This is a genomic window from Cohnella endophytica, assembly GCF_003628305.1.
GTDB lineage: Bacteria > Bacillota > Bacilli > Paenibacillales > Paenibacillaceae > Cohnella > Cohnella endophytica.
The window spans coordinates 1-115,343 of the sequence record NZ_RBZM01000002.1 but is presented as its reverse complement, the minus strand read 5'-3'; the positions used below and the strand labels follow the sequence as shown (position 1 = coordinate 115,343).

At 51.0% G+C, this 115,343-nt stretch carries 112 protein-coding genes and 1 pseudogene (1 of these 113 running past the window's edge); 84 read left to right on the top strand and 29 right to left on the bottom strand.

What is annotated here, in order from left to right:
• The 3 genes in view from D7Z26_RS02670 to D7Z26_RS02660 are tightly spaced (at most 17 nt apart) and all read left to right on the top strand, a layout consistent with a single transcriptional unit that may run on beyond the window.
• A protein-coding gene (locus tag D7Z26_RS02670) for a trimeric intracellular cation channel family protein (protein WP_233566571.1) crosses the window boundary here: on the top strand, positions 1-564 show its 3' portion. The gene continues 66 nt to the left of window position 1, outside the view; only the last 564 of its 630 coding nucleotides appear in the window; its start codon lies off the left edge, out of view; its stop codon occupies positions 562-564.
• Between the two features lie 17 nt (positions 565-581).
• Positions 582-1,073 carry a low molecular weight protein-tyrosine-phosphatase gene (locus D7Z26_RS02665; RefSeq protein ID WP_120974525.1) on the top strand — a complete coding sequence of 164 codons (492 nt, stop codon included), beginning with the start codon at positions 582-584 and terminating at the stop codon, positions 1,071-1,073.
• Positions 1,057-1,593 carry a hypothetical protein gene (locus tag D7Z26_RS02660; protein ID WP_233566569.1) on the top strand — a complete coding sequence of 179 codons (537 nt, stop codon included), beginning with the start codon at positions 1,057-1,059 and terminating at the stop codon, positions 1,591-1,593. Before D7Z26_RS02665 ends, D7Z26_RS02660 begins: the two co-directional genes overlap by 17 nt.
• A gap of 1,341 nt (positions 1,594-2,934) precedes the next feature.
• On the opposite strand, the gene D7Z26_RS02655 is transcribed toward D7Z26_RS02660, so the two are convergent.
• The gene (locus D7Z26_RS02655; RefSeq protein WP_120974524.1) at positions 2,935-3,687 is read right to left on the bottom strand and encodes an alpha/beta hydrolase; all 753 of its coding nucleotides are present in this window, start codon (positions 3,685-3,687) and stop codon (positions 2,935-2,937) included.
• Between the two features lie 244 nt (positions 3,688-3,931).
• Between D7Z26_RS02655 and pdhA the strand changes: the two genes are divergently transcribed.
• The 14 genes from pdhA to D7Z26_RS02585 all read left to right on the top strand — a co-directional run bounded on the left by pdhA (position 3,932) and on the right by D7Z26_RS02585 (position 18,083).
• Positions 3,932-5,038 (top strand): pyruvate dehydrogenase (acetyl-transferring) E1 component subunit alpha, encoded by a 1,107-nt coding sequence (gene pdhA / locus D7Z26_RS02650; RefSeq protein ID WP_120974523.1) that lies wholly within the window; start codon positions 3,932-3,934, stop codon positions 5,036-5,038.
• A 173-nt stretch (positions 5,039-5,211) separates the two neighbouring features.
• The gene (locus D7Z26_RS02645) at positions 5,212-6,189 is read left to right on the top strand and encodes an alpha-ketoacid dehydrogenase subunit beta (RefSeq protein ID WP_120974522.1); all 978 of its coding nucleotides are present in this window, start codon (positions 5,212-5,214) and stop codon (positions 6,187-6,189) included.
• 16 nt (positions 6,190-6,205) lie between these two features.
• Positions 6,206-7,552: a dihydrolipoamide acetyltransferase family protein gene (locus D7Z26_RS02640; protein ID WP_120974521.1), complete on the top strand. Its 1,347-nt coding sequence runs from the start codon at positions 6,206-6,208 to the stop codon at positions 7,550-7,552.
• 3 nt (positions 7,553-7,555) lie between these two features.
• On the top strand, positions 7,556-8,977 hold the full coding sequence (gene lpdA, locus D7Z26_RS02635; protein ID WP_120974520.1) for a dihydrolipoyl dehydrogenase: 1,422 nt from the start codon (positions 7,556-7,558) through the stop codon (positions 8,975-8,977).
• 102 nt (positions 8,978-9,079) lie between these two features.
• A complete protein-coding gene (locus D7Z26_RS02630) occupies positions 9,080-9,574 on the top strand; it encodes an acyl-CoA thioesterase (protein WP_120974519.1) in 495 nt (164 codons plus the stop codon).
• A 63-nt stretch (positions 9,575-9,637) separates the two neighbouring features.
• Positions 9,638-10,432: a thymidylate synthase gene (gene thyA, locus D7Z26_RS02625; RefSeq protein WP_120974518.1), complete on the top strand. Its 795-nt coding sequence runs from the start codon at positions 9,638-9,640 to the stop codon at positions 10,430-10,432.
• Positions 10,433-10,571: 139 nt separating this feature from the next.
• On the top strand, positions 10,572-12,191 hold the full coding sequence (locus D7Z26_RS02620; protein ID WP_158602163.1) for a plastocyanin/azurin family copper-binding protein: 1,620 nt from the start codon (positions 10,572-10,574) through the stop codon (positions 12,189-12,191).
• 23 nt (positions 12,192-12,214) lie between these two features.
• Positions 12,215-12,817, top strand: coding sequence for a cupredoxin domain-containing protein (locus D7Z26_RS02615; protein WP_158602162.1), 603 nt, complete (start codon positions 12,215-12,217; stop codon positions 12,815-12,817).
• A 76-nt stretch (positions 12,818-12,893) separates the two neighbouring features.
• Complete coding sequence (locus D7Z26_RS02610) at positions 12,894-13,454, top strand: RNA polymerase sigma factor (RefSeq protein WP_120974515.1); 561 nt, start codon at positions 12,894-12,896, stop codon at positions 13,452-13,454.
• A gap of 2 nt (positions 13,455-13,456) precedes the next feature.
• On the top strand, positions 13,457-14,254 hold the full coding sequence (locus D7Z26_RS02605) for an anti-sigma factor (protein ID WP_120974514.1): 798 nt from the start codon (positions 13,457-13,459) through the stop codon (positions 14,252-14,254).
• 114 nt (positions 14,255-14,368) lie between these two features.
• A complete protein-coding gene (locus D7Z26_RS02600) occupies positions 14,369-14,860 on the top strand; it encodes a dihydrofolate reductase (protein WP_120974513.1) in 492 nt (163 codons plus the stop codon).
• 123 nt (positions 14,861-14,983) lie between these two features.
• Positions 14,984-16,474, top strand: coding sequence for a glutamate synthase subunit beta (locus tag D7Z26_RS02595; protein ID WP_120974512.1), 1,491 nt, complete (start codon positions 14,984-14,986; stop codon positions 16,472-16,474).
• Between the two features lie 80 nt (positions 16,475-16,554).
• Complete coding sequence (locus tag D7Z26_RS02590) at positions 16,555-16,884, top strand: hypothetical protein (RefSeq protein WP_147423819.1); 330 nt, start codon at positions 16,555-16,557, stop codon at positions 16,882-16,884.
• Between the two features lie 116 nt (positions 16,885-17,000).
• On the top strand, positions 17,001-18,083 hold the full coding sequence (locus D7Z26_RS02585; RefSeq protein WP_120974510.1) for a hypothetical protein: 1,083 nt from the start codon (positions 17,001-17,003) through the stop codon (positions 18,081-18,083).
• Positions 18,084-18,129: 46 nt separating this feature from the next.
• Here D7Z26_RS02585 and D7Z26_RS02580 read toward each other — a convergent pair whose 3' ends face one another.
• Positions 18,130-18,882, bottom strand: a complete 753-nt coding sequence (locus tag D7Z26_RS02580) for an HAD family hydrolase (protein ID WP_120974509.1) — start codon at positions 18,880-18,882, stop codon at positions 18,130-18,132.
• 200 nt (positions 18,883-19,082) lie between these two features.
• On the opposite strand from D7Z26_RS02580, the gene D7Z26_RS27905 reads away from it, so the two are divergent.
• Both D7Z26_RS27905 and D7Z26_RS02570 read left to right on the top strand, forming a co-directional pair.
• Positions 19,083-19,214, top strand: a complete 132-nt coding sequence (locus D7Z26_RS27905) for a hypothetical protein (protein WP_267900959.1) — start codon at positions 19,083-19,085, stop codon at positions 19,212-19,214.
• A gap of 388 nt (positions 19,215-19,602) precedes the next feature.
• Entirely contained in the window at positions 19,603-20,331 is a 729-nt protein-coding gene (locus D7Z26_RS02570; protein WP_120974507.1) for a phosphonate ABC transporter ATP-binding protein, read from the top strand.
• A gap of 76 nt (positions 20,332-20,407) precedes the next feature.
• Here D7Z26_RS02570 and D7Z26_RS27650 read toward each other — a convergent pair whose 3' ends face one another.
• Positions 20,408-20,551, bottom strand: a complete 144-nt coding sequence (locus D7Z26_RS27650) for a DUF6254 family protein (RefSeq protein WP_233566568.1) — start codon at positions 20,549-20,551, stop codon at positions 20,408-20,410.
• Between the two features lie 105 nt (positions 20,552-20,656).
• Here D7Z26_RS27650 and D7Z26_RS02565 point away from each other — a divergent pair, with 105 nt between their 5' ends.
• From D7Z26_RS02565 to D7Z26_RS02545, 5 genes are all read left to right on the top strand, one after another.
• Positions 20,657-21,331 carry an MOSC domain-containing protein gene (locus D7Z26_RS02565; protein WP_120974506.1) on the top strand — a complete coding sequence of 225 codons (675 nt, stop codon included), beginning with the start codon at positions 20,657-20,659 and terminating at the stop codon, positions 21,329-21,331.
• Between the two features lie 128 nt (positions 21,332-21,459).
• Positions 21,460-22,377 carry a polysaccharide deacetylase family protein gene (locus D7Z26_RS02560; protein ID WP_120974505.1) on the top strand — a complete coding sequence of 306 codons (918 nt, stop codon included), beginning with the start codon at positions 21,460-21,462 and terminating at the stop codon, positions 22,375-22,377.
• A gap of 137 nt (positions 22,378-22,514) precedes the next feature.
• The gene (locus tag D7Z26_RS02555; RefSeq protein ID WP_120974504.1) at positions 22,515-23,519 is read left to right on the top strand and encodes a 2-oxoacid:acceptor oxidoreductase family protein; all 1,005 of its coding nucleotides are present in this window, start codon (positions 22,515-22,517) and stop codon (positions 23,517-23,519) included.
• Positions 23,520-23,584: 65 nt separating this feature from the next.
• Entirely contained in the window at positions 23,585-25,894 is a 2,310-nt protein-coding gene (locus tag D7Z26_RS02550; protein ID WP_120974503.1) for a thiamine pyrophosphate-dependent enzyme, read from the top strand.
• Positions 25,895-25,914: 20 nt separating this feature from the next.
• Positions 25,915-26,214 (top strand): hypothetical protein, encoded by a 300-nt coding sequence (locus D7Z26_RS02545; protein ID WP_120974502.1) that lies wholly within the window; start codon positions 25,915-25,917, stop codon positions 26,212-26,214.
• A 105-nt stretch (positions 26,215-26,319) separates the two neighbouring features.
• Here the strand turns inward: D7Z26_RS02545 and D7Z26_RS02540 are convergent, their stop codons facing one another.
• Positions 26,320-27,282 (bottom strand): serine hydrolase domain-containing protein, encoded by a 963-nt coding sequence (locus D7Z26_RS02540; RefSeq protein ID WP_120974501.1) that lies wholly within the window; start codon positions 27,280-27,282, stop codon positions 26,320-26,322.
• A 26-nt stretch (positions 27,283-27,308) separates the two neighbouring features.
• The gene (locus D7Z26_RS02535) at positions 27,309-27,821 is read right to left on the bottom strand and encodes a hypothetical protein (protein ID WP_120974500.1); all 513 of its coding nucleotides are present in this window, start codon (positions 27,819-27,821) and stop codon (positions 27,309-27,311) included.
• A gap of 161 nt (positions 27,822-27,982) precedes the next feature.
• On the opposite strand from D7Z26_RS02535, the gene D7Z26_RS02530 reads away from it, so the two are divergent.
• The 4 genes from D7Z26_RS02530 to D7Z26_RS02515 are packed head-to-tail and all read left to right on the top strand — an operon-like array spanning position 27,983 to position 32,447.
• Positions 27,983-28,504, top strand: coding sequence for an ADP-heptose synthase (locus D7Z26_RS02530; RefSeq protein ID WP_120974499.1), 522 nt, complete (start codon positions 27,983-27,985; stop codon positions 28,502-28,504).
• Positions 28,505-28,555: 51 nt separating this feature from the next.
• Positions 28,556-30,520 (top strand): tetratricopeptide repeat protein, encoded by a 1,965-nt coding sequence (locus D7Z26_RS02525; RefSeq protein WP_158602161.1) that lies wholly within the window; start codon positions 28,556-28,558, stop codon positions 30,518-30,520.
• A 19-nt stretch (positions 30,521-30,539) separates the two neighbouring features.
• Positions 30,540-31,427, top strand: coding sequence for an aldo/keto reductase (locus D7Z26_RS02520; protein WP_120974497.1), 888 nt, complete (start codon positions 30,540-30,542; stop codon positions 31,425-31,427).
• Between the two features lie 45 nt (positions 31,428-31,472).
• Positions 31,473-32,447, top strand: coding sequence for a CobW family GTP-binding protein (locus tag D7Z26_RS02515; protein ID WP_120974496.1), 975 nt, complete (start codon positions 31,473-31,475; stop codon positions 32,445-32,447).
• On the opposite strand, the gene D7Z26_RS02510 is transcribed toward D7Z26_RS02515, so the two are convergent.
• The 3 genes from D7Z26_RS02510 to D7Z26_RS02500 are packed head-to-tail and all read right to left on the bottom strand — an operon-like array spanning position 32,428 to position 36,259.
• Positions 32,428-33,627, bottom strand: coding sequence for a Ger(x)C family spore germination protein (locus D7Z26_RS02510; protein WP_120974495.1), 1,200 nt, complete (start codon positions 33,625-33,627; stop codon positions 32,428-32,430). The two genes, D7Z26_RS02515 and D7Z26_RS02510, sit on opposite strands and share 20 nt — an antisense overlap.
• On the bottom strand, positions 33,624-35,180 hold the full coding sequence (locus D7Z26_RS02505; RefSeq protein ID WP_233566567.1) for a spore germination protein: 1,557 nt from the start codon (positions 35,178-35,180) through the stop codon (positions 33,624-33,626). The genes D7Z26_RS02510 and D7Z26_RS02505 overlap by 4 nt, the downstream gene beginning before the upstream one ends.
• Positions 35,177-36,259 carry a GerAB/ArcD/ProY family transporter gene (locus tag D7Z26_RS02500; protein ID WP_233566628.1) on the bottom strand — a complete coding sequence of 361 codons (1,083 nt, stop codon included), beginning with the start codon at positions 36,257-36,259 and terminating at the stop codon, positions 35,177-35,179. The genes D7Z26_RS02505 and D7Z26_RS02500 overlap by 4 nt, the downstream gene beginning before the upstream one ends.
• Positions 36,260-36,434: 175 nt before the next feature.
• On the opposite strand from D7Z26_RS02500, the gene D7Z26_RS02495 reads away from it, so the two are divergent.
• Together D7Z26_RS02495 and D7Z26_RS02490 are read left to right on the top strand one after the other, a co-directional pair.
• Positions 36,435-36,878 (top strand): GNAT family N-acetyltransferase, encoded by a 444-nt coding sequence (locus tag D7Z26_RS02495; protein WP_120974493.1) that lies wholly within the window; start codon positions 36,435-36,437, stop codon positions 36,876-36,878.
• Positions 36,879-37,018: 140 nt separating this feature from the next.
• Positions 37,019-39,031, top strand: coding sequence for a copper amine oxidase N-terminal domain-containing protein (locus tag D7Z26_RS02490; protein ID WP_120974492.1), 2,013 nt, complete (start codon positions 37,019-37,021; stop codon positions 39,029-39,031).
• A gap of 4 nt (positions 39,032-39,035) precedes the next feature.
• Here D7Z26_RS02490 and D7Z26_RS02485 read toward each other — a convergent pair whose 3' ends face one another.
• Entirely contained in the window at positions 39,036-40,526 is a 1,491-nt protein-coding gene (locus D7Z26_RS02485; RefSeq protein ID WP_120974491.1) for a sensor histidine kinase, read from the bottom strand.
• Positions 40,523-41,209: a response regulator transcription factor gene (locus tag D7Z26_RS02480; RefSeq protein WP_120974490.1), complete on the bottom strand. Its 687-nt coding sequence runs from the start codon at positions 41,207-41,209 to the stop codon at positions 40,523-40,525. The genes D7Z26_RS02485 and D7Z26_RS02480 overlap by 4 nt, the downstream gene beginning before the upstream one ends.
• Before the next feature lie 220 nt (positions 41,210-41,429).
• Here D7Z26_RS02480 and D7Z26_RS02475 point away from each other — a divergent pair, with 220 nt between their 5' ends.
• From D7Z26_RS02475 to D7Z26_RS02395, 17 genes are all read left to right on the top strand, one after another.
• The gene (locus D7Z26_RS02475) at positions 41,430-42,920 is read left to right on the top strand and encodes an efflux RND transporter periplasmic adaptor subunit (protein WP_120974488.1); all 1,491 of its coding nucleotides are present in this window, start codon (positions 41,430-41,432) and stop codon (positions 42,918-42,920) included.
• On the top strand, positions 42,920-43,639 hold the full coding sequence (locus D7Z26_RS02470) for an ABC transporter ATP-binding protein (protein WP_120974486.1): 720 nt from the start codon (positions 42,920-42,922) through the stop codon (positions 43,637-43,639). Before D7Z26_RS02475 ends, D7Z26_RS02470 begins: the two co-directional genes overlap by 1 nt.
• Positions 43,617-44,792 carry an ABC transporter permease gene (locus tag D7Z26_RS02465; protein ID WP_120974484.1) on the top strand — a complete coding sequence of 392 codons (1,176 nt, stop codon included), beginning with the start codon at positions 43,617-43,619 and terminating at the stop codon, positions 44,790-44,792. Before D7Z26_RS02470 ends, D7Z26_RS02465 begins: the two co-directional genes overlap by 23 nt.
• 32 nt (positions 44,793-44,824) lie before the next feature.
• Complete coding sequence (locus D7Z26_RS02460) at positions 44,825-45,391, top strand: RNA polymerase sigma factor (RefSeq protein ID WP_120974482.1); 567 nt, start codon at positions 44,825-44,827, stop codon at positions 45,389-45,391.
• 97 nt (positions 45,392-45,488) lie between these two features.
• Positions 45,489-46,646: a metallophosphoesterase gene (locus D7Z26_RS02455; protein ID WP_233566566.1), complete on the top strand. Its 1,158-nt coding sequence runs from the start codon at positions 45,489-45,491 to the stop codon at positions 46,644-46,646.
• A 341-nt stretch (positions 46,647-46,987) separates the two neighbouring features.
• On the top strand, positions 46,988-47,947 hold the full coding sequence (gene glpX, locus D7Z26_RS02450) for a class II fructose-bisphosphatase (protein WP_120974481.1): 960 nt from the start codon (positions 46,988-46,990) through the stop codon (positions 47,945-47,947).
• A 188-nt stretch (positions 47,948-48,135) separates the two neighbouring features.
• A complete protein-coding gene (locus tag D7Z26_RS02445) occupies positions 48,136-50,205 on the top strand; it encodes a bifunctional aldolase/short-chain dehydrogenase (RefSeq protein ID WP_120974479.1) in 2,070 nt (689 codons plus the stop codon).
• Between the two features lie 16 nt (positions 50,206-50,221).
• The gene (locus tag D7Z26_RS02440) at positions 50,222-50,593 is read left to right on the top strand and encodes a sensory rhodopsin transducer (RefSeq protein WP_120974477.1); all 372 of its coding nucleotides are present in this window, start codon (positions 50,222-50,224) and stop codon (positions 50,591-50,593) included.
• Positions 50,594-50,614: 21 nt separating this feature from the next.
• Positions 50,615-51,877 carry an L-rhamnose isomerase gene (gene rhaA / locus D7Z26_RS02435; RefSeq protein ID WP_120974475.1) on the top strand — a complete coding sequence of 421 codons (1,263 nt, stop codon included), beginning with the start codon at positions 50,615-50,617 and terminating at the stop codon, positions 51,875-51,877.
• Between the two features lie 26 nt (positions 51,878-51,903).
• A complete protein-coding gene (locus D7Z26_RS02430; RefSeq protein ID WP_233566565.1) occupies positions 51,904-53,382 on the top strand; it encodes a rhamnulokinase in 1,479 nt (492 codons plus the stop codon).
• Between the two features lie 22 nt (positions 53,383-53,404).
• Positions 53,405-54,172, top strand: a complete 768-nt coding sequence (locus tag D7Z26_RS02425; protein WP_120974471.1) for a DeoR/GlpR family DNA-binding transcription regulator — start codon at positions 53,405-53,407, stop codon at positions 54,170-54,172.
• A 132-nt stretch (positions 54,173-54,304) separates the two neighbouring features.
• Entirely contained in the window at positions 54,305-55,033 is a 729-nt protein-coding gene (locus tag D7Z26_RS02420; RefSeq protein WP_120974469.1) for a (Fe-S)-binding protein, read from the top strand.
• Positions 55,030-56,565 (top strand): LutB/LldF family L-lactate oxidation iron-sulfur protein, encoded by a 1,536-nt coding sequence (locus D7Z26_RS02415; protein ID WP_120974468.1) that lies wholly within the window; start codon positions 55,030-55,032, stop codon positions 56,563-56,565. Before D7Z26_RS02420 ends, D7Z26_RS02415 begins: the two co-directional genes overlap by 4 nt.
• Positions 56,555-57,304: a LutC/YkgG family protein gene (locus tag D7Z26_RS02410; RefSeq protein ID WP_120974466.1), complete on the top strand. Its 750-nt coding sequence runs from the start codon at positions 56,555-56,557 to the stop codon at positions 57,302-57,304. Before D7Z26_RS02415 ends, D7Z26_RS02410 begins: the two co-directional genes overlap by 11 nt.
• Before the next feature lie 81 nt (positions 57,305-57,385).
• Entirely contained in the window at positions 57,386-58,093 is a 708-nt protein-coding gene (locus D7Z26_RS02405; protein WP_120974994.1) for a FadR/GntR family transcriptional regulator, read from the top strand.
• 446 nt (positions 58,094-58,539) lie between these two features.
• Entirely contained in the window at positions 58,540-58,851 is a 312-nt protein-coding gene (locus D7Z26_RS02400; RefSeq protein ID WP_120974464.1) for a hypothetical protein, read from the top strand.
• 530 nt (positions 58,852-59,381) lie between these two features.
• Positions 59,382-60,974 carry a hypothetical protein gene (locus tag D7Z26_RS02395; RefSeq protein ID WP_147423818.1) on the top strand — a complete coding sequence of 531 codons (1,593 nt, stop codon included), beginning with the start codon at positions 59,382-59,384 and terminating at the stop codon, positions 60,972-60,974.
• Here D7Z26_RS02395 and D7Z26_RS02390 read toward each other — a convergent pair.
• Positions 60,964-61,155, bottom strand: a complete 192-nt coding sequence (locus D7Z26_RS02390; RefSeq protein ID WP_120974460.1) for a hypothetical protein — start codon at positions 61,153-61,155, stop codon at positions 60,964-60,966. The genes D7Z26_RS02395 and D7Z26_RS02390 overlap by 11 nt on opposite strands.
• A 143-nt stretch (positions 61,156-61,298) precedes the next feature.
• Between D7Z26_RS02390 and D7Z26_RS02385 the strand changes: the two genes are divergently transcribed.
• The 8 genes from D7Z26_RS02385 to D7Z26_RS02350 all read left to right on the top strand — a co-directional run bounded on the left by D7Z26_RS02385 (position 61,299) and on the right by D7Z26_RS02350 (position 69,542).
• On the top strand, positions 61,299-63,116 hold the full coding sequence (locus tag D7Z26_RS02385; RefSeq protein ID WP_120974458.1) for an ABC transporter substrate-binding protein: 1,818 nt from the start codon (positions 61,299-61,301) through the stop codon (positions 63,114-63,116).
• 51 nt (positions 63,117-63,167) lie between these two features.
• A complete protein-coding gene (locus D7Z26_RS02380; RefSeq protein ID WP_120974456.1) occupies positions 63,168-65,399 on the top strand; it encodes a preprotein translocase subunit SecA in 2,232 nt (743 codons plus the stop codon).
• A 15-nt stretch (positions 65,400-65,414) separates the two neighbouring features.
• Positions 65,415-66,731, top strand: a complete 1,317-nt coding sequence (locus D7Z26_RS02375; protein WP_120974454.1) for a deoxyguanosinetriphosphate triphosphohydrolase family protein — start codon at positions 65,415-65,417, stop codon at positions 66,729-66,731.
• 75 nt (positions 66,732-66,806) lie between these two features.
• Entirely contained in the window at positions 66,807-67,154 is a 348-nt protein-coding gene (locus tag D7Z26_RS02370) for a MerR family transcriptional regulator (protein WP_120974452.1), read from the top strand.
• Between the two features lie 25 nt (positions 67,155-67,179).
• The gene (trxA, locus tag D7Z26_RS02365; protein WP_120974450.1) at positions 67,180-67,497 is read left to right on the top strand and encodes a thioredoxin; all 318 of its coding nucleotides are present in this window, start codon (positions 67,180-67,182) and stop codon (positions 67,495-67,497) included.
• A 93-nt stretch (positions 67,498-67,590) separates the two neighbouring features.
• Positions 67,591-68,352, top strand: coding sequence for an SDR family NAD(P)-dependent oxidoreductase (locus D7Z26_RS02360; protein ID WP_120974448.1), 762 nt, complete (start codon positions 67,591-67,593; stop codon positions 68,350-68,352).
• A 409-nt stretch (positions 68,353-68,761) separates the two neighbouring features.
• Positions 68,762-69,043 carry a hypothetical protein gene (locus D7Z26_RS02355; RefSeq protein WP_120974446.1) on the top strand — a complete coding sequence of 94 codons (282 nt, stop codon included), beginning with the start codon at positions 68,762-68,764 and terminating at the stop codon, positions 69,041-69,043.
• A gap of 28 nt (positions 69,044-69,071) precedes the next feature.
• A complete protein-coding gene (locus D7Z26_RS02350) occupies positions 69,072-69,542 on the top strand; it encodes a hypothetical protein (protein ID WP_120974444.1) in 471 nt (156 codons plus the stop codon).
• On the opposite strand, the gene D7Z26_RS02345 is transcribed toward D7Z26_RS02350, so the two are convergent.
• Positions 69,539-70,363: a hypothetical protein gene (locus D7Z26_RS02345; RefSeq protein WP_120974442.1), complete on the bottom strand. Its 825-nt coding sequence runs from the start codon at positions 70,361-70,363 to the stop codon at positions 69,539-69,541. The two genes, D7Z26_RS02350 and D7Z26_RS02345, sit on opposite strands and share 4 nt — an antisense overlap.
• Before the next feature lie 92 nt (positions 70,364-70,455).
• On the opposite strand from D7Z26_RS02345, the gene D7Z26_RS02340 reads away from it, so the two are divergent.
• On the top strand, positions 70,456-71,166 hold the full coding sequence (locus tag D7Z26_RS02340) for an alpha/beta fold hydrolase (RefSeq protein WP_120974441.1): 711 nt from the start codon (positions 70,456-70,458) through the stop codon (positions 71,164-71,166).
• Positions 71,167-71,218: 52 nt separating this feature from the next.
• Positions 71,219-71,602 (top strand): DUF2500 domain-containing protein, encoded by a 384-nt coding sequence (locus D7Z26_RS02335; protein ID WP_120974439.1) that lies wholly within the window; start codon positions 71,219-71,221, stop codon positions 71,600-71,602.
• Between the two features lie 13 nt (positions 71,603-71,615).
• Here the strand turns inward: D7Z26_RS02335 and cdaS are convergent, their stop codons facing one another.
• Entirely contained in the window at positions 71,616-72,227 is a 612-nt protein-coding gene (gene cdaS / locus D7Z26_RS02330) for a sporulation-specific diadenylate cyclase CdaS (protein ID WP_199731655.1), read from the bottom strand.
• A gap of 102 nt (positions 72,228-72,329) precedes the next feature.
• Between cdaS and D7Z26_RS02325 the strand changes: the two genes are divergently transcribed.
• The 5 genes from D7Z26_RS02325 (at position 72,330) to D7Z26_RS02305 (ending at position 75,985) form a co-directional block, all read left to right on the top strand.
• Positions 72,330-72,911 carry a hypothetical protein gene (locus D7Z26_RS02325; protein ID WP_120974435.1) on the top strand — a complete coding sequence of 194 codons (582 nt, stop codon included), beginning with the start codon at positions 72,330-72,332 and terminating at the stop codon, positions 72,909-72,911.
• A gap of 18 nt (positions 72,912-72,929) precedes the next feature.
• The gene (locus D7Z26_RS02320) at positions 72,930-73,547 is read left to right on the top strand and encodes an NUDIX hydrolase (protein WP_120974433.1); all 618 of its coding nucleotides are present in this window, start codon (positions 72,930-72,932) and stop codon (positions 73,545-73,547) included.
• 141 nt (positions 73,548-73,688) lie between these two features.
• Positions 73,689-74,402 carry a peptide arginase family protein gene (locus tag D7Z26_RS02315; RefSeq protein ID WP_158602160.1) on the top strand — a complete coding sequence of 238 codons (714 nt, stop codon included), beginning with the start codon at positions 73,689-73,691 and terminating at the stop codon, positions 74,400-74,402.
• Positions 74,403-74,456: 54 nt separating this feature from the next.
• Complete coding sequence (locus D7Z26_RS02310; protein ID WP_120974430.1) at positions 74,457-75,485, top strand: NAD-dependent epimerase/dehydratase family protein; 1,029 nt, start codon at positions 74,457-74,459, stop codon at positions 75,483-75,485.
• Entirely contained in the window at positions 75,482-75,985 is a 504-nt protein-coding gene (locus D7Z26_RS02305) for a GNAT family N-acetyltransferase (RefSeq protein ID WP_120974429.1), read from the top strand. Before D7Z26_RS02310 ends, D7Z26_RS02305 begins: the two co-directional genes overlap by 4 nt.
• An 84-nt stretch (positions 75,986-76,069) precedes the next feature.
• Here the strand turns inward: D7Z26_RS02305 and D7Z26_RS02300 are convergent, their stop codons facing one another.
• The gene (locus D7Z26_RS02300; protein WP_120974428.1) at positions 76,070-77,626 is read right to left on the bottom strand and encodes an ABC-F family ATP-binding cassette domain-containing protein; all 1,557 of its coding nucleotides are present in this window, start codon (positions 77,624-77,626) and stop codon (positions 76,070-76,072) included.
• A gap of 139 nt (positions 77,627-77,765) precedes the next feature.
• Here D7Z26_RS02300 and D7Z26_RS02295 point away from each other — a divergent pair, with 139 nt between their 5' ends.
• Positions 77,766-78,155 carry a RidA family protein gene (locus D7Z26_RS02295; protein WP_120974426.1) on the top strand — a complete coding sequence of 130 codons (390 nt, stop codon included), beginning with the start codon at positions 77,766-77,768 and terminating at the stop codon, positions 78,153-78,155.
• A gap of 82 nt (positions 78,156-78,237) precedes the next feature.
• Here D7Z26_RS02295 and D7Z26_RS02290 read toward each other — a convergent pair whose 3' ends face one another.
• Together D7Z26_RS02290 and D7Z26_RS02285 are read right to left on the bottom strand one after the other, a co-directional pair.
• Positions 78,238-78,597, bottom strand: coding sequence for a GIY-YIG nuclease family protein (locus D7Z26_RS02290; protein WP_120974424.1), 360 nt, complete (start codon positions 78,595-78,597; stop codon positions 78,238-78,240).
• Between the two features lie 23 nt (positions 78,598-78,620).
• Positions 78,621-79,376 carry a DUF2087 domain-containing protein gene (locus tag D7Z26_RS02285; RefSeq protein WP_120974421.1) on the bottom strand — a complete coding sequence of 252 codons (756 nt, stop codon included), beginning with the start codon at positions 79,374-79,376 and terminating at the stop codon, positions 78,621-78,623.
• Positions 79,377-79,521: 145 nt separating this feature from the next.
• Here D7Z26_RS02285 and hisC point away from each other — a divergent pair, with 145 nt between their 5' ends.
• From hisC to D7Z26_RS27400, 3 genes and pseudogenes are all read left to right on the top strand, one after another.
• Positions 79,522-80,586: a histidinol-phosphate transaminase gene (hisC, locus tag D7Z26_RS02280; protein ID WP_120974420.1), complete on the top strand. Its 1,065-nt coding sequence runs from the start codon at positions 79,522-79,524 to the stop codon at positions 80,584-80,586.
• Positions 80,587-80,613: 27 nt separating this feature from the next.
• A pseudogene (locus D7Z26_RS27405) lies at positions 80,614-81,144 on the top strand (GrpB family protein); the annotation flags it as partial.
• 42 nt (positions 81,145-81,186) lie between these two features.
• The gene (locus D7Z26_RS27400) at positions 81,187-81,714 is read left to right on the top strand and encodes a YfiT family bacillithiol transferase (RefSeq protein ID WP_325050427.1); all 528 of its coding nucleotides are present in this window, start codon (positions 81,187-81,189) and stop codon (positions 81,712-81,714) included.
• A gap of 535 nt (positions 81,715-82,249) precedes the next feature.
• On the opposite strand, the gene D7Z26_RS02270 is transcribed toward D7Z26_RS27400, so the two are convergent.
• The 3 genes from D7Z26_RS02270 to D7Z26_RS02260 form a co-directional block, all read right to left on the bottom strand.
• Positions 82,250-84,103 carry a putative bifunctional diguanylate cyclase/phosphodiesterase gene (locus D7Z26_RS02270; protein ID WP_233566626.1) on the bottom strand — a complete coding sequence of 618 codons (1,854 nt, stop codon included), beginning with the start codon at positions 84,101-84,103 and terminating at the stop codon, positions 82,250-82,252.
• Positions 84,104-84,269: 166 nt separating this feature from the next.
• Positions 84,270-84,977: a response regulator transcription factor gene (locus tag D7Z26_RS02265; RefSeq protein WP_120974414.1), complete on the bottom strand. Its 708-nt coding sequence runs from the start codon at positions 84,975-84,977 to the stop codon at positions 84,270-84,272.
• Positions 84,978-85,073: 96 nt separating this feature from the next.
• Complete coding sequence (locus tag D7Z26_RS02260) at positions 85,074-88,940, bottom strand: response regulator (protein ID WP_120974412.1); 3,867 nt, start codon at positions 88,938-88,940, stop codon at positions 85,074-85,076.
• Between the two features lie 169 nt (positions 88,941-89,109).
• Here D7Z26_RS02260 and D7Z26_RS02255 point away from each other — a divergent pair, with 169 nt between their 5' ends.
• Complete coding sequence (locus tag D7Z26_RS02255) at positions 89,110-89,403, top strand: helix-turn-helix transcriptional regulator (RefSeq protein ID WP_120974410.1); 294 nt, start codon at positions 89,110-89,112, stop codon at positions 89,401-89,403.
• A gap of 28 nt (positions 89,404-89,431) precedes the next feature.
• Here D7Z26_RS02255 and D7Z26_RS02250 read toward each other — a convergent pair whose 3' ends face one another.
• Together D7Z26_RS02250 and D7Z26_RS02245 are read right to left on the bottom strand one after the other, a co-directional pair.
• Entirely contained in the window at positions 89,432-90,652 is a 1,221-nt protein-coding gene (locus D7Z26_RS02250; RefSeq protein WP_233566564.1) for a sensor histidine kinase, read from the bottom strand.
• Positions 90,649-91,323: a response regulator transcription factor gene (locus tag D7Z26_RS02245; RefSeq protein WP_120974408.1), complete on the bottom strand. Its 675-nt coding sequence runs from the start codon at positions 91,321-91,323 to the stop codon at positions 90,649-90,651. Before D7Z26_RS02245 ends, D7Z26_RS02250 begins: the two co-directional genes overlap by 4 nt.
• Before the next feature lie 215 nt (positions 91,324-91,538).
• Between D7Z26_RS02245 and D7Z26_RS02240 the strand changes: the two genes are divergently transcribed.
• The 7 genes from D7Z26_RS02240 (at position 91,539) to D7Z26_RS02210 (ending at position 97,483) form a co-directional block, all read left to right on the top strand.
• Positions 91,539-92,171, top strand: coding sequence for an HD domain-containing protein (locus D7Z26_RS02240; protein WP_199731643.1), 633 nt, complete (start codon positions 91,539-91,541; stop codon positions 92,169-92,171).
• 6 nt (positions 92,172-92,177) lie between these two features.
• Positions 92,178-92,729: a GNAT family N-acetyltransferase gene (locus tag D7Z26_RS02235; RefSeq protein ID WP_120974406.1), complete on the top strand. Its 552-nt coding sequence runs from the start codon at positions 92,178-92,180 to the stop codon at positions 92,727-92,729.
• Positions 92,729-93,535 carry a VanW family protein gene (locus tag D7Z26_RS02230; RefSeq protein ID WP_233566563.1) on the top strand — a complete coding sequence of 269 codons (807 nt, stop codon included), beginning with the start codon at positions 92,729-92,731 and terminating at the stop codon, positions 93,533-93,535. The genes D7Z26_RS02235 and D7Z26_RS02230 overlap by 1 nt, the downstream gene beginning before the upstream one ends.
• 79 nt (positions 93,536-93,614) lie before the next feature.
• Positions 93,615-94,901 (top strand): stalk domain-containing protein, encoded by a 1,287-nt coding sequence (locus D7Z26_RS02225; protein WP_120974402.1) that lies wholly within the window; start codon positions 93,615-93,617, stop codon positions 94,899-94,901.
• The gene (locus D7Z26_RS02220; RefSeq protein WP_120974401.1) at positions 94,901-95,935 is read left to right on the top strand and encodes a phosphotransferase; all 1,035 of its coding nucleotides are present in this window, start codon (positions 94,901-94,903) and stop codon (positions 95,933-95,935) included. Before D7Z26_RS02225 ends, D7Z26_RS02220 begins: the two co-directional genes overlap by 1 nt.
• 16 nt (positions 95,936-95,951) lie before the next feature.
• On the top strand, positions 95,952-96,806 hold the full coding sequence (locus D7Z26_RS02215) for an EamA family transporter (RefSeq protein WP_120974399.1): 855 nt from the start codon (positions 95,952-95,954) through the stop codon (positions 96,804-96,806).
• 212 nt (positions 96,807-97,018) lie between these two features.
• Positions 97,019-97,483 (top strand): GNAT family N-acetyltransferase, encoded by a 465-nt coding sequence (locus tag D7Z26_RS02210; protein ID WP_158602158.1) that lies wholly within the window; start codon positions 97,019-97,021, stop codon positions 97,481-97,483.
• 125 nt (positions 97,484-97,608) lie between these two features.
• Here the strand turns inward: D7Z26_RS02210 and D7Z26_RS02205 are convergent, their stop codons facing one another.
• Positions 97,609-98,997: an MFS transporter gene (locus tag D7Z26_RS02205; RefSeq protein ID WP_120974395.1), complete on the bottom strand. Its 1,389-nt coding sequence runs from the start codon at positions 98,995-98,997 to the stop codon at positions 97,609-97,611.
• Between the two features lie 130 nt (positions 98,998-99,127).
• On the opposite strand from D7Z26_RS02205, the gene D7Z26_RS02200 reads away from it, so the two are divergent.
• Together D7Z26_RS02200 and D7Z26_RS02195 are read left to right on the top strand one after the other, a co-directional pair.
• Positions 99,128-99,451 (top strand): ArsR/SmtB family transcription factor, encoded by a 324-nt coding sequence (locus tag D7Z26_RS02200; protein ID WP_120974393.1) that lies wholly within the window; start codon positions 99,128-99,130, stop codon positions 99,449-99,451.
• Positions 99,448-100,173, top strand: a complete 726-nt coding sequence (locus tag D7Z26_RS02195) for a metallophosphoesterase family protein (protein WP_120974391.1) — start codon at positions 99,448-99,450, stop codon at positions 100,171-100,173. Before D7Z26_RS02200 ends, D7Z26_RS02195 begins: the two co-directional genes overlap by 4 nt.
• Positions 100,174-100,177: 4 nt before the next feature.
• Here the strand turns inward: D7Z26_RS02195 and D7Z26_RS02190 are convergent, their stop codons facing one another.
• Positions 100,178-100,498 carry a DUF3889 domain-containing protein gene (locus tag D7Z26_RS02190; RefSeq protein ID WP_120974390.1) on the bottom strand — a complete coding sequence of 107 codons (321 nt, stop codon included), beginning with the start codon at positions 100,496-100,498 and terminating at the stop codon, positions 100,178-100,180.
• Between the two features lie 61 nt (positions 100,499-100,559).
• Here D7Z26_RS02190 and D7Z26_RS27395 point away from each other — a divergent pair, with 61 nt between their 5' ends.
• Positions 100,560-100,721 (top strand): hypothetical protein, encoded by a 162-nt coding sequence (locus D7Z26_RS27395; protein WP_199731642.1) that lies wholly within the window; start codon positions 100,560-100,562, stop codon positions 100,719-100,721.
• 42 nt (positions 100,722-100,763) lie between these two features.
• On the opposite strand, the gene fumC is transcribed toward D7Z26_RS27395, so the two are convergent.
• A complete protein-coding gene (fumC, locus tag D7Z26_RS02185; RefSeq protein WP_120974388.1) occupies positions 100,764-102,149 on the bottom strand; it encodes a class II fumarate hydratase in 1,386 nt (461 codons plus the stop codon).
• A 226-nt stretch (positions 102,150-102,375) separates the two neighbouring features.
• Here fumC and D7Z26_RS02180 point away from each other — a divergent pair, with 226 nt between their 5' ends.
• Together D7Z26_RS02180 and D7Z26_RS02175 are read left to right on the top strand one after the other, a co-directional pair.
• The gene (locus tag D7Z26_RS02180; RefSeq protein WP_120974385.1) at positions 102,376-102,987 is read left to right on the top strand and encodes a DUF3990 domain-containing protein; all 612 of its coding nucleotides are present in this window, start codon (positions 102,376-102,378) and stop codon (positions 102,985-102,987) included.
• On the top strand, positions 102,962-103,219 hold the full coding sequence (locus D7Z26_RS02175) for a hypothetical protein (protein ID WP_120974383.1): 258 nt from the start codon (positions 102,962-102,964) through the stop codon (positions 103,217-103,219). Before D7Z26_RS02180 ends, D7Z26_RS02175 begins: the two co-directional genes overlap by 26 nt.
• 350 nt (positions 103,220-103,569) lie before the next feature.
• Here D7Z26_RS02175 and xerS read toward each other — a convergent pair whose 3' ends face one another.
• Positions 103,570-104,652 (bottom strand): tyrosine recombinase XerS, encoded by a 1,083-nt coding sequence (gene xerS, locus D7Z26_RS02170; RefSeq protein WP_120974381.1) that lies wholly within the window; start codon positions 104,650-104,652, stop codon positions 103,570-103,572.
• Between the two features lie 225 nt (positions 104,653-104,877).
• On the opposite strand from xerS, the gene D7Z26_RS02165 reads away from it, so the two are divergent.
• From D7Z26_RS02165 to D7Z26_RS02150, 4 genes are all read left to right on the top strand, one after another.
• Positions 104,878-105,978 (top strand): nitric oxide synthase oxygenase, encoded by a 1,101-nt coding sequence (locus D7Z26_RS02165; RefSeq protein WP_120974379.1) that lies wholly within the window; start codon positions 104,878-104,880, stop codon positions 105,976-105,978.
• A 21-nt stretch (positions 105,979-105,999) separates the two neighbouring features.
• A complete protein-coding gene (locus D7Z26_RS02160; RefSeq protein ID WP_120974377.1) occupies positions 106,000-106,308 on the top strand; it encodes an MTH1187 family thiamine-binding protein in 309 nt (102 codons plus the stop codon).
• A 60-nt stretch (positions 106,309-106,368) separates the two neighbouring features.
• Entirely contained in the window at positions 106,369-106,851 is a 483-nt protein-coding gene (locus tag D7Z26_RS02155) for a DinB family protein (RefSeq protein WP_120974375.1), read from the top strand.
• Positions 106,852-106,939: 88 nt separating this feature from the next.
• Complete coding sequence (locus tag D7Z26_RS02150) at positions 106,940-107,722, top strand: HAD-IIB family hydrolase (RefSeq protein ID WP_120974374.1); 783 nt, start codon at positions 106,940-106,942, stop codon at positions 107,720-107,722.
• A gap of 584 nt (positions 107,723-108,306) precedes the next feature.
• Here the strand turns inward: D7Z26_RS02150 and D7Z26_RS02145 are convergent.
• On the bottom strand, positions 108,307-108,657 hold the full coding sequence (locus D7Z26_RS02145) for a hypothetical protein (protein ID WP_120974372.1): 351 nt from the start codon (positions 108,655-108,657) through the stop codon (positions 108,307-108,309).
• Between the two features lie 248 nt (positions 108,658-108,905).
• On the opposite strand from D7Z26_RS02145, the gene D7Z26_RS02140 reads away from it, so the two are divergent.
• Positions 108,906-109,643 (top strand): YheC/YheD family protein, encoded by a 738-nt coding sequence (locus D7Z26_RS02140; RefSeq protein WP_233566562.1) that lies wholly within the window; start codon positions 108,906-108,908, stop codon positions 109,641-109,643.
• A gap of 153 nt (positions 109,644-109,796) precedes the next feature.
• On the opposite strand, the gene D7Z26_RS02135 is transcribed toward D7Z26_RS02140, so the two are convergent.
• The 3 genes from D7Z26_RS02135 to D7Z26_RS02125 all read right to left on the bottom strand — a co-directional run.
• Positions 109,797-110,306 carry a C40 family peptidase gene (locus D7Z26_RS02135; RefSeq protein ID WP_120974370.1) on the bottom strand — a complete coding sequence of 170 codons (510 nt, stop codon included), beginning with the start codon at positions 110,304-110,306 and terminating at the stop codon, positions 109,797-109,799.
• A 497-nt stretch (positions 110,307-110,803) separates the two neighbouring features.
• Entirely contained in the window at positions 110,804-112,543 is a 1,740-nt protein-coding gene (locus tag D7Z26_RS02130; protein ID WP_120974368.1) for an ABC-F family ATP-binding cassette domain-containing protein, read from the bottom strand.
• Between the two features lie 561 nt (positions 112,544-113,104).
• On the bottom strand, positions 113,105-115,343 hold a 2,239-nt coding region (locus D7Z26_RS02125; protein WP_147423817.1), incomplete at its 5' end, for an S-layer homology domain-containing protein.

The following is a 115,343-nucleotide window of genomic DNA, read 5'->3' as shown; positions in this document are numbered from 1 at the left end:
GTCGCCATGGAAGAAGATTACGATATACTTGGCGTATTCGTGCTAGGGATGGTCACGGCGTTCGGAGGCGGAATCATTCGTAATCTGCTAATCGGCATCCCCGTTACTACATTATGGAGCCAAGGTCTTTTTTTGAAGACGGCGGCGATCTCCATTTTAATCGTTTTTTTCCTGCCGCTGAAGTGGATACAACATTGGAAACGAAGCGAAGTGTTCTTCGACGCGATCGGCTTGGCGGCATTCGCGATACAAGGGGCATCCTATGCGGTCAAGACGCAATTACCGATTAGCGCAGTCATGGTCGCGGCTATGCTTACGGGAATCGGCGGAGGAATGATCCGCGACATTCTGGCCGGACGCAAACCTCTCGTGCTGCGGGATGAAATCTATGCGGTGTGGGCGATATTGGCGGGCTTGGCTTTAGGCCTTGCCGACTTGCACAAACCGTGGGAGTTGTTCGGCTTATTTTTGTTGGTCGTATTGTTCCGGATGTTATCCGTCTATTATAAGTGGAAGCTGCCGCGCCGTTCTTTAAGAGTTGCCGAAGAGCGCAGAAGCCAATAATCGGAGGTCCTGTTATTATGAGTTATTCCGTCTTATTCGTTTGTTTGGGCAACATTTGCCGCTCGCCGATGGCGGAGGCCGTATTCAGAGGTTTAATTAAGCGCTCGGGATTGGAGCGGGAGATCACGGTCGATTCCGCCGGCACGGGGGACTGGCATATCGGACATCCCCCTCATGAAGGGACCCGGAAGCTGTTGGATCGTTATTCGATCTCCTATGAGGGCATGCGCGCAAGACAAATCTTGGCTTCCGATGGAAGTCAATTCGATCTGATCGTTGCCATGGACACGAAGAACGAGAAGGATATTCGGGAGATGCTGGGTGCGAATTCGCGGGCGCGCATCATCCGGTTTTTGTCGTTGTTGCCCGAGAAAGGCATCGACGACGTCCCCGACCCTTATTACTCCGGCAACTTCGACGAAGTATACGAACTCGTGAAAGCGGGCTGCGAGCGGTTGCTTGAACGGATCAAAGATGAAGGGGGCCTCGCGGATGGACGACAAGCCTGAGCAAGCAGGACTAACGTCGTCGGCGCCGCTTCCCGTGTCCTTGAAACAGCTGCGGCTCGTTTCCCAAGTTGAGCTGACGCGTCGCTTGGAACCGGTAAAAACGTTAAAGGAAGACGAGCTCGAGATGTACCGCGTCGTCAAAGATAGGGAAACCGGCGAACACTATTTGCATTTCGCGGCATTTCACATTCACGTGGCCGGCGGAGGAGTAGAAGAGGAGTACCACCACTTAATGCCTCTTGATCACGACGACGTAATCGCTCTCGCGCTAGGTTCGCCGCTGTTCGTATATCCCGAGCATTGGACGATTGCCTATCTTCGAAACGGTCCGGACGGCGGATTCGTTTGGTACGATCCGGACGGAGCCGCGAACGAAGAAACGGAAGCCGCCGAGACGGAAAAGTTTTTGCGCGAGCAGTTGCTTGAATTCCGAGCATCCGGTAAGTACGGGGAAGAGGAAGTCAGGAGATTGCTCGAGTCGATCGACCAACGGCTACCTCCTCTAGGCGAGCCCGAATAAGAGAACATCCAAAAGCCAACCGCCCGAGTCTTGACGACTTGGGCGGTTGGCTTTTGATTCGCTAACGATAGGGCAAGCTAGTTGGCACTTGCAGATTCATCGGCCCGCGCACCGGAGACATCTCCCGGAGCACTGAATTGTTTATGGGGCCGATTTTGGAGGAAACAAGGTTCTCCCAGGGCGTTAATCGGTTTGTGTGGTAGGATTTTGAGTAAATAAGGTTCTCCAGGAGCGCTAAAGTGTTTGTAGGACGGTTTTGGAAGAAACAAGGTTCTCCCAGGGCGTTAATGAGTTTGTTTAGTATGCTTTGGAGTAGATAAGGTTCTCCAGGAGCACTAAAGTGTCCGAAGGGACGGTTTTGGAGGAAACAAGGTTCTCCCAGGGCGCTAATTGAGTTTGGTTAATGATTTAGAGAAAATAGGGTTCTCCCGGAGCGCTAAAGTGTTTGTAGGACCGATTTAGAGGAAGCAAGGTTCTCCATAATACCTAACCCTCTGAAAGATTGCTAATGGATGAAATAAGGTTTTAGTACAATTGCGGACCCACGCCCCGCTAATTGCCACGAACGGACTCAACCCACCGAAGTAACGGAACCGCTTTCCACTAATTACCACAAACGGTCCAATTCCACAGAGATAGCGGAAGCGTGTTCCGCTAATTGCTTCGAACAGACTCAACCCACCGAAGTAACGGAAGCACGTTCCGCTAATTACCTCGAACAGACTCAAAACACCGAAGTAACGGAAGCACGCTTCCACTAATTACCTCGAATAGACTCAAAACACCGAAATAACGGAACCTCTTTCCACTAATTACCACAAGCGGCCCCATTCCACAGAGATAGCGGAAGGACGTTCTGCTATTTACCTCAAACAGACTCAAACCGCCGAAGTAACGGAAGGACGTTCCGCTAATTACCTCGAATAGACTCAAACCACCGAAGTAACGGAACCACATTCCGCTATTTAACTCGAACGGACTCAAACTACCGAAGGAACGGAAGCACGTTCCGCTATTTAACTCGAACGGACCCAAACTATCGAAGTAACGGAAGCACGTTCCGCTAATTACCTCGAATAGACTCAAACCACCGAAGTAACGGAAGCACGTTCCGCTATTTACCTCGAACGGACTCAAACCGCCGAAGTAACGGAAGCACGTTCCGTTATTTACCTCGAACAGACTTAAACCACCGAAGTAACGGAAGCACGTTCCACTAATTACCTCGAACAGGCTCAAACCACCGAAGTAACGGAAGCACGTTCCGCTATTTTTCGCAGATGAACCCCATTCTAAGAATTAACGGAACCGCGTTCCGCTAACCTCATCCTAGCAGACTAACTATTCGAACAATCGTGGAGCGGGACCGAGGAAAGCGGCCAACGCCTCGGGTAGCTGTTGCTGCCAGAAGCCCCATTTGTGCTCGCCTTCCTTTTCCGCGTAATGCAGCTTTGCTCCTTTTTCCTCTAGCAGTCGCACCGCATCCCGGTTTAGTTTCACGAAATCGAATGTCCCGCGATCCGTCGGGTACGCGGTCTCTTGAAGACCGACGACCATCCACAGCTTTAAGCGATCCAGAGAGCCCGCTTGCCGCAATTGCTCGAAGTAAGCCTCGTAGAATGCCCCGGACAATGAGAGGATTCGGTTGAATAGCGATGGATAGGCGAGAGCGAGGGATAACGAAACGGCACCGCCCAGAGAATCTCCGGCCAGAAGCCTCATCTCCGGCGTGTCGCGGACTGGATAATGCGATTCCACCCAAGGAACCATTTCTTCCGCGAAAAAACGGGTATATAAAGGGTAACGCTCGCCGTCAGGTGCATATTCCGAAGTGCGTTGCGATTTGTCCACTTCTACGCCGACGATGATGAAGGGATCCCAGTCCTCTTCGAGGATGAGTCGTTGCGCATGAGTAGCGATGCGCCCGAAGTTAAAAAAATCTTCGCCGTCTTGGCAATAGACGACGGGGTAGCTAATCCAAGCTTGAAAACCGGGTGGCAAATAAACTCGAATCGTGCGTTGACCCTCGGGAAGGATGGTGCTCGGAATGTCGTGCTTATGAATGGTTCTCTTGTATAACGGGTTGTCGCTCATCGGACAAGCCTCCTTGTCAGGTATGGGAAATCGCGGGCATGGGCAAAACAATGGATGGTAATTAAGAGATGGTGTATTACACTGTTACATAGATATTATAATCCTGTTATACAAACATGAATTGGACGAAAGCTATATAAATAAAGGGTTTTTGGAGTTTTCCTTTGACCAAATCACTTAAACAGGGATATAATAATTCTATAACAGAAAGCCCTCTTCCACAATTAAAGATGAGGTGAACCTTATGAGTAAAGTATCCACAGAAGCACCGATCAACAAAATCGGCGGTTTATCGCACGAGGTTAGGTCGGAAGACGTAGCACCACTGCAAATATTGTCCCCGGAAGGCGAAGTCGTCAATCCGGAACGCATGCCTAAGCTGTCCGACGAACAACTGAAAGAAATTATGTACCGCATGGTATTTACCCGTACTTGGGACGATCGTGCGGTAAACCTTGGTCGCCAAGGCCGTCTCGGTTTCTACGCTCCGGTATCTGGACAAGAAGCGACGATGGTCGGAAGCGAATACGCATTGAACAAAGACGATTTCGTTTGCCCGGGTTATCGCGATATGCCGCAACTCGTCTGGCACGGCTTGCCTTTGTACCAAGCGTTCTTGTACTCCCGCGGTCACCAGCATGGCGGACAGATTCCGGAAGGCGTCAACGTCCTTATGCCTCAGATCATCATCGGCGCGCAAATCTTGCACGCTACGGGGATCGCGATGGGCTTTAAGCTGAAAGGCGAGAAACGCGTCGCTATTACTTACACCGGAGACGGCGGTTCTTCCGAGGGCGATTTCTACGAAGGCATGAACTTTGCCGGTTCGTTTAACTTGCCGGTTATTTATTTCGTGCAGAACAACGGTTATGCCATTACGACTCCGTTCGCTAAGCAAACGGCTGCCCAATCGATCGCGCACAAAGCGCTTGCCGTCGGTATCCGCGGGCAACAAATCGACGGGATGGACGTGCTTGCGGTTATTTCCGCGGTGCAAGAAGCGGCTGAAATCGGACGCAACGGCGGCGGAGCAACGCTGATCGAAGCGCTGACTTACCGTTTCCGTCCTCACTCCATGGCCGACGACGCGAGCAAGTATCGCACGAAGGAAGAAGAGCAAGAGTGGAGCTTAAAAGATCCGCTCGTTCGTTTCGGCAAGTTCCTCGAGAAAAAAGGGCTTTGGAACGAGGAAGAAACGGCGCGCGTTAAAGAAGAAGCCAAAAATGCGGTAAACGAGCACATCAAGAAAGCGGAGCAAACGGAGAAAATGACCGTTGCCGGGCTGATCGATTCGATGTTCGAGACGACGCCGGCGCATCTTGAAGAGCAAAAAGCCGATTTCCAAGCATAAACGGCTATCGCCGCTATTCGTGCGGCATTCCGTTCATGTCGGAGATGATTCAGTAATGGATAAGCGTGGAACTTAAAAACGATGAATCATCAATATATTCTGCGAGACGACTGGCGGGCGGCGTTCCCATCGCCGACGCATCAGATCGCTCATGGCGAGGAGAGTTTAGCAGCATGGCTCAAATGAATATGAAGGAAGCGATTCGCGACGCAATGCGCGTCGAGCTGAAACGCGACCCTAACGTTATCTTGTTCGGAGAAGACGTCGGTAAAGTCGGCGGCGTATTCCGTGCTACGGAAGGCTTGCAAGGAGAATTCGGCGAAACGCGCGTGTTCGATACGCCTCTTGCCGAATCCGCGATCGGAGGCTTGGCCGTCGGTCTTGGAACTCAAGGCTTCCGTCCGATTGCCGAAATCCAGTTCGTAGGTTTTATCTATGAAGCTTTAGACCAAATGTTCGTGCAAGCGGCGCGGATGCGTTATCGCTCCGGCGGACGTTACCACGCTCCGATCGTGTTCCGTACGCCTTTCGGCGGCGGCGTTAAAGCGGCGGAGCTGCATACCGATTCGCTCGAAGGCTTGGCGATTCAAACGCCGGGCATCAAGGTTATTGTTCCTTCTAACCCTTATGACGCGAAAGGCCTGTTGATCTCGGCGATTCGCGATAACGATCCCGTATTCTTCATGGAGCATCTGAACTTGTACCATGCATTCCGCGATGAAGTTCCGGAGGGCGAATACACGGTTCCGATCGGCAAAGCCAAAGTCGTACGCGAGGGCAAAGACATTACGATTATCTCTTACGGCCTGATGGTGCACACGGCAGTTAAAGCCGCCGAAGAACTCGAGAAAAACGGCGTTTCCGCGGAAGTCATCGACTTGCGTACGCTTCTGCCGCTGGATATCGACACGATCGTCGCTTCGATCCAGAAAACGAATCGCGCGATCGTCGTTCAGGAAGCTCAGAAAACTTCCGGCGCGGCCGCCGAAATCATCGCGCAAATTAACGAAAAAGCAATTCTGCACTTGGAAGCTCCGGTGCTTCGTTGCGCAGGGCCTGACACGGTCTATCCGTTCGCGCAAATCGAGGATGCATGGTTGCCGTCGGTGGCTCGCATCGTGAAAACCGCAAACCAGGTTCTTCAGTTCTAATCGAGGAGGTCTCCAGGTGACGAGATTTGAATATCGGTTCCCGGAGCTCGGCGAAGGGTTGCATGAAGGCGAAATCGTCAAAATGCATATCGCGCCGGGCCAGACGGTGACAGACGAAGATATCATTATGGAAGTACAGAACGATAAAGCGATCGTGGAAGTTCCTTGCCCGGTCAACGGTAAAGTGGTCGAAGTGCTGGCCAAAGACGGACAAGTCATGCGCGTAGGCGAAGTCGTTGCGATCATCGAAGCGGAAGGCGAAGTGCCTGACCAAGGACATGCCGCATCCGATCACGCTCCTGCCGCCAGCGGCAACAGCGCTACCGGCGGTGCCGATACGCAAGGCCAACCGGCGCAACAACCTGCCGCGGAAACGCCAGCTGCCCCAGCGGCTGCAGCTCCTGCACCGACGGCGCAACCTGCTAACGGCGGATCCGTCTTGGCGACGCCAAGCGTTCGCAAGTTCGCTCGCGAGAAAGGCGTAACGATCTCCGAAGTTGCCGGTACAGGCAAGAACGGTCGCATTACTCGCGAAGATATCGAAGGCTTCGCAACGGGCGGCTCCGCTCCGAAAGCTGCAACAACGGAAGCTCCGGCAACATCCGGCACGGCATCCGCTCCAGCGGCCGCTCCGAAAGCCGTCGGTTCCGTAAGCGGTCCTGGCGTCGAAGAGCGCGTGCCGTTCAAAGGCATTCGCAAAGCGATCGCCAACGCAATGGTCAAATCCGTCTACACGGCGCCGCACGTAACGCTGATGGACGAAGTAGACGTTACCGGACTTGTCGCGCTTCGTACGCGCGCCAAACCCGTAGCCGAGAAAAAAGGCGTTAAGCTTACTTATTTGCCTTTCATCGTAAAAGCTCTTGTCGCGGCATGCCGCGAATTCCCGGCTTTGAACGCGATGATCGACGAAGCGGCTAACGAAATCGTCTACAAGAAATACTACAACATCGGGATCGCGACGGACACCGATAACGGCTTGATCGTACCGGTCGTCTTCGACGCGGACCGCAAGAACGTCTGGTCCATCGCGAACGAGATCCGCGATCTCGCGACTCGCGGTCGCGACGGCAAGCTAGGCGCGAGCGAACTTAAGGGCAGCACGATTTCGATCACGAACATCGGCTCAGCTGGCGGCATGTTCTTTACGCCGGTCATCAATTTCCCTGAAGTCGCGATTCTCGGCACGGGACGGATCAGCGAGAAAGCCGTCGTCAAGAACGGCGAGATCGTAATCGCTCCCGTAATGGCATTGTCTCTTAGCTTTGACCACCGCATCATAGACGGCGCTACGGCGCAAAACTTCTTAAACTACATTAAACAGCTGCTCAGCGATCCTGAGTTGCTTGTTATGGAGGTGTAACTCATGGTCGTAGGAGACGCTTCTCTAGATATCGACTTGCTCGTCATCGGTGCAGGCCCCGGCGGTTACGTTGCCGCTATCCGCGCCGCTCAATTAGGTCAAAAAGTTATTATCGCGGACAAAGGCAAATTCGGCGGCGTCTGTTTGAACGTCGGATGTATTCCGTCCAAAGCGCTGATCAATTCCGCTCATCACTACGAGTCCATGCAACACGCAAGCGACTACGGATTATCCGCGGACAATGTCAGCGTTGACTTCGGCAAGGTCCAAGATTACAAAACGTCCGTCGTGAACAAAATGACGGGCGGCGTGGAAATGCTGTTGAAGGCGAACAAAGTACAGATGTTCCAAGGCGAAGTCATGTTCATCAACGAGAACGAAGCGCGTCTGTTCAACGATAACGAAGCGCCTCGCTATCGTTTCAAGAACTGCATCATCGCGACGGGTTCCCGCCCGATCGAGTTGAAGCCTTTCCCGTTCGGCAAACGCATCCTTTCTTCGACGGAAGCTCTGTCCTTGCCTGAATTGCCGAAGAGCCTCATCGTCATCGGCGGCGGTTATATCGGAATCGAGCTTGGCCAAATGTACGCCAAATTCGGCGTGCAAGTCACCGTGCTCGAAGGCGCGGATACGATTCTGCCGGGCTTCGATAAAGACATGAGCAATCTCGTCGTGAAGAAACTTAAAAAATCTAACGTCGAAATCGTAAACGGAGCGCTTGCCAAAGGCGCCGAGCAAACCGACAAAGACGTTACGGTTACTTACGAAGTAGGCGGAGAGCAGAAGACGGTTACGGCCGACTACTTGCTCGTTACCGTCGGACGTCGTCCGAACACGGACGGAGAACTGGGTCTTGAGCTTGCCGGCGTCAAAGTCGGCGAGCGCGGCCTGATCGAAGTCGATGATCAATGCCGTACGAACGTTAAGCACATCTTCGCGATCGGCGATATCGTACCGGGCGCAGCGCTCGCGCACAAAGCTTCTTACGAAGCGAAAGTCGCGGCCGAAGCGATCGCCGGATTGCCTTCCAAAGTCGATTACAAATGCATTCCCGCGGTCGCGTTCTCCGATCCGGAATGCGCAAGCGTCGGCTACACGGAAAAAGAAGCGAAGGAAAAAGGCCACAAGGCGAAGTCCAGCAAGTTCCCGTTCGGCGGTAATGGCCGCGCGGTCACGCTGAACGGCGCGGACGGCTTCCTGAAATTGATTCACGATGTCGATACCGGGCTTGTGCTCGGCGCGCAAATCGCCGGCGTCGAAGCTTCCAACATGATCGCCGAGCTTGGCCTTGCGATCGAGATGGGAGCGACGATCGAGGATATCGCGCTTACGATCCACGCTCACCCGACATTGGCGGAGATTACGATGGATGCGGCGGAACTCGCGATGGGTCACCCGATCCACACGATCGCTCCTAAGTCTTAAGCCATAACGAATAAACCTTTGTGAGGGATTCCCGGCTTTGTTCGGGCATATCCTTCATAAAGGTTTATTTTCTATCCTGACCGGAAAAGAGGCGAGGAACGGATGAGCGAGGATGCAGCAAGGCCGATGAGCCGATCGAGGTCGATCATGACGGAGCTCGTGTTCCCGACGGACACCAACCATCACGGTACGATGTTCGGCGGAACGCTCATGAATTACATCGATAAAATTTCCGCGATTGCCGCGATGCGGCACTGCAGCAAACCCGTCGTCACAGCTTCTACCGACAGTCTGGACTTCCTGGCTCCGATCCGTTTGGGCGAAACGGTCGAATTGGAGGCGTTCGTAACCTGGACGCACCGAAGTTCTATGGAAGTGTACGTCGTCGTCAGAGCCGAGAATTTATTTACCGGAGACCGCAGGGTGACTTGCACGGCTTTTTCCACGTTCGTGGCCGTTGACGAGCAAGGGAAGCCGGTGCCCGTTCCGCCAGTGACGCCGGAAAACGAGGCCGAGCGGAAGCTGTTCGACAGCGCGCCGGAAAGATACGACCTCCGCAAGAAACGGCGCGCTCAGCATTATTCGACAACGGAGTAACGTCGACAGTTATCGAAGCGGATGATACAATTAACAAAAAACTTTCGTCGAGGTGTGTACTCGTTGCGTAATTATTTGGATTTGTTGCAGGACGTGCTGGATCACGGAACCGAGAAAGGGGACCGCACCGGCACAGGAACGCTGTCCGTATTCGGACGGCAGCTTCGTTTCGATTTGGCGGAAGGGTTCCCGCTCGTGACTACGAAGCGAATTCATTTGAAATCGGTCGTGCATGAATTGCTCTGGTTCCTGCGCGGCGATACGAACATTCATTATTTGAAGGAACATGGCGTGCGGATTTGGGACGAATGGGCGGACGAGAACGGCGATCTCGGTCCGGTGTACGGCTCCCAGTGGCGTGCATGGGAGACTCCGGACGGCCGAGTAATCGATCAGATTCAGCAAGTCGTCGACGGTATCAAGAACAACCCGAACTCCCGCAGACATCTCGTCAGCGCTTGGAACGTAGCGGTAATCGACGAGATGAAGCTTCCTCCTTGCCATTTCGTGTTCCAATTTTACGTGGCGGATGGCAAGCTCTCTTGCATGCTGACGATGCGCTCCGTAGATACTTTCCTGGGTTTGCCGTTTAATATCGCATCCTATGCACTATTGACGCATATGATCGCGCAGCAATGCGGGCTCGAAGTCGGAGAGTTTATCTGGTCCGGAGGAGACGTTCATATTTACAGCAATCACCTTGAACAGGTGAAGCTGCAGTTGTCGCGAGAGCCTCTCGCTCTTCCGAAATTGAACATCGTTCGCAAACCTGACTCGATCTTCGATTACGTGTTCGAAGACTTCGAATTCGTAGGTTATGAGCACCATCCGGGAATAAAAGCTCCCGTAGCCGTATAATCGCTGAAAATCAATCGTCTTGCCTATCCCATCGCGGATCGGCGAGACTTTTTTTATTTTTTGCGAAAATGCTCAAACCGTTATCCGATTCGCTCCGTTAGCTAGGATGATTCGATTCCGGAATGAGGAGAGATTGCGAATGATCAAAGGTAGACGATTCATGATGTCGCTAACTTTAACGATCGGGTTGGCTACGATGTCGACGTCCGCTTTGGCGGACGGCGCCCAACCGGTCTCCGTTAGCGTGGCGCCGACGGTGCAAACGAGCACGGCAGTGGATGCCATCGCTAAGCTAGGCATACTTCGAGGGGACGGACAAGGCGTTACGGAAGCGTACTTAGATCAACATACGACGCGATTGCAAGCCGCAATCGTTCAACTCAGACTGATGGGGAAAGAACAAGAAGCGCTTGGATTCACGGGCATGGATAGTTTCAAGGATGCCGCTCAGGCAGGCAAGTCGGGTCGCGCCATTCTTGCTTACTTGAAAGGTCATCCCGAATACGGGTGGAGCGGCACGGGAACAGGAGAATTCATACCGAATGCGCCGATTGCGCCGCAACAGCTATACAAAGTCATGCTGGAATCGCTCGGGTACCGATCGGGCACTGATTTTGCATACAAGGAAACGCTATCGTTCGCATCGTCCAAAGGGTTATTCCGGGCGGCGACCTCAGAGTTGTTCGAAAACAGGGATTTAGCGGTAGCGTTGGCGGAAACGCTTCAAGCGAAGCCAAAAGGGAGCGAAGGCACGCTGCTTAGCGTACTCGTCGGAAAGAAGTCGATCGACGCGGAGCAAGCCAAGTTGTTGGAAGGCGAACGTATCGATATGGACAAAAGCGCGGACGGTACGATGTATTTGACGGACGGCAAGGGGATGGCACTTTATTTATTCACGAAGGATTCGGCCGACATAAACAGCTGCCAAGACGCTTGCCTGGCGAACTGGCCCGTCTTTTACTCAGACAGTCTTCTGCTGCCCGAGGGCGTAAACCCGGCGGACTTTGGCGCTTTCGTACGCAACGACGGGGCGAAACAGCTCACGTACCAAGGATGGCCGCTGTATTATTTCGCTAAAGACGCGAAAGCCGGCGACACGAACGGGGAAGGAGCCAACAACGTATGGTTCCTGATCAAGCATCCGTTCTACTCGGTCGGTCTGGGCACGGATCCGAAACTGGGCAATTATTTGGTGGACAGACATGGGATGACGTTATATTACTTCGATAAAGATCCGTTGGGAGCGAGCGTCTGCGAGGGGGATTGTTTGGCGAAGTGGCCTGTTTTCCGCGCGGAAGGCAGCGTAGTTCCGAAAGGATTGTCGGCAAACGATTTCGGTGAAATTACGCGAAAAGACGGCTCTAAGCAAACGACGTATAAGGGATATCCGCTTTATTATTTCTTCCAAGACGCCAAGCGCGGAGAACTCAAAGGGCAATCGCTCGGAGACGTATGGTTCGTCGTGAACCCTGCTGCTTTCGTAGGCACGACAACAGGATTAACCGCGCCGGCCAAGGCCATGATCGAGATCAAAGATTATTCGTTCGGTCCGACGCTTACGGTCAAGGCGGGAACGACGATCGAATTCATTAATCGCGACGACATGAAGCATAACGCGGTAGCGGTGGACGGTTCATTCAAGATCGCCTTGTTGGACAAGGGGCAATCCGCGACGATCAAGCTCGACAAGCCGGGAACTTACGAGTATTATTGCGAGCCGCACAAAAGCTTCATGAAAGGAACGATAATCGTCCAATGACAAAAAGATGCGCGAAAACTATTATGGCGGTAATCTTCCTCGCGATGATGTTCATGCTTGCGGCATGTTCATCTTCGGGGAAGGAGGAGGGGACACCGTCGTCGAATAACGTGCAAAGCGAATCGCAAGGGGCTTCGCAGTCCGCTTCGACTTCGCCGGTATCGGCATCGCCTGATGCGAACACCGAACCGTCGCATTCGCACGATTCATCAGCGACGGCGTCTGAAGGTCCGTCGAAGTCTTCGCCGTCACCGAAACCGTTGCCATCGCCTTCCCGGAAGCCAGCGGAATCCTCGGTTAAGCCTTCCCCAGCACCGTCGGTTAAGCCGTCTGAGGGTTCATCGGCTTCCGCCGAGTCGGAATCTCCGAAACAAGAAGTCATCGTAGAGATTAAGGATTTCGCTTTTTCTCCGGAGAAAGTTACCGTACGCAAAGGTACGAAGGTTACGTTCATCAATCGCGACAAAATCAAGCATACCGCCACGGGCGATAACGGAGAGTTCGATACCGGCTTACTCGGGCAAGACGTACCAGGAGATGTGATCTTCGACGAGGCTGGAACATTTGCTTATCATTGCGAGCCGCATCCCGGAATGACGGGAACGATCGTCGTGGAAGACGAATAGGAAGAAGGGGGCTGCCTTCGGTGCCGAAACAGGCATCGTGAGGGAGCCCCGTTCGAGGACAAGGAGAAATGTCCAAATGCGCAATCCCACCGATGGAGAGCTAATGCGACTCATTCGAGAAGGGCAACAGCATGCATTAACGGAGCTGTATGATCGACATGCCAAGCTGGTCTATTCCATCGCCTACCGGATTGCGGGCAACGAGCCGCTGGCGCGAGAAGCCGTACAGCTTGTTTACACGCGTCTATGGACGACGAAAGCGGACTACGACGCGAGCAAAGGCGTTTTCTCTAGCTGGTTGATTACGATAACTAGGAATATCACTATCGACGTGCTCAGGTGCGAACGCAGACACCGTTCGATAGTTCCCATAGTCGATGCGAACGTTGCTGCGACAGGCGACGGGGCACCGGAAGAAGCGTTGGAGCGGAGCGACCGGCAATCGGCGATCGCAACGGCTTCCAGAAGTTTGAGCACGCCGCAGCGGAGAGTGATCGATCTCCTTTATTGGAAAGGTTATACGTTGAAAGAAATCGCGGAGATGGGCGGAGAACCGGTCGGGACGGTCAAGAATCGGCTCCATCAAGCGCTTAAGACACTTCGCCGGCATCTTCAGGGCTTGAAGGAGGAACGTTAACGATGAGTGCGCGGGATAATAGGGAATGCGAAGGATTGTTCGAATATTTGTCCGGTGAGGGCTCGGACGTGGAGCGCAAGCGTTTCGAGAAGCATCTTGCCTCCTGTACGGTTTGTACGGAAGAAGCCGGTATATGGCGCGAGGTGTGGGACCGGCTCGGAGAAGACTTGGAAATCTTAGAACCCCCGGCAGATTTGAAGGATGAGGTATTGGGAACGATTTTCGCCGCGGAACATGCGTCGGAATTGACCGAAGCAACGCACTCGGCGAAACCCACGAGGGGGGTTAAACGCTTTCGCTCAAGACTTTATGTTCGGGGCTTATTAGTCGTTAGCGCGCTCGTAATTCCATTTCTGCTCGGCTGGTTTGTTAGAGATTTGCAACGTGCCGAGGACAGTCGGACAGCTTCCATCCAGAGTCCGGATCGAATCGAAACGTTGTTCCAATTAGCCGCAGTCCGATCGAGCGGAAAATTCGAGGATAGCCCCCATGCTTACGGAGTGGCTTGCCTGGTTAAGAGCGAGAACAAAGAACAATTCGTCGTCTATGTATTCGGAACGCCGAAAACGGAAGCCGCCGAAGCTTATCAGGTTTGGCTGCTCAAAGACGGAAAACGAACGAGCGCGGGAACGTTTACCGTCGACGAATCGGGTATCGGGATCATGGCTTTGCCGATCGAGCATGGGCTGCCGAAATTCGATTCCGTCGGAATTACACTCGAGCCGGATAGTCGATCCGATGCGCCACGAGGACCTAAGATGTTCGGATCTATGAAACCGGACTCTTCAAGCCGGGCTTGATCCGGCGTGATCGGATGCTCCTTGCCGACTCGTCGTCGAGTAGGCAGTAAAGTCATCGTATGTTATGATTAAATCATAAAAATTACACCACCACGATGCAGAGGATGTCGGAATATGACCGTTACTTTAATAGCCGCGGTCGCCTCGAACGGCGTCATCGGTAACGATAACGACCTGCCTTGGCGATTGCCAGCAGATATGAAATTTTTTAAGCGTCATACGTTGGGCAAGCCGGTTCTTATGGGGCGCAAAACGTTCGAGTCGCTTAGCAAGCCTCTTAAGGATCGGACGAACGTCATTTTATCGCGATCGCTGCAGCAGGCTCCCGAAGGCTGCGAGCTCGTTCGTAATCTTCCTGATGCGATATCCCGATTTGAAGGGGAAGAGCTTATGGTGATCGGCGGAGCGGATATCTACGCCCAGACGCTTCCCTTTGCGGATAAACTTTTGCTTACCGAGATCGGACAGTCATTCGAAGGAGATACTTTTTTCCCGAGCTTCGATCGAGAGCAATGGACGCTCGTTTCGCGCGAAGAAGGCATACAAGACGAGAAAAACGTCTATCCGTTCGCGTTTTGCACGTATGAACGCGTTAAAGCGAAATAGTACAAATAATATTACGGTTAGTACATTGCGACTAATCGGTTGTTTTGTTAGTCTGTTTTATTATCGACTAGCAAATGCGTCCTACGATCTCTAACGAAGATACGGACAGATGGAGGAAATTAGATGTCGACACCTACGGGATTTATGGAATATAAACGCGAGTTACCGACAGACCGCGATCCTTTGGAGCGAATCAAGGACTGGAACGAATTCCACCGCATGTTCTCCGAGGATCAGCTCCGCACGCAAGGCGCTCGTTGCATGGATTGCGGCACTCCATACTGCCATACTGGAATCGAGCTTAGCGGAAGCGTGTCGGGCTGTCCGGTTAACAACCTCATTCCGGAATGGAACAACCTGATCTATCGCGGACTTTGGAAAGAAGCATACGAGCGCCTCGCCAAAACGAACAATTTCCCGGAATTCACCGGACGCGTTTGCCCGGCGCCTTGCGAAGGCTCCTGCACGGTCGGCCTGATCGGCGACGCGGTAACGATCAAGACGATCGAGCAAGCGATTATCGACCGCGCCTTCGAAGAAGGCTGGGTCGTGCCGCAACCGCCGAAAGTCCGCACGGGCAAGAAGGTCGCGGTTGTCGGATCCGGACCGGCCGGCCTTGCGACCGCCGCTCAGTTGAATAAAGCGGGACATACGGTTACGATATTCGAGAGAGCGGATCGCGCCGGCGGATTGTTGATGTACGGAATTCCGACGATGAAGCTGGAGAAAGACATCGTTCAACGCAGGATTGATCTGCTCGCCGCGGAAGGCGTTCAATTCGTACTCAATACCGAGATCGGCAAGGACATTTCCTCGGAAGAGCTACTGAAGCAATTCGATGCGGTCGTCCTCTGCGGCGGAGCAACGAAAGCCCGTCCGATCGGCAACGTCGAAGGTCATGAGTTGAAAGGAATCCATCCGGCGATGGATTACCTGAACAGTACGATCAAGAGTTTTCTCGATAACGGCTTGCAAGACGGCACTTATATTTCCGGGAAAGACCAACATGTCATCGTCATCGGCGGAGGCGACACGGGAACGGACTGCGTAGCGACGGCGTTACGTCATGGTTGCCGGAGCGTGACCCAATTCGGCACTCATTCCAAAGCTCCGTTGGAACGCGATACGTTGAACAACCCTTGGCCTGAGTATCCGAACGTTTATACGTTGGATTACGCGCACGAAGAAGCAAAAGCTCTTTATGGCGAAGATCCTCGCGCGTTCTCCGTGCTGACGAAGAAATTCGTCGGAGACGAGAACGGCAACGTTAAACAATTGCACACCGTGCAAATCCGTCGTTACGTGGACGAGCAAGGCCGTAAAATCTATGAAGAGATTCCCGGAACCGAGAAAGTATGGCCGGCGGATCTCGTACTCGTAGCCGTAGGCTTCGAGGGACCGGAACGCACGATCGTCGACCAACTAGGTCTAGAAACGGACCGTCGCACGAATGTAAAAGCGAAGTACGGCAAATATACGACGAACGTCGACAAAGTGTTCGCGGCTGGCGACATGAGACGCGGTCAAAGCTTGATCGTCTGGGCGATTAACGAAGGCCGCGAAGCGGCTCGCGAAGTGGACAGATACTTGATGGGCAGCACTTTGCTTCCTTAATGGATCTGACCGAATAAGCAAGAGGTCGTTCCTCCATGCGGGGAGCGGCCTCTTTTACGCAAATACGGGAGGGCATTATCGTGATACGTTATGGAGACGAGCAGTGGAATGAATTGAAATTTACCGGATTCCGGTACGAAGCGGAGAAACGGGACGCGCAATGGATTGATTTGCTAATGCAACCTGAATTGGCGGATAATACGCCGGTGCCGCCGGATCTGATCGAATTCTCGATCATGGCGGTGTGCACGCACGAAGGACATCCGATTCAATTCGTTACATTAGACGAAGGAATCGATTGCGAGTATCAATTAACGGAATGGGAACAAGATCAACTTCGGGCATTTATCCGTACGGAGGAAGTAAGTAAAGCGATCTTAGCTGCAGCTGCGGAGAGCGTCGGTTCCTAGAACGTTTCTCCGAAGCTAGGCTCATGTGGTCGCTATCCGGTACATAGACAAAGCTTCCCCCAAATCTTTCCTCTGTGGTACACTGAGAGGAAAGAATGGTGAGCGGGAGGCGAGTTATGGATAGCATAGCATTGCTCTCTCCGACGGACGTAAATACGATCCGCCGGTACGTGCGAACAAAATATGCTCCGCTATCCGGAGATCGTCAAGCGGAGATCGTAGCCGATGCGATCCGGCGCACGTTGCAGCGAAGGTTGCCGGAATTGCCGGAGCGGATGAAACACAGACTGGTGGATCAACTTATTTCGCGATGCTTAATCGGCGAGCGAAGAGACGTACAACCTGACGACGTATTGGACATGTTCGCGGAATGGGAAGACGACGGCATCGTTCGCAAGGAACAGTTGATGGCTCCGATTCTCGAATGGATGAACGAGCTTTCTCCCGGACGATGGAGCGAAGCCCAGCTGACGTCGCGGATGGTTAGACGCAAAGCGGGATCTCCTACCGTCGTTCCCGAAAAGACGGAACCGCTTACATTGTCTGAGGGGCGCTGGAGGAGCTTAACCGGAGAAACGGGAAGGTTGCTTCGCAAGCTTATCTCTCCCGTTCCGGCGGTAGCTGCGCTAGCTCTCGTTATCGTATGCTCCGCAATGATAATCATGCAATTGAATCCAAAAACGATAAATGAAACGCAACAACCGGAAGTTCCGCCGGTAATGTCGGCTCCTCCGGTCGAATTGCCGGACATCGGTATGCCGCCGTGGTTGAAATACGCCGAAGTGGATGCCGATGTTCTGAAAAATTATTTAAAAAGCAGGGACTCGCTGCTCGTGGATGAACCTTTTTTCGGTTCGATCATGGCTAGCGCTCGGCATAACGATATTCACCCGCTCTTGCTGTTCGCGATAACCGGTCAAGAGCAAGGCTTCGTGCCCAGATCGGGCAAAGACGCCACACGGATTGCGAACAATCCGTTTAACGTCGGCCACAGCTGGATGGAATACAATACGGATACTCGCGATTCCGCGGATATTGCGTCCAGACTGCTCGTGAAGCTTGCTAAAAGCCGTCCCGATGGGGCAGAGCCGTTCGAATGGTTTAATCGAACCTACGCCGAGGATCCGCTCTGGTCGATCGGAGTGCAGAAAATATTCGATAAGCTGGCAAGTCTGCCGAACATAACGAAAGCCGAGTAAATCGCGGTCAACGCGGTTTACTCGGCTTTCGTCGTAATCATCATCGTTATCCCGATTCCTTCATCGAGATTCCGTTCAAGTAATCATGGATCGCCGGAGGCACTTGCGGCAACGCGGATAGCGTCAGCATCGCTCCGCTGGGCGTGGCGTCGATCGGGATGACGTTATAGATCCATTCCGCTTCTTGCTTAAGGTGGATCGCGTTAAGCCCGCATTGTAGGGCGGGGACGACGTCCGTGCGGATGGAATTGCCGATCATCCAAGTGTTCGCCCGATCGAAGCGACCTTTAGACAAAATATCTTCCAATGCGTCCGTGTTTTTATGCTGCCTGACGTAAATTCGATCCTCGAAATATCGCTCAAGCTTCATGTGCTCGATTTTGCGATATTGAATTAGCGATTCTCCGCCGGTGTAGAGGTGCAGCTCATTGCCGTTACGAATGAGAGAATCCAGTGTTTCATCCATTAGCGGGTACGGCTCGACTTCCATGTCGTAAACGCCGATTCCGAGTTTCCATAGTCGTTCTTCTTCTAAGACGGATGGCGCTCTTCCGGTGAGATCTCGGAAGTAGCGGTACGTATCTACAAACGATTGCGGGAAATGTTCGCTCTTGAAGCCGACGATCTGGACACCCGCAATATCGATTTCCGTTTGTTTAGCCGCGATGGCTTCCCTCGTAATGCCCGCAGCTCCGAACCAAGTCAATAATTCGTCGGCGAAACGGTCTAACGTGAGGTTGAAATATTTGTTGCAGTACACTAGCGTATCGTCAAGGTCGAATAGAATTTTTTGATTCATGCGTCTGCAGGTCTCCTTACGCTAAAGCTAAAATTTCAATGATATTAGGGTAATCTGGGAAGGGATCGAGCGTGTCGGCGATTGAAAACGAGTTCGCCTATTTTCATTATGGCGCGTGAAAAGAGGTTTGTAAATGAGAGGAAAGAGGAAAACTAAAAAGAAACCCTTCGATAAAATCCGAAGGGCGGGAGGTGATGGTTATGTCGAAAAACAAAAGTCAACTGGAGCAACGCAATAACATAAAAGCCAAAGACGTCGAACAAGAAGTTCAAATTGCCAAGATGAAACGTTTCCCGCCAAGCCTGAACGGAATCAATAAAAACTTGCCGTGATCTGATGAGTGAAGACATAAGCTCAGGCGTATTTCTGAATTTTCTCCGCTAAATTACGCTTAATGAGCCGAATGCGTTGTCGGACATAGAAGTCGTAGGAGCCCCCGCTTAACTCGCGGGGGTTCATTGTGCTGCCTGTGTCATTATCGATGATGACGAGCTTGCCGTCGTCGTAAAATTTGAAAGTTAGGTCTCGAGACGGCCTTGGTCCTCTGGGAGGTTCCAAGTAACGGAGATGTTCGCAATTCACCATCCATTATCCCACCTATTGGTTCAAGATATAGAACATTTGTTCTCGTATTGATTATAGCAAACATTTGTTCGTATGGCAAGAGATGACATAATGGCTTAAACTAGATGAATATTGGATCGAGGGGATAGGACAGCTATGATCGTAATTTCCGGATTAACCCGCACGATTCCCGATGGGAAAACGATATTGAATAACGTGAATACCCGTCTGGAGCCAGGTACTTTCATTTCCGTCGTCGGTTCGAGCGGAAGCGGCAAATCGGCGCTTTTGAAAGCGCTGGCGTTGAAGGAAATATGGACATCCGGCGAATATAGGGTCGACGGCAAGGACTTGATGAAAGAAGGGTTCTTGGCGAAGATGAGATTCCGCAGGCAGATCGCGTTCCTGGAGCAGAAGCCCTTGTTGTTCGAGAAAAAATCCGCGCTCAAGAACGTGCTTACGGGATCATCGGAACAGATGCCCCTATGGCGCAGGTTGACGGGCAGGGTACGCAGCGACGATCATATGGGCGCGATGGAGATGTTGGAGCAAGTCGGCCTCATGGAACGCGCGGACCAACAAGTGGAGAAAATGAGCGGAGGCGAACGCCAGCGGATTGCGATCGCGCGCTCCCTCGTTCACGGAGCGAAGCTGGTGTTGGCGGATGAGCCTGTATCGGGCCTCGATCCCCACTCCGCCGAAGAAATGATGCGAACGCTCAAGAAATTGTGCCATGAGAAAGGTACGACGATCGTTGCCGCGTTGCACCGCGTTGAGCTCGCCGAGAAATTCGCTGACGAAATCTGGGGAATGCAAGACGGCCGACTTATCTTGAACATCAAAGGCAGAAGATTGACCGCTGCCGAGAAGTCGGGTTTAACTTAGGGTCAAAAGAAGCCTGATGACGGGATCCCGCTAACAAACGGAACCGGACATCAGGCTTTCGCTCTAGCCGAACGATTTAAGATTCGGAATTCGGATCCGCCTTGCCAACCGAACCCGATTCATTCGCCAGCTCGTGCAAGGAAGTTATTTTCCCGTGCGGCTGCGGGTTTTGCTTCCGGCTTTTCCAAGTGCTTTCTCTACGGCGTTTGGAGGGGGGCATGCTTTTCCACCTTTCGGACTGCGTTCTTGGTACAAACTATAGCGTGGCGCATGCGAGGGGTACTTATTCAGTCGGCTCCGACAATCTTGCAAGGGGGTGGATGGCTTGGAACAACTTACGGTCGAATCCGTCTTCCCGGTATTATCCGTTAACGTCGGCAAAGTCTGGACGGGAACTTACAAAGGCAAAGAAGCGGCCTCCGGCATTACCAAGAAACCGGTGGAGCATTCTATCTGCGTTACGGAGCTGGGCCTTGCGGGAGACGAACAAGCGGATCTGGTCCACCACGGCGGTCCGGACAAAGCGATCTGCGTCTACATCTACGATCATTACGCGCATTGGGAACGAATGCTTAACCATTCCCTTCCTTATGGAGCATTCGGCGAGAATCTCACGGTTAGCGGCATGAGCGAACGCGATATCCATATCGGCGACATTTTTCGAATCGGCTCCGTGGTCGCTCAAGTCAGCCAGCCGCGGCAGCCTTGCTGGAAGCTCGCAATGAAATGGGGACTCGACGAGCTTCCACTGCTGGTCACTGAGACCGGAGCTACCGGGTTTTATTTCCGCGTGCTTGAGCCGGGAAAAATCGAGATCGGCGACGATTTACAACTGGCTCAAGTTCATTCGGCCCGATTAACGGTCGATGAAGCGAATCGAGTTATGCACAAGGATAAGACGGACGAGGAAGGGATACGTCGCTTATTGGACGTTGCTGAGCTCTCCGCAAGTTGGGTGAAGACGTTAACCAGCAGGCTGAACAGACTGCAAGAAAAATAAATCGTCCGAGCGAAGAGGCAGCCACGCGGCTGCCTTTTTTTACGCTTACGGAGCCAATCGATTTGGTCAAAAGGTGAGCAATGCCGCTATCCTTCGAACATATACTAGGAGCAGGGAGGCGATGGAAGGTGAACACGGCGCAGCGATTGGGCTATGGGAGCAAGGAGAGGCTGTTAATCGTGAACGCGGACGATTTCGGATTATGCCGGAGCGTGAACGAGGCGGTGTCGGAACTGCTGGCGGACCGGGCGATCAGTTCCGCGACGATCATGATGAATTGCCCATGGTCCGCGGACGCGGTTAACATGCATATGGCTTCCTGCCCCGAAGCCGACGTGGGGGTTCACTGGACATTAACGAGCGAATGGACCGCTTATAAATGGGGATCGATCTGCCGAAACCATTCGACGGCTTCATTGTCCGGTCCGGGAGGGTGGTTTCCGAAGACAAGCGCCGAAGTGGAGCGGAACGCCGATTCGGAAGAAGTTCGTCAGGAGCTGATCGCTCAGACGGAAGCCGCTCTAAGCGCGGGCGTGAAGCTGTCGCATGCGGACAGTCACATGGGTAGCCTATACGGATTCCATCTTGGCAAGGATCTGCTTACGGTCGCATTCGACGTATGCGCTCGTTACGGATTGCCTTTTCGACTGCCAAGACGTTTGATTCCCGTCGGAGGAAGGACGATACCGGCCGAGATCGGCGATCGGGCCAAGATCCGGGTGCGCCAAGCGGAGGATCGGGGAATCGTTCTGCCGGATTACGTGACCGGTCCGGAATATTCCTTAAGCGAAGGGGATACCTACGAGACGATGAAGGAGGAAGGAATCGGCTTGCTCCGACAATTGTTGCCCGGCGTAACCGAATGGATCTCGCATCCATCGAAGCTGACGGAAGAATTAAGATCGTTTCACGAGCAGCCGGAAAAACGGGAGATGGAAGCTAGATTCTGGCGGGATCGGGATGTCAGAGAGACCGTTGTCCGAGAAAATATCCGTTTTATCGGCTGGAAGGAGCTTCAGGAATTGCAGATGAGCCTGTCCGTTTAAATTATTCAACAACTTTTACCAAGATTTCGCATTCATTGGGAGGAAATCCGACTCTTTTCTCGAAATAAATAATGTTTGTATATTTTAAATTTTCTGAATTATCTCCAATTTAGCGCGGAAGGGGATTGCAGAACGTCATGGCTAATCTGCCAAAGGTCAACGAGCTCGGTTTTTTTGAAATTCGTCTGGAATCCATCGGAGGGCTAGGAGCCAATCTAGCAGGTAAAATGCTTGCGGAAGCCGGAGTCATGGGCGTCGGATTAAACGGCGTCAGCTTCAGCTCGTACGGCTCGGAGAAGAAAGGCTCGCCGGTGAAAGCGCACATCCGTTTCTGCGATATCGATACGCGGATTCGCGATACTTCGCCGGTGGAGAGACCGCACGTGATCGGCATTTTCCACGAGAATTTGTCCAAAACGGTGAACGTCATCTCAGGCATGTACGAGGACAGCATCGTCCTCGTCAACTCCAAGAAATCGCCGGAACAGCTCAAGCAGCAGCTCAAGTTGAAAGGCGGCATCATCGCCGTCGTCGACGCGACGGGAATTTCCATGGCGGAGAACAATCGCGCCAACATGGCCATGCTGGGCGGCTTATTCCGTCTCTGCGGCTTCCTTGACGCGGAGTTCATGAAAGGCGTTATCCGCAAATCGCTGGAGAAAAAATACCCGGCCGCCGTGCAACCGGCGCTGAATACGTTTCAGCGAGGCTTCGACGAGGTTCGGTTCCAGACGTTCGAGTTAGGGGCCGGAGACGCTATGCCTGATTTTGTCCGCATGGACACGCCCGTGCTAGGTTACGAGACGCAACCGCTCGGCGGAATGATCACGAATCCCGGTAACAGCATTTTGAAGGATCTCAGCATCTCGCGCGCCGGAATGATGCCTCATTTCGCGGACGACAAGTGCATCCATTGCGCGGCTTGCGACAACGTTTGCCCCGATTTCTGCTTCGTATGGGAAGAGCAAGCGGACAAGAAGGGCCGACCGCAGATGTTCCTGCAAGGAATCGACTATCAATATTGCAAAGGATGCTTGAAATGCGTTCAGGCTTGTCCGACGGAGGCGTTGTCCTCAGCGCTGGAAGAAGACGGTTATGCCGAAGGTCACCGCGTGCCTCACCGCTTTACGTTAGCGTTATAGAATGAGCTAGAGATAGAGCGCCGCGCGTTCGTTCAACGAGAAAACGATAGGAAGGTGGAGTCTGAATGTCGATCGATATTCGCAAGGAAACGGTCCGTCAAGGTACCGTAGAGCAAAGGATCGTCTATGAATCAGGCAACGAGATGGCTGCATACGCCGCGCACCAGATTAACTATCATATCATGGGATATTTCCCGATATCGCCCTCCACGGAAGTGGCGCAGTTTCTCGATTTAATGAAAGCGAACGGACAGCATGACATCGTCTTGATTCCGGCCGACGGGGAGCATGGCTCCGCCGGCGTGTGTTACGGTGCATCGACGGCAGGCGGGCGCGTATTCAACGCGACGTCAGCGAACGGTTACCTGTACATGCTGGAGCAGATGCCCGTCCAATCGGGCACGCGTTTCCCGATGGTCATGAATCTCGTGTGCCGTTCCGTATCCGGACCGCTCGATATTCACGGCGATCACTCCGATTTATATTTCGCGCTAAATACGGGCTGGCCGATCGTGCTCTGCCGCGATCCGCAAGCCGTGTACGATATGAATATAATCGCGCTTAAGCTTGCGGAAGATCCGGAAGTTCGCCTTCCCGTGCTCGTCGCGTCGGACGGCTATTTCACGAGCCATCAGAAGCGTCGCGTCAATACGTTCACGCATCGCGAGGACGTGCAGAAGTTCGTGGGCGAGCACCCTCCCGAAGGGTTCAAGCACGTACTCGACCGCAACAATCCGATCACTGTCGGACCTTATATGAACGAACCGGACTATATTAATAACTGTTACCAGCAGAGCCAAGCGATGTACCGCGCCGAAGGCGTATTCGACCGGATTCAGAAGGAGTACGCGGAACTGACGGGCAGGGAGTATCCGATTCTCGAGCTCTACCGGATGGAAGACGCCGAGGTGGCCGTTTTCCTGCTCAATTCATCGGCGGAGATTATCAAAGACGTGGTCGACCAACTGCGCGAGCAAGGCGTGAAAGCGGGAGCGATCTCGCCTAACATCATCCGCCCATTCCCGGCGCAGGCGATCACGGAGGCGCTGAAGAACGTCAAGGCGGTTACGGTCGGAGACCGTTCCGACTCTTATGGCGGTCATGGCGGCAACATGGTCATGGAAGTCCGGGCCGCGCTGCAGCAGTACGGCAATTCCACGACGATGGTCATCAGCCGGATCTACGGACTCGGCGGCAAGGATTTCTATGCGGAGGACGGCTTGAAGATGTTCGAGTTCGCTATCGACGCGGCGAACAAAGGATTTGTCGAGAAGCCGTACGACTATCATGGCATAACGGCCGGCGATCCGGCCAAAGCACCGAAACGAGTACTTGAACCGATGGAGTACGAATCTCTCAAGACCGGCCTTATTACGGTGACGCACGACGAGGCGACAGGCAAAGTGAACGTGAAAGTGCCGCCGCTCCGCCAATTGACGAAGAAGCCGAAGCGTATCGCTCCGGGGCACGGCGCTTGTCCGGGTTGCGGAATATTTTCCGGTCTCGAGCTGTTCTTCAAAGGCATCGAAGGCGATATCGTCGCATTGTTCCATACGGGCTGCGCGATGGTCGTCACGACGGGGTATCCTTACTCGGCGCACAAAGCGACATACATTCACAACCTGTTCCAGAATGGCGCGGCGACGCTGTCGGGCGTCGTGGAGATGTTCCATGAGCGCAAACGGCGCGGAGAACTCGACGAACTCGGCTTGAAAGACGACTTCACCTTCGTCATGATTACCGGCGACGGAGGGATGGATATCGGGATGGGGCCGGCGATCGGCGCCGCGCTTCGCAATCACCGGATGATCATCCTCGAATACGATAACGAAGGTTATATGAATACCGGAGCCCAGTTGTCCTACTCTACGCCGATGGGTCACCGGACTTCGACCTCCAACGTCGGTAAACATCAAGGCGGCAAAGTGTTCCACCATAAAGATACGGCGCAGATCATGGCGGCGACGAATATACCTTACGTGTTCACGGGAAGCGAAGCAAGTCCGATCGATCTCGTACGCAAAGGCGCCAAAGCCCAATGGTACGCGCAGAACGTCGGCATGGTGTACGGCAAGATTCTGATTACCTGTCCGCTTAACTGGCTGTCGGAGGATAAGGACGGGGCGGACATTATCGATTACGCCGTCAACACTTGTTTCTTCCCGCTGTACGAAGTCGAGAAGGGCGTAACGACGATCACGTACAACCCGGAGGAGAAGGGCAAACGCGTGCCGGTAGGCGACTGGCTGAAAATGATGGGTAAGACGAAGCACTTGTCTAAGCCGGAATACGCGGAAACCCTTAGGGAGTTCGAGCATGAGATCGAACGCCGCTGGAACATGCTGAAGGCGAAGCACGAGAATCCTTATTTATAAAGAATGGGGCATAGGCAACCATGCCATACGTCATGAAACACTCGATTACCGGCACGTTGCTGGCAAGCGTTCAACGCAACGGTTATAAGCTTGCGTATTACGGCATTATGAACTGGGAGGAGCCTCCGACGGTCGAGCAAATGGCGGAGGCGCTCGCGGAAGCGGGGGTCGAGCCGGGAGATCCGGCGGGCAAAATCGAAGATTGGGAATCGCTAAGTCTTAACGAACACGAGATGAAGATGGCGAACGTCAAGCTGCGCAACGATCCGCGCAGAGTCGTCTATTACCGGAACGGCATTCTCGCCGCGAAGGATGCATAGCCGTGAACGAACGGAAGGAGCCGATGCGAATCGGCTCCTTCCGTTCGTTATGAAACCCCTTCAAACCGATAGGATATCGAATACTAATCCGAAATCATCTTGAAATTATTGGGATTGTAAGGAGTCGTCGGCCAACCATTGACGGAACAGCTTAAGCGGCAGGAACTTCTTCTTGCCGAGAGAGCTGGCGAAGACGGCGACAAGCTCCCGCTCTGGCGAGACGAAAATATATTGCCCGCCGAATCCGACGGCGAAGACGACACGCGGTTTCATCGGGGCGCGTTCCCCGCCGTCTTCCGTCAGCGCCCACCAATGATAGCCGTATGCGCCGATGTTGTCGTAGCCTCGGAAGCGCGGTTTCATACTATCCGCGATCCAATCGCGCGACACGATTTGAGCGCCGTTCCACTCCCCGCGTTGTAGCACAAGCATGCCTAGTTTCGTCAGATCGCTCGGATACAGTTCCAAGCCGAAGCCTCCGACACTGATGCCTTGCGGATCGGAAGGCCAAGCATACGCTTCGATGCCGAGCGGGCCGAATAGATGGCGTTCCGCGTAAGCCGCGGCGGTCAAGCCCGTCGATCTCTGCAGCATCGCGCTCAGTACCTGGGAGGAGCCGGAATCGTAAGTCATGCGCGTACCGGACGGCCGGACGAGCGGCCTCGCCAGCACGAACCGCACCCAATCGGGGCTTTCCGTCATTGGGTAAGGCAAACCGCGCCAGTCGCCCATCTCTTGCCAGTCCCATCCCGGCGTCATCGTCAGCAGGTGCTCGGCGGTCAACGAAGCAAGATCGGAATTTTCCTTCGCTTCAGCTAACACATCAGCAATCGGAATATCGAGTCGTGGAAACTCGCCTCGTCCGATCGCGATGCCGATCAACAGGGAAAGAATGCTTTTCGTGATGGAATTGACTTTATGAAGGTTGTCCGCCGATCGATCGTCACGGGAATGGACGAGCAGCGTCTTGCCGCGTTCGCGAATTTCGCAATAGTCGATTCTTTCGCCGGCGATGCGCAAGGCGAGTTGTTCAGTCCGCGGACATTGAAAGGTTATATCGTCATTCATTCGTTAATCTCCGGTTGGATTCTCGTTTAATAGTCGGGCAGAATGGAAGCTTCCTTGCGGCCGTTCGTTTGCAGCATTTCGCCGATCCGTTGCAACCGCAGCACTTCGTGGGGCTTTAATTCCCGCTGAAAGTATCCGTATAAGTACGATGCTTCCAAGAAAGGGAGTGCCGTATAGCAGACGACTGGATTGTGGGAATACGGATTGTCGATGATGATTTGCCATTCGCCATCGCGCTGTTGGACGGGGATCGTCGTCAGAGCTTCATTCTTGGCCTGATAGATAAGGCTGAATTCATCCCAAATCTCGCACCAAGACGGGCTGAAGCGTTCCGGGCGGGGGAACAACTCTTTTGCTCTTGCCAGCTTGTTTCCGTACAAGGGAATTTCTTCGTCGGAATAAATTTTCAAGCCATTGCGGAAATCTTCCACGAAAGTATAGAACGCGAAGTACCCCGCGGATTCCATCTCCTTACTAAACGTTTGCTCTAGATGCTCGAGCTCGATTCGCATATAATGGTTAAAAGTCAACTCGGACATTGACGGCGACAGCCCCCTAACGGATTATACGTTCGGTATTCCCGTTGAATATTATACCGTACGGCGTGAGTTTGCACTCGGCTTTTTATGATATAATGAGGAGCAGTGTTGCAAGACAAAGGCAGATTAAGTTTTAGCTTTATGGGAGGGAACCACTCAAGATGAGCCGGCGTTTTGTCATCGAGGCCGTAATGATCGCGATTTACGGACAACTGCTTCAGCCGAAACAGCCTGTCGAATACAGGATCCCCTACACGTCGGTGATGGAGCTCTACGATATGAAAGACAGTTCGGAACCGGTCATGCCGGAGGCGGACGACGATGCGTACGTCAAGACGAAGATCGCCGAGATGATTAGTTATTTCGAAGATCCGTTTAATAAGAAGAAAATAGAGCGGGCTCTTATGGCACCATGGCGCGAAAGTCCGCCGTTGCCGATTAACGAGAACGTAACGTTCGTCGTCGTTAACGCGGCGGAAAATATGCAGTACGGGGAATTGTTCGATCCGATCGAAACGGAAATTCTTCTTATGTCATTGCGTTTGCAATGCCCGGTATTGACCGACCAAATCGAATTCCAGGACAAAGTCGTGCAAAATGCGGTACCGGTGCAGTTATACGACATCGACGATTTCGAATTCGCCGTGGAAGAAGGCGTACAGGCAGAAGAAATACGGGAATAACGAAGCTGCCGAGAATCTCGGCAGCTTTTGCGTCAATCGGAGGGGATGCGCGTGGTACGTTCGTTTGCCCGTTGGATGGCAAAAAGACTGCACAGACGTCAGAAGCTACGGCAATCTCTCCGTTGGTACGACTTATGGGGCGCCAAGAGGATGTCGATATCCGAGAAGGTCGATTATGCGGGCCTCCTTCACGATATCGGAGAATCCAATCGTGCCGTTCATGTGCTGACGGATATTCTTACCAAAGACGAGGTTCCGCAAGCGTACGAGCGACGAGCTCATATTTACAATGAACTCGGAAGGGAAGAGGAGGCGATCGCCGATCTGAACGCGGCGATCCGACTGGACTCGGAACCCTACATTTACTGGTATACGAGAGCGATCGCCCATCACGATCGCGGCGAATACGATCAATCCGTAAGAGACTTTAAGGAAGCTTTGAGTCGCAGGGAAGATTCGAAAGCTTCGACTTATTACGAACTCGGCAACGTCTTTATGAAACAAGAAAGCTTCAAGGAAGCGGAAGCCTGTTATCGCCAAGCTTCGAGCGATCCGGACAGGGCGATTCCGCATTATTATTACCGGCAGGCGCAAGCGCTCGAGAAGCTCGGCCGGACAGATGAGGCGCTCGCCGCGCTTGCCAAAGCGATTCGCCTGCAGGATAGCTGGAGCCTGACGGATGATCGGGGAGCCGCAATGCTGAAGACGAGAACGAATTACTCCCATGCGGCGGTTGCCAGTTTCTTAAGCGCTGCGCAGGACGAATACGGCTTCCGACTCTATCAATCGAAGCTGCTTGAAGCTGCGGGACAAGAAGCAGCGGCACTTGCTTCGATTGACGAGGCGTTAGCGCAATTCGCGGGAACCGCGGAATTGGAGCTTCGGAGAGCTAATCTGCTAAGGCTGAACGGACGCTTGCCGGAATCCATCGAAGCGTTGAAACGGCTGAAGGACGATCACCCGCAATGGCTTCCCGTATTTATGGAGCTTAGTACTTCGTATCGCATTACGGGCGAATATGCGGCTATGATCGAAGAGCTGCTGGCGGCTAAAGAGCGGTTTTCGGAGCATACGGTCGTTCGATTCTGGCTGGCGGATGCCTATCGCGAGGCAGGTCAAGCCGAAGAGGCACGCAAGGAAAACGAGGAATTGACGGCAATGGAGCCTGACGATCCGCTCAATTGGAAGCAAAGAGCTGAAATCGCGATCGACGCGGATCGTTTTCCGGAAGCCGACGAGGCTTACTCCAAAGCGATTCAATTGGAGGAGACGGCCGATTATTACATGCGCCGCAGCTTCTCGCGTTATATGGAAGATCGCTACGAGGATGCGATGATGGACATTCAGTCCGCGACTAAACTTGACGATAATCTCGAGAAAATGAGTAAAACCGCATTCGCTATGGGCGAGCTCTACGTGGGGATGGGCAATTGGAATCTCGCCGATGCCGAATATTCGCGCGCGCTGGCCATGGAACCCGACAACCCGCACATTTACGATCGTAGGGCGAGATGTCGGTTCGCGGCCGATCGCATGGAGGATGCTTTATCGGACTGCAACCGCGGATTACTGCTCGACCCGACGCACTCGCGACTCACTTGGTTAAGAGGTTTGATCCAATACCGACTGGACGACCATGAAGCCGCGCTCGCCGATTCCTTGGCCTATGCCGAACTAGTACCGGACGATTCTCAAGGGCAATATAACTTGGGATTGATCTACAATCATCTCGACCGGCACGACGAAGCGATCGCCGCCTTCACCAAGGTGATCGAGATGAATCCGTTCGAGGCACAGGCGTATTTGGAGAGAGCATCGTTATGGTATCATTATGCTTTCGACCGTTTAAGGGCTTCCGATGACTTAGCGCAATGGTTGCTCTATGCAGGCGGGGACAAACCGCAAGATGACCGTTTCGCCCTGTTGAGCGATATTCGCGGCTTCGATGACGACATGCGGGAAAGGGCAAAGGAACAATTCCTGCACATGTACGGCAACAGTAGATACCTATCTTGAAGAGGAGGAATTCATCATTATGAAATACAGAACATTGGGCAAGACGGGATTAAACGTATCCGTAGTAGGCGTAGGCACGTGGCAGTTCGGCGGGGAATGGGGAATCAATTACGAGCAAAAGGACGTTAACGCCATCATCGGCAAAGCGAAGGAACTGGGGATCAATCTGATCGATACGGCGGAATGTTATGGCGACCACCTATCGGAATCGCTCGTCGGCGAGGCGATCAGAGGCGATCGCAAAGACTGGATCGTCGCGACGAAATTCGGGCATCATTTCCACGGCAACTTCGACCGGACGGACGGTTTCGATCCTCAGGACGTCGTGCGTCAACTTGACGCGTCCCTTAAAGCATTGCAAACCGATTACATCGATTTGTATCAATTCCATTCCGGTCCGGACTCTGCATTCGATCAAGACGTGCTGTGGGAAACGTTGAACCGTCAAGTCCAAGCGGGCAAGATCCGCCATCTGGGCATCTCGATCGGATCGAACGAGAACATTCATCAGACGTCCCAAGCTACGAAAGTGAATGCCGAAGCGATCCAAGTCGTTTATAACCGCTTGGACCGTGCTCCCGAGAAAGAAGTGTTCCCCTCTTGCGAGAAGCAGAATCTGGGCGTCTTGGCGCGCGTTCCACTGGCAAGCGGTTTCTTAAGCGGCAAATATAAACCGGGCGCTCAGTTCCCTTCGAATGACGTGAGATCGAGATGGGATCAGATTAAGCTGGATACATACGCGAAGGAAGTCGAAGCCATTCAGCGCGACGAAGTACCGCCGGGCACGGACATGGCGGCATGGGCTTTGGCATGGTGCTTGAAGAACCCGGCAGTCACGACCGTTATTCCGGGCTGCAAGGATCCGGCTCAGGTAGCAGCGAACGCGGCTGCTGTAGAATTGGTTTAAGACGGATAAACGAGCAACAAGCGCAATCGATTGGAGTGTATCGACATGAACGACAACGCGATTCCCGTCTACGTCTTGACGGGATTTCTCGGCAGCGGCAAGACGACGTTGCTTAACCGCGTGCTGGAAGACGCCAAGGCGCGCGGACTGAAGCCCGCGATCCTCTTGAACGAAGTCGGCGACGTAAACGTGGAGGGGCAATTGATCGAGAAAGAAATCCCGATGGCGGAAATCCTCGGCGGTTGCATCTGCTGCACGAGCAGAGGAGACTTGGGACTGGAATTGGTACAACTCGCGCAAGAGAACAAACCAGACGTCATCTGGATCGAATCGACGGGCATCGCGCAACCGCTGGACATTATAGACGGGGTGACCGAAGCTTCGCTCTATGCCAAGCTGGAGCTGAAAGGCGTCATTACGTTGGTGGACAGCCGCCACTTACTGGATCGAATGAGCATCGGATCGGGTAAAACATATAAGCTCATGAAAGAACAAATCCGCGCAGCGAACGTACTCGTGCTGAACAAGACCGATTTGGTTCGGCCTTCCGATCTTGCGGAGCTTCAAGAAGCTCTCGAGGACTGGAATCCGAATGCTCGGAAATTGTTGGCGGCGTACGGCGATATAGACACGGCCGATCTCTATTCGGCTGAAGAGGAAACGATCTTATTCTCTCGCAATCATGATCATACGCATCCCGAACATAACCACTCTCATCACGCGCATGATCATTCTCGGTTGCACGATCACGTCAACGCCGTTACGTATTTTTTCAAAAATCCGATCGACAGCGTCGCGTTCGAGCAATTTCTCAAGGAATTGCCGGACGACGTCTATCGGGCTAAAGGTATCGTTAATTTCCGGGATACGGCCAGCTTGTTCCTGTTTCAATATGCCTACCGCGAGTCTGATTTTCTTCGCATTACGCCTCAGAAATCGGTTAATCAAGTCGCCGTGTTTATCGGCGAGGGCTTTTCCCGCGAAGAACTGATCGAAAAACTTAACCGGTTGGATGCCTAGCCGGTTCATGAGCCGAGGAGAGAGGATTCGTCTTTCTCCTCTGCTTATACATTCCCGTTTGCAAAATATTCACCTTCACTTTTACTTCCCCTAGACGAATTGGATCAAGCGAAGACTTGCCGTCCTTGGTGAGCGACTTCCAGTCGCTAAACTTCTTGCGGTACAGAACATGCTCCAGATCAAGCAAATCCGCATGCTGCTTCATCCCCGCTTCGAATGCGGAACGAATTTCATCGGCTATTTTTTTCGCGGCTATCTTTTCGAGCCTTTGTTCTTCTTCCTTCTGCCATAATTCGATGACCCCGGCATTTACCTTGACATGAATCTCGAACACGGGCTCGCCGTTCACCATTTTCACGCGAACTTTCGAATTAGGCTTCGATATTTTGAACGTGGCAAGCACTTTGCCGTTTTCCTCTATAGTTAATCGCGTTCCTTTGGATGTATTGACGAGCCATCTGACTCCTTCGACGTCATCGTCAGAAAGCCATCCTTTGCAATCTTTGTTGTGCATGGGGAAAGTTCCGTCAATTTCTAGCTTCGGATCGGGTTTTTTATCTCGCAGCCAAGTATCCCGCGAGACCCCGAGGGAGGGGAGCAACGCCGTCTCGCCCGGTTCCCGAATTTCTCGGATAAATTGCGCTACCCGCATCGGAGCGATAATTGGTCGTTGGTTATAATTCGTCTCCGGCGAATATAAGATCGAGTTGATCGGAGAAAGGTTAAAAAAAGGCTTAGTCGCAAACAGATCCGTGATTTTGCTTTTCGTTCCATAGATCCAAGGCGTGTAACGAATTTCCGGATACCGCATGATCGAATCGAATACCCCGATAAGGTCTCCGTGTTTCAGCACGTTCTCCGTGAGAACGATTCCTGACAGATGACCCCAGAATACCGTCTGCTGGGAAGTCTGATAGAGCTCGACGACGGCTTCGGACATCGAGATGCCTTCGGCGCGGCCGATCCAGACGATCGCAGGCTTGTCTCCCTTGCCGCTATCGCTCTTGGCGACGCTGGAAAAATCAAGCTGCTGAACGTAAATCTGATATTTATTGTCCTTGAAGTCGATTCCTAGACCGGTAAAATAGTTCACGTCTTGCAGCGATTTGATGTCCCAGCAACCGGAAAGCGGCAGCATAAGGAAGACGAGGATGGCAGCAAGCCGAGATTTTCTCGTCATGAATTTTCTCCTTGTCGGTTCGCATCTTGGGGAGAGTACATTTTCGGCCGTTTCTTGTTCAGTTTCAACGGCGACGCGAAGAGGGAGAACAAGACGTCCCTGAAACGGATCGGAGAGAGCGGACTCAGAAAAGGAACTCCGAAAGAGGTAAGCGACGACATATAGATCGCAATTCCGAACATGGAAAGAAAAAAACCGAGCATTCCGAACATGCAAGATAAAAACAACACGCCGAAGCGAATGACCGTTACGGCCCCGCTTAACGACTGGTTAACGAGAGTAAAGGTAGAAACGGCGGTTACGGCCGATATGACCAACGTTGTGGGTCCCGTAAATCCCGCCGAGATGGCGGCTTCCCCGACGATCAATCCTCCGACCACGGCTACGGTTTGGCCAACGGCTTTGGGGAGGCGCATCCCAGCTTCCCGGAACAATTCGAACAATCCGATCATCAGAACCAAATCGATCGGTCCGGACAAAGGCAAGCCAAGCCGCGATACGACTACGGTGGCCAGTAATGGGAAGGGGATCTGATCCAGGTTAAACGCAGACAGAGCGACCCAGAAGCCGGGCAGAAATAGGGCGACCGTGAGTCCGATCATGCGAAGCAACCGTTCTAATATCACGTAATAAAACGGTAAATGGAGATCTTCCGGCGATTTAATTAATGACATTAAATTGGTAGGTCCGACCAGAACCATGGGCGAACCGTCCACGATAATGGCGAAACGTCCCCGAAGCAAGCATTCCGCAATGTAATCGGGTCTGCCCATGTACTCCACGAGCGGGAACATCGCGTAGGAGGAATCCGACAAGCCGACCTCCAGCTGCTGGCTGGATATGAGTCCGTCAATTTCCACTTTCTGCAAGCGGCGTGCGGCTTCGCTTACCAAATCCCGATTCGTGATATTGATTAGGGAAAGCAAAGCTACGGATGTCATGCTTTGCTGGCCGATCTGAAAATAGCGGATTGCGAGTTCCGGCGTCTTGAGACGTTTGCGTACGAGCGCAACGTTCGTTTCGATAGACTCCGTGAAACCGTCTCTGGGACCTTTGATGGATATTTCCGTATTGGATTCGCTGGGAGTGCGTTGCGGAGGATTCGCCATTTGAACGACGTACGCCTCGCGGGAGCGATCGAAATACAATACCAAATTGCCACTCATGACTTGTTGCACAAGGTGATCGAGTCCGTGCGGATCTTCGATTCGATTAAGATTCTGATGAGCCAGCGGAAGTCCCGATATCGGAGAAGGATTGCCCGACGTCGGTTCCGAAAGTAATTTTCTTAATTGGATATATAAGAAATCGTTTAATAACGCCTGATCGATCATACCGTCGCAATAAATGACGAGCGGATTGAGAGAATGCGGTCCCTCTTCATTCAAGTAGGGGTAGATGTTCACGTCTCCCGCGTGCTCGAATATCCGGTAGATCACTTCGCTGTCAAGTTCGTCCATCGGGATTTTCGGTATGGATTCTTTTGCCGTATGCTCGCTTTTGTTCTCGTGATCGAAGTAAAACGCCTTACGAAAAAAACGACTCATTTTCATGCGGTTTTACCTCGCTTGATCAGAATGAGGAGCAATAGGATAAACGGAAACGCATAGAAGACCGCGAATGTCCAAGGAAAATATACGTCGTGAAGGAAGCGGTAAAATATCGGGTCGCTTAGCTTGTTCTGACAGACGAGGACGACGATCGGAATGCAGGTGAGGAACATCCATAGCAACTTGTATCTGCTCTTGTTCAGTTGCAGCAGATCGAAGAAAATGAATAAGGCGAGCGAAATCCGGGTTAAGGAGCCAGACATCCATTGATAAATGGAAAGAAAATCAAGATGGGCGATGAACTTCCCGATTAAGACCATTCTCCATTGCTCGAAAGCGGGATAGCGCTGATCCGCCGCTTCCGCAGGACCGAATATCGCAATCGAAGCCATGAGGGGTCCGAAAATCAGTCCCGTGACGGCCATCGTCATAATAATCAATGTGGATATTCTGACTTTTTTGCTTAAATGCTGCTGAATGCAAAGAAGCAAAGCGAACTCGACCAAGCCCCCCAATGCGTAGACGGAACCGTGGAGGATCGGCCCTACGCCTTTCGTGAACACAGGGAACAAATAAGAGTAATCTTTGAATTGATAGTTCACGCTCATGACGAAGAATCCGAAAACGAGCACTCCGGGCAGCAGAATGCCCGCGGCAATCGTTAAGGTTCGCAGTCCTTTGTAGGCGGCGAGAATTCCGAACAGCATATACAAGCTAACGGTGACGGGGAATGGCGTCCTCGGTAAATAGGTTACTTTTGTCCATGAGCTCGTGTCTCGAACGGTAATGAAGCAGATGGTGATCGCGAATAACAAGAGCGGCAGGATGACCATCCAGGCGACCCAGGAGTTATAGTTCGTTTTAAACCACTTATGGAGAGACTGTTGTTCCGTATTCTTCATAACGAAATATAGGATAACCGTCCATAAAAGCACCGGCGGAATGACGAGAAGGGCGCTGATCCAGGCATCCCGATAAGAAGTGCTAAGAATCAGAGGTACTATGAGTACGTGGTTCGTTATGCCGACCGCTAACATAAAAAGGAACATCGTCTGAACGACATTGATCTTAAAAAGGTTCATCGGCACACTCTCCCCTCCTCCGATTTCCAATTATTATGGATGGAGATTGAACGTTTTATGCTAGAAAATGGATGGAGAATGGCTGTTGTGCATCTTGGCGTTGTCCGATATCCTTAATATGAGCCGTAATTCTGCCAAATACGGACGACAATCGATAAAAAAAGAAGGTAGTAGAATGATTAACTGCATTAAAGTGGAGACGGAAGATCAGCTTCGGCAAGCCTTCGGCATTCGTCTCGAAGTATTCGTAGAGGAGCAGGGCGTTCCAAGAGAGCTCGAGATGGACGAGTACGACGCATCGCCTGCCGCGTGCCATCATTTCCTCGTTCTAAACGAAGAACAATGCCCGATCGCGACGGGAAGGTTCAAGACGTTCGAGCCCGGCGTCGCGAAGATGCAACGGATCGCGGTATTGAAATCACAACGCGGCAAGGGAATAGGAAAACATCTGCTGCTTGACATGGAACAAGCGGCTAAGAATCTCGGATACGAAACGTCGCTACTGGACGCGCAGTGTTCCGCGGAAGTTTTTTACGGGAAATTAGGTTACCGGACGATCTCCGAAGAGCCCTTCCTTGACGCGGATATCTTGCACGTACGCATGAGCAAAAGCCTGTAAGCCGAGAGCGACTCCGCTCGCGGCTTTATTAATTTTGCCTAAAATTCTAGGAATCTAGCAACCTTTATGCAGTCTTAGCGTTATTACATATGACTAGGAGGATGGATGAAGTCAATCAACTAGATTAGAAGGAGCCTGATATGAGGAAAAGTTTTATTCGTTTTTGCGTTGCCGCAATGTTGCTGTGTTCGTTCTCGTTACCCGTTCAAGCCGCAGGAAATTCGGACGGTATGGATAAGTTGGTTGTTACCCAAGCATCCAAACAAATGATACATAATGGTACAAGCGTGCTGGCGGATCAACCGCTGACCGCCACGAAAGGCGTAACGTACGTTGCCGCAAGATCGCTGATGAAGGAACTGTTCGGGACGATCGTATACGATGCCAAGACGAAATCGTACGCTTTGAAATTCGGAGATAAAGAACTGAAGTTCACAGCAGGGAAAGCCGCTTATTCGCTGAACGGCGTAGCGAAAGGCAACGCGGCGGGCGCGCCTTACGTGTTTAAGGGTACGCTCATGGTTCCTCTGAAAACCGTAGCAACGAACTTCGGGATTACGCTAATAGCGGTTCCGAAGACGCAAAATCTGGAATTGACTTGGGGAACGAAACCAAGCGCCAAATTCAGCGTATCGAACGTCAATCCTTACGCCGAACAAACCGAAGTCTACTACACGAACCTCTCCTATCATCCAAGGGGATTGAAGATCGTAGACGAGCGTTGGGAGAACAACAATACCGTGTTCGAACAAGAAGGAATCTACACGGTATCGCATTGGGTGCAAGACGAGACAGGGGCTTGGAGCGACGCTTATACGGTAACGGTTACCGTCAAGCCGCCGAATCAACCGCCGGTAGCAGCCTTCACGACGGACAAAGATTCCTATAAAATGGGCGAACTGATCCAGTACGCCGATCAGAGCACGGACGACGAGAATCGGATCTCGAGCCGAGTCTGGACGAACAACGCAAAAGGATTTTTCGTAGCGGGTCCGCAGACGATTACGCTTACCGTTACGGATGCCAACGGCGCCGTGGGCGAAATCTCGAAGACGATCAACATCGAGGACGAAACTTTGCATTCGCAGGAAGAGTTTAATCTCCTGTACACGGACATCGGAGATAAGTTCGGGATCAGCGGTCCGGACGTGCTGACTTTCCCGACGATAAATTACGATATTATCTCTCAGACGCAAACATTGATCAGGGCGAACAGCCCGGAGACGATCGTCGAAGAAGGCATTTATTACGAGGACGACGTGTCCGGCAATGTACGCTTCTTGGTTCACAATTACAATAGCCGCTCGACTGCGGTTAAAGTGTACATCATCGCGACGAATTACAATACCGCCGATGCCAACGTACAAATCGGTCCAATGGGAATCGGCGGACCGAACCCTTACGTATCGTCGGTCGCAAGAGCGGTAGCGGGTAATTTCATGACATCGAAGTTAAATCCTAAATATTCGAATGTCAGCGTCCCTGCCGGTCAAAGCAAAGTTCTGCTCACGGACTACAGCAGCAAGACGATGAGACCGGGCGATGTACTGTCGATGTTCGCGGACGTGGTCATGGACAAGCAATTGCATATTCAGGTCGTCGTCGTGGACGCGAATCGGGATGTATTGAGTTACCTGCCTACTCTTAAGGTACTGGACAGCCATGACCGCCATATTCGCGGTACGTTCGAAGACGCCAACCGCATCATGGTCGTTAACCGCACGATCGGCGATGTGAAGAGCCGGATGATCTTGGCGGATAACATCGTCGATACGCGCTTGTCGGGAATCGATAAGACGACGAACACGCCGGTAATCAACTCGGGGAATTACGGGGTCATGTACACGTTGAGGTTGAACTCCGTTCAACCGAACACCGCCATCGTCGTTAATCCTCGCGGCGGTTATTATGCGGGGGCGTTCACGGTGAACGGCAAAGTCGTCTACGCGACGAACAATAGCTATTTGCTCAATCCGAACGAAGTCGGCATGTTATACAAAACCGGCGATACTACGGAATCGGTAACGATCCAGTTCACGCCGGCTTCGGGTAGCAGCTTGCCTATTAATCTCTTATTTATGCCAATGCCTTCTACTAGCGTGACAAGCGATACTAGCGTTGTTAGCGATGCTAACGATATTAGTAACCCATAAGCACTCATTCGATTCCCGGTAAATCGATTCGGAACAAGCTGCCTTCTCCAAGGCGGCTTGTTCCTTTTATATGCCCTCCGTGCAACTCGACGATCGAGCGACTTATAGATAAGCCAAGACCCGCGCCCCCGTGTTTACGCGCCCGCGAGCTATCGATCCGATAGAAGCGTTCGAACAGATGGGGCAAATGCTCTTCCGCGATTCCCGTTCCGTTATCCTGGATCGTCAGGCTGGCGCCATGGCCGGATTCATCTCGGGCGACGACAATTCGTATAACGCCCTCGACGGGATCCGTGTGTTGAACGGCGTTGTGGAACAAATTAAGCAGAACTTGCTTGATCTTGTCGTCATCAAGAGGCACAATCGCAGTCCGAGGAGCATCTATGCGAATTTCCCTGTCCCCTGCCAGAATGCGTAGCTGCGGCTCCATATCGATTACTAAGCTAGATAGATCGGTCGACTTTAATCTAAGCTCCGGAGCGCGGTCAAGCTTAGCTAACAGGAGCAGGTCGTTAACGAGCTTAATGATTCGCTCGGATTCACCGTGCATGCTTCTCAGCGCGCGGGTAAGCTTCTCCGGATCGGAAACCGCCCCACGCAGCAACACCTCCAAGAAGCCGTGAATCGAAGTGAGCGGCGTACGTAATTCATGCGAGGCATCCGCCACGAATCTTCGCATCTGCTCCTTCGCTTCTTGTTCGGCAAGGAAGGAGAACTGCAGGCGTTCCAACATCCGGTTAAATGAATGGGATAAGCGATCGATCTCAAGCGGCAGACCGTTCTCGGGCAGGCGTTCGGCCAGCGTGCCGGAATCGATCTGTTCGACGGTGGCGATCATTCTGGATAATGGCGTCAGCGTGCGTCGGATTGCCGGCAAGAAGGTAAGCAATCCGCCGATTAGCGCGGCTAACGCCAAACCGCCGAACAATAACAATTGACGATAGAGCTCGCCCTTCAATGGCTTCGTGCTCGTGCTGACTTGAACGACGCCCATGGTCCCGTTAAACGATCTAACGGCCTGAATGACGACGAGTTGTTCGCCGTCATCCTGTTGATGTACGATCTCGTAGCGAGGCTTGGCTTTCCGAGGAGAGTCAAGAGCCTCTGCATACTTTTTACTATCCAAATGCGGCACGTTTGCTTCAGATGAGCCGTTTATCGTCGATAAAACGGTCATTTTGCCTTCTTTATCGACAAAGGCGACGGAGGAAGAGGGAAAGAAGATAAAGGAGTCGGCGGGTCCTCTTCGTTTGAAGGAGTTGAACCTTTCCCACATGTCCCCGGGAACGGACTGTATCTGTCTTTGAATGGCGGATGCCCTATTCTGATAAAGGAATCGTTCCATTAGTAAATATTGAAACAGTCCGATGACAAGCAATAACGCCGCGACGATAAGCAGCATTCGCGATAACAATTGATAGCGAAGAGAATGAGGAAAGACGAATGATTTCATGCGTTCGGTCGCCGCGATTTGCCGTCCGGCACGCGAGCTCATTGGAGGTCCACCCTGTAACCTGCGCCGCGGATCGTCCGAATGACCCGATGCTCGCGGTCTTGCAGTTTCTCTCTAAGCGATCGGATGTACACCTCGACTATATTTTCTTCGCCTCCGAAATCGTACCCCCACACTTGATCCAGAATAGCGCTTTTACTCAGAACGTAGCCATGGTTGAATACAAGATGCTTCAGCAGCTCGAACTCCGTCGGGGACAGCTCTAGCGGCCGACCGCGATAACGAAGCTCCTTCCGCGATGCGTCGACGACGAATGATCCGATCGTCACTTCTTCCAGTAAATGGGGGAATTGATTGCGGAGTCTGGCTTGTATCCGCGCGAGTAGCTCATCGAAGCTGAATGGCTTGGACATATAATCGTCGGCCCCGAGCGTTAGCCCCTTCACCCGGTCTTCGATTTCTTCCTTCGCGGTAAGCATGATGACGGCTACGGGTTTAAGGTTCTTCAGGGCTTGGCAAACTTGGAAGCCGTCCATTCCCGGCATCATGACATCCAGAATGACGACGTGCGGCATGAACGTTTCCGCAAGAGCGATTCCTTCCGGTCCGTCTTGCGCGGTCTCCACTTGAAAACCTTCGTTATGAAGCCCCATTTCGAGAAACTGCAAAATATTCGGTTCGTCGTCCACGATCAAAACTTTGATGCCTTTTATGGATTGCGCCATATGAGTTCCTCCGGATTCGATCATCGGTATCGCGCCGTCAAGATAACATGCGCGAGTAATTTAATTGTCTCCTTATTATGGGCTAATTTCCTTAACGTTGGCTGAGCAAATGCTGAATATTTGCTGAATGACGCGTTCAGCAAACATTCAGCGGGTTCTCATCTTTAACTAAGGTTCGTCTCGCATAATGAGCCCATAACGTTGAAAGGTGGATCGTACGATGGGGCGCAAAAGTTGGTGGATCGCGGGTTTGGTCGTCGTACTCGCCGCAGGCTCTTGGGGCGGATACAAGGTTTATGGAAAAAAAGGTAAGCAATTGGCGGCAACTTACTCGACGACCGTAGTGCGTAAAGGTACGATCGAGGTTAAGGTAAGCGGTACGGGGAGCATCCAGCCGTCCGCGCGCGAGACATTAAAGGCTAAAACCGCCGGTACAGCGCTAAAGGTCAATTTCAAGAAAGGCGACACGGTTAAGAAAGGAGATGTCCTTATTACTTACAAAGAAGAGGATATCTCATCGCAAGTTCAAAGCAAAAATATCGATCTAAAGAAAAAGAAGCTCGATCTCGCGGATTTGCAGTCGAAGTACAAGGAAGCATCCGACGATTCCGCCAGGGCGACGCTCGCTCTTAATATCCAGAAGCAACAGCTCGATATTGCTATGGCCGAAGAGGATCTTACCACGTTGCGCACGAGCAAGAAAATCGATCCGATCGTAGCTCCGATAGATGGTGTGCTGTCAACGTTTAACGTCGCGGAGGGAGATTCGCTTAATCCTAACGCGGATATCGGCGAAGTCGTTAACTTCGCGCAATTGCAAATGGTCGTCGGTATCGACGAGCTCGATATCCCGAAAGTGAAGCTCGGGCAGGAAGCGCAAATCTTGGTCGAAGCGTTGCCCAAGAAAACATTTAATGGAAAAGTCGTCACGATCGCGGACGAAGGCACCACAAGCAACGGCGTAGCTTCGTTTGACGTTACGGTGCTTCTAGATAGCAAAGACGACCTAAAGGTCGGGATGTCCGCGGAAGCTAGCATCATGACGGCCCAGAAAGCAGATGCCTTATACGTCCCGGTCGAAGCGGTACAATCGTCGCAGGGAAAATATTTCGTCATGGTTCCGGCAGCAGGTTCGACTACGTCTGCAACGGGAAAGACGGGACAAGCGGGAACAAACGGTCAAGCGGGACAAGGGCAATGGCAGGGAGGTCAAGGGCAGGCAGGTCAAAGCCAGGCAGGTCAAAGCCAGGCAGGTCAAAGCCAGGCAGGTCAAAGCCAGGCAGGTCAAGGAGCGCAAGGTCAAGGCAACACAGGCAATAACTCTAGCCGATTCCAGAACATGACGGAAGAGGAAAGAGCGGCGATGCGCGAACAATTCATGGCGGCTAGAGGCAATACTGCCGGCGGAACAAGCGGAAACGCGGGCGTTGCCGTCACGTCGACGACGCGGGTTGAAGTTACCGTGGGCATCAATAACGAGGACAGCATCGAGATTTTGACGGGATTAAAGGAAGGCGACCTCGTCGTGCTTCCGACGATCAAAAGCACGAGCTCCAACGCAAACGCACAAGCCGGATTCGGTGGATTCGGCGGCGGTTTCCCGGGTGCTGGCGGCGGCTTCCAAGGCGGAGCAGGAGGAGCCTTTGGCGGCGGAAACGGTAGTCGCCAAACAACGACGAGCAAAAGCGGCACCACGGGCGGTGGGCGTTAATGAAGGCGGCTTCCGAATCGTTGATCCGAATTAGCAAGCTGAGCAAGACGTATAAGATGGGCGGCGAAACGTTAAAAGCATTGGACGATGTCACGTTAACCGTAGACCAAGGGGACTTCATCGCGATTATCGGACCATCCGGTTCAGGCAAGTCGACGCTTATGAACGTGATCGGCTGTCTGGATGCTCCATCGTCGGGAGAGTATTGGCTGGACGGAGAAGAGGTAAGTCGGTTAAGGGAAAATAAGCTTGCGGAAATTCGCAACCGCAAGATCGGTTTTATTTTCCAAGGCTTCAACTTATTGTCCCGCCTTTCGGCGATCGAGAACGTGGAGCTTCCTTTGATCTATCGGGGAGTACCTGCCAAACAGCGACGTGAGCAAGCAGTCGAAGCGCTCACGAAAGTCGGCTTGGAAGAAAGAATTCACCATCGTCCGTCCGAATTGTCCGGCGGTCAGCAGCAACGCGTCGCGATCGCGAGAGCTTTGGCGGGGAATCCTCCGATTCTGCTGGCCGACGAGCCTACGGGAGCATTGGATACGAAGACCGGCAAAGAGGTCATGGGATATATGAAAGAGCTGAATGCCCTTGGACACACGATCGTCCTCATCACCCACGATCCGGTAATCTCTCAGCAGGCCAAACGAGTCGTCAGAATTATGGACGGCAAATTGAACGAAGAGGGGGGAGGACGGAATGAACTTCTTACAAGCGGTTAAGATGGCTCTAAAAAGCATTCTGTCCAACAAACTCCGTTCGTTGCTGACGATGCTCGGCATTATTATCGGGGTGACGGCCGTCATTGCGCTCGTCGCGCTCGGGCAAGGAGCGACCAAGTCGGTCACGGCGAACCTAGAGAGCCTAGGAACGAATTTATTAACGGTGAACATCGTCGGCCGCGGCTCGACGAGCACGCTGAAAATAACCGACGCCGTAGCTTTCGCGGATAAAGTAAAAGGTATTCAATATATTGCGCCTACAAGTACGCAAAGTACTTCCGTAAAGTACGGAACGACTACCAAAACGGTAAGCGTAATCGGCACGAACGCCGATTACGCGCCGTTAAGGGATTACAAGGTCGCATCCGGACGATTCCTGGCGCAGATCGACTTGGACGTATACCAGAAGGTCGCGGTTATCGGCGCTACGACGGCGACGGACTTGTTCGGTTTCGCCGACCCGCTTGGCGAGTACATTCTGATCCAAGGAACCAGGTACAAAGTCGTCGGCGTCTTGGAAGCAAAGGGGAGCTCGACGACGGGGTCGAACGACGAGGTCGTCATGATTCCCCAAACGTCGGCGGAACGGCTGTTCAAATCGATAGGCGTGCGTACGATTTACGTCCAGGTGGCGACCACCGATCAGATCGATTCCGTAGTCGCGGGACTCGAGACCGAGCTTAGCGCGCACTTCCGGGGTAACACGGATAGTTACCGGGTATTTAATCAAAGCGACGCTCTATCGACGTTATCTTCGGTAACGAGTACGTTAACGCTCGCTTTAGCCGGAATTGCGGGCATCTCGCTACTTGTCGGTGGTATCGGCATTATGAATATCATGCTCGTTTCCGTTACGGAAAGAACGAGGGAAATCGGCATTCGCAAAGCGATCGGAGCGAAGCGGCGGGATATTCTCATCCAATTCCTGATAGAATCCATGGTGCTAAGCGGACTAGGTGGACTGCTCGGAATAGGTATCGGAATCGGGGCTGCTCAGGGAGCATCTTCCGCGTTCAAAATGGATATCGCCTTCTCGCTTAACGTTATCATAATCGCGTTCGTATTCTCGGTAGCCATCGGCGTGCTGTTCGGAATGTTCCCCGCGAACAAAGCGGCCAAACTCAAGCCTATCGATGCTCTTCGTTTCGAATAATTCGTTACGGATCATGAAAGGAGGGGACCGGCGTGGAAGCCTTCCCGGATTACGAAGCGCTGATCCGGCCGCACCTCGAGGACTTGCAGAAATATTGCTTTTTTTTAACGAAATCGCGATGGGATGCGGACGATCTATTTCAAGACACTTTATTGAAGTCGCTGACATTTTTCCTTCATACGGCGCCGCGCGCAGAAGTGAAACCCTTCCTGGTTCGGGTCGCGCGTAATCTGTGGATCGACGAATGCCGCAAGAAAAAGAGAAGGCGCCTGGCTACAGTAGATTATTTGGATACGTTTAGCGTCGACAACAATTACGTCGAAGTGCGGAGCGCAATGGAATGGTTAGCCGAGAGGTTTCCTCGCAGGAATATCGAAATCTGGTTGCTGTTCCACTACTTCGGCTATACGATGCGAGAGATCGCGAACGCGATGGATTGTACGACCTCCGCGGTCAAGTCGGTACTGTTCCGTACCCGGGAGCTCTTACGCAGCCGCCAATGTCTTCTCGAAGACCGCAAGGTCGTGAATTTGGACGTGGAACGCTGGTCACGGGCGATCATGCGCGATTGGCCGCACGGTTTATTGTTGGAAAGATAAAGCATGAACGAGCGCCCCTGCCGGTTTCGGTTAGGGGCGCTCTCTATGTTATAATTTATGCGTACGTTCATAGGGAGATAGGGAGAGTATCATAGAGATGAAAATGAACAGGCGCGTTATTTTTCTTTTCACGTTTTTGCTGACGGTTTACGCCGGAATCAACATCTACATCGGTTGGCATGTGACGGAGTGGTTTAAGCTGGTCGGAGTTAGTTTCTCGCCTTGGGCGTTCTGGGTACCCTTCGGCTTGATCGCTTACGGTTATATTTTGGGACGCGTCCCGCTTCCCCATGCTATTAAACCCGCTGGAAGGCTATTGAAAATCGTGGGAGCTTATTATATTTTCATCATGGAAACCGGTTTGATCCTGTTTTTGTTGGAGGATTTAATCGGTCTGGTTCCGCGTATTGCCGGTTGGAATATCGATGACTATTCGATCTACGCGGGAAGCATCGTCATGGGTGCGCTTGCCTTGCTGTTCATCGTCGGTTCCCGGAACGCTTGGAGTCCGATCGTTCGTACGTACGAGCTTCCGATCGATAAGTCCGCCGGCGAGAACGGTCAGCGGGAATGGACCGTTGCCGTCGCATCGGATATTCATTTGGGCAACATCGTTGGCCGCAGGCATCTTCGTCGTCTGCTTAAACGGGTAAACGAGATGCAGCCCGACCTGATTCTGCTTCCCGGGGACGTCATCGATGATTCTATCGAACCGTTTATCCGCAATCGGATGGGAGAGTTGCTAGGTCAATTAAAGGCGAAGCACGGCGTTCTCGCGGTACTCGGAAATCATGAATATTACGGCGGGCATATCGACAGCTATATCGAACAAATGAACGCCATCGGCATTCAAGTGTTGAGGGACGAATCGGTTAAAGTCGCGGATGCGATAACCGTCGTCGGTCGGAAGGATAAAACGGCGGAGGGCGGTCCATTCGGCGGCAGAGAGGTAATCGGCGATTTGTTGGGCGGGTTGGATCATAACAAGCCGATTATCGTGCTCGATCATCAGCCGACTAAGTTCGCGGAGGCCGCGGAGGCGGGGGCGGACGTTCTGCTTAGCGGACATACGCATCGGGGGCAATTTGCTCCGAACCACCTCTTTACGAGAAGATTGTTCGAGCTCGACTGGGGCTACATGCGGAAGGAAGCGATGCATGTCGTCGTCTCCTCCGGTTTCGGATCGTGGGGACCAGCCATTCGAATCGGAAGCCGAAGCGAGATTATTCGCCTAGAGATTAAGCTGTTGCCGTAAGTATACAGGGTAAGCGGATAAAGCCGCGCTTTAGGGTCAATTCATGACCTTAAGCGCGGCTTTTATTGTTGTTGAGATAGATTTATAGAATGTCAATCCTCAGTCCAATCCGCTGTGCAGCACGCTGTGAGCGTACTGCACACTACTCTCGTCGGCATTTTCGACTTGCATATTAACATAATTCTATGTTTGTGCTTTTCCAATTAAGAGTGGCTCCAATGTAGCGTGTCATAAATGCAGAGTTTAGATCATTATATTTAAAATCTACATTTATTATTGTGTCATAAATAATTATATGATATACAATATATAAATCATTTATCGCTAATGGAGGGTTTTCGATGGAGAGAGAATTGGCGCTGGAAATCGTAAGGGTAACGGAACTTGCTGCATTGGCTTCCGCGCCTTGGATGGGCCGCGGGGATAAAATAAACGCAGACGGAGCGGCTACGTCCGCGATGAGGGCTATGTTCGACTCGATCTCGGTTAGAGGCACGGTCGTGATCGGAGAGGGAGAGATGGACGAAGCGCCGATGCTCTATATCGGCGAACAGGTCGGCAGCATGAACGGTCCCGAGGTGGACGTTGCGGTCGATCCGCTCGAAGGCACGGAAATCGTCGCCAAGGGCTTGAACAACGCGATGTCCGTCATTGCGGTTGCGAACAAGGGGAATCTGTTGCACGCACCGGATATGTACATGGAGAAGCTGGCCGTTGGCCCGCAGCTCGTCGGCAAGCTGAAGTTGACCGACCCGATGGAAACGACGCTAAGAAAAGCTGCGGACGCGCTGAATAAGAACGTATCCGAGCTAACGGTCATGATCCTGGATCGAGTGAGGCATGAAGCTATTATTAAAACGTTGCGCAACGTTGGCGTGCGGATCAAGTTTCTTTCGGATGGCGACGTGGCGGGGGCGATGGCTCCGGCATTCCCGGAGGCGGGCATCGATCTTTACGTCGGATCGGGAGGAGCTCCCGAAGGCGTGTTAGCGGCCGCCGCGCTCAAATGTCTAGGAGGGGAACTGCAAGGACGGCTTATGCCTTCGGATGCGAACGAATACGCGCGTTGCCTGCAGATGGGGATCGACGATCCCTACAAAGTGTTAACTATGGAAGACATGATCGGCTCGGAGGATGTCATCTTCGCCGCTACCGGCGTAACTCCCGGCGAGTTTCTCGGCGGCGTTCGTTACTTGCCGGACGATCGCGCGGAGACGAATTCGATCGTCATGCGAGCCAAAACGAGGACGATTCGGTTTATCCGGGCGTTGCATTACTTGCCGAATAAGCAGTTTTTATGAGCTTTATTCTTTGAATACGAAGGACGTCGACAAGAGAACGGTGATCAGGTATATTCTGATCGCCGTTTTCCTTTTATTCAAGAAACAAACTTCTTTGTTTGTGTTTGATTTAAAACTATTCAAACATAAACGGGTGTGATAAAATACAAACAAACAGACAAAAAACCAATCATTCGGAGGTATTCTTCATGGTACAAAGCTTGTGGGACTCATCGAAAGCATCTGAGCAACAAACCGGATTGGATCAGCTCGTCTATCGTTCGAACATCATCGGCGCGGATCGCCGGGTATGCAACTTCGGGGGAGGCAATACGTCGACGAAAACTGTCGTGCAAGATTTCCGCGGCCGCGATACCGAAGTGATGTACGTGAAAGGAAGCGGATCCGACCTGGCTTCGATGAAAGCCGGCAACTTCACGGGCTTGCGCTTGGACGACATTCGTCCGCTGTTCGAGAAAGCGGAAATGTCCGACGAAGACATGGTCGCGTACCTGGCGAATTGCATGATCGATTCCAAGCACCCGCGCGCTTCGATCGAAACGTTGCTTCACGCATTCCTGCCGTTCAAACACGTAGACCATACGCACCCGGACTCCATTATCAGCCTTTGCTGCGCGGATAACGGCAAGCAACTGGCGGAAGAGATTTTCGGCAACCGATTCGTATGGGTTCCTTATATTCGTCCCGGATTTACTTTGTCCAAAATGATCGCCGAAGGCGTGCTTAACAACCCGAACGCCGAGCTCGTTCTGATGGAGAAGCACGGCTTGGTCACTTGGGGCGATACTTCCGAAGCATGTTACGCGCAAACGATCAAGATCATCTCCGAGGCGGAGAGCTTCATCGAGAACCGTATCGTCGAAGCGAAAGTATTCGGCGGCGCGAAATACCCAACGCTTGAGGCGGACGTACGCCGCAGCGTAGCTTCGCAAGTGATGCCGACGATTCGCGGAGCGGTAAGCGATGCGAAAAAAATGATTCTGAGCTTCGACGATGCGGACGACGTGCTGCAATTCGTCGGCGGCAAAGATTCTGCGACGCTTTCCCAAGTCGGAGCTGCTTGCCCGGACCATCTCGTTCACACGAAAGTCGTTCCGTTGTTCATCGATTGGGAGCCGAACGCGGAGGATATCGATGGCTTGAAGGCGAAGCTTAAAGAAGGCATAGCGGCATACAAGCAACAATACGCCGCTTACTTCGAACGCAATAAGAACGAGGGAGACGTCATGTTCGAAGCCGCTCCCCGCGTTATTCTGATTCCGGGCGTCGGCATGATCAACACCGGCAAGAGCTGGGCGATGAGCCAAGTGAGCGGAGCGTTGTATCACCGCGCGATCGCCGTTATGAGAGGCGCGACCGCGCTTGGTAATTTCGTATCGCTCGTAGAGAACGAATCCTATAACGTAGAATACTGGCCGCTCGAGCTTTACAAGCTGTCGTTGGCTCCTGCGGAAGCGGAATTCTCGCGCAAAGTCGCTTTTATTACCGGCGGCGCGGGCGGAATCGGCAGCGAAACGGCACGCAGACTCGTTTCCGAGGGCGCGCACGTCGTGCTGGCGGATTTGAACCTCGAAGGCGCCGAGAAAGTCGCGGCGGAGATCAACGCGAAGTGGGGCGAGAACCGCGCGCTTGCCGTGAAGATGGACGTAACGAGCGAGGAAGCCGTGCAAGCCGCATATGCGACGACGGCTTTGACATACGGCGGCGTGGATATCATTGTCAACAACGCGGGCCTTGCGACTTCGAGTCCGTTCGACGAAACGTCTTTGAAAGAATGGAACTTGAACATGAACGTTCTCGGAACGGGCTACTTCCTAGTCGCACGCGAAGCGTTTAAGCTCATGAAAACCCAAGCGATCGGCGGCAACATGGTGTTCATCGGCTCCAAGAACTCCGTCTATGCGGGCAAGAACGCTTCCGCGTACAGCTCCGTTAAAGCGTTGGAAGCCCACCTTGCGCGTTGCATCGCAGCCGAAGGCGGAGAGTTCGGAATTCGCGTCAACACGATTTTGCCGGATGCGATACTTCAAGGTTCCGCGATCTGGAACGGCAGCTGGAGGAACGAACGAGCAGCGGCATACGGCATCGAGCCCGATCAATTGGAAGAATACTATCGCAAGCGCACGACGCTTCTCGTTAACATCTATCCGAGGGATATCGCGGAAGGCATCGCGTTCTTCGCATCCTCGAAATCCGACAAAACGACAGGCTGCATGTTAACGATCGACGGCGGCGTGCCGGCGGCGTTCACGCGCTAATCCGGAGGCGACATCCATGTACAAGCAACGGGGAGAGAAGCTTTGGTACATTCCCGACGGTTATATACCCGAGACCAGTTCAGGAGATTTGACTAGCCACGAATCCATCTGCGTGTTGAACACTTCGTCGGAGGACGCGCTACTTGAAATCACGATTTTTTTCGAGGATCGCGATCCGATGGAGAAAATCATGGTCGTCGTAGGCGCAAGGCGAACGAAACATATTCGTACCAGCTCGCTGCAACAAGATGGGATGCCGATTCCGGTCGGTGTTCCTTACGCCATCGAAGTCAAAAGCGATGTCTCGGTTATCGTGCAATATAGCCGCCTAGATTCCACTCAGGCGGAGAACGCGTTAATGTCCGTTATGGCTTTTCCAATTCAGTGACCCGATGGGGGAGGAAGCAACTTGTCATCTCAAGTCCTTAGCAACTACGAATCGGCGAAGCAACAATACGCCAAACACGGAATCGACGTCGATCAAGCGCTGGAGCAACTGGAAAAAATCAAAATTTCGATGCATTGCTGGCAAGGCGACGACGTGCGCGGTTTTCTGAACAAGGATCAAGCACTTACGGGAGGTATTTCGGTAACGGGTAATTACCCAGGGGCTGCCGGAACTCCCGAAGAGCTTCGCTCCGATCTGGAAAAAGCTTTTTCTTTGATTCCCGGCAAGCATAAAGTCAATCTTCATGCGATCTACGTGGACACCGACGAGAAAGTCGAATTGGATCAGCTGCAACCGAAGCATTTTCAGAAGTGGGTCGATTGGGCGAAGGAGCAAGGACTCGGGATGGACTTCAACCCGACTTGTTTCTCTCACGAGAAATCGAAGGACGGATTTACGTTAAGCCATCCGGATCCGGACATTCGCCGGTTCTGGATCGACCATTGCAAAGCGTCGCGCAAGATCGGCGCCTATATCGGCGAACAGCTCGGACAGACTTGCGTCACGAACGTATGGGTTCCGGACGGATTCAAGGACGCTCCGGTCGATCGCATGGCACCTAGACAGCGATTGAAGGATTCGCTTGACGAAGTATTTTCCGAAGAACTGAATCCCGCGCACAATCTGGACGCGGTCGAAAGCAAGCTGTTCGGAATCGGTTCCGAAGCTTACGTCGTTGGATCCCATGAATTCTACATGGGCTACGGACTTCAGAATAACAAGCTCATCTGCCTCGACGCGGGCCATTTCCACCCGACGGAAGTGATCTCGAATAAGCTGTCTTCGCTCGCCTTGTTCGCGGATGGCATCCTGTTGCACGTCAGCCGCCCGATGAGATGGGACAGCGATCACGTCGTCACGCTTGACGACGAGCTGATCGACATCGGCCGCGAGCTCGTACGCGGCGACTTGCTCGGCAAGACGCATATCGGCCTCGATTTCTTCGATGCGAGCATTAACCGCGTCGCGGCATGGGTCATCGGCACGCGCAACACGATCAAAGCACTGCTACGCGGCATGCTCGATCCGGTGGAAACGCTCAAGAAAGCCGAATTGGCCGGCGATTACACGACTCGCCTGGCTCTGACCGAGGAATTCAAATCGTATCCGTTCGGCGCGGTTTGGGATTACTATTGCGAGAAAATGGGCGTTCCCGTTCGCGAGGAATGGCTTGCCGACGTGAAAGCTTACGAACAAGACGTGCTGCTGAAACGCGGCTCTTAATAGAAGAAAGGCAAGGGGGATGCAACGTGACGAGCATACTCGCGATTGATCTCGGCGCGAGCAGCGGAAGGGCGCTGCTCGGCCGGCTAAAGGACGGCAAGATCGAAGTCGAGGAAATCCATCGCTTCCCCAACGACCCGGTGCAGGTGGGCGACCGCTTGCATTGGGACATACTTAGACTCTATCACGAGATTAAGACGAGCTTGCTGAAAGTAAAACATCGGGGAATCGAATTGAAGAGCATGGCGATCGATTCCTGGGCGGTCGATTTCGGCTTTGTCGGCAAGAACGGCGAATTGATCGGCAATCCGTATCATTACCGGGACAGTCATACCGAAGGCGCGATGGAAAGCTTGTTCGCCGAAATACCCGCTTCGGTTATTTTCTCCCGCACCGGCATTCAGTTCCTTCCGTTCAACACGATTTATCAATTATACGCGTTGAAGCAAGCGAACTCCCCATGGCTGAAGGAAGGCCATCGCCTGCTCATGATTCCGGATTTGCTGCGTTACTTCTTGACCGGAGAAATGCACAACGAGTTCTCGAACGCGACGACGACGCAATTGTATAATCCGACAACGGATAAATGGGATGCGGAGTTGTTGAAGATGCTGGATTTCCCGGCTTCTTGGTTCGGAGATGTTCTAAAGCCCGGACAGCTTGCGGGTCGCCTGCGGACTTCTGTCTGCGATGAGTTGGGCATTCCGTCGATTCCCGTGTACGCGGTGGCGGAACATGACACGGGTTCGGCCGTGGCCGCGGTTCCCGCAACGGATAAAGCTTTCGCCTACTTAAGCTGCGGAACATGGTCGTTGATGGGTACGGAAGTCGATAAACCGGTTCTCCATGAGCTCGCGCAAAAATTGAACTTCACTAACGAAGGCGGAGTGGCGGACACTTACCGGTTATTGAAGAACATCATGGGGTTGTGGATTCTGCAAGAGTGCCGAAGAGAGTGGGAGCGAGCAGGAAAAACGTACTCCTTTCCCGAATTGGTACAGATGGCAGCGGGTACGAAGCCGTTTAACGCGTTTATCGATCCGGACGACGACTTGTTCCTGCCGCCGGGCGACATGCCCGCGCGCATCGCGCAATATTGCCGACAGTCGGGACAGCTTCCGCCGGAAACGGACGGCGAGATCGTACGTTGCATTCTGGAAAGCTTGGCGCTCAAGTATCGCCATGTGTTCGAACTGACCGAACGGTTATCGGGTCATCGCTTCTCCGGACTGCATATGGTCGGCGGAGGCATTCAGAATACGTTGCTTTGCCAGTGGACGGCGAATGCGATCGGCAAGACGGTTTGGGCGGGTCCTTCGGAAGGCAGCGCCATCGGCAATCTTGCCGTTCAATGGATCGCTATGGGAGAGTTCTCGGATATAGGAGATGCCCGTCGCGCGATTCGCGCGTCTTTCCCGGTCACGGATTATGAACCGGAGGATGCGGAAGCGTGGAATGAAGCCTATGAACGCTTCAGCGCATTGACGGGGATCGGGTTACGATAAAGGAATAGGGAAGAGGTCTAAAATGCTAGTCGCGGAGCGCTATGAGAAAATCGTAAGCCTGGTCAACGATCGAGGGAGCATTCGGGTATCCGTACTGAGCGAGCTGTGCCAGGTGACGGAGGAGACGATCCGCAGGGATCTAGACCGTCTGGAGCAGGCCGGACGATTGCGTCGGTCTCACGGCGGCGCCGTAAGCGTTAAGGATTCGCAGCCGATGCAACCGGAAATTCCTTACGCCTTAAGGGAAATCACGAATGCGGACGAGAAAAAGCGGATCGCCCTCGAAGCGATCAAGCGGATTTCCCCTAAGGATCGGATTTTGCTGGATGCGAGCTCGACCGCATGGTATATGGCGGCGGACGTGCCGGACATCTCGCTTACCGTGCTTACGAATTCGATTAAAGTGGCTACCGAGCTCAGCAACAAAGAGAAGATCGAGGTCATCTCGACCGGAGGCATTCTTGCTCAGCGTTCGCTTTCCTTTGTCGGACCATTGGCCGAAAGGTCGCTGGATGCGTATCATGTGGATAAAGTATTTCTGTCGTGCAAAGGCGTTCATCTCGATCGCGGCATAAGCGAATCGAACGAATTGCAAGCGCGAATCAAGCAGCGGATGATCGGCATGGCGGACGAGGTAGTGCTACTTGCGGACTCCAGCAAGTTCGGAGTTCAAGCGTTTACGCACGTCGCGGATTTGTCTCAGGTTGACGTGATCATCACCGATAAGCGCATGCCGAGGGAAACGATCGGACAGCTCGAAGATCGCGGAATTACCGTTATTACCGTGTAACCTATCGATTTGCTTCGACTATCGCCAACCGAAACGATAAATTCGGTTGGGATAGTCTTTTCCTTAACAAACTTGTCTGATAACCTGATATAATATTAAAACATGAATGCAGAAGCGGAAAAGGGGTGCCTTATGAAAGTGTCCTTATTCATAACTTGCCTGAGCGATGCGATCTACCCGCGAGTAGGCGAAGCGATGGTTCGATTGCTGGCTAAATACGGCGTGAAAGTGGAGTTTCCGAAGGTGCAGACTTGCTGCGGCCAGCCGGCTTTTAACAGCGGGTATTGGAAGGAAGCCCGGGCGACGGCGCACACCATTATCGAAGCTTTCGAAGATTGCGACTTCGTTCTTTCGCCATCGGGTTCTTGTACCGGCATGATCCATCATTACCCGAAGCTGTTCGAAGAAGATGCCGTCATGCATGAGAAGGCGATCGCTTTGCAAGCCAAATCCTACGAGTTCACCCAATTTCTCGTGCAGGTGCTAGGCGTAACGGACGTCGGCGCGACATTCCCGCACAAGGTCACGTATCATCCTTCCTGTCACGGAAGTCGACTGCTCGGCGTGAAAGACGAGCCGATGGCGCTCATGAGCAATGTAAAAGGCTTGGAATTCGTGCCGTTGCCTTTTGCGGATGATTGCTGCGGTTTCGGCGGAACGTTCGCCGTAAAAATGTCGGAGATATCGGGTGCGATGGTTACGGAGAAGGTCGATCACGTGAAAGAAACGGAAGCCGAAGTACTCGTCGGTCTCGATATGGCCTGTCTAATGAACATTGCCGGTAATTTGCGTTATCGTAACGAGCCGGTCCGGGTCATGCATCTGGCGGAACTGTTATATGAAGGAGTGAAGCACGCATGAGCGGAACGGGAGGACACGATCATTCCGGTGGGGCGACGGTGAAAGAACGGGCGGATCTCGCGTTGAACAACGACTTCTTGCGCAAAGCCGTGAAGTTCACGACGGAGCGGTTGAAGAACGGTAAGCTCAAAGCGATGGAGGAACACGGCAATTGGGAGGAATGGCGCGAGCGCGGCAAGCAAATCAGACTTCATACGATTGCCCATCTCGACTATTACTTGAACCAATTCACGGAGAACGCCCGCGCGAACGGAGTTCACGTCCATTTCGCCGATACGGCGGAAGAGGCCGTCCACATCTCGCTTTCGATCGCCGAGCGCAAACAAGCGAAGTCGGTCGTTAAATCGAAATCGATGGTGACGGAAGAGTTGCACTTGAACCACGCGCTCGAATCGATCGACGTGGAAGCGGTCGAGACGGATCTAGGCGAATACATCATCCAATTAGCGGGTGAAACGCCTTCGCACATTATCATTCCCGCCATTCATAAAAATCGTTACCAGATCGCGGATCTGTTGTCCGAGGATGCGGGAGAAAAGCTAGAGCCCGATACTTCGATTCTGGCCGGATACGTAAGGCGCAAGCTTCGTCAGAAATTTCTCGAAGCCGACATCGGCATGACCGGCTGCAACTTCGCGATCGCGGAGACGGGTTCCATGGTGCTGTTCGAAAATGAGGGCAACGCGCGGATGGTCACGACGGTGCCGAGAACGCAGATAACGCTGATGGGCATGGAGCGCATCATTCCTTCATGGTCAGATCTCGAGGTCATGGCCACGTTACTTCCTCGTTCCGCGACCGGACAAAAGTTGACCGTTTATATGTCCGGCATTACCGGACCGCGCCGATCGGAGGACGCGGACGGTCCGGACGAGATGCATATCATTATCGTGGACAATGGCCGTTCGCTTCAACTCGGCGACCCGGAGTTCCAAGAGCTGTTGAACTGTATCCGCTGCGGCGCATGTCTGAATGCTTGCCCGGTCTATAGACATATCGGCGGACATGCCTACGGAGGAACCTATAGCGGACCGATCGGTGCCGTGCTCACGCCTTCCTTGCAGAAAAACGTCGCCGAATGGGACGATATCGCCAACGCTTCGAGCTTGTGCGGCGCATGTTACGAGGCGTGTCCGGTCAAGATCCCGCTGCACGAGATGCTGATTTATTTGCGACGTCGCAAAATCGAAGCCGGGCACGGAGACAAGATCGAAGCCGCTGGTATGAAGGGCTTCGCGACGGTCATGTCCAAGTCTGGTCGCTTCAATGCGGTATTGAAGCTCGGCAAGTTCGGCCAGAAGCTCGTAGCCCGTCGGGGTGAAATTCGGATTAAAGTCGGCCCGCTTAAAGGCTGGAATAGCTATCGCGTTACGCCGAGCCTGCCTAAGAAATCGTTCCGCGACCAATGGGGTACGTTGGAGGCGGAAATCCGCGGCGGGTTGCAGGAAATGGCGCCGGACGTGAAAAGCCGAATGGAGCGAATCGTGAAGGAAAGGGCGAACGGAGCAGGAGGGCACGGACATGGACACTAATGCGAAGACGCATCAGCAATGGCTGCAAGAGATGGAAGCGGAATCCCGTTCCAAGCAAACGAGGTTCATTAACGGCATATCCGAGAAGCTGCGCCGCCCGATGGTGAGCGAGCCTCCCCGTCATCCCTACCGGGGAGCGCCGGACTTCTGGAACGCGTACGAATGGAGCGAAGAGGAACGGATCGAGAACTTCACGTCGAACTTCAAAAGCGCGGGCGGACACGTCGAAAGGCTCGCCACGATGGACGACGCGAAACGGTTCATCACGGAAAAAGCGAGGTCGCTAAGCGCGAAATACGTCATCCGGAACAAGCAACCGGAGCTAGACGCGTTGAAGCTGGAAAGCGAACTGCCGGATGCACGTGTGTCGGTATGGAATGAAGAAACGACCGCGGGCGAGGGGCCATTATATTGGAAAGCCCGGGCCGCGGAAGCCGACATCGGAATCGTAATGGCAGATTACGCGGCGGCGTACACCGGATCGATCACCGTACGTTCATCTAAGGATAAAGGGCGTTCGGTAAGCCTGCTTCCCACTGTCCTTATTGCCATTATTCCGCTCGAACGGTTGAAAACGCGGCTGGGAGAGATTATGGTCCATTTCGACGAGGGCGGACGCGAGAACTTGCCCGCAGGCATACACTTCATCTCCGGGCCTAGCCGTTCGGCGGACATCGAGAACGATTTGACGATCGGCGTCCATGGACCGGGCGTCGTCTATGCGCTTATCGTCGGATAAGTCGAGATCGTAACCGCAATAGCCGATTCGCGGCGAGAACAGCCTAAGCAGAAGGAGGGAAAGCTTTAGATGGATAAGGAAATGGAGATGACCCGGCTGACGAAGCGGAATCACTACGAGGAGATCAAGGATCAGCTTCATGCGATGATCACGGACGGCCGATTCAAGGTCGGCGACAAGCTGCCTTCGACTAAGGAAATGTCCGAGCGTTTCGGAGTAGGCCGATCGACAACCCGCGAAGCGTTAAGCGCTTTGAAGGCGATGGGGCTGATCGAGATTCGCCAAGGCGGAGGTTGCCGCGTCATCCGCAATTCGCCGACGGAGCTTGCCCTTCCGGAGCTCGACTCGCTCAGGATGAATCGAGGCACTTTGCTGGAGTTGTTGGAAGCGCGTCAATCGCTGGAGGTATCGAATGCGGCGGTAGCCGCAGCCAAACGGACGGATTCGGACTTGGCGGAGCTAGCCGCGTTGATCGAAGCGATGGAACGCTCGGTCGGTCAAGATCTGGAAGGCGAGCGGACGGATTTGCTGTTCCATCTTACGCTGGCGAGAGCTACCCATAATTCGATCCTGGTCCGCCTGTTCGAATCGATCGCCAATCAGATGGAGACCGCGATCCGGGATATCCGCAGAGTGGAGCTTTACGCGAACCAACAAGTAGCGGAGCGACTCTATCTCGAGCATTCGGCCATCTATGAAGCAGTGCGCAATCGGGATGCCGATCAAGCGGCTTCGACGATGAAACAACATTTGCAGCACGTGGAGAACATTTTGACGAAGTATATATGAATCATGGACATTAGCCCGGGCGACCGGGCTTTTTCTTTTCCTGGAAGAAACTATATATGCTGAACTAAAGAGTTCGCAGAATGATACCAGGCTGGAATACGGCTGTAAAGAGTAATATAGAGTAGTATTTGACTGCTGCAGAGTTCTCCGCCAGACTTTCGTCAATTGCGGAAGAAGATGCCTTGGTAGTCCACGTAGTAACGATGACACTGAGGTGTTTTCATTACTAGCATGTCGAGGAGGAATTCGAAGCAAGACCTCCGGTTGTGCTTAAAAAAAATAATCATCTATAAATCTCCAGTTGTTATGAACGATTCAGGTTTTCAGGCCATGCTATGAATAATCTTTTCTACGTGGTCTTGCATTTGAAACTCAAATGGAGTATTGTTTAGTTGGTTAAATACAAACATTTACTTTTATGCTTCTATTAGGGAGGTGGTTTATTAATGCGTAAATCAGTTAAACCCTTATTAGTCGCATTAGTCATTTCACTTAGTACAGTAATATTACTGGGTGTATACTTTAAGAATGGCAAAAAAGGTGATGGTGTATCGTATGGATATGGAATAGAGCCAAAAGAACAAGCGATTATCGTGGGCAATGTTCATTCAAAATACGGGCCTGGAGAAGTGTTTTTTGAAAACGGGAAGACCGTATATGTACAAAGAGATCAAGAATTGCTTCGCCGAATAGCCGATGAAGAAAATGAAGCTATTCCAGATGGATATCATATTAAGGAAATTGTGGTTATTCATTAAATAATTTGACTTTGTGAATTATTTGTCCCTTGAGAAGATAGATGATTTCACCATTCAACTCCGCCATAACTCAGGTCAACATAAAGGTCACCTTACAGATGCCCTTTATGTTGACCTGAGTTATTTTAGTTTCTTCGTAGCGATGCGGATCGTTACTTTTTTATTGTGCGTGAAGAAAACTATCGACTGACCATGTACCAAATGATAGGCATAAATGTTCCGTAATAAACGCCCTCACTCATACAAAAAAGATGATGGCGTTACGTTATTAGCCCGGAAACCGGCCGAATGGGGAAATAGAGTAATATTAACTCCTATGAGCTAGATCTATTCTGGTCATGAGGGGTTGCTCATCTTACCCGATGAAAACCGTTGATTTATACAAATGACAACTTTATCGAAAATGATTCGTCTATAACGGTAACGGAGCATACCTAGGCGAAACGGGGCGGATACATATGGGATTATTGTTCGGATGCAACCCTAAGCTTGTTTTAGGATTAATGGCATTAATCTTTTTGTCCGGGTGCATGTCATCATCTTATACGAAACCGATCGTCACGGAAACGAGTCCTCGACCGTCACCAATCGCGACAGAAGCGATTCCAGTTTACGCGGAAGAGCTTCCGAAGACGATTCGGGAAGCCCGGACGGCAAAGGAAGCGATCGCGATATTCGAGACCAATATTCCCCTGCTTAAGCCCGACGAGCTTGATCGGCTGTTAATGGAACTGGAAGAGTTCTACCGGTCCGACGCCGATCATGTGAATGCCGCGTTGCGATCGGCCAACGAGTCGGGGCTTTTCTCGCGTTTCTCCAATCCGGTCGGCTCCGATCAAATCGATGAAATCCAAGACGAAAAGATACGAACCATAATTAGCGAAGCCATTGAAGGAAAATACAAATTCAATGCCGGCGAAGGCGTCTTGGTCCCGATTGTCGATTATCGCGCGTTAACTTCGTACGCTTCCTTCGTAACGCCCGCAATGGCGGATTACTTAGAACTCATGGCTACCGCTTCCGACAAGCCGGCGTTCGGAGACGGCAGTATCCTCATTCCGCGAACGGAATTAGGGGAGAGGGCGCTTCAAGCGGAGCAATATTTGAACGATTATCCTTATTCCCCCCGATTCGATCGAGTGAAAGCGGAATTTGGCTTAAACTTAGGTCTCTTGTTTGGCGGGTCGAGCAATAGCGAGATCTACGACGAGAACAAACGACTCATCCCCGAAGTGAAGGAAGCCTGGAATACGGCCGCTGCCCACAAAGATACATTGACGGGCAAGCTCTCGAAAGACAGAATTCTACTTTCCGACAAGATAACGAGTTCCTTCAATAAAGGCAAAATATCCGTCGAAACCTTCTACCAGGAAATCAGAAAATTCCGCGATCGGATGGAGACTCGTATAAACGCTTATTACGTCAACCGAACGGATCCTGCCCAAGTCCAGTGGATAGCTATGTCGCATCCGATACCCATGGGGATCGCGAATCTCTTATTCCCGGACGAAAAGCAAGCGGAAGCCGCGCAATTGCTGCAATGGCTCGCGGAAGCAGACGAAGTAGACGGCGAAGGTATGACGCAGCCCCTCCACGGCCGAAGCATGGCGGCGAATATCGTATACCGCGACGGTAAAACTTTGGAGATTCGTCCGGCTTGGAGCTGCGATACCGAAAAATCTACGGAAGGCAGCACGGGGACATCCTGCACGCCGGTGAAGGATTACGTCTGGATCGGAGATTCCAAGGGTCAATCATGGTTTGCGCTATCGCCATTCTTATTCGAATTCGTGAACTCCGGCTACAAAGCGTCGATGCCCGACGTAATCCCATACCATTTTCCAAACGCGATTCGATTAGGCGAATCGTTTAAAATCGAAGGCAGAGGTTCGACGGCGGAGAAAACCTATTTACAACTATCCCAAGGGAATAAGGTCGTTTGGAGAAGCGATGAAACGAAGGTCGATCATGGCGCATTTGAAATTACGGGGAAACTGGACGCTGCAAAATATAAAGCGGGAGACTATGAGTTGAGGATCGTCGGCATTCCGTATAAGGGATTCGAATCCTTCGAGGGCGGCGAGGGAAACGGGATCCAGACTTCAATCCAAGTTACGGATTAATCGCGGGAGAAGGGATGCTGCATCCCTTCTTTTGTTTTTTATTTACGGCTTGCGAATTGTTCGGTGTTACGTTGGCTTTAGGCTCGGAATCTTTCTTCGCACTCGATTGGCGAATTCTCGTCTCCCATTCGGCTTGACGCTGACGGGATAGTTCTTTTAAATCGTGATCATGATAGAACATTTGTTATTCCTCCTTGCGATCTCTGATGAGTTTTATTATGCTGAATGCAAAAGAGGAAAAAAAGTGAACAGTTTAATAATTCCATTTCCCCTTTTGTTGATAGGACGAAATTCGAAGATCATTGCCGGGAGGGAAATCGATAGATGAACGCCTTGGCGGAGAAATATTTAATGTTATTAAATAAAATCGGCAACAACGCGGTTACCCATGCGGAGATCGAGGTGACGACCGAGGAGCTGGCGAATGCGCTGTATTGCTCGACGCGCAACGCCAAGATGGTCGTGCGTAAGCTGGTCGACGAAGGCTTGATCAGCTGGGTCGCAGGACGCGGCAGAGGGAACGTGTCCCGGTTGGTCTTCTTGGCGGAAAAAGAACCGCTTCTAATGGAGTGGGCTCAGGACATGTCGAGAAAAGGCGACTATAAGCAGGCGTTCGAGCTTCTGAAGACTTATCATTCGCAAAGCGCGCTTATAGACCGTTTCGTACAATGGCTGAACGGTCATTTCGGTTATGCGGCAGATCTTGCGGGCAATAGCCAAGCGATCGACACGTTGCGTTTTCCGGTATACCGGCCTATCGTCACGATGGATCCCGCGGATGTTTACTGCGCGTTCGATGCCCATATGGTTCGCCAGGTGTTCGATCAATTGCTTCAGTACGATTATGCCTCGAGACGAGTCACGCCGGGGGTGGCGCATGCTTGGGAGATGAACGCGGACGCGACGGAGTGGACGTTTCATCTGCGCAAGGGCATTCGGTTCCATCATGGCCGGGAGCTAACGGCGGATGACGTTAAGTTTACGTTGGAAAGAATACGTGGCGATCAACCGGTCGGTTGGATGACAAAGGATGTGATACTGGTCGAATGTCACGACGGAAGAACGTTACGAATCAAGCTGTCTAGGCCTAATCGGATTTTCCACCGTTACCTGAGTTCGGCGGCCATGTCCATCGTACCGCGCGATCTTGTCATGAAAGATGAATCCCTCTTCCGCGAACGTCCGGTCGGCAGCGGACCGTTCCGGGTCGTCGAATGGTGCAACGACCGCTTCGAGATGGTCGCCAATCCGGATTATCATCAAGGAAGGGCCCATCTGGACCGCATCGTGATCGCGCTCATGCCGGAAGAGGCGGAGTCCATGTCCCTCGGAGCGCACTGGAAACAATTATTGTACGACAACACGCTCCATCTCAAGCATCCTGATCCGGAGTTGATGGCTACGTACGAGCTCTCCAATGGCTGCATGTTGATGTCTTGGAATTTGCGTAAGAATGGACCCCAACAGTCGTTTGCCTTCAGGCACGCCATCGATTTACTGTTGAACCGCAAACGGTTCATAAGGGATTTAGGAGGCAACCGAGTGTATCCGGCTCAGGGATTCAGGCCCACGGAACAGACGCCTTATCTCGACGAAGAGCATGACGAAGAAGAAGGGATTCGCTTACTCCGGGAAAGCGGATACGATGGTACGCCGATTACTCTCAGCATCTTTGGAAGCCATGAGACAGATGCCCATTGGATCGAACGGAGATTCGCCGAATTCGGAGTATCCGTCGTCGTGAGAAATGATTCCAAGTATAAGATCGGCGATCTGGAAACGATGGAGAGCGCGGATTGTATCTTATACGAGGTCGTAATCGCGAGCGACGACGTCTGCGAGATCGAGAATTACGTTCAATCTGGAAATTTCCTCAAGGAATGCCTCCAAGACGATATGCGTTTGTGGGCGGAAGGCAAAGTCGAATCGGCGCTGGTTTGCGAGAGATCGGAAGACAGAACCGCGATACTCAAGGAAATCGAGGACCGACTGCGCGAGGAATGCCATGTCTTGTTTATTTTGCATAAGAAGCTAAGCACTTACGTCCATCCGACAGTTAAAGGCGTGCAGCTTAACTACTTGGGTTGGATGGACTTCAAGGATATTTGGTTGGAATCCAGAGCTATGAATTCCGTTGAGTAATCCCTATAATGTATACATTATGAGATATTGAACATAGAGAGGGGCGTCCCGATGAATTTCGCCAGCAAGCTCGTTCAGAAGGTGAAGGACCGATTCGTTCAACATAAACTAAAGCCTTATGCGGATAAACTGAAGGAAATCCAGCTCTTGAGATTGGAAACGTGGGACGATGGCAAACTTAAAGCCGAATCTTTGAAGCTGAAGAAACAAGTGCAAGACGGCACCTCGCTCGACGATATCCTCATCGAAGCCTTTGCAATCGCGGGAGAAGCGGCCAGCCGCGTACTCGGGATGCGTCCCTTCGACGTGCAATACATGGCTGGACTCGTACTTCACGAGGGCAATCTCGTAGAAATGCAAACCGGAGAAGGCAAGACTCTTGCGGCGGTTATGCCGGCATACGTCAATGCCTTGCAGGGTAAGGGCGTTCACGTGCTAACGTTTAACGATTATCTCGCGGGCAGGGACGCGGAGTGGATGGGCCCGATCTACCAGTATTTAGGTCTTTCCGTCGGCTTCGTCAAGGAAGGCATGACATTGGAGGAGAGACAGCAAGCCTACTCCGCGGACATTACCTATGTTACGGCTAAGCAAGCGGGATTCGACTACTTGCGGGATACGATCGCGATGAATCCGACCGACGTCGTTCATCGTCCTTTCCATTATGCGATCGTGGACGAAGCCGATTCGTTGCTCATCGACGAAGCGCGCGTACCGCTCGTGATCGCGGGGGAAGTCGCTTCGACCGGCGGCGACGGCGGCCGGATGGCGAATTTGGCCAGACAGCTCGTATTGGGCGAGGATTACGATTTCGACGAGAACAAACGCAACGTGTTCCTGACGGAAGCCGGCGCCGAGAAGGCGGAACAGGCGCTTAGAAGCGGCAACCTGTACGAATCCAACAACACTCATTTGTTAACGTCATTAAATTGCGCTCTTCACGCGGAATCCTTATTGAAGCGAGACGTCGATTACGTCATCCGGGACGGCAAGCTAGAGCTTATCGATCCTTACACGGGACGCGTCGCCGAGAACCGTCACTGGCCCGATGGCCTGCAAGCGGCGGTCGAAGCCAAGGAGGGCATGGCTTCGAATACTTCGGGCAAAATCCTCGGAACGATTACGCTGCAGCATCTGTTGAGCCTGTACCCGAAAATTAGCGGAATGACCGCTACGGCCCAGGATTCCGCGGAGGAATTCGAAGAGACCTACAACTTGCTCGTATTCGAGATTCAACCGAACCGTCCGCGAATTCGCATCGATCACGAGAGTCGAATCTTTACGCATAAGGAAGCCCGACTTAACGCGTTGGTGAAAGAAATCGCCGAAGTTCACGCGACGAAACGGCCGATACTCATCGGGACGAGCAGCGTGGAGGAATCCGACCAATTAGCCGAAAGGTTGAAGGCTGCGGGCGTGACTTGCCATGTGCTGAATGCGAAGAACGACGAGAAGGAAGCCGAGATCATCGCCAATGCCGGCGAGCTTGGGGCGGTTACCGTTTCCACGAACATGGCGGGGCGTGGCGTCGATATCCGACTGGGCGGAGGTCATCCCGAGCAGGCGGACCAAGTCGCCAAGCTCGGAGGCTTGTACGTCATCGGAACGCATATGAACGAGAGCGCGAGAATCGACAACCAACTGCGAGGACGCGCCGGACGTCAAGGCGATCCAGGTTCGTCGAGGTTCTATGTTTGTTTGGAGGACGAGCTCATTAATCGGTTCGGCATCGAGAAAGCATTACCTCCTGCATATCGGAACAAGAAGCAAGACGAGCCGCTCGAGGCATCGATCTTCAACAAGAAAATCGATCATATCCAGCGTATCGTGATGGGACAAAACTTCGAAATGCGCAAGACGTTAAACAAATATTCCGATATGGTCGAAGAGCAGCGGCGGATTCAACAGGAACAACGCGAAGCGATCTTCGACAACCGCGAGTCGCTCAGCTCGACGGAACGTTATGTACGGTTATACCACATGGATCGCAGCTGGTCGGATCATCTGGCCTATGTTTCCTACATTCGGGAAGGCATCCATCTCGAGAGCTTAGCCAACCGTAACCCGGTCGACGAGTTCCATCACCGGATCATACATGCTTTCGAACAGCTTCCGGAGAAGATCGATAAGGAAACCGCTAAGACGCTAAGCAAGCTGAAGACGGGTACGCCATCCGATCAAGTCGATTGGGACAAGGAAGGTCTCAAAGCCCCTTCAAAAACTTGGACGTATTTGATCCAGGATCAGTTCATGGAGAAAAAATCGAATATTTTCGGCTTATAAGAAAGAGGTTGTCGCATGAACGTGAGGAAAATGAGACTATACGACACGGAGAACATCCATTCCGGCGACGATCGGGACGAATACGAGAAGGATTACGCCAGACTCATCCAGTCTCCGGCCTTCCGCAGATTGCAAGGCAAATCGCAGGTGTTCGGCGCGGGCTCGGGAGACTATTACCGGACTAGGTTAACGCATTCGCTCGAAGTATCCCAGATCGCCCGGGAGGTGGCCAGAAAACTCGGCAAAAGCTATGCGTTTCTCGCGAACAAGGAGCATCCGGGCCTCATGATCGATCCCGAGGTCGTCGAATGCGCGTCGCTGGCGCATGATCTTGGACATCCGCCATTCGGCCACAAGGGAGAAGAGGTGCTGAACCGTCTCCTTCAGGAAGAGCATGGCCTGAAGTACGAGGGCAACGCCCAGAACTTCCGCATCCTCATGTTTCTGGAGAAACGAGCGGGCAGCGGCAGCGGATTGGATCTCACGGCGTCGGTATTGCTTGCGATCAACAAGTACCCGTTCTGCATTGACGAGCCGGGCAGGCAAAAAGGCGTCTACCGTAAGGAATGGGAAGGCATCGAATCGCTTCGCCTAGCTTGGGAAATGCCAGTCGGCTGCGCTACGCTCGAGGCTCAGCTCATGGACCTGTGCGACGATATCGCCTATTCCACTCACGATCTCGAAGACGGGATCCGAGCCGGCAAAATCCAGATGGACCGGGGCTTCTTCGAGGACGATAGACTGGTCGCTCATGTCGTGCATGAGATCACGAACGATCCGAGCTACGACGAGACGAAATGGGAGAACGTCGATCAATCCGCGATGGTCAAACAGGTACTGATAAACTACCTCGAGCAATGGGAGATTATTTATGCCGAGTGCGACCGCGAGCCCTCTAAAACGCGCCGCGAGATGAAAGCCCGCTGGGTTCGCGCGTTCGCGAACGAGGTCGGAATTATCGACGATCCGGATTCAGGATGGAAAAAAGTCACGCTTATCCGTGACGGAAGTACGAATCTGGAGCTGCTTCGCACGATGGAAATCTTGAAGAAGCTCGCTTGGGTAACCTTGATCAAGGACTTCCGCGTACAACGGCTGCATAAGCGAAGCGAAGTGATGATAGAACGCCTGTGGGGAAGCTTCAAAACCTACGAGGCCGGTCGCCTCATCATTCCGCCGGACTGGCTGGAGAGCTACGAGGCTCAGAAGGATAAGTGGAGCTGGGAACGATTGGCGGCAGATTACATCTCGGGTATGACGGACGCTTACGCCGAGAAAGTATATGCCGAGTTCTTCGCCAGCCGATCCGGCTCGATCTACGAAAGAGATTAATTTGCCTCTTGACCCTGACATTAATGTCAGGGTTTATACTGGTCTCGTATCGATCGGAACTAAGGGGGAATCCACGTGAGAATCGGAGAGCTCTCCGCGCGAACCGGAGTCAGCATTCGTTCGCTGCGCTATTACGAGCAACAGAAGCTGTTGACGTCAGTACGGATGGATAACGGCTATCGCGAATATTCCCCGTTGGCGGAAGATCAGGTGCGGACGATCCAGTTCTATCTCGGGTTAGGGATCACGACGGAGCAGATCGCGAGTTTCCTTGGTTGCGTGCTCAAGAACAAAGAGGCATTCTGCCAGGAAGTGCTTCCGATCTACGAGCTCAAGCTGAAGGAAATCGACGACCAGATCCATCAATTGTACCAGATCAAATCGAACTTGCTGGACCGCATCCGTTCGATACAGGAGAGTTAATCTATCTGTAGAGGAGGAACGACAAATGTCCTTGAATCTGGTGAATGACGAGACGTTTCAGGTCAGTATCAAGCAACAGGGAGTTACAATGGTCGATTTCGGCGCGCCTTGGTGTCCGCCATGCAAAGTGCTTAAGCCCATATTGGATGAACTCAGCGAGGAGAATGCCGGCCGGGTGTCCGTTCTCGAGGTGAATTGCGACGATTCTCCGTCCATCGCGTCTGAATACGGGGTTCTATCCATGCCTACCGTAATCGTGTTTCATAACGGAGAGCCTGTCGAGAAGCTCGTCGGCCTTCGCCCGAAATCCGTATACGAGAGCTTGCTGGCTAAATACGCTTAAGAAGAAAGCCGCGGAGACGCGGCTTTTTGTTGTTTTTTTGGCAGAAGATGCCTATCATTGAGAAAAGAGAAAACGCGAGAGGGGAACTATACCATGCAAATCGATTTGAAAAACAAGACGGCCCTTATTACCGGAGCAACCGGACAGCTGGGCCGAGTGATGGCCAGAACGTTGGCCGAATGCGGAGCGAACATTGCGATTCAATACCGCAACAACGAGGCTAAAGCAAACGAGCTCCTAGACGAGATCCATGCCTACGGCGTGCGCGCGACGATCGTTCAAGGCGACATTACGAGTCTTCAATCGATACTGGCAATGAAAGAAACGGTTCAAGATCAGTTAGGCTCCGTCGATATCGTCGTCGCAAACGCGGTCGTGCAATATCAATGGACGAGTATTCTGGAACAAGCGCCCGAAGACTACGAGAGCCAATTCGAATCCTGCGTGATGCAGAGCGTCTACTTGGCGAAAACATTTGCCCCGGCGATGATCGAACGGAAGTGGGGGAGATTCATCGGAATTAACACGGAATGCTCGATGCAGAATTTTCCGTCCCAATCCGCCTACGTTGCGGGCAAACGGGGGATGGACGGGGTATACCGCGTCCTAGCCAAGGAAATCGGCGAGCATCAGATTACGGTTAACCAAGTAGCGCCTGGCTGGACGATCAGCGATCGCGACCGCGAGAATAAGACGGAGCACAGCGAGTCCTACGAACAGACCGTCCCTCTGAAGAGGCGCGGAACCGATCAGGAGATCGCGAATGTCGTTGCTTTTCTTGCTTCCGATCTCGCCAGCTTTATTACCGGTGCCTACGTTCCTGTAAGCGGCGGAAATGTAATGCCTTCGATTTGATTAGCCCGAGTTGTTGCGGCATCGGGTAGGTCGATTTCGAACACGCACTGAAAGATGCGAATATGCAGGTTTTCGACGCATTATTACGTAAGATTGCAAATTCCTGCGAATATGCAGGAATTAATCGAAACTCATCCGAGTTCTCTGCGAATCGCGCTAGAAAGCTGCATATTTGCAGGAATCGTCCCAATTTTACTCGAACAGTGCACTTTTTCCTGCGCATTTGCAGGGATTTCTGCGTACTTCCTAGCAGAGTGCCGTTACGAACGGCTTTGAGTAAGGTTGTGAAGCTATTACGATCAAGTGAAGAAAGCACCGGAAATGGAGCAACCAACCCTGGAGAATTTCCGTTATATCATTAGCGACTCTTAACGCTTTAATGAATATGGGGGGAACGGGAGGGGAAGGTTTGAGCCGGACAAAAATAAAACGGTTATACGCTTTGTTCGCGCTTTTGATCGTTTATCTCGTATTTTTCCCTTCGCCGACGCCTGAAATCGCGGTCCGCAAACATTTGTTCTTTAGCTTTCACCCGATGAAAGCGATAACGAAGTCGATCCATGAAGGCACGATTAAGAATGATCCGCGTTACGGCGACGAATATGAAGTTAACGACCTTTCACAGTCGTATTTCTACGTCAAGAAAAACGCGCTGGGTTGGCGCGTTACTTCCACAGGATCGGGACCTTAATGCGAAGAAGAAAGGGAGCGATCGAGGGATGAGCACTAATTTCGTTGCCATAGTCATCTTGATCATGCTCGCATTCGCGGCGAAGGCGTATGTTGCTAGAAGGAAATGCGGAGAGATTTTGTTCGCTTTCGAGGAACGGTTCATTAACGGCAAAGTCTATTTATTGAATATATTGTTGTTTTTGATCTATTTCGGAGTCGTTGCGCCTTGGATCGGTCGAAGCTACGTACTTATTTTTATCGCTTTTTTCGTCTTCTGGACGCCGTATTATTTCCTGTTCCTGAGGGCGTATTTAGGCCGGAACGGCGTTAAAGTCGGGTACGAATTCATTTCGCGCGATCGAATTTATCATTATCATTACGATGTTATTGGCAAGAGAAAGCTTGTCGTCGAGCTCGCGGTCAAGAATCGTCTTAACGCCGTTCAACTGATTACCCGCTTACATCGGAAAGACGAGGTCGAGAAAATAATGAAATCTTATTTTCCCGACGTCGATTAATCCAATGAACCGATCTTCCATTGTTTGTCTTTGAACAGATAAGCGATTTGCATCTCCCGATCCGTCCACTTCACGTCGGCGATGACTCTTTTAGTGCCGTTGACATCATCCGCGGAGACGAAGTCGATCCTCCTGAGCTTCAATTTATTGGCTGATGCATCCATCCATACCATGAACATGGCTTGGTCTTCAACGAATGCTTTTGGCTTGGTGTAGAACGTCTCCGCGTAGCGGTTGAAATCCCTGTCGTTAGCATAACGGATATGCGCGTTGGTCAGCTCAATCAAGCGATCTACGTCCGCTTTAGCCAATTTGACCGTATTCGCGATAACGGTTTTCTCTTTGGAAGCGGTTTTGGAGATACGGACTGTGCGGTTTTTGTTCACTACGAGGTTAAGGTGATAATAATCGGCGATATCTTTGAGCGGAACGTAGAGATTTCCTTCGATCATGACGGCCTTGGCGCTCATTTGGCGAACCTCGTGGTCTCCGATTTTCCATGCGGAAGAGCCGTTTGCGAATTTCAATCTTTCGGTTTTCAGCCCCGGGTAGCTTTCTCCAAGAACGAAAAGCGTCTTCGTTTCCGCTACCCAAACGGCGTCGTCCGGTCTCGTGGAGAAAGGCAAGCATTTCAGCAAACCTTTTGCGTCCACGTAAGTCCGACCGTTAACGAGTTTGCCATTGAACGAGAAGTCATGAAGGACGGTTGATTGGATTCGAACGTTCGGATATACCGCGGATTTCGCACTGGCATCGGACGTACGAATGCATAGTAACGCTAACGCGAGCGATAGAATGACAATGATTTGCAACTTTTTCATACAGGCACCTCCGATATCGAGAATAACAACCATTAATTTCCTGAAAATTAGACGCTCTGGTAAACGTAAAGTTGCAAAAAGCGGGGGATACGATGAACCTGGATTCGCGTTTCGCTGAAAATGGCGAGGTTATCATTCATTATTTATGTACGGTAACGGACTCGCAGGAGGTACCGCTGCTCATTTGTCCGGGGTTATCCGAGACTGCGGAGGAATACGAAGATCTAATGGAATATTTGTATCCCCGACCTTGCGTAGTTCTATCCTTCCGCGGGAGAGGCTTAAGTTCTACGCCATCGCAAGGTTACGCACTTGAGCATCATTTGTCGGATTTAGAAGCGGTCGTAAGAGACGCGCAGCTAGAACGATTCCATCTGTATGCGTATTCCAGAGGCGTATCTTACGGGCTGGCATTCATGGAAAGATACCCTCGCGCAGTCTTGTCGGCTATCCTGCAGGATTATCCGGCGGAGCATAAGCAGATGCCGTCCGAATGGGCGGAGGATTATATCGAGAACTACTTGATTCCTTTTTCCAGGGAGCTGAACATACGTCCGGAAGCAGTTCGAGGGATACAGAAAGAATCCGTGCAACGAACGTTCGAGATGAGCTACGGGAACCAACTTCTCGTACTTCGGGGCTTGTTAGCGGATAGCCTGCTTAAGGATGAAGGATTGCGACCCTATCGGAATATGAATCCGCAAGTTATCGTGGAGAGCTTCGATCGGTCAGGCCACGCTATTCGAAATTCGGAGAAAGATAAGCTTTATAGAATGATCAGAGATTTCATCCAAACATCCTAATAGCAAGATCAACACGAGCGAGCTCGTCGTCGGATCGGGGGAGGAAGCACATATGGGCAATTTCGGGGAGCCGAGCGGTTTTTGGGGATTCATTTCGGAAGTACCGTTGTTTTTCAAAATATTCGGCGGAATCCTTATTACTTTAGTTGTAGGCACTTTTCTATTCATTATCGTAAAAGGGTTAAGAATTTGGTTAAGGAACAACGCCTCCGAGCTAAGAACGGTCAATTGCTTCGTGGTGGACAAACGGACGGAAGTATGGGGCGGATCGGGAGATTCGAGCGCGACCACGAATTATTATGTTACTTTCGAGATGGACGACCGTTCGCGAATCGAACTCCCGGTCCATGGCAAACAATACGGAATGCTCGCAAGCGGAGATCAAGGAGCGTTAACGTACCAAGGAACGAGATTTAAGGAGTTTAAGAGAGCCTAGAAGGCAATAGTGCTCAGGGAGTGATGACGGGAAAGAGCTGTCCCTTGTTCGCGAAAGAGGCTTTTCCCGTTTCTTCGGATACGACGAGTACGATCGCGTCGCTTAGCTCGGTCAAGCCGACCGCGGCACGATGCCGGGTACCCGTGATCCGTTCGTTATTTTGGACGGACGTCAATGGAAGGATGTGCTTGGCGGACACGATTTGATTCGCTTTGATCAGCACGGCGCCGTCATGGAGCGGACTTCCCGGATAGAAAATGGACTCCAGCAAAGTATGGGAGACGGGGGCGCCCACCGATATCCCCGGTTGAATGAGCGTATCGAGCGAATCGCTTCGCTGCACGGCGATCAAGGCGCCATGCCGGCGTTCGGATAGACTTTGAATCGTTAAGGACAAGTCCATGTATCGCTCGATAAAAGGAGACAAATAACAATTCAAGTAAAAAGTCGCCGCGCTCGATTCGATACCGAGAAAGCCTTTCTTGACCTTCTCGAATTCGCCAAGAACGCATTCTTCTTCATCGTCCAGCGTATTTATGAGCGATTCGATCTTGAAGATCATCTGCTGAAGGTCTTCCTTAATCAGCTTCTTCATCGGCGAGAAATCGCAATTGCTTGATGTTATCGACATACTTTCTCACTTCTCCTCTGACCTATTCCGTTTTAGCATGCAGAAGAGGGGGGGATTGTATGCAGTCGTAATCGAAATTGGAGAAGGAGGAAGACGTTGGGAAACAAGAAATCGATTCTAATCATCGTGCTTGCGATGACTATAATATTGGGTTGTTTGGCATTCGTCATATACAATCGGTTTCATGAGAGTCCTTTAGATCAGAAAATGGAACGCATCTCGTTTAACGATGTTCATCTGTTCATGAACCGAGCGGAAGTCGGAAAAATGTACGGGTTAGGCTCGGACAAAACCCCTTATTGCTTCGGTTGCGAACTGAATTTTATTTTTCCGCAAATCAAGCTTTCGGGACGGTATTCCGAGACGTTGGATCGCCGCATGGAAGGCAGTAAAAGCCCGAAGGTCAAGTTGATGACGACCGCGGATCCCGCGAACGAAGCATTGGGCGTGCGGGTAGGAGACACCTTCGAACAAGCAGCGCGGAAGTTGGAAACCGAGGGATTGCACGGTAGCCCAAACGGTTTATTTTCCAAAGGACGCTATTCCATTCAATTGTGGTTGGACGGGGATATCGATGACAGGAAGAAAAATAAAAACTACGAGTTCGAGCCGAACGATAAGATCGGAAGTATAACCGTCGGGTACAGAGTCGAATCGGATGAGAAAATCGTATACTAATCGGAGGTATGCAACCGCATGGAGTTGAAATGGTTAAGTTGGGCCAAGCAGATCCAAGCGATTAGCCAGACGGGTCTCGCTTATACGAAAGACGCTTACGATCAAGAACGCTTTGAGATGCTTCGCGAGCTAAGCGTTGAAATCTTGAACGAGTACACGCAAGTTGAATCGGAGATCATACGCGACTTATTCGCGCGGGAAACGGGTTATGCGACACCCAAGGTTGACATTCGATGCGTCGTGATCCAAGCAAACCGGCTCTTGCTTGTGAAGGAAAAGCTTGATGGCGCATGGGCGTTGCCCGGCGGATGGGCGGACGTGGGATTATCGCCGAAGGAAATTGCCGTAAAGGAAGCGAAGGAAGAGTCCGGACTGGATGTGCAACCCGTGAGACTGCTTGCCGTGCTGGATAAGAAAAATCATGGACATCCGCCCGCACCTTCCCATGTGTATAAAATGTTCATTCTGTGCGAAGTCATAGGGGGAACGCTGGAATCCGGGTTGGAGACGACCGAGGCAGCCTGGTTCGACAGAAACGCGCTGCCGGAGCTTTCCGCGGAGAGAAACACGGAAGCCCAAATCGTTCGCGTATGGGACATGGTCGCCAACGATGAACGCGAGGTGTGGTTGGACTAATCGCAACGCGAATAATGACAAACAAGGAACGCGCATTTAAACGCTGGGAAGGGAATCGCATATGGATCAATTACAACTTTCGCAAGTTCAGAGGGACAATTCGGATCTCGAGAAAAAGATCGCATGACCTGGCGGAGCGATATGAATTACCGAGTTTGCTATCCGGAAAACAGAATCTATATTTCACGCAATCACCAGTGGGCATTCGCTGCTTGGGCGATAGGGAAAGAGGAAGGCTGGACCGGTTCGCGTCCGACTCTGTTGCACGTCGATGCGCATCTGGACGATACGTGGGACGGAGTAATGGCCGAAGGTTTGCATGAAATGGAGTGCATGGCTGATTATCTTAACGTTGCCGGTAAGCTGGAGATCGACAACTTTATCTGGGCGGGCTTCGCGGCCGAGCTGATCGATCGGATCATCTACGTGTGCCCTAAGGATGAAGACCCATCCGATCCGTTCGATCTATCCGATTGGAATTTGAATGGCGAACAACTGGCGCCGATCAAAGCCTTACTGAAGAATAGAGAGTATTCCGGCTCCAGATTCGAATCCCTACATGATCTCAAGGAGCGTATGGGTTCCAATCTATTTCCGCTGGTCGCAGGTTCCGTCATCTTGGATCTAGATTTGGACGTCTTCGCCGTCCGCGACTTGGAATCCGAGCGAATTAGGCTCAAGCCGGAAGCCCTGATCAAGGAAGAACTCGCATATTTGCGTGATCTTTGCCCATACGTCTTGATCACGGTCGCGCTATCGCCGTCTTTCTGCGGAAGCGAAGACAATTGCGAACAATTATACGGCTTGTTCTTGGATGTCTTCGGATTGCGGCTATCCGAAGCCATCCCTTGGTAAATTGCGATATAATGAATAGCAAATACGATTTGTTGACGGAACTGGAGGTTAGCGATGAAAATTCTTATTCTGGGCGGCACCGCCTTCCTTGGTCATCATCTTGTACATAGCGCGCTCAAAGCCGGACACGAGGTCACGATATTCAATCGCGGACGTACGCAAACGGATAGCGGACAACCGTTCCCCGGCGTAGAGAAGCTTACGGGAGATCGGGACGGTAATTTGGATTCCTTAAAGGGCAAACGATGGGATGCGGTTATCGATACGTCGGCTTATGTCCCGAGAATCGCGAGGGATTCGGCGCGTTTATTGGCGGATGCCGTTGACCGGTACGTCTTTATATCCACGATATCGGTATACGAGAACTTCCTTGAGCCCGGACGGGACGAGGGGAGTCCAGTCGGGAAATTGGAGGATCCGGCTAGCGAGGATGTAGGAGCGAACTATGGACCGCTTAAAGCCGCATGCGAACAAGCCGTGGAGGAAGAGATACCCGGTCGCGCGTTAATGATCCGTCCGGGACTCATCGTGGGTCCTCAAGATCCGACGGACCGTTTTACGTATTGGCCGGCCAGAATAAGCAAAGGTGGAACCGTCCTTGCTCCGGGCAAACCGGAAGCTATCGTTCAATTTATCGATGTCAGGGATTTGGCGGATTGGATCATCAGGATGACGGAACAGCGTCGAACGGGAGTCTACAACGCGACCGGTCCGGCAACCCCCATGTCGATGTTCGATTTCTTGGACGCATGCGTGAATACGATCGGGAGCGACGCTCGACTTCAATGGGTCGACGACGAGTTTTTATTGAATCGCGATACAGGACCTTGGATCGAAGTGCCGTTGTGGCTGCCCGGTACAGGGGATACGAAGGAAGCTCGTTATTTGCTGAACGTGGATTGTCGCCGTGCGTTGGCGGACGGATTGACGTTCCGGCCGTTAGCGGATACGATCGAAGCGACGATGGCGTGGGATGCGTCCCGCAAAGAAACGGAGCGGAGAGCCGGGTTAGCGCCCGGGAAGGAAAGTCAATTGCTCGAACAATACGCCGGCGAACTTGATGGAGGCCTGATTACACCATGACGCAATCCTTTGAAATCGTACATGCCTTAAGATCGGATTTAGACAGGATCGTCGAAATTTATAACTCGACGATCGAGAGCAGGATGGTAACCGCGGATCTCGAGCCGGTAACCGTGGAAAGCCGAGCGCTTTGGTTCGAGGAGCATTCCGAGAATTACAGGCCGCTATGGGTTATGAAGCTCGATGGTCGGATTATCGCATGGTTAAGTTTCTCCAAATTCCATCAGAGGGCCGCATACGACGCGACTGCCGAGATCAGCATCTATATCTCGCCGGACAACCGGGCGAAGGGAGTCGGAAGCACTTTCTTGCAAATGGCGTTGGACGCTTGTCCCAGCTTAAACATCCGTAACGTCATTGGATTAGTGTTCGGACATAACGCTCCGAGCTTGGGACTGCTCAAAAAATTCGGCTTCGAACAATGGGGGTTCCTGCCCGGAGTCGCGATCTTGGACGGCGTGGAGAGAGACCTCGTCATGATGGGGCTTAAAGTCGGATAACGAATGCCGCATATAACAAAAGGCCTGCCTCCTCGCCGATATCGGCGAGGAGGCAGGCCTTTACTTCATATCGTGGTCATCGTCTTAGAATACTTTTGTCGTCCAGGATTCGCAATTCCAGATGTCCGTCGCTACGTCGCGATAAAATTCCGGTTCATGGCTGATGAGCAGGATACTGCCCTTGTAGTCTTTAAGCGCACGTTTCAGTTCTTCTTTGGCGTCCACGTCCAAATGGTTCGTCGGCTCATCGAGTACAAGGAGGTTCGTTTCCTTGTTGATTAGGTTGCATAAACGGACTTTCGCTTTCTCGCCTCCGCTTAGAACCGAGATCTTGCTCTCGATATGCTTAGTCGTTAATCCGCATTTGGCCAGCGCCGCGCGCACTTCGAATTGCGTCATGGAAGGGAAGTTCTTCCACACCGCTTCGATGCAAGTCTCGTCGGCCGCGCCTTTGATCTCTTGCTCGAAATAACCGATGAACATATTATCGCCTTGCTTTACCGAACCGGACAGGGGAGGAATCTCTCCCAGTAAGCTCCGGAGCAACGTCGTCTTTCCGATGCCGTTCGCCCCGACGATCGCGATCTTCTGTCCGCGTTCCATGAGCAGGTCGATATTCCGGCATAACGGCTCATCGTAACCGATCACGAGATCCTTCGCTTCAAAGATCAAACGACCGGACGTGCGGGCTTCCTTGAAACGGAATTCCGGCTTCGGCTTCTCCCTGGCGAGCTCGATAATATCCATGTTATCGAGTTTCTTCTGGCGGCTCATCGCCATATTTCGAGTCGAGACGCGGGCTTTGTTGCGCGCCACGAAATCTTTAAGGTCGTCGATCTCTTGCTGCTGGCGCTTAAACGCGGATTCCAGCTGCTGCTTCTTCGCTTCGTGCAGCAACAAGAAGTTATCGTAATCGCCGACGTAACGATTGAGCTCTTGATTGCCCATATGGTAGATCAAGTTAATGACGCTATTCAGGAACGGAATGTCATGGGAGACGAGGATGAATGCATTCTCGTACTCTTGCAAATACCGCTTCAGCCATTCGATATGTTGTTCGTCCAAGTAGTTGGTCGGCTCATCGAGGAGCAGAATGTCGGGTTTCTCGAGAAGCAGCTTCGCTAGCAGGACTTTGGTACGTTGTCCGCCGCTTAAGTCGTGGACGTCGCGGTCGAGTCCGATATCTCCGAGTCCGAGACCGCGGGCGATTTCTTCGACCTTGGCATCGATCAAATAAAAATCGTTGTTCGTGAGCACGTCTTGGATCGTACCGACTTCCTCTAACAGCTGTTCGAGTTCCTCGGGTGTCGCCGAACCCATTTTATCGTACATTTCGTTCATTTCCGTCTCGAGATCCATGAGATAACGGAACGCTCCGCGAAGGACGTCGCGGATGGTCATGCCTTTCTGAAGCACGGAATGCTGATCCAGATAACCGACTCGGACTTTCCTCGCCCATTCGACTTTGCCGGCATCCGGCTCCAGACTGCCCGTAATAATGTTCATGAAAGTCGATTTGCCTTCGCCGTTCGCGCCGATCAAACCAACGTGCTCGCCTTTAAGCAAGCGGAAGGATACATCATTAAAGATCGCGCGGTCACCGAAGCCGTGGGTTAAGTTTTTAACGGTAAGAATACTCATTTATGGACACCTTTTTCTGTAGGAATCGAGGTTTGCTACATACACCAAATTTCATTATAATGCGCAAGAGGCACAAAACTCAACGGTTTTGGTAATCCTCAATGCCGAACGCACGAAAAGTCGAGGGAGTTGAGCAGGTATGGAACCAAGGCAGAAAGTATCTACCGGGTCACCGTGGGAACCGATCGTCGGGTATAGCCGAGCGATTCGCGTGGGCAATATCGTCGAAGTGGCGGGAACGACCGCGATGAAAGACGGAGAAGTCGTCTCCAAAGGCGATGCATACGGACAAACCAAATACATTCTCGACATTATCCACGACGCGCTGACACAGCTTGGTGCCGTCATGGAGGACGTCGTTCGGACGCGAATGTTCGTAACGAATATGGCGGATTGGGAGAAAATCGGAAAAGCGCATGGTGAACGTTTCGCGGATATCCGTCCCGTGGCAACAATGGTAGAGGTGAAGGCACTTATAGATCCGGAATTGCTCGTAGAAATCGAGGTTCAAGCGATTACGCAATCATAGAAAACGGGGCTATCCCCAGGTCCGTTATGACCTGTCGGGATAGCCCTTTTGTCGTATTTGGAGGCATGTTCGCGCAAAATTCCTATTTGGACGAATGATAGCCTTTTTCTCCGAAGGGTTGGAGCTTCTCGATCCATTGTTGCTCCAGCTTATTCAGCTCATCTTTTATCTTGACGAACGGATTGTCGTTCGGTTTAAGTTTCTCCAACACCTCGATGGCGAAGGCGTCCGGACCGTACTCGTTCCATTCCTTTTGGAGTTCCTTGTTTGTTTCCGTGCCTCCGTTCAGGGAGATCATGCGTCCGTTGATCGTCTTGAGATTCCGCGTGCTGTCGACGAGCAATTTGCCATTGATCTTGTTTCTGATCTGGTAGACGGCGGCCTCTATCGGAATTTCCTTGAATTGTTCCACTAACCGAGCGCGTTCTTCCTTGCTTTTCATAATATCCGCTCCAATCCTTGATTCTAGTCTTTCAGCCAATACCGGCTGCCGTCAGGCTCTCTGTCCATGAACCCGTATTCGATCAAATAACGTCTAATTACCGCATAGTCTTCGTAAGCCGTCTTGATGATACGGTTAACTTCCTTCTCGGTGTAGTTCTGGTCTTTCTTGAAGCGCTTGGCAATCTCTCGCAGCACGATGAGCCTGTGCTTCTCCTGAATGTCGAACTTCAGAAGCGGACCTTCCGTGCCTTCGGGAAAATATTTCTCCAAAGCCTGTTCGGCTTCTTCGATCGTGTAATTGTATCGTTCGTCGACCATTCGCGCGGTCGCATGAACGGGGACGATCGCGGGCGCATGCTTGTCCTTATCCTTAAGAAGCTCCATTAACGTTAGAAATACCTTCGACTGCCGTTCTTTTTCCTTCAGTACGAATCGATGGTTGCGTATCGTAGACGCGCTTCCGATCGAAAGCTCCTTCTGAACTTCCGCGTCGCTCTTGCCTTGAAAGAAGAGGCGAAGGAGGCTATTCTGATGCTCGGTCAAGCCTGTCAGCTTCTTATCCAAGCCGACTAGAAATTCGAACACCGAGCCGTGAATTTGCTCGATATGATGGCGCAACGATCGTTCGGCGTCGTAAAAAGCGTCACCATGAGGATACACGACGCCTTGTTCCGTCGTCTTGCCGCATAACAAGCAAACATATAAATCTTGATCCCGGACGTATCCGCGCTTCAGTTGCTCGGCGGACGCATTCCAGAAAAGATCGGAAATACTCATCGAACAAACACTTCCCTATAATGTTCTATTTTATATAGACAATATACATGATCGTTTGTAAGTGGTCAACTTGAAGGAGGTTCCAAGCGTTATAGACCCCAAAGCGATCGGATTGTATAATTAAGAGTAGCGAGGAGGATGAACATTGAGTAAATATTGGAGCAAGTTAACGGCTTCTTTAGTGCCTTACGTGCCTGGAGAGCAACCGAAAGACAGAAGTTACATAAAACTGAATACGAACGAGAATCCATATCCGCCTTCTCCGAAGGTGATCGAAGCTATTCAAGCCGCGGCGAACGAGGATCTGCGTCTTTATCCGGATCCGACTTGCGATGAACTGGTTGAAACGCTAGCCGATTATTTCGGTTACCCGAAGGATCGTATCTTCGTCGGCAACGGCTCGGACGAGATTCTCGCGTTCGCTTTTCCGGCGTTTTACTCCGCGGATAAACGGATATTGTTCCCCGACGTCACTTATACGTTCTATCCGGTATACGCAAACCTATATGGGCTTAAATACGAGACGGTGCCGACGGACGAGCGATTCCGAATTCAAGCGAGCGACTATTGCGTTCCCAACGGGGGAATCGTGCTTCCGAACCCGAACGCTCCGACGGCAAGGTATATGCTCGTTGATCAGCTAAAGGTCATTTTGGAAGCGAATAAAGATCAAGTCGTTATCGTAGACGAGGCTTATATCGACTTCGGCGGACAGTCTGCCGTTCCGTTCGTCGCGGAATATCCGAATCTGCTCGTCGTTCAGACGTTATCCAAGTCGCGTTCGTTGGCAGGATTGCGCGTCGGTATGGCCGTAGGTCATCCCGATCTCATAGAAGGGTTGAACCGAATCAAGAATTCCTTCAATTCCTATACGCTGGATCGATTGGCTCTAGCCGGAGCGGTCGCTGCAATCAAGGATCGGAAGTACTTCGAGGAAACGAATCGGAAAGTCGTCGCAACAAGGACCCGAACCGTGGAGGCATTAAACGAGCTTGGTTTCCGCACGATCGAGTCGGAGGCGAACTTTATCTTTACCACGCATCCGGAGAGATCGGCGGAGGAATTGTTCCTTTCACTGAAAGGCAAAGGCATCCTTGTCCGATATTTCAATAAACCGAGGATCGACCAGTATCTTCGCGTGAGCATCGGCACCGATGATGAAATGCGTCAATTCCTCGAAGTATTGCGCGACATCGTAGACAACGCATGATGGCATAACCATGATCCGATAAAGGAGATGGCGCGGATGTCCGATTCGACAAGGGATTGGCCCAAATGGGCAACGGAAGAAGTGAGGCTCGCGGATGCGAATCCGAGGTGGTTGTCAGCAGGCGAAAAGCTCTCCGCCAGGTTGGAAGAGATATTGAAGCCTTACGGAGTCATGCACGTCGAGCATATCGGAAGTACGGCAATTCCGGGGCTGCCGGCCAAGCCGATCCTCGACATGATGGCCCAAGTGCCGTCTTACGATACGCTGAAGATGATCGCGGAGGCGTTAGCTCTCGATAATTGGAACTACGTGCCTCCCGAATTGGACTTGCGGCCATTTCGAAGGTTCTTCGTACAAGCGATAGACGACCGAAGTGTAGCGCATCTGCATCTTTATTTGCTTGGCGAGCACCGTTACGAGGAGCAGCTCGTTTTCCGCGATGCCTTGTTGGACCGGAGAGAGTGGGCGATGGCCTACGGCCAGCTGAAAGTGGAGCTGGCCGAACTTTATCGTCACGATCGCGAAGCCTATACGAACGCGAAAGCGGATTTTATTGAAAAAATACTACACGAGCTGAAAGTGAAGGTGACCCGAGACATGATTCCGGACTTGAAATATCCGATCGGCAGATTCAAGCACGAAGGTCCTATTACGTCGGAACAACGCGAGCGCTGGATCGATGAGATCGAGAGCCTGCCTACGATGCTTCTGAAAGCGCTAGCAGATCTCTCGGACGAGCAATTAGACACGCCCTATCGTCCGGATGGATGGACCGTCAGGCAAGTCGTCCATCATATCGGGGATAGCCATCTGAACAGTTTCGCGCGATTTAAGCTGGCCTTGACGGAGGAGCAACCCGCGATCAAACCGTATTACGAAGAGCGCTGGGCGATATTGCCGGATGCGTCCGATGCACCAGTACAATTATCGACGTCTTTGATTTCGGGGCTGCATGCGCGTTGGGCATACTTCTTAAGGGCGATGACCGAGACCGATTATGCGAAGACGTTTTTCCATCCGTCATCGCAGCGAATTTCCCGACTCGACGAAACGCTAGGTTTGTACGCTTGGCACGGACGCCATCACGTTGCGCATATTACTTCGTTGCGAGAACGGATGGGTTGGTAGACTTCGTTAGGGCCATTTAGGGAGTTATTTTGTTATAAACACCTTAAAGCCCATGTGAGCGTTCAAGAGGCACTATAACGCTTTTAATGGGAGACAGCGTGTGGTCTGGCAGAACCTTATTTCGTCGAAACAAGCAAATACGAGTTAGTTAGTGGTCTGGCAGAACCTTATTTCGTCGAAACAAGCAAATACGAGGCAGTTAGTGGTCTGGCAGAACCTTATTTCGTCGAAACAAGCAAATACGAGTTAGTTAGTGGTCTGGCAGAACCTTATTTCGTTGAAACAAGCAAATACGAGGGAGTTAGTGGTCTGGCAGAACCTTATTTCGTCGAAATGAGCAAATGCCAAGCAAGTAGTAGTCTGGCAGAAACCTCTTCGGAATCATTCGAGGAGGTTTTTTTGCCTCAATTTATAGGAAGTAAAATAATATCTCGACTAAGGCGTTAGGACGATGTAAGTAAACGTGAACGGACGCGGCAAGACTAAGTTGCTTTAGTTGCTTCAAGGTAAGCTGTTCCGCGATTCTAACGAGAATTTAGACGGCCTCGATAAGAGGCAGCAATTGTTCTTCGGGCAGAGGTTTGCTAAACAAGTACCCTTGGGCGTAATCGCAATTGTATTTTTTCAAGTAAACGAGCTGTTCGTAAGTTTCCAGGCCTTCGGCTACGATGCCGAATTGAAGCTGCTTACAAAATTGAATCATCGATCCTGCAACCTCACGTTCCGTGGAGTTGCCGATATCTTGAATGAAGCTTTTGTCGATCTTAATGAGATGGAAGGGAAGCTTGCGCAAGTAGTTCATCGAAGAATAACCGGTGCCGAAATCGTCGAGCGCCAATCGAACCCCCAAATTTTGCAGCTTCTTGAGCTGCTTTTCGGCGATCTCGAGCGAGTTCATCAGCGTACTTTCCGTTAACTCCAGTTCCAGTCGATTCGGATGAACACCCGTTTCCTTCAAGATCTCGCTCACTAGCGCCGGGAATTGATGATTTAGAAGTTGCACGCCCGAGATGTTCACCGACAGGACGAGCGATGATGAACCGGGTACAATGCGTTTCATCATCTCGCACGCTTGCCTGAGTACCCATTCTCCGATCGGGACGATTAGCCGGGTTTCTTCCGCGACGGGGATAAAATCGCTTGGAGATACCGAGCCTAGCTCCGGATGATTCCAACGCAGTAACGCTTCGAATCCTCTTAATGCACCGGTATGCAGCTCGTATTGGGGTTGGTAGTGCAATAAGAGTTGATTTTCCTGTAAGGCGGTTCGCAAATACACTTCGATGAGCGTACGCTGGCGAATGTGCTCGGACAGCTTTTCGTGGTATTGTACGGTTTCGTTGACGCCGCTCTCCCGCGCATGCTGTAGCGCCGTATAGGCTCGAGGGAGAATCTGATCCCAGGTTAAGGCTTCCCCTTTGTAAGTCGTGATTCCGGTACTGATCGTTACGTGGCATAGCTTGTGATCGATTATGTAAGGCTCCGATAGCAGTGCCTGCAGCTCTTGCCAATAGTTAGGCCCGATCAAAGGCAATTTCTTGCCGGCGGGATCGGCAACGCAGATAAGGAATTGCTCGCCTTCCAGTCGGCATGCGGAACTTGCCGGAGGCAGCCAATTCGACAACCTTTGGCTGATTTGTTTCAACAGGTCGTTCCTTACGCGCGTGCTGTTCATCGTAATAATCGTTTTGAGTCCATCGATATTTAATAACGTTAAGTAAAAAGGCGTTTTTTCGTGGATCTTTTTCTGCACTTGGGATCGGAATAGCCCAGAGTGGGGCAATCCGGTCATATCGTCGATGACAAGTTCTCTTTGCCTCGTCCATTCGACATTCATAAAGTAGTGAAAGAGGATAGAGGCGAGCGGGAACATGATGAATAGGCTTAAGGAGTAATATCGGACGCCTTCGATTCGCTGCCCATCCGGAATCATCAAAGCCCAAGCAAGATTATCGAACGCGACGAGAATGCCGATTACGAGGGGATAGACGATCTGTAAAGAATGCCTGCGATCCGCATGCCTGTAATAGTAGAATATTACGCCGATGACTGCGGCCGTTAAAGTGGCCAGAACGCCGGACAACATACCGATTCCACCAGCATAGACGCTATTAGCAACGATAAAGAATGCCGTAACGATCGCGGAAAGAGGACCTCCGATCCAGGCAGATAAAGCCATAACGATGTTATTCAAGCTAACGTTAGTGCCTGCTCCCACGTAAGACGGAACGAGCATCGAGATGACTCCGGCTACGCCGAACAATATTCCGATGACCGTCTTTCTCCAATAATAATTCCAATGAATCGTCGAAGGGTACAGACGGTTTCCGATTAGGAAAAATACAATTACGACTGCCATATTCTGAACGAGTTGAAGAATGATCTCCATTCCGTACAAGGTAATCCCTCCAATCAACTGACACCTATACCATTATGCATCCTAATCATTTGGAAAGTTACGGGGGAAATGTTAATGTATCGGAGCGAGTGACCGAATAGGGTTAGATGACATGACGAAGGCTCTCGTCCCCGAGAGCCTTCTGCGGTATGTACGGTTAGTTAATAAACTTATAGCCGACGCCCCATACGGTTTTGATGAATTGGGGTTCTTTCGGGTTTTTCTCCAGCTTGCGCCGCAAGTTCGTTACGTGTACGTCGATCGCCCTATCGTTGATGAAGGAGTCGATGCCGCGAACGGCATTAATCAATTCCTCGCGGCTGAAAACGCGATTAGGATGTTGATAGAAAAGCTTCATGATTTCGTATTCGGAGAAAGTCGTCTCGATATGCTCTCCATCTAGCACGATCGTTCTTCTTTCCAGATCCAACGATAATCCTTGTTGTTGTCCCATAACGTCGGAAGTCGTCTGACCCGCGTAAGGCAACGCAACCGGTTTGGCGGGTGTTGACCTGCGCAGAACGGCATCCATGCGAACTTTAAGCTCTTGCATGCTAAAGGGCTTCACGAGGAAGTCGTCCGCACCGGAACTAATCGCTTGTATGCGGACCGTGACAGACGGCTTCATGGAGATAACGATGATCGGAATCGCGGTCAATTGACGGAATTCGCCGCACAATTCGGTGCCGCTCGCATCCGGCAGCATCAAGTCCAACAACAGTATATCCGGATCGAACGTTCCTAGCGCGAATTTGCCCTCGCGGGCGGATTCCACTCGCTGTACTTCGAAATGTTCTTCGGTAAGATAGAGCGTGAGCATTTCTCCGATGATTGGATCATCTTCAATAACAAGAACTCTCGTCATCCTTCATCACACCTTTTAAGAGTTTGTTAGGTATGCTCATACTTTGCTAACAAATGTAGAATCTACTCTATTATATAATGTCGAATACTGGTAAGTCTAATTCCTTTTTTGTTCCAATAAAACATCAATGGAACAAAACAACTCGTCCAGTAAAACGTTCAAGCGCAGTTGGTAATCCGTCCATTTTTCATTCGATTGGAGAGCCGTCTGCAATTCCGAAGCTGCCGATTGAACGCCTTCCGCGCCTAAGTGTCCCGCCGAGCCGCTTAACGAATGAACGAGTCGAATGGCGCTTGAGAGGTCGCCTGACGTCAGGAGTTGTTCCAATCGTTGTTTCGTATCCACGTGCTGCAGGCGAAATTTATCGAGCAAGCGCAAATAAAGTTGACGTTTCCCGTCCAATCTACGCAATGCGGAGACGCTATCAAGTCCGGGCAATTCAGGCCAAGCTTCTAGATCAGGCGGGGACGACACGAGCGCTTTATGTTCGGTAGCAATGCCAGGCAACCATTTTACGATCATCGAATATAAACTCTCGGGCTCGATCGGTTTCGTAATAACATCGTTCATACCCGCGCCAATGCATCTCTCGTGCTGTTCCTTCGTGACGTCCGCCGTTAATGCGATAATCGGAAGCTCCTCGGGACTATAACGCTTGCGCAGATGAACCGTTGCTTCGATTCCGTCCATCTCGGGCATATGGAGATCCATCAGAACCAAATCCGCGGTTTTATTTTCTAACGCTTGCAAGGCCTCCGCGCCGCTTTCCATTAATTCGACTTCGATTCCTTGTTGCTCGATGAGTTGCTTCACGACTAAACGATTAATGATCTGATCGTCTACTGCGATGATTCTAAGCGGTAGCGAGTTCAAGTCGCGAAAGGGTTTCCCGGCAACCGCGACCTGCAAGTTGGCAACCTGAAGATCATGCGGAGTATAGATCGACTCGATTGTATTGGATCCGATGTTGACGTTGTCGATCCGATAGTCCGACGAGGCTTCGCGAATGATCTGCAATGTCTGTCTTACTTGAAGGGAGGAGGAAGGCTTTACGAGCACCGCCGCCGGTTTCAGCTCGTCGGGAAGTTGCAGAAGAGCATCTCGTCCTAACAACGTCGTTGAAGAAACGATCTTCACTCCCTGTTTGTCCAATGCGGTTTTCCATTGTACCCACGTTTCTTCTCCGTGCATATCCGCTGCTTCCATATCGATCAGCATGACGTCCCAGGTGCGTTCCTTTAGCAATAGGTCAGCTTGCTTCCATGCGTTGACCGCAACGACTTCGCAGCCGAACGAAGAGAGAAGGGACTTCCAATGGTCGGCGACCGTAGGTTCGTCTTCCAACACGACGACGCTGAGTTCTAACGGTCGCTTCAGCATCGATTTATCCAGAGGATTCGAGTCAACCTCGAACGCGAGTTCGAAGCGGAACGAACTCCCCGCTTGATATTCGCTATCGACGTAGATCCAACCGCCCATGCGCTCGACCAACGTTCCCGAGATGACTAGACCGAGCCCCGTTCCGCCGTATTTACGGCTCGTTTTCTCGTCCGCTTGAACAAACGGCATGAACAGTTGTTCGCGCTGCGCTTCGGTCATTCCAATGCCCGTATCTTTTACGCAAAAACTTAAACGCGCGATCCCGTCCTTTAATTCCAGCAAACGGATCGTCAATTCGATTTTACCGAAATTCGTGAACTTGATCGCGTTGCTTCCAAGATTAAGCAACACTTGCTCAAGTCGAGTCGAATCGCCGATTAGCCATTCCGGAATATCGTTGTCCGAGTGGAGGATGAAGTCCACGGGCTTTGGCCCCAACAATACGGAGAAAATACCGCTAAGTCGTTGCATAGCATCTTCAAGACGGAAAGGAACTTGTTCGATCGTCAGCTTGTCTGCTTCCAGCTTCGAGTAGTCCAGAACGGCATTCAGAATTCCTAGAAGGTTCTGAGACGAATCGGAAATCTGACGCAAATAAGAAGCTTGAATCTCCGACAAATTCGAACGCTGAAGCAAGTAGGCCAACCCGATGATTCCATTAAGCGGGGTACGGATTTCGTGACTCATCCTGGCTAGGAAGGAGCCTTTCGCCCGATTCGCTTCTTCCGCTTCGTCTTTGGCCAAGATAAGCTGGCGCTGCGCTTCCTTCTGATCCGATATATCCCGAACGATCGTCGAGAAGAAGACTTCCCCGCCTTCATGGGTCATGTGGGCAACTACCGTAATCGATACCATGCGCGTAACGCCGTTCTTGCCGATGATCTCCGTCTCGTTCTGCCAGAAGCCCCGTTCCCGGGCTTCCGTTAATCCGTCGGCGAAACGAACCGTCGCCGGAATCGACATGTATTGACTGAAGCGATTGGTATTCTCGTCGAGGGTATCGATGCCGAGGAAAGCATGCCCGGCACGATTCAAATAAAAGATTCGGCTTCGGAGATCGAAGGAAGCGATCATGTCGTGCGCGCTCTCCGTTATCTCCAAGAGACGCGCGTTGGATTCGACCGCTTTCTTGATCATGCTAATGTCTCTGGCGATAAGGACGTATCCTTTGGGTGTGCCGTCCGGATTGCGCATAATACTTGTATTGATCGACACGAGCAAAGGAATATCTTCCCGGGTGATCCATTTCCATTCCCAGTCGGGTAAGAACCCATCATGGGGAGGGATAAACAAGACGGTCTCGTCCGGAACGATCGAACGCTTCAGTTTGTCGGAGTAATATTTGGCGCGTTCCTTCAATTGAACCTGATCGTGCCAGAGCAAGAGCGCTTTTTGTCCGATAACATCTTCTTCCTCGTAGCCAAGCAGCTCGACGGCTCGCTTATTAAAAGAAGTAATATAGAAACGAGAATCGGTGACGATCATCGCGTATTGATTATGACGGATAAACGTATTAAACGGCTCGAATAGCTCTTGCAAATTATTAATCATGCTATTGACCGATTTTGCGAGCGTTCCTAATTCATCGTTGCTCTGAATACGAATAGGACTTGGATAGAAATTGCCGGACGCTACGTTCTTAGTTACCGCCAATATTTGCTTCAATCGGTCTAAAATGGCCCTTTGGGTAATGAAGTAGAGGAACGCGCCGACCAATATCTCGGTAAGCGCGATCAGTCCGCCGTTTAATTTTATCGATTGCAGGAGAGGGGCTTGAAATTCGTTCTTGGCGACGGAAGATACGACGTACCAATCCGTTAAGGGCATATGGACATAGAACAGTTTGACGACGCGTCCGAATACTTCCGCCTCTCCACTGCCTTCTTCGGTTAGGTGCATTTGCTTTACGAACTCGCTTAAATTGGGTTCGTCGCGCAAATAATTACGTTTTAGAATCAAGGATGAATCCTTATAGTTTAATAGATTGGTTTGACGGTCGATCAGTAGGATGCTGCTATCCTTATAATCGGAAGAATGTATCGTTAATTGTTCGCCGAGCAATTCGACGGAGTCGAAGGCCAAGTTGAGCGTGCCACGAATGTTATTTCGATTGTCTTTAAGCGGAACCATCAGCCACAGAACGGGATGATTATCCGAATCGAGCATGATGTCCGCATACGTGGATTGGTCGCCGAGCGCCGATTGGTAAGCAGGCAAGGAGCCGATATTCATATCGGTTCCGTCCAGTAACGTCATATCTCCGTTCAGACCGGCGATACCGACATGAAGTGTCGTCAGTCTAGCGAGCGGAACCTCCATGCGAACATATTCGAGCATTTGTTCTTTCGTATTTAGGCGTACGGGGATCGAGTGGCTGATGAGTTCGGCTTCCCGCTTCCGAAGGTCTAGCATCGCGTCCAGTCCCGCCGCCGTATTCTTCAAGCTGGACAAGCTTTGTTTTATCAATTGCTGATTCATCTGCTTATTTGAAGTTTCATAATTAATAAGGCTCATGACGACGAAGGAGCAAGTATTAATGAATAAGAGCACGATAACGAGCTTAAAGCGCAGCGTTCTGAACATCAGGCGAGATTCCCCCCGTCTTGAGTCGAGATTATTGGGATTTATTAGTGATATTCATACATTACAAATAATTGGGGATGAAATCTTCTAATACTTTGACTCTATCATAACTAAAGAAGGCAAAATTCGACAGACCTAACTTAGGATTGGAAGATGAGGAGAAATTATCATGCAAAAAAGCAGGAAGGAATGGTTGATGCCGGAATTCGAAAGTAAAGACGGGAGGGAGCTTCTATACGCAAGCTTCGCTGAACGTTACGGGTTTAACGAGGGAGAGAGGGAAGTGCTGAGGCTGTTCATGTTATTCGGCTTCGAGGACAATGAAATCGCGAGAATTATGCATATCTCTTCGGGCGAACTGAATAATTATTTGAACTGCATGCTGGGGAAAACGAGATCGCATACGCTCCGCGAGCTTCAAGCGCTTTTCATAAGGTATATTTTGCAGAAGCTTCCGGCATGAGCCGAAAGCTTCTTGTTCGTTAATCTCATTAATTATCATACGGAAGGGATATGGCGAATTGCGCGCCGCCCTTAAGACGGTTGCTCGCGGCAATCTCCCCTCCGTGCATCTCGATGATTTTCTTCACGATCGACAGACCGAGCCCGCTTCCTCCGCCTTCGCGTTCGCGGGATTTATCCTCTCTGAAGAACCGTTCGAACAAGTGGGGGAGCGCTTCGTCCGAAATATCCGGACCGCTATTAAAAAGCACGGCGTGCACCTGCTTGTGCCCGACCGTGAGGCGCACGCCGATCGTTCCGCCTTCCGGAGTGAACTTGATGCTGTTATGAAGCAAGTTAATCCAAACTTGGCTCATCAAGTCTTCGTCGGCGACGACGGTGACCTCCGGCAATTCGACTTCCATCTCGATGTTTTTCTCTTGCCACAGCGGCTCGCTCGATAAAATGATATGTCGAAGCTGTCGATCCAACCTGTATGGCTTCGCTTCGAACGGATGATGCTTGGACTCGAGCGACGTAAGCTTCAGCAGATTGTCGCTCAACCGGGACAATCGCTTGCTTTCCATCTCGATAATATCCAAATAATGATGTCGCGTGTCTGTCGGCAGATCGTCCCGTTGCAGTGCCCGTGCGAAGCCGGAGATCGAGGTGAGCGGGGACTGAAATTCATGCGATACGTTAGAGATGAACTCTTGGCGCATTTTCTCCATTTGGTTCAGTTCGGATGCCATCTCGTTAAAGCTGGAGATGAGCGGACCGAATTGCCCCATATAACGCAGGTTCGTCTTCAAGGTAACTTCGAAATTACCCTTTGACAATTCTTTCATCGCGCTGATGAGGTGGAAAAACCAATCCATCTGCCTGCGAACGGGCTTAATAAAAATTCGGGCGAAGGTGCCAAAGGCGAACACGAGGAACAAGCCCACCTCGATCGTTAAAAATTGTTTCCATATCGGGTGTCCGACCGAAGGGTCGAACCAGTCGACGATATGATTCAACAATAAGTAGGCGATCCCCCATGTGGCCGCGATCAACAAATGAATGCCGACGAGTCCGAAAACGATCCACTTTAAAGGCGGTCTGAATTGCTTGCCTAGCTCGCGCATTTTCGCCCGTTCCTCGGGAGTTAACCAGTCGTCTCCTTCGAACCGGAATCTTCTTCGATGATGTTTTCGGTGAGCGCGATGTTCCCGTTTCTCGTGTCTCATGTGTTTTCTCTCGTTGCCTCCGTGATGCCCCCCGCGCTTCATTCGATAACCTCCAACCGATAACCTAATCCGCGGATCGTCGTGATCCGGAAACCGTATTGACCGTCGGGAAACCTCTCGCGAAGTCGCTTGATATGCACGTCGACCGTGCGTTCGTCTCCTTCGTAATCGAATCCCCAGATTTGCTCGATGAGCTGTTCCCGGGAAAAAGTCTTCCCCGTGTAGCTAGATAGCTTGAATAGCAGCTCGAACTCCTTAAGCGGCAACGTAAGCGATTGATCTCCCGCTTGAAGGGAGTAGGTTTGCCGATTCAATTGAATGATGCCTACCGTAACGTTCTGCGAGATCGAGATCCGGTAGCGCTTCAAAAGCGCCTTGACCCGGGCGACGAGTTCGACGGGTTCGAACGGCTTAACCATATAGTCGTCCGTGCCGAGTTGGAATCCCTTTACCTTCTGCGCCGTCTCCCCCTTGGCAGTGAGCATAAGAAGCGGCATCTCGTAATGCTCCCGAAGTTCGCGACACAGCTCCCAGCCGTCCATGCGCGGCATCATAATGTCCAAGATAACGAGATCGGCGGACGCCAAGGCAAGCTGTTCGAGCGCGTGAACCCCGTTAGTCGCCTCGGCGACCTCGAAACCTTCTTGCGTCAGGAACACGCGAATGAGTTCACGGATATGCGGATCGTCGTCCACGATTAGAATTCTAGTCATTGTGTTAACCTCCCGGTACACGGTTATACCTGTAACTTCTGTTTTGTTATTGGTGAGAGTTCATCTTCTTCTATCATGATGCATCGGGAATATGAACTCAATATGAACGATCCGACTATCCCTTTCGAATCGCAACGTTCGGCACTCCATATTCTTGCTAAGTCGTCCATGTTACAATAAGTGGATATCGCCGCAAACTCGGAGGGACGCATAAGATGACTGACATATGGATCGGCAACGAACGCCTGACGCAACAAATTTCTTTCCTCGTGGAAATCGATAAGCTCAAAACCGTGCTACGCAAGACGTTCATCATGGATCGGAGTCGGCACGAGAATACTGCCGAGCATAGCTGGCATGTATCGTTGATGGCCGTGCTGCTGCTGGAACACGCGAACGAGCCTTCGCTTGATCTTCACCGTATCATTCGGATGCTGCTCTTGCACGACCTGGTCGAGATCGATGCCGGAGATACGTTCGCGTACGATACGGTAGGCTATCAAGATAAGGAGGAGCGGGAAAATGCGGCCGCAGAACGTTTGTTCGGCATACTGCCCGAAGACCAACGGGACGAATGGATGACGTTATGGCGCGAGTTCGAGGATGGAGAGACTCCCGAAGCCAAGTATGCCGCAGCCCTCGATAGACTTCAACCGGTCATCCATAATCACTACACCGGTGGCGTAAGCTGGAAGAACAACGGCATCGTCCGTTCGCAGGTGCTGAAGCGATTGCAGCCCGTACGCGAGGCTTCGGAAACGCTGTGGAAATTCACTCAGGATATTTTGCAGAAATCGATCGACTTAGGTATTTTGCGGGATGACCCCGTATCGACTAAGGAGGAATGAGGTCTTATGCCTCGATTGTCAGGTCAGCGAATTATGCTTAGAGAATACCGGAACGATGATCTGCCATGGATTCGTCGCTGGGTTAACGATCCGGAGATCGTTTGCCATCTGTCCGATATTTTCCTCTATCCGCATCCGGAACAGTCGACCGAAGCGTTCTTGGACGCGATGCTGGAAGGAAGCTCCGATAGCAGGGGTTTCGTGATCGCGGATCCGGAGACGGAAGCGTATATCGGTCAAGTGAATCTTGATACCATCGATTGGAAAAATCGCGTCGGTACCGTAGGCATCGTGATCGGGTCGTTAGATCAGATGGGAATGGGTTACGGAACGGAGGCGATGAAGTTGCTAATACGGTTCGCTTTCCGCGAAATGAACTTGAACCGTCTGGAGTTGCAGGTATACGATTTTAACGAACGCGCGATCCGAAGTTACTTGAGCTGCGGGTTTATCGAAGAAGGACGTCTAAGGGAGCGCCAATACAAGAACGGCAAGTACTCGGATATCGTGCAGATGGGCATCCTGAAGTCGGATTGGAAAGCGGCCGGCGAACCATGATGCCCGAGCTCAGACCGATATCGCGCTCCGCGCTTCGAATCCGGGCGGGAAAATGGGCCTATACGACAAAACGTTATTTGGAATGGACGTTCGGCCGCATAAAGTTCGCCAAAAACAGGCAAGCCGCGTCTTTAAAGCACGAAATCGCATCTCATAGAACGCCGTTATTGCGTAAACTGGCCAATACGGACATGCAGTTGCAACATAATAAAATCATTAACCTTTCCGTTGCCGTTCCGCGTCTGGACGGCATCGTGCTAAGACCGGGAGAGACGCTCTCTTATTGGCGAATGATCGGTAATCCCACGCGTCGCAAGGGGTATGTCGATGGCATGGTCCTGTTCTGCGGACAGGTCCGCACGGGAGTCGGAGGCGGGTTGTGCCAGTTGTCCAATCTGATCTATTGGATGACGTTACATACGGAGCTTACCGTAACGGAGCGGCATCGCCATAGTTACGACGTGTTCCCGGATGCGAGCCGCACCCAACCCTTCGGAAGCGGCGCTACTTGCGCTTACAATTACAGAGATTTGCGCGTGACGAACGACACCACTTATACCTATCGTCTGCAGCTACGGCTGGACGGCGAATATTTGCACGGCAGCTGGCAATGCGATCATCCGTCGCGCTACCGTTACGAGGTCAAAGAGAGGGATCACCGTATTACGTCCGAGCCCTGGGGCGGGTATGCGAGGCATAATCGGCTTTATCGCGACGTTTACGCTCTGAACGGCGAATGGATCAGAGAAGAGGAAATTACGGAAAATCACGCGCTCATGATGTATTCTCCGTTACTCCACGATTAGGTTCTTCCGGCGGTTTCTATCGGTCTATCAGTCTGCTATAATTCTCCTATTCTATCAAATATATTCTAGGAGAATTCATATGAACAAATGGGGAAAAACAGTTGCCGTCTTCGGTTTGTCCGCCATGCTCACAACAGGACCGTCCTTCGTTACAAGTACCGCGCAAGCCGCTGCCGTTACGAAGGAAATTCAAGTCGTTCTGGACGATATTCCGTTGAACTTAGGCGTTAAGCCCGTCGTAAAAGACAATTTTACGATGGTACCGTTTCGTTCATTGGCGCAGGCTTTGGGTATCGATGTATCGTGGGATAGCAAAACGAAGAGCGTTCGCGCGAAAGGATCCGTAAACGGCGCTAACCGCGAAGTCGTACTGCGATTAGGACAGAAGGTAGCCGAGGTGGACGGCAAGCCCGTAAAGCTAACGGCAGCGCCGCTCATCGTGAATGAACAAGTCCTCATTCCGCTCGGCTTCTTCGGTGCGCAATTCGGCGCCACTGTTTCATGGAACGGCGCTACGAGCACTGTTAAGATCGTGTCGGCGAGGTCGCAGATGCATCTTAGGGCATTTTACGCGCTCAAATCGTTCGCTCAGCGTTCAAGAATCGCTTCGATGGACTCCGTCGCTTTCGGATGGGCTCGAATCGACGAGAAAGGCGAGCTTACGCTTGAAGGCAAAGATTATTATTGGCCGGAAGCCGCCGGAGACGTCACGCCCGAATCGATCGTGAAGGATGCCGATGCGCAAGGAGCCAAGCCTTATCTGATGGTTTACTCCGTCGACGGCAAGAACGAGCTGACGACGATGTTAAGCGACGAGACGTTGCGTAGCCGATCAATAGAAAACATCGTCAGGATCGCGCAAGAAAACGGCTTCGGGGGCGTGTTGCTCGACTTCGAAGGGCTAGGCTTAAATCTGGACGCGGCTTCCCAGCAGAAGCTTCTGAACGATTACGCAACCGTTATCGCAAGCAAGCTGAAGGAAACGGGCATTAAGTTGAGCTTAGCCGTACCGCCTCCGAACGGCGCTTATAAGGGATATGATTACCGTACGCTTGCAACCGTGGCGGACGATCTCGTCGTGATGGCATACGATTATCAACCGCAAGGTCCGTCCGGACATACACCGGAGCCGAATGCCAAAGTCGAGGAAGCCGTCCAAATGCTGCTTAAAGCCGGAGTCGCCAAGAGCAAGCTTCTGCTAGGCATTAGTTTGTGGAGCGAAACGACGAACTCGGTCGACGATAAGCTGGGAATCGCAAAGAGGTACGGCTTAAAGGGCGCCGCCTTCTGGAGATTGACGTTCTATGGGGACGATTTCGCGAATGCCATCGACAAAACCGCGACGAGAATAGGGAGTAGCAATTAATGTCATTAACGATTTTCGAGCAGATATTGAGTCATTATTTCGCCGCGGAAGAGAAATGGACGATAACGGATGGCTTGTCCGGTTGGAACAACACGACTCGTTTCGTCGAGGCGGACGGACGGCGTTGGGTGCTTCGTATTTACGAGACGCACAAGGACATCGACAAAGTTCTTTTCGAGCATGAGATATTAATGGCTCTTAACGATGACGGGGGGATGAGCTTTCGCGTCCCCGAGCCTGCCAAGGCACGTGATGGAAGTACGGTCGTCAAGCTGACTGACGGCTCCGATCGCTTGGCTTGTTTGTTTTCTTATATCGAGGGTAAGCGTCCCGAGGAACACGACGCGAGCATCGCTTACGCCTTCGGCATCGCAACAGGACAATTAAGCAAGGCGTTGCAAGGCGTGGAGACGAAGAGGGATCCGATGTATCCTCCGTATTACGAGATGGACTCGGCGCACCCGCTCTGCACGCCCGATAATGTCGCAAAATTCAGTAACGAACCGCCGGAGGAATTCGAGGAACTCGCCGAGGCATTAGGAGCCGTCCATGAAGCGATTCGGAATATCCGCGAGACGTTGCCGCGATTTCGTCTGCTTCCGCATCAGCTTATTCACGGGGACATCAATCATTCCAATGCGCTTGTTTCGGGTACTAACGAGAACCGAATTGCGGCGATACTCGACTTCGAGTTTTGCACGCGCGATCTCAGGGTTATGGAAGTTGCCGTCATCGTCTCCGGATTATTGAATAATAGCGGGAACGAGAACAAACATGCGAACAGTCTGGAAAAGTTCCTTATCGGCGTCGGAGAGCAAATCAGCTTTAACCGCGAGGAGGTAGAAGCGATTCCGCTACTCGTCGAATTGCGAATGCTCGACGTATTCCTGCATTTTCTTGGCCGATATTGGGACGGCGTGGACGGACCCGAAGTCGTTCGCGAACAAACGCTATCCGCCTACGAAGGATTGAAAAAGCTGAACGGCCGGAAAGATGAGCTATTAAGCTTAGGCATTCGGTATTTATCTAGCTAGGAAGGCGGCTGAACGATTGTCCTTCGTCCCGATCCTACTCGTAGTACTATCCGGATTATCCCATGCGACCTGGAACCTTTTTACGAAGCGCAGTTTGAACAAACACGCGTTTCTCTGGTTCTGCCAGTGGACGGCGATCCTTATCTTCCTCCCGATCATGCTGTACCAATCTGATTCGTTTCCGGGCGTTTCCCCAGTAGGTTGGTTAACTATCGGTCTGAGCATGCTCCTGCACGGTTTGTACGTGGTTGTACTCGCTCAAGCTTACGTGTTCGGGGATATGTCCAAGGTGTATCCGATTATGCGAGGGACAAGTCCGCTGCTCGTTCCCTTGCTGAGCGTGCTTATTCTGAAAGAGGCGCTTCCCCTAATCGGGTGGCTGGGAATATTGCTCATCGTCGGCGGGATCGCCATGGGCGGGGAGAAGGGTACAAGGTTAACGTTAGCCAACTGGGGAGACAAGACTGTACTGCTCGCCATGACGGTAGGAATACTGATTACCTCGTACACAGTAGTCGATAGGCTCGCGTTGGATTATATTCCCGCAACAATCCTCAATTGGTTATCCAACGTCGGCAATCTCATAGCTTTGACCTACCTGGCGCTTGGTTCAGGCCAATTAAAGCGGGAGTGGAGCATGAACTGGCGAACGATCCTGCTTGGAGGCATACTTGCTCCGGGAGGATATATCCTATTCTTAATCGCTCTAAAGTTCATGCCCGTGTCGCAGTTAGCGCCGATGCGCGAGATCGGAACCGTATTCGGAACCGTCATGGCCATCTTCATTCTGAGAGAACGACAGGCAAGCGGAAGAATCGCGGCTGCCGTCCTCATTACGGCAGGCATCGTTCTATTATCCCAGGCCGGATAAGCCATTAATTCGCATGATGGCTCTATTTCGCGTTGATAGGCAAGCCGGAACGAGGTAAGATAGGAAGGTGGCATGAACCGGAGGAGGGACTCGCATGGAGAGTCGGTACGAACGCTTCCTAATCTCTAACGACAAGATTCTCATCGATAGCGTCGTCGTGTTAAGCTACTTGGCTAACGAATTAGCAATGTGAACAGAAATGGGTGAACGTAGTGTCTGAATTGATAGTGTTTAAGGGGTCAAATAGCAACAAGGATTACAACGTCGGATTCGCAACGCTAAACGAGATTTCCGATATCGCGGAATGGGATCAAGCTTTATCCTCCGCTCAGATTCTATGGAAGCTTCAACACAACGAGATCATTATCGCGCGCAAAGACGAGCGAATCGTCGGTTTTATTCGGTTAGAGTATTTGTGGTCCAAGTATCCGTATATCGGATTAATTCGGGTCGAACGGGATCGGCAACGCCAAGGCGTCGGCAAACAGCTGCTTGCCTTCGCGGAAAACCACCTCGCTTCCCGCGGCCTGAACAGACTGTATAGTTCTTCGCAGGTCGATGAAGCCGAACCTCAACAATGGCATCGGCATGTCGGGTTCAAGGAATGCGGAATCATTAATGGCATTAACGATGGAATCGGTGAGATCCTGTTCGTGAAGGAACTCACGTTGGAATAGCTCGCCCGAACGGATGAAGAAAACAGCGCCACCCGCCTCGGGATGAGGGGTCGGGTGGCGCTGTTTTTGCGCCGATGACCGGCATAATTTTTTTGTTCGCTCACCGAGCATTTCAGCTCGCAGGATTACATGGCTTGCGCTTGCTGCGATACTACGATGGAGCGGGATTTGAGGTAAGAATAAGCGCTGGCTATCGCTAAGATCGATAAGAACGCCAAACCCCAGTAAATGTTGCTATAAGCCTGCGAGAGGGAAAGCTGCTTCTGCCAGCCTAAAGCGCTGGCAGACATCGCGACACCGAACGCGCCGCTGAAAAATTGCAGCAGTTGGAATAGCCCGAGGCCCGATCCGATCTGAGCAGGCTTTAGGATTCGCGACATTTCATTGGAGATGCTGCTCGTCAAGAATGTAAAACCGACGCTTAGCAGCATGTAAATGAACAGAATCGCTACATATCCGGATTTCTCCAACAAGGCGAACAAGGCAACGGCGGCAAGCACGAGTAAAGGAGCGTACCGAATAATCCGTCCATTTCCGCTAACGTCGATGATTTTGCCGACTTGGCGAGAGATAAGCATCGACAGAAGAGATCCCGGGAAAATGACGAGTCCTGCCTCTATGGACGTAAGTCCGTATTGACCTACTAGGATTTGCGGCATTAGGAACAGCGTCGCGAAGCTGCACAGGTAAGCGACGATACCTACGGCGCCTAGAGACAAATACGAACGATTGCGAAATAACGCAGGCAATACGAACGGCTCCCTAGCCGTACGGATTCGAAGGATGAACAACCCGATCGACAGTAACCCGACCGCTAACGCGATCCAGGAATGATTCGTGAGGAACAATAGCAAACCCGTCGTTCCGACGCCAATGAACAGAGCGCCTAAGGCGTCAAATGATCCGCGGCTAGGTTTTTCTTTCGGAATAAAGATGACGAAGAAAGGAACGAGCAGTAGCGTTATTACCGTGACGAGGAACAGATCATGCCAACCCAAGTATTCGACGATGGCGCCGCCGGCGACCGGGCCAAGCCCCAGACCAAGGGAAACGGCCGACATGACGGTCGCCATCGCTTTGCCGCGACGTTGGACGGGAATATAGCGAGAGATAAGCACTAACGACAGCGCCGGGATCGAACCGGCTCCCGAAGCTTGCACGATACGCGCTACCAACAGCATCAGGTAGCTATCGCTGAAATATCCCGCGATAGCGGCAAAGCTTAAGCTGAATATCCCGATAAGCAGAAGTCTACGAATGGGAATGAAGTCCGATAAGCGGCTAAAAGTGATGGATGAAATCGCGAATACGATGGAGTACCCCGTGACGATCCACGAGGTGGAAGTAGGAGATAACCCATAATCTCGCGACACGTCGGGCAACGCCAAATTAAACATCATCGTATTCATGATGACAAGGACGACGGTTAAACCCAGCAATCCGGTTACGAGCCCCTCGCGCATGGCAGAACTGTCGACTCCGTCAGACGATTCTGATACAATTGGTTTTGACATTGGAATCCCTCACTCTTTTTCTATTGTTCGATTGTCATCGAATATTAGAAATATAGCATGGGATCCGATATCATGCAATGACTACATTTTCTAAATTTAACTCTCAACGTTCCAATAAGGGGGGCGTAACTTGAAATACCTTCATCATCCCGACCGGGAAGAGATCCAGCTTTCGTCCGTGCTTTATGCGTTAAGCGATCCTGTTCGCTTATTCATCATCTCTGAAATTCAACGATCGGGCGAGCGCTCATGCGGAGAAATCGACGTTCCCGTCGTGAAATCCACGTTGTCGCACCATTCTCGAACATTGCGCGAAGCGGGCGTCGTTCACGTGCGCGTGCATGGAACGCAGCGTTTGTTATCGCTTCGTACGGAAGATTTGGAATACCGATTCCCGGGTTTGCTCGGGTCAATACTAGAAGCTTATGAACGCACGGGAGAAAAGATACAATGACGCGAACGATCATGATTAGTGATATACACGGCTGTGTCGAGCCGCTAAATCGACTGTTAGACCAAATTCGTTACGATTCCGCGAACGATCAACTGATCTTGCTAGGGGATTACGTAGACAGGGGACCGCATAGCAAAGAGACCGTAGACCGAGTCATGGACCTGGTCCTCAATCATCGCGCGATCGCCTTGCGGGGCAATCACGATCAGAGAATGGTAGATCTCATCCGAACGGAAGATCCGGACATTCAGCATCGCTTCCTCGAGCATGGCGGGCGCCAGACTCTGGCAAGCTATTGCGATTCTGATGATCTTAATTTCGATGCGGAACGTTTCGAGCAGGCGAAAGCGCATATTAACGCCAAATTCGCTCATCATATCGCCTTTCTGGACAAGCTGCCTTATTACTACGAGGGCGATTTCCTCATTTGCGTACATGCCGGACTTAATCCGCGGTTTGCGGATTGGAGAAAACAACCGAAGCGGGACTTTATGTATATCAAGAACGATTTCATCCGAAATAAAACCCGGGCCAACAAGAAAGTGGTTTTCGGGCATACGAGGGCAATGGAGCTACACGATTCGGCGGAAGTATGGTTCCAAGAAGACAAGATCGGAATCGACGGCGGCTGCGCATACGGGCAACAACTGAATGCACTCGTTTTCGAAGACGAAAACTTCACTTTCACGACCTATAAGGCGCTTGCTAACGGACGAGACTAGCGAATTAACGGTCCTTTTTACTTAAATCAATCGTTATGATTCGGTCGTTCGCCGTATAAAATCTTATGGTGACCCATACGCCATATTCTAATGTGCCATTTCGTAGCCAAAGCTTGAACTTCTCTTCGGCAATGTCGGCCGACACTTGCGTACGTCCTACATGCCAATAGTCAATGATCGCCCCCGGATACTTCGCCTTGGTTCGATCCATGGCGACTTTTCCCCATTGGGCGTATTCCGGCGGCTGCGCATGCGTTCGAGCGTTACCTAATAACGCGAACAGCATCGCGACAAGGGTCAGTCGTGGAAAGAGGGACAATTTCATTACACCTCGTCTTATGCTTAGTTCTCTGGTCGGAACCCCCTCGGAGAGGAGGAGGAATGGCTTGGAAACGTTCGGAAGAGGCTGCCTTTATCTTATTGTCGGCTTCATTGTCTTAATGCTATTCGTCATCATGACGCAAAGCACGATTCATCTTCCGTGGTTCATTCTCATTCCGATCATCGTCTTCGTATTCTGGCTAGCCAGAACGAAAAGCAAAAAGTGAGGAGCCTCGGCTCCTCACTTTTTTTGATTTTCGACTAGGAAATTATCGGGGGTGGATCATTTGTTCGGGGCGAACGATTTGGTCGAACTGCTGTTCCGTCAGCAATCCGCTCTCCAAGGCCGCTTGCTTCAAGGTTTGCCCTTTGATATGTGCGGCTTTCGCGATCAGAGCCGCGTTCTCATAGCCGATGTGGGGATTCAAAGCCGTGACGAGCATGAGAGAGCGCTGCACGTGCTCTTGGATAACGGCCAAGTTGGCTTCAATGCCAATTGCGCAATTATCGTTCCATGAATGAATCGCATCCGCTAGCAGCTCGGTCGACTGCAGGAAGTTAAATATGATGACCGGCTTGAACACGTTCAATTCGAAGTTCCCTTGACTTGCCGCGAACCCGATCGTCACGTCATTACCCATGACTTGAGCCACGACCATCGTTAATGCTTCGGATTGGGTGGGGTTAACCTTGCCCGGCATAATCGAACTGCCCGGTTCGTTAGCGGGAATCGTAATTTCGCCGATTCCGCTTCGAGGGCCACTGGCTAGCCAACGAACATCGTTGGCTATTTTCATGAGATCGGCGGCAAGTGCCTTCATGGCGCCATGGACGTGTACGAGTTCGTCGTGACTCGTAAGCGCGTGGAATTTGTTGTCGGCGGATACGAAACGTTTGCCGCTTAGCTCGCCGATCTTCTCCGCGACTTTGGCACCGAAGAGGGGATGGGCATTAATGCCCGTGCCGACGGCCGTTCCCCCGATGGCAAGTTCCCGGAGATGCTCCGCGCTCTCCCGGATCATTTTCTCTGATTTGTCCAACATGCGAACCCAGCCGCTGATTTCCTGACCCAAAGTGAGCGGGGTAGCGTCCTGAAGATGGGTCCGGCCGATCTTAATCACTTCGGCGAATTGCTCGCTCTTCTGCTGAAGCGTCTCCTTTAGGACGCCGATAGCAGGCAGTAATCGATCTTCTACCGCGATCAGGGAAGCTACGTGCATCGCGGTCGGGAACGTATCGTTCGAACTTTGCGACTTGTTTACGTCATCGTTCGGATGAACGCGTTCGCTATCGGCCGCATCGGACAGAAGCTGATTCGCGCGATTGGCGATGACTTCATTGACGTTCATGTTCGATTGCGTGCCGCTACCGGTCTGCCAAACCGCAAGAGGGAAGTGGCCGTCCCATCGTCCCTCGATGATCTCGTCCGCGGCGATAACTATCGCATCCGACTTCGGTTTGCTAAGCTTACCTAGATCCAAATTGACGATCGCGGCGCTTTTTTTGAGCAGGGCGAATACGCGGATGAGCGCAAGCGGCATTTTCTCCGTGCCGATCTTGAAGTTGGACAAGCTTCGCTGCGTTTGCGCTCCCCACATTTTGTCGGCGGGAACCCGTACCTCGCCGAGCGAATCCTTCTCGATACGATATTCCATCGCTGCACCTCGTAATCGCATATTTGTCTTAAACTTCACGCCCTAGAAGTAGCATCTATTTTCTATACTCAAAATAAACATCGGTTCGGTAAATAAAACATATTGTGTTAACATAATTAATATTTTGTTAAGTTAATATTATGAACAATTCGGACTTCCATGGATATCCATATGAAAGCTATAATAGAATCATGTTTCGTAATCTCCTAATTCGAAGGAGCAGCGCATGAGCATCGATATCGAATTCCCCTCTAGCGTCTATCACGGCACGTTGGATATATACTATGAATCGTTTAAGAATCGGATTCTGAACAAGAATTATTGGAAACAGGGTAGGGATTTCGGACAAGGCTTCTATACAACGATCTCGATCGAACAGGCCAAGAACTGGGCGAGGTCTATGCAAGATAAGCTGAACATGGGCCGACCTTGCGTACTTGAGATCGAGCTCTCGCCCGAGCGTTTGATCTTTCAGCCGAATTATCGAATCTTTGCCGGCATTTCCCCTACATGGGGTAAATATATTTATGAACACCGGACGATTCCCGAGTACGGGAATGACCCTTGCGAGTCTCACGCGCAGATCATAATAGGGCCGATGGCGGACGCGGATACTGGAAAAATCGTGCAGGATGGATTAAGATTAAAGAAAGACAACGTCTGGTTTCTGGATAAAATCACGAGGAATCACGCCAATCGGCGGTTGGACGGACTGGAGCTAGGCAATCAAATCGCTTTCAGCGACGAGGAGCTCGCTCCGATGCTTCGCCTTACCGGTGCATATGTCTATCAAGGGAAGAGGTGGCGATCGTATGGCGCAGAAGAAACGCTTGAATAGCTACGAGAAAGCGATCGTGGAGCAGCTTCAGCTCTTGTACGGCTACGCTCCGGCAGCGGCTAAGTTAATCGTCGAGGAATACCGTGCGGTCATCGGGCTTATCGGAGGGTACCCGATGGCAGCGGATTACGCGGAATACTTCCACATCGCGACGCAGGCGGGACGAACGGGCAAAGAATGGACGAACGCCATTCAGAAGCGCAGAGAAGAAGCCGCGGCTTTGGCTCTTTAAGCTAGGGGCGGCTTTTAAGGCCGGCGAAACACAACTCGACTACTGAACACCATTCAACCTATAGCAACCTGCAAAAACTGCAGTCAATTTCTCCAGAATCGGGTTTTGGAGCTTAATAACCTGTAAATACTGCAGGCAAATCATTCATTTTCGCGTGTTTTCTCAAATTCGATCGAATTAGCCTGTAGCAAATGCAGGTGCTCATTCAATAGTCATTCTATAAAGCTAAACTGCCTGTAGTAAATGCAGGTATACCGATAAACGAGAAGTAAAAAGAGGATTTCCCCCTAAGGTCTTGGTAGACTTGGGAGGAGATCCTCTTCTTATGATGCGCGAAACATGGATAAGAATTAGTCTTCCTTGCGCTTGTCGATCGCTTCGGCCATCGTCTTGTCGGTGAGATGCGCGTAGATTTGCGTTGTCTCAGGTGAGGCGTGACCTAGTTGCTCCTGCGTTTTGTAGAGGTCGTTGCTTAAGTAATAATCGGTCGCGAAGGAATGGCGAAGCTTATGTACGGAAAGGTATGGCTTGCCGAACCTCTTGGCGTATTTGATGACCATCTCTTGGATTGCCCGCTTGGTCATGCGCGAGCCTTCCTTCTTGCCGTTCGCGATCGCGAGGAACATCGCTTTCTCTCGTTTGGGAGCTTTGTATCTCGATTCGCGAAGGGCCAGGTACTGCTCGAGGTCGGCGATCGCATCGTTACGGAAATAAACGGGCGTCTTGAACGTGTCGTCGTTTTTCCCTTTGCGGAAGACGTACACGAGCTTTTTCTTGAAATCGAGGTCGTCCATGTTCAAGTTCACGAGCTCGGATACCCGAAGCCCGGAATTCAGAATGAGGCTGACGATGCAGCAGTCCCGAATACGGTTCAAGTCATGCGCATAGATCGCTTGTTTGTTTTTCGCGACGTCATGGGCATAATCTTGTTTAATGTAGTTAATAAATTCGATGATTTCTTGTTCCTGAAGGAGCTTCCCTTCAAGCTTGGCGGCCGTATCCTTCGGTTTCTGCGTGCGTTTGACCGATACTTTGGCCATTACGTTACGCTTGAGCAAGGGATAGAACTCCTCGTCCTCCGCGATCTGGCTTAAGTAATGAAATAAGGAGCGGAGGGAAGAGAGCTTACGCGAAATCGTCGTTCTCGTATTGGCATGATCTCGCTTGGTAGCCAAGAACATCCTGAAGTTATCTACGCTGTCCATGTGCAACCGTTCCAAGTCGAGTAATGGAATCGCCGTTATTTTGTCCGCGGACGTCAAGCCTTCCGCCATCAGCCAGGAGAGAAATACCTCGTAATCCCTGACGTATTCGAGCAGGGAGGACGGAGAGAGGTCCGGCAGCTTATAATTGATGAATTTCTCGATATACCAAGGCATGCCCGGAACCCGTTTGTCCAGTTCAAGCCGGTCTTTGCGTTTCTGCAGGTTCATCTGCTCACCTCATTTGCTATATTGTAACTGTAAGCCTAGAAGAAGATTTATTCAAGTCTGGGGACGAAGGCAATAAACGAATCGGAATGTGTTGTTTTGTTGTCAATAGGAGTAATTCATTTCGTTCGGAACAAGGAGTTTGATACAATAGAGAATGAGTTTTAACTATATTTCCAAGCAATAATAACATAACTATAATTATGTAAACATGGTGGGAATGACAAAATGATTAACGTAGTTAACAATGAGTCGATCGAACAAGAAGCTCACGCGTATATTCGATTGTTTAGCGCGGAAACGGGGCTTTCCGAAAAGAATTGTGATCACCGCATTAAGGAAGTTACGATGCTGCTGCATGATACCGGTACCTATACGCACACTGCGGAGGAGCTTATCTTCGGCGCGCGAGTAGCCTGGCGCAACAATAGCCGATGCATCGGAAGACTTTTCTGGGAATCGCTTGAAGTGATCGATCGCAGACATCTAAGCTCTGAAGAGGAAGTCTTCGCCGCACTGCTCGAACATATCGACTTTGCGACGAACGACGGTCGGATCAGGTCTACGATTACCGTGTTCCGGGCGCAAGAAGCCGGTGCCGGCGACATTCGGATTTGGAACCATCAATTGATTCGTTATGCCGGATATGCGACGGAAGAAGGAACCATCGGCGATCCGGCTTCGATCGCGTTCACGGAACAATGCCAACGACTTGGCTGGACGGGGAGAGGCACGAAGTATGACGTGTTGCCGTTAGTCGTTCAAATCGGGGACCAAGAACCGAAATGGTTCGATATTCCCGAAAAATTCGTGAAGGAAGTTCAACTAATCCATCCGGATTCAGCAAGCTTCGACGAACTGCGATTGAAATGGTACGGCGTCCCGATGATCTCGGATATGGCGCTCGAGATCGGAGGCATTCGCTATACGGCGGCTCCTTTTAACGGATGGTACATGGGAACGGAGATCGGGTCTCGCAACTTGGCCGACGTGGATCGTTACGACGAACTGCCAGCGATTGCCGATGCGTTTGGCTTAGATCGCTCTACGAATACGAGCTTATGGAAAGATCGGGCACTGCTAGAGCTGAACACGGCCGTCATCCATTCCTTCAAGGCGAACGGCGTCAGCATCGTGGATCACCATACGGCTGCAGAGCAGTTCATGCGTTTCAAGAAAAGGGAGGAAGCGAACGGGCGAGAAGTCAACGCGCGATGGTCGTGGTTGATCCCACCCATGTCTCCTGCGGCTACGCCGATTTGGAATCAAAGCGATTTGACGGAGAAGAACGTTAGTCCCGATTATGTATCCCAGGCCCGCCCCTATTAGCTCATAAAAGGAGAGTTCAAGATGGCCATTGCGCAAGTCACGATCGTACCGCTGGGAACGGGAACGCCAAGCGTAGGAGAATACGTTGCCGCCGTACATCAAGTGCTGATGGATGCCGGAGAACGAGTCAAATTCCAGTTAACGCCGATGAGCACGATTATCGAAGGAGAACTCGACGACGTGCTCGCGATCGTTCGGAAGATGCATGAAGTTCCGTTCCAGAATGGGGCTCAGAGGGTATCCACCTCGATTACGATCGACGATCGTAGGGACAAGAAAGGCACGATGGAGCAGAAGCTTCGGTCCGTCGAACAAAAATTGAAGCAATAAGCAGTAGCCGGAAAAGAGACGAAATAGGTTCATACTCCGAAAAAGTGAGGTAACAATATCATGCAAACTATGTTCCGATATAATTGGATTATCAGAGAGCAATGGTATAAATGGTGCGAAGATGTACCCTACGAGGAATTGATTCGCCGCCGCACGGGCGGGGTTGGCGGCATCCTGCATACGTTATTTCACGTCGTAGACGTGGAATGGAGCTGGATTCGCATTATTCAAGGGAAGACCGACTTTCAGGAGAGTTTCGATAATTACAATACCATTGAGAAAATCAGACAATTAGATCGTGTTTTTCGACCGGAGGTCGAAGAATTCGTGAACGCATGGAACGAAAGCTTGGAAGCCCGTCCGTTTGTCGACGTTCGTCCGGATGGTCGGATTGAAACCTTTGCGTGGGGGGAAGTCGCGCGCCACGTGAGCGCCCATCATATTCATCACATGGGTCAATTATCCGTATGGGCGCGAGAAATCGGCAAACAACCCGTTTCCGCGAATCTGATTGGAAAAGGACTCATTAGAATAGATAATTAACTCCATTAAATAATTCTTCATTCATTGTTTACATAACTTATATTACGTAAACATTATTCATATTCATTTTAACGGAAAGAGTGGGAACATGGATTTCGTATTTGATTTGGACGGAACGATTTGTTACAAAGGAAGGCCGGTAACGGAGAAATTATTGAAGGCATTGGATTCACTTCAATCAAATGGCCATCGTGTCATTGTTGCCTCGGCAAGACCGATTCGAGACATCCTGCCCGTTATGGACGAGAGATTCCATGGTCACACCCTGATCGGCGGCAATGGATCGCTGATATCCAGTAACGGCAAGTTGATATTTTCCGAACCCTTTTCAGACCATCAAAGATCAACAATTACCCGACTTCTACACGAATACGAAGCCACTTATTTAATCGATGGAGAATGGGATTACTCCTATACGGGCGCACAGGAGCATCCCATTCTGAAAAATGTGGATCCGGCTAAATTAGCGAAAATGATTCCTTTGGATGCGCATGAATCGGTTGTTAAGGTATTAATCCTGACAGCGAGCAACATGGAAAAATTGTCCGAAGAAATAGCTGCTGTAAATGTAGAGGTTCATAACCATGCGAACGAAAACGTTCTCGATATCAGTCCTAATGAAGTTCATAAATGGAATGCTTTACGTAAGTTAGACATCGAGAAGGGGAGTTACATCGCATTCGGTAATGATGCGAACGACGTCTCGATGTTCATGAACGCGAAGCATTCCGTAATGATCGGATTTCATGATGAGCTCGCGAAGTTCGCTTCTGAAACGATTCCGAATGACGAGAGCATCGAGGATCGAATCGTCGATAAACTAAATGAACTTTCGGCCATGTATCGTGGATTGAGCCGAGCATTAACTTGAGCTTCGGCCATTAACTTCCGAATTGCATAAATTTGTAAATAAACGAGTTTACACAAGATTCATGAAATCATCATGGACTGAACTTATATTTATATTCAAGTGATTGATATTTAAATAATAAAAATCGAAAATAGCGGTAACGAATTGAATTATATCGATGATGAAAATGATTCGATTGAGGATTTGGTGAGCTGAACGTCTGATAGACAAAAATTAATTTAATCTTATCGGCCGGCGTTTGAAATGTGTGCGTAGAACAAAATGCTGTACCGAGAGTTCGTTATTGTCATCATCAATCGAATGCAATCGGAGATTCATTATAATAAAGAACAATGTAATTAATGAACAAGAAGAGAAAATACATGAACGTAAGTGACTTGTGTGTAATAACGCAAAATGTTTGATGGTTGATTAAACAAGTGCCAGCACGATAGTTCTCGTATTTCTTTATACTACTACTTCACAAAACCCGTATTTTATACATATGTAATTTGGGAACTCTTTGCGCAGCCTAGTAACGGCTAAATCCGTGACTAGGCTTTTTTGGTACTTTCGCCCTCACTTGTACCATTCGCACTGGAGGTTCAGTTTTCATGGATCAGCGTGAACTCCTTCGTAACGAGCTCAGAGCCATTATTACGGCGGCTAAACGCTTTGTCGAATACATGCGTGACCGGAACGCGCACATCCATGACATTTGCGATCAATTGATGAATCTGCGCCATACTTAATCCTTCCTTAGTAATTTTCAAGCCAAACCGGTGCTTAAAACCGGTCATTGTGAAATGAAATGTTTTACCCGATTCGTCATTAATTATTGCCTTTTCAGCAAATCGATCCAAGTAACGCAGCATTGAGAGCTGTAGGATTTGATTACCTACCCCCTTCTTACCTTGATTTCTTCGTGATACAAAATATCCGATAAAAGTCGGCATTTGGAATCCTTATTCATATCGTGGATATATGTCCGTAGTAATTGAACTCAACAAGTAAAACACAGATTCTTTCCCGTGATTATCCTTGAAGATCGGAATCGGTACACAAAAAGGAGACCGCTTTCTCCACCCCCTTCATCTGTAGCCAAATTAGTTACAACCTGTTAACACAGAATAAGCTTTTAACCCTGTACCGTATATTTTATTTAGCATATATTACTTCTGCAACACAATTGGAGGTTGATCGTGTGAAAAAGGTAAAATATAAAATGGGTAAATTGGGAAAGTACTATTTCATGAAGAAATATAAAATGATAAGCACATTCTTGCCAGACACACGAGAAGCAACTTTATCTAACATTAAAATAATGCTGAGATTGTATGGATCAGTATACTTAAAACCTGATGAAGGAACAGGCGGTCGTGGAATATATAAAATAACCAGGGGAAAAAATAACTTTATTTTACACATCGGATCGAATGCACATAATTTTAACTCATTAAATGAATTATTTGCTTCGGTTAAAAGGAATCTTATTAGGGATAAATATATTGTTCAAAAAGGAATTCTAATGTTAAAACACAATAATCGTCCTTTCGATATCAGAGTTATGGTACAAAAGAATGGAAAAGGAATATTAGATGTGACAGGGATTATTGGAAGGCAAGCGAAGCGTAATAAAATAGTAACAAATTTTCATTCTGGAGGAACTCCATTACCCGTAAATATCTTGCTCAAACCACATTTGAATGACGTATCAAGGAAACAGTACATTCAAAAAGTTGAGAAACTAGGGAAAGATGCATGCACTGTCCTTGGCAAAAGTTATAATAGTAAACGAGCATTCGGAGTTGATATCGCAATTGATCATAAAATGAATCCTTGGATCTTGGAGATTAATACACAGCCTGATATGAGCATATTTAACACTTTGGAAAATAAAACGATGTACAAAAGAATTCTAAGATACTCAAAATCAAAGTGATGAAACGAACCGCCATGCAATTCCCACAATTTTATGGGCGATCGATTAATCGTTAGTGACAAAATGAATTAGAAAACTCAAAAAAGCCCGCGAAGCGCGGACTTTTTCGGACTTCTACATGTGATGACTCTTTACACTTGTTGGGCTTGTCCTTTAAACGACGTGACGTCCCAGGATGAATCGGTTTTTGAAGTAACCGCTATCTAAGCTTTTGATATTTACGCCAACGCCAGGTTGATTGTTAATAAACTTGCCGTCGCCGATATAGATGCCAACATGCGAAATTTTTCCTGGAGTTCCGATACTAAACATAACCAGGTCGCCGACACGCAGGTCGGACTTCGATTTAACGAGCGTGCCAATTTGGGCTTGGGCTCTAGAACCCCAAGGAATGGAAATACCACTATTTTTGAATACCAATTGGGTAAACGCAGAACAGTCAAGAATAAGCTTTTGTGTGTCACGTACGCCGAATTTATAATGTACTTTACCAATATAGGAAATTGCATTGTCGACGATTTTTTGTTCAACCGATGTAACTGAGACGGTTTGCGTCGGTGCCGCGTGAGTTGTTTGAGCGGTTGCTGCAAACGCTTCTGTTCTTGAGAAGTTTATTGAAATGAACGACAATGCAGCTAAAGAAGCAATAAACCATTTTTTCATGATTGCGCACTTCCTTTCGAGGACTTTGGGATCGATCAATCACAAAACCGATTGTATCACGGTTTTTTATCCCAGCTTGTCCCAATGAGAAAAGAAATGCCCAAATAGCCAGCCTATTCACCTAATTATGAAAAAACAACAAAGAATTTATCATTTTCTGAGAGTAAAACAAATTCGCTAATCCTCTCTGCCCATTAACGCAATAATGGCTGTTCCGTAGTAGCCGTTAAAGCATCCGTACACTGCTCCACATCCTTTAAGTATTCCCAAGGGAATTAATATAACCTGCCGTTTGTAAAAAAAGCCGCCTTTCGGCAACCTGTTGTCATTGAACTATCCTGCCCAATCGTGACAAAAGTAGTCTCGAACCGGATCCGTAGTCTCCGGCGCAAATTATTACGGGTTTACCGCAAAAATATTGGGACACCCAATGGATGTCCCAATTCACTTGCTTATGAGCCTAATTCAGGTCTTTATTTCAATCAGAGGGTTGTAATTTAAAGCAACTTAATCAGCGCTTCTAGCTCATCCACTAATCCTTTTGCAAGTTCAAAATCAGTATTCTTTAAAGCCAATTCTATTTTCATTTCAACTGATTTTTTTCTTTGTTCCTTTTCTAAATAGTCTTTATCAAAATGACTAGCATAAATCATCTGTCTAAATTTTCGGATACTCATCTTTCTAATCGTCTTATCGTCAATGATTAATACATAATCCATACCATTTACAACAGAATAGAAATCATGAGATATCATGAGAATCGCACCTTTATAGTCTTCAATGGCTTTTTCCAGCGCGATTTGTGTATAGGTGTCTAAATGACTTGTCGGTTCATCAAGAAGCAATACGTTTGCTTTACTGGCAGAAACTTTAGCCAATTGAAGCATATTTTTTTCTCCACCAGATAAAGATTCTATCTTTTGATTAACGATTTCTCCTTCAAAGCCATAGTTTGAAATATACGATCTAACCTCATCATAAGTGTTAAACCCAGCATCGATGAATTCTTCTAATATTGTATTCGAATCCTTTAGCATTTCACCTTGACTCTGAGATAAGTAAGCCACTTTAACATCAGCATTTATTTCAATTGAATCATGATTATTGTTAAAGATATCTCTGAGTAAAGTCGTTTTCCCGGTACCGTTTGGACCAATAATAGCCACTTTATCCGTAGATTTTATCTCAAAGTTAACATTGTCTAAAAGCAACTGATCAAAGGCAACACTATAATTACTGACATGTATAACAGTGGTATCTTCAATTTCATTATCCATACCGAAACTGATCGTCGGCTGCTTAATATCAACAAATGGCGCTTTAATTCTACGTGCTTCCAATCTCTCTTGAAAACTAACTCTAGCTTTTAACGCTCTACCTCTAGCGGCATCTGCATTAAAAGTTGCAATCGCTCTTAGATGATCTATGACTTTCTCGTTTCTCTCAATTTCTTCTTTCTCGGCGACTGCGAGTTCTTGTAACTCAATTTTAGTCTGTAGTAATGAGAAATTATAATCCATATATCGCCCATCAAACTCTTGGATCTCCGTGTTTTCAAGGTGTAAGATTTTATTGAAACAATGATTCAATAGATATCGGTTGTGCGTAACAACTAGCAGTATTCCTTTGTGAGCATTAATAAGATTTTTAAGCGCATTTAGGTTTTCAAAGTCTAAAAATACATCTGGTTCGTCCATTATCATTAAGTCTGGGCTATTAAGCATTTCCTTCATCACTTGAATGAGTTTGAATTCCCCACCACTCAGGTCGGATACCCTAAGATCTTTTAGCTTCATGAGGTTTGCTTGATTTAGTTTCTTATTAATGTTGCTTTCAAAATCTTCCCCACCGATTGAATCAAATGCGTCTAAAGCTAATTGATACTTTTCGAGTAACGGCTCAATATCCGATGATGTTTCCATTTCAGTACAAATAGATTGTATTTCATCTTGTATCTTAATAAATTCATCTCCGATATATTCAAAAACGGTTGTTTCTTTAGTTCTGTCAAATTGCGAGAATTGACTTACATACCCAATTTTGAAAGTCGGGTCCATTTCTAACTTGCCCTCGAACATATATCTTTCTGAATCCATCAGTATATCTATCAGTGTACTTTTACCACTGCCACTTGTTCCAATAAAAGCGCAATGTTGTGCCTCTTCTAACGTAAATGAAATGTTTGTATATAGTTCTTTTTGCGGAAATGAGAAGGATAAGTTTTCAACTTTTATCATAGTGTTACCTTTCTTATAACTGAAATGGTGACTATTACTAGATGCACTGCAGAACATACATTTTAAGTTTACCGTTGTTAGAGTAACACTGTTTACAACCAACTACAATCTATTTGCGTATTCCATACCTTGGGGATCAAAGTTTGATTTTTTGCATACTTGATTCGAGTAATACAATAAAAACTTGACGTTACTTGTGATACGGTTCACCGTAATGTATCTAAGCACAAAGAACGGTTTGACCACAAAATATACATCAGTATATAAAGACAAAACCACTCCTGACAATGGAGTGGTTTCTTTGAATAGAACATCTCGTTTATTACACTATCGTCTCCCGTTAGAATTCCTGTGAAACGAATAATTTGGTCTTTGCAAAAAAACGAGCGCCTCGGTACGATGGGGTTGCGCACTGTGGCTTAGCAGTCCGCCTGAGGCACATACGCAATTTACGCGGACTTTAATCGACTATGTTCTTGTCACCCGACAGCCGCACTAATTAGCCGGCAGCCGTCGTGTATGTTGAGCAATAGTTCCCCGTTAGTGATCGTGCAACAGAGTTTAATCGATATTATGCAGGTATTGCAGGAGCCTCTTTAGCATGAGCGCCGCCTGCGCCCGCGTCGCATATTCCGTCGGCGCGAAGCGTCCGTCTTCCATCCCCTTCACGATGCCAACTTCCGATACACGGGCTACCGCCGCTTTCGCCCAGGAAGAAATGGAGTCGCGATCAGTGAACGCAGCCAACGGATTGTCCGCTCGCCCATCGCCACCGGTTACATGGCCGGAGAAGGTTAAGGCCCTACCGACAATCACGGCCATTTGCTCGCGGGTGATCAGGTCGTTGGGCGCAAAACGATCCGCACCGATGCCGGTCGCCAGTCTGTTCGCCACCGCCGAATTGACCGCTGGTGCATACCATGCAGATGCAAGGACATCCGCGTAAGGGGAACTGTCCTCGTCCGCCTTCACGGACAGCCCCAGCCCTCGAACGAGCAAGGCCAAAAATTCCGCCCGCGTAATGATACCATCGGGCGCGAAACGGTCGGCTGTAACGCCGTTCACCAACAGCTTGGACGCTAAATGCTCCACATCCGCCTTCGCCCAGTGTCCGGTTAAGTCGGCGAAGGTTCGGGCCTTCACGTCTACGACCGTGTAGAGGCTGTTATGCGGCACATTCAGAATTGCTTCCGTTGATCCGTCAGGTCTAGTGTCCAGTCGCGCGGGAACATAAACGACTGTTCCGGTCGCCGGATCATACTGCACGGCAACCAGGTTGCGGTTCGCCGCCTCCCCGTCCAGTTTGATCGTCCGAATCATATACGTTCCCCCGAAATCTTGCACCTCCGACGTTTGCCCGTTCGCTTCCGCCGTTACCTTGAATTCGATGACGCCACCGAATACGGTAAATCCTTGGGAGATGCCGATCCGTTCGATCTCATGTCGAATATCTTCGCCGGCCTGCTCCTGAATGATGCTGACGGTCAAATCCGATGCTTCCGCATGGAGCCGTTCCGCCAAACCGGCCAGGTCGAGCGCACTTATTCGCAATTGGTAGCTGGATCTGTTCAGCTTCGCCTCAATGATCGCATTCGGGTAAGCTTTGGCCATCTCCGCGATCCAAGCAGCCGGAAGCCGTGTTTGCACGGCATGCTCCCGATCTTTTAACTCAATCTCAATCGTGACATGCGGTTCCTTCGCCTCTCTCAGAAGCTCCAGCACTCGCTCCCGCATCCGTTCGGAGAGGATGACCTGTTCGATCACCGTGCCGTCAGGACGTGTGACTTGTTCGATGTCGGACGAATCAACAAGTGCGGTAATCCCGCCTTCCGGATTCATCGTCACGGTGGAATTCGATGCCACCGGTCGATCACCGCCAACCGACGAAGACGGTGTTGAGATACCGGTAACGGCAAACACCTTCACCGCTTCATTGCCTGCCTCGTCTCGGGCATATACGGTATAATCGCCGTTCGCAGAGACACTGAATCGATGCTCAGACAAAATATCGGTTCCGCCTGTTCCGTTGGTGAAATCAGCAGCGTTGAAAATGCCCTTCAGCCATCGGAGCGCCGTCAGTGCATTGCTAGCCGATTCACCGTACACGCTTGTCGCCGCTCTGATCACTTGCCGCGTCGATCCGTCAGGCTCCACAGTCAGCGTAACATCGGGCGGTATCGCCACTATGTAGATTCCGCTCGTATTCGGCGTCCCGTACGCCAGCGAAGCGGCTCCGCCGGAGGCGCGTACGATGCTGGCGCCGTCCGGAAGCTCCAACGCGGCTGCCACTTCGATGCCATCCACATCCGCAATTCCGGCTGGAACTTCGTATTCGAAGGTCAGCTCCGTCAATGCCAAGTTACGTTTTCCCGTATATTTGGCATACACCTTCCGAGTGTTAGAGCCAGTTCCAACCGTGAGCGAAATGACCGGCGTCCCGGCAACGATTACTTCGTATCCATAGCGTACCTTAAAGAGAAGAATATTGTTCGGGCCGTACAACTTATTGGCCGGTGCCATTAGCACTAACCTTACCCAAGCGGCTTCGAATGAATCCATCGCCGCTTCCAGATCGGCGACGGCATCATCCAACTGAGCCTGAGTTTGGTTCAGCGCATCGTCGGCGATTGCCTGCGCGGCGCTGATCGCTGCCTGCAAAGCGCCGCGATCGCTCGCCGACGCTTGTCCTACGCCTAAACCTTCGGGATGGCCCGCTAGCGTCTGGGTCGCATCCACCAACAAATGTTCCAGATCCGTCGCGTCCCCGGCCTGGATAATCACGGCTTCGAATGTCGCCGTC

Bases quoted from the DNA above. Each gene is read 5' to 3' on its own strand.
- D7Z26_RS02665 (WP_120974525.1), top strand. From the start codon at position 582: ATGAGTTATTCCGTCTTATTCGTTTGTTTGGGCAACATTTGCCGCTCG.
- D7Z26_RS02660 (WP_233566569.1), top strand. From the start codon at position 1,057: ATGGACGACAAGCCTGAGCAAGCAGGACTAACGTCGTCGGCGCCGCTT.
- D7Z26_RS02655 (WP_120974524.1), bottom strand. From the start codon at position 3,687: ATGAGCGACAACCCGTTATACAAGAGAACCATTCATAAGCACGACATT.
- pdhA (WP_120974523.1), top strand. From the start codon at position 3,932: ATGAGTAAAGTATCCACAGAAGCACCGATCAACAAAATCGGCGGTTTA.
- D7Z26_RS02645 (WP_120974522.1), top strand. From the start codon at position 5,212: ATGGCTCAAATGAATATGAAGGAAGCGATTCGCGACGCAATGCGCGTC.
- lpdA (WP_120974520.1), top strand. From the start codon at position 7,556: ATGGTCGTAGGAGACGCTTCTCTAGATATCGACTTGCTCGTCATCGGT.
- D7Z26_RS02630 (WP_120974519.1), top strand. From the start codon at position 9,080: ATGAGCGAGGATGCAGCAAGGCCGATGAGCCGATCGAGGTCGATCATG.
- D7Z26_RS02620 (WP_158602163.1), top strand. From the start codon at position 10,572: ATGATCAAAGGTAGACGATTCATGATGTCGCTAACTTTAACGATCGGG.
- D7Z26_RS02615 (WP_158602162.1), top strand. From the start codon at position 12,215: ATGGCGGTAATCTTCCTCGCGATGATGTTCATGCTTGCGGCATGTTCA.
- D7Z26_RS02610 (WP_120974515.1), top strand. From the start codon at position 12,894: ATGCGCAATCCCACCGATGGAGAGCTAATGCGACTCATTCGAGAAGGG.
- D7Z26_RS02605 (WP_120974514.1), top strand. From the start codon at position 13,457: ATGAGTGCGCGGGATAATAGGGAATGCGAAGGATTGTTCGAATATTTG.
- D7Z26_RS02600 (WP_120974513.1), top strand. From the start codon at position 14,369: ATGACCGTTACTTTAATAGCCGCGGTCGCCTCGAACGGCGTCATCGGT.
- D7Z26_RS02595 (WP_120974512.1), top strand. From the start codon at position 14,984: ATGTCGACACCTACGGGATTTATGGAATATAAACGCGAGTTACCGACA.
- D7Z26_RS02585 (WP_120974510.1), top strand. From the start codon at position 17,001: ATGGATAGCATAGCATTGCTCTCTCCGACGGACGTAAATACGATCCGC.
- D7Z26_RS02580 (WP_120974509.1), bottom strand. From the start codon at position 18,882: ATGAATCAAAAAATTCTATTCGACCTTGACGATACGCTAGTGTACTGC.
- D7Z26_RS27905 (WP_267900959.1), top strand. From the start codon at position 19,083: ATGTCGAAAAACAAAAGTCAACTGGAGCAACGCAATAACATAAAAGCC.
- D7Z26_RS02570 (WP_120974507.1), top strand. From the start codon at position 19,603: ATGATCGTAATTTCCGGATTAACCCGCACGATTCCCGATGGGAAAACG.
- D7Z26_RS27650 (WP_233566568.1), bottom strand. From the start codon at position 20,551: ATGCCCCCCTCCAAACGCCGTAGAGAAAGCACTTGGAAAAGCCGGAAG.
- D7Z26_RS02555 (WP_120974504.1), top strand. From the start codon at position 22,515: ATGGCTAATCTGCCAAAGGTCAACGAGCTCGGTTTTTTTGAAATTCGT.
- D7Z26_RS02550 (WP_120974503.1), top strand. From the start codon at position 23,585: ATGTCGATCGATATTCGCAAGGAAACGGTCCGTCAAGGTACCGTAGAG.
- D7Z26_RS02545 (WP_120974502.1), top strand. From the start codon at position 25,915: ATGCCATACGTCATGAAACACTCGATTACCGGCACGTTGCTGGCAAGC.
- D7Z26_RS02540 (WP_120974501.1), bottom strand. From the start codon at position 27,282: ATGAATGACGATATAACCTTTCAATGTCCGCGGACTGAACAACTCGCC.
- D7Z26_RS02535 (WP_120974500.1), bottom strand. From the start codon at position 27,821: ATGTCCGAGTTGACTTTTAACCATTATATGCGAATCGAGCTCGAGCAT.
- D7Z26_RS02530 (WP_120974499.1), top strand. From the start codon at position 27,983: ATGAGCCGGCGTTTTGTCATCGAGGCCGTAATGATCGCGATTTACGGA.
- D7Z26_RS02520 (WP_120974497.1), top strand. From the start codon at position 30,540: ATGAAATACAGAACATTGGGCAAGACGGGATTAAACGTATCCGTAGTA.
- D7Z26_RS02515 (WP_120974496.1), top strand. From the start codon at position 31,473: ATGAACGACAACGCGATTCCCGTCTACGTCTTGACGGGATTTCTCGGC.
- D7Z26_RS02510 (WP_120974495.1), bottom strand. From the start codon at position 33,627: ATGACGAGAAAATCTCGGCTTGCTGCCATCCTCGTCTTCCTTATGCTG.
- D7Z26_RS02505 (WP_233566567.1), bottom strand. From the start codon at position 35,180: ATGAAAATGAGTCGTTTTTTTCGTAAGGCGTTTTACTTCGATCACGAG.
- D7Z26_RS02500 (WP_233566628.1), bottom strand. From the start codon at position 36,259: ATGAACCTTTTTAAGATCAATGTCGTTCAGACGATGTTCCTTTTTATG.
- D7Z26_RS02495 (WP_120974493.1), top strand. From the start codon at position 36,435: ATGATTAACTGCATTAAAGTGGAGACGGAAGATCAGCTTCGGCAAGCC.
- D7Z26_RS02490 (WP_120974492.1), top strand. From the start codon at position 37,019: ATGAGGAAAAGTTTTATTCGTTTTTGCGTTGCCGCAATGTTGCTGTGT.
- D7Z26_RS02485 (WP_120974491.1), bottom strand. From the start codon at position 40,526: ATGAGCTCGCGTGCCGGACGGCAAATCGCGGCGACCGAACGCATGAAA.
- D7Z26_RS02480 (WP_120974490.1), bottom strand. From the start codon at position 41,209: ATGGCGCAATCCATAAAAGGCATCAAAGTTTTGATCGTGGACGACGAA.
- D7Z26_RS02475 (WP_120974488.1), top strand. From the start codon at position 41,430: ATGGGGCGCAAAAGTTGGTGGATCGCGGGTTTGGTCGTCGTACTCGCC.
- D7Z26_RS02470 (WP_120974486.1), top strand. From the start codon at position 42,920: ATGAAGGCGGCTTCCGAATCGTTGATCCGAATTAGCAAGCTGAGCAAG.
- D7Z26_RS02465 (WP_120974484.1), top strand. From the start codon at position 43,617: ATGAACTTCTTACAAGCGGTTAAGATGGCTCTAAAAAGCATTCTGTCC.
- D7Z26_RS02455 (WP_233566566.1), top strand. From the start codon at position 45,489: ATGAAAATGAACAGGCGCGTTATTTTTCTTTTCACGTTTTTGCTGACG.
- glpX (WP_120974481.1), top strand. From the start codon at position 46,988: ATGGAGAGAGAATTGGCGCTGGAAATCGTAAGGGTAACGGAACTTGCT.
- D7Z26_RS02445 (WP_120974479.1), top strand. From the start codon at position 48,136: ATGGTACAAAGCTTGTGGGACTCATCGAAAGCATCTGAGCAACAAACC.
- D7Z26_RS02440 (WP_120974477.1), top strand. From the start codon at position 50,222: ATGTACAAGCAACGGGGAGAGAAGCTTTGGTACATTCCCGACGGTTAT.
- D7Z26_RS02425 (WP_120974471.1), top strand. From the start codon at position 53,405: ATGCTAGTCGCGGAGCGCTATGAGAAAATCGTAAGCCTGGTCAACGAT.
- D7Z26_RS02420 (WP_120974469.1), top strand. From the start codon at position 54,305: ATGAAAGTGTCCTTATTCATAACTTGCCTGAGCGATGCGATCTACCCG.
- D7Z26_RS02415 (WP_120974468.1), top strand. From the start codon at position 55,030: ATGAGCGGAACGGGAGGACACGATCATTCCGGTGGGGCGACGGTGAAA.
- D7Z26_RS02410 (WP_120974466.1), top strand. From the start codon at position 56,555: ATGGACACTAATGCGAAGACGCATCAGCAATGGCTGCAAGAGATGGAA.
- D7Z26_RS02405 (WP_120974994.1), top strand. From the start codon at position 57,386: ATGGAGATGACCCGGCTGACGAAGCGGAATCACTACGAGGAGATCAAG.
- D7Z26_RS02400 (WP_120974464.1), top strand. From the start codon at position 58,540: ATGCGTAAATCAGTTAAACCCTTATTAGTCGCATTAGTCATTTCACTT.
- D7Z26_RS02395 (WP_147423818.1), top strand. From the start codon at position 59,382: ATGTCATCATCTTATACGAAACCGATCGTCACGGAAACGAGTCCTCGA.
- D7Z26_RS02390 (WP_120974460.1), bottom strand. From the start codon at position 61,155: ATGTTCTATCATGATCACGATTTAAAAGAACTATCCCGTCAGCGTCAA.
- D7Z26_RS02385 (WP_120974458.1), top strand. From the start codon at position 61,299: ATGAACGCCTTGGCGGAGAAATATTTAATGTTATTAAATAAAATCGGC.
- D7Z26_RS02380 (WP_120974456.1), top strand. From the start codon at position 63,168: ATGAATTTCGCCAGCAAGCTCGTTCAGAAGGTGAAGGACCGATTCGTT.
- D7Z26_RS02375 (WP_120974454.1), top strand. From the start codon at position 65,415: ATGAACGTGAGGAAAATGAGACTATACGACACGGAGAACATCCATTCC.
- trxA (WP_120974450.1), top strand. From the start codon at position 67,180: ATGTCCTTGAATCTGGTGAATGACGAGACGTTTCAGGTCAGTATCAAG.
- D7Z26_RS02360 (WP_120974448.1), top strand. From the start codon at position 67,591: ATGCAAATCGATTTGAAAAACAAGACGGCCCTTATTACCGGAGCAACC.
- D7Z26_RS02350 (WP_120974444.1), top strand. From the start codon at position 69,072: ATGAGCACTAATTTCGTTGCCATAGTCATCTTGATCATGCTCGCATTC.
- D7Z26_RS02345 (WP_120974442.1), bottom strand. From the start codon at position 70,363: ATGAAAAAGTTGCAAATCATTGTCATTCTATCGCTCGCGTTAGCGTTA.
- D7Z26_RS02340 (WP_120974441.1), top strand. From the start codon at position 70,456: ATGAACCTGGATTCGCGTTTCGCTGAAAATGGCGAGGTTATCATTCAT.
- D7Z26_RS02335 (WP_120974439.1), top strand. From the start codon at position 71,219: ATGGGCAATTTCGGGGAGCCGAGCGGTTTTTGGGGATTCATTTCGGAA.
- D7Z26_RS02320 (WP_120974433.1), top strand. From the start codon at position 72,930: ATGGAGTTGAAATGGTTAAGTTGGGCCAAGCAGATCCAAGCGATTAGC.
- D7Z26_RS02315 (WP_158602160.1), top strand. From the start codon at position 73,689: ATGAATTACCGAGTTTGCTATCCGGAAAACAGAATCTATATTTCACGC.
- D7Z26_RS02310 (WP_120974430.1), top strand. From the start codon at position 74,457: ATGAAAATTCTTATTCTGGGCGGCACCGCCTTCCTTGGTCATCATCTT.
- D7Z26_RS02305 (WP_120974429.1), top strand. From the start codon at position 75,482: ATGACGCAATCCTTTGAAATCGTACATGCCTTAAGATCGGATTTAGAC.
- D7Z26_RS02300 (WP_120974428.1), bottom strand. From the start codon at position 77,626: ATGAGTATTCTTACCGTTAAAAACTTAACCCACGGCTTCGGTGACCGC.
- D7Z26_RS02295 (WP_120974426.1), top strand. From the start codon at position 77,766: ATGGAACCAAGGCAGAAAGTATCTACCGGGTCACCGTGGGAACCGATC.
- D7Z26_RS02290 (WP_120974424.1), bottom strand. From the start codon at position 78,597: ATGAAAAGCAAGGAAGAACGCGCTCGGTTAGTGGAACAATTCAAGGAA.
- D7Z26_RS02285 (WP_120974421.1), bottom strand. From the start codon at position 79,376: ATGAGTATTTCCGATCTTTTCTGGAATGCGTCCGCCGAGCAACTGAAG.
- D7Z26_RS02270 (WP_233566626.1), bottom strand. From the start codon at position 84,103: ATGGAGATCATTCTTCAACTCGTTCAGAATATGGCAGTCGTAATTGTA.
- D7Z26_RS02265 (WP_120974414.1), bottom strand. From the start codon at position 84,977: ATGACGAGAGTTCTTGTTATTGAAGATGATCCAATCATCGGAGAAATG.
- D7Z26_RS02260 (WP_120974412.1), bottom strand. From the start codon at position 88,940: ATGTTCAGAACGCTGCGCTTTAAGCTCGTTATCGTGCTCTTATTCATT.
- D7Z26_RS02255 (WP_120974410.1), top strand. From the start codon at position 89,110: ATGCAAAAAAGCAGGAAGGAATGGTTGATGCCGGAATTCGAAAGTAAA.
- D7Z26_RS02250 (WP_233566564.1), bottom strand. From the start codon at position 90,652: ATGAAGCGCGGGGGGCATCACGGAGGCAACGAGAGAAAACACATGAGA.
- D7Z26_RS02245 (WP_120974408.1), bottom strand. From the start codon at position 91,323: ATGACTAGAATTCTAATCGTGGACGACGATCCGCATATCCGTGAACTC.
- D7Z26_RS02240 (WP_199731643.1), top strand. From the start codon at position 91,539: ATGACTGACATATGGATCGGCAACGAACGCCTGACGCAACAAATTTCT.
- D7Z26_RS02235 (WP_120974406.1), top strand. From the start codon at position 92,178: ATGCCTCGATTGTCAGGTCAGCGAATTATGCTTAGAGAATACCGGAAC.
- D7Z26_RS02230 (WP_233566563.1), top strand. From the start codon at position 92,729: ATGCCCGAGCTCAGACCGATATCGCGCTCCGCGCTTCGAATCCGGGCG.
- D7Z26_RS02225 (WP_120974402.1), top strand. From the start codon at position 93,615: ATGAACAAATGGGGAAAAACAGTTGCCGTCTTCGGTTTGTCCGCCATG.
- D7Z26_RS02220 (WP_120974401.1), top strand. From the start codon at position 94,901: ATGTCATTAACGATTTTCGAGCAGATATTGAGTCATTATTTCGCCGCG.
- D7Z26_RS02205 (WP_120974395.1), bottom strand. From the start codon at position 98,997: ATGTCAAAACCAATTGTATCAGAATCGTCTGACGGAGTCGACAGTTCT.
- D7Z26_RS02195 (WP_120974391.1), top strand. From the start codon at position 99,448: ATGACGCGAACGATCATGATTAGTGATATACACGGCTGTGTCGAGCCG.
- D7Z26_RS02190 (WP_120974390.1), bottom strand. From the start codon at position 100,498: ATGAAATTGTCCCTCTTTCCACGACTGACCCTTGTCGCGATGCTGTTC.
- fumC (WP_120974388.1), bottom strand. From the start codon at position 102,149: ATGGAATATCGTATCGAGAAGGATTCGCTCGGCGAGGTACGGGTTCCC.
- D7Z26_RS02180 (WP_120974385.1), top strand. From the start codon at position 102,376: ATGAGCATCGATATCGAATTCCCCTCTAGCGTCTATCACGGCACGTTG.
- D7Z26_RS02175 (WP_120974383.1), top strand. From the start codon at position 102,962: ATGGCGCAGAAGAAACGCTTGAATAGCTACGAGAAAGCGATCGTGGAG.
- xerS (WP_120974381.1), bottom strand. From the start codon at position 104,652: ATGAACCTGCAGAAACGCAAAGACCGGCTTGAACTGGACAAACGGGTT.
- D7Z26_RS02165 (WP_120974379.1), top strand. From the start codon at position 104,878: ATGATTAACGTAGTTAACAATGAGTCGATCGAACAAGAAGCTCACGCG.
- D7Z26_RS02160 (WP_120974377.1), top strand. From the start codon at position 106,000: ATGGCCATTGCGCAAGTCACGATCGTACCGCTGGGAACGGGAACGCCA.
- D7Z26_RS02155 (WP_120974375.1), top strand. From the start codon at position 106,369: ATGCAAACTATGTTCCGATATAATTGGATTATCAGAGAGCAATGGTAT.
- D7Z26_RS02150 (WP_120974374.1), top strand. From the start codon at position 106,940: ATGGATTTCGTATTTGATTTGGACGGAACGATTTGTTACAAAGGAAGG.
- D7Z26_RS02145 (WP_120974372.1), bottom strand. From the start codon at position 108,657: ATGCCGACTTTTATCGGATATTTTGTATCACGAAGAAATCAAGGTAAG.
- D7Z26_RS02135 (WP_120974370.1), bottom strand. From the start codon at position 110,306: ATGAAAAAATGGTTTATTGCTTCTTTAGCTGCATTGTCGTTCATTTCA.
- D7Z26_RS02130 (WP_120974368.1), bottom strand. From the start codon at position 112,543: ATGATAAAAGTTGAAAACTTATCCTTCTCATTTCCGCAAAAAGAACTA.